Origin of the sequence: Corynebacterium tuberculostearicum (assembly GCF_046097465.1) — a bacterium.
Lineage (GTDB): Bacteria > Actinomycetota > Actinomycetes > Mycobacteriales > Mycobacteriaceae > Corynebacterium > Corynebacterium tuberculostearicum_I.
This window is the reverse complement of sequence record NZ_CP175799.1, coordinates 56,935-171,744: the sequence shown is the minus strand read 5'-3', so window position 1 is coordinate 171,744 and position 114,810 is coordinate 56,935. Positions and strand designations below refer to the sequence as shown.

General features: G+C 60.3%; 103 protein-coding genes, 4 tRNA genes and 4 pseudogenes (2 of these 111 cut by a window edge). 50 read left to right on the top strand and 61 right to left on the bottom strand.

What is annotated here, in order from left to right; all coding sequences use genetic code 11:
* The 4 genes from ACKFRX_RS00805 to ACKFRX_RS00790 form a co-directional block, all read right to left on the bottom strand.
* Positions 1-733: the start of a copper-translocating P-type ATPase gene (locus tag ACKFRX_RS00805; protein ID WP_034668361.1), read on the bottom strand. The gene continues 1,502 nt to the left of window position 1, outside the view; the window shows 733 of its 2,235 coding nt (coding positions 1-733); its start codon is at positions 731-733; its stop codon lies beyond the left edge, outside the window.
* A gap of 51 nt (positions 734-784) precedes the next feature.
* Complete coding sequence (locus ACKFRX_RS00800; protein WP_005328297.1) at positions 785-1,111, bottom strand: heavy-metal-associated domain-containing protein; 327 nt, start codon at positions 1,109-1,111, stop codon at positions 785-787.
* Between the two features lie 140 nt (positions 1,112-1,251).
* Positions 1,252-2,379: a cell wall metabolism sensor histidine kinase WalK gene (locus ACKFRX_RS00795; protein ID WP_005328299.1), complete on the bottom strand. Its 1,128-nt coding sequence runs from the start codon at positions 2,377-2,379 to the stop codon at positions 1,252-1,254.
* On the bottom strand, positions 2,376-3,098 hold the full coding sequence (locus ACKFRX_RS00790; RefSeq protein WP_100067814.1) for a response regulator transcription factor: 723 nt from the start codon (positions 3,096-3,098) through the stop codon (positions 2,376-2,378). The genes ACKFRX_RS00795 and ACKFRX_RS00790 overlap by 4 nt, the downstream gene beginning before the upstream one ends.
* 405 nt (positions 3,099-3,503) lie before the next feature.
* On the opposite strand from ACKFRX_RS00790, the gene ACKFRX_RS00785 reads away from it, so the two are divergent.
* Positions 3,504-4,079 (top strand): CueP family metal-binding protein, encoded by a 576-nt coding sequence (locus ACKFRX_RS00785; protein WP_005328307.1) that lies wholly within the window; start codon positions 3,504-3,506, stop codon positions 4,077-4,079.
* A gap of 70 nt (positions 4,080-4,149) precedes the next feature.
* Positions 4,150-5,631 (top strand): multicopper oxidase family protein, encoded by a 1,482-nt coding sequence (locus ACKFRX_RS00780; RefSeq protein WP_005328324.1) that lies wholly within the window; start codon positions 4,150-4,152, stop codon positions 5,629-5,631.
* Here ACKFRX_RS00780 and ACKFRX_RS00775 read toward each other — a convergent pair.
* Complete coding sequence (locus ACKFRX_RS00775) at positions 5,622-5,918, bottom strand: 3'-5' exonuclease (protein ID WP_005328329.1); 297 nt, start codon at positions 5,916-5,918, stop codon at positions 5,622-5,624. The genes ACKFRX_RS00780 and ACKFRX_RS00775 overlap by 10 nt on opposite strands.
* A gap of 407 nt (positions 5,919-6,325) precedes the next feature.
* Between ACKFRX_RS00775 and ACKFRX_RS00770 the strand changes: the two genes are divergently transcribed.
* The gene (locus tag ACKFRX_RS00770; protein ID WP_005323424.1) at positions 6,326-7,504 is read left to right on the top strand and encodes an IS256-like element IS1249 family transposase; all 1,179 of its coding nucleotides are present in this window, start codon (positions 6,326-6,328) and stop codon (positions 7,502-7,504) included.
* A gap of 149 nt (positions 7,505-7,653) precedes the next feature.
* Here the strand turns inward: ACKFRX_RS00770 and ACKFRX_RS00765 are convergent.
* Positions 7,654-7,741 (bottom strand) — tRNA-Leu (locus ACKFRX_RS00765).
* Between the two features lie 199 nt (positions 7,742-7,940).
* Here ACKFRX_RS00765 and ACKFRX_RS00760 point away from each other — a divergent pair.
* The 9 genes from ACKFRX_RS00760 (at position 7,941) to ACKFRX_RS00720 (ending at position 17,775) form a co-directional block, all read left to right on the top strand.
* Entirely contained in the window at positions 7,941-8,774 is an 834-nt protein-coding gene (locus tag ACKFRX_RS00760) for a DUF3662 and FHA domain-containing protein (RefSeq protein WP_005326268.1), read from the top strand.
* Between the two features lie 25 nt (positions 8,775-8,799).
* Positions 8,800-9,252, top strand: a complete 453-nt coding sequence (locus tag ACKFRX_RS00755) for an FHA domain-containing protein (protein ID WP_005329668.1) — start codon at positions 8,800-8,802, stop codon at positions 9,250-9,252.
* The gene (locus tag ACKFRX_RS00750; RefSeq protein WP_408927974.1) at positions 9,249-10,613 is read left to right on the top strand and encodes a PP2C family protein-serine/threonine phosphatase; all 1,365 of its coding nucleotides are present in this window, start codon (positions 9,249-9,251) and stop codon (positions 10,611-10,613) included. The genes ACKFRX_RS00755 and ACKFRX_RS00750 overlap by 4 nt, the downstream gene beginning before the upstream one ends.
* 3 nt (positions 10,614-10,616) lie before the next feature.
* Entirely contained in the window at positions 10,617-11,969 is a 1,353-nt protein-coding gene (locus ACKFRX_RS00745; RefSeq protein ID WP_408927973.1) for an FtsW/RodA/SpoVE family cell cycle protein, read from the top strand.
* Positions 11,966-13,396, top strand: a complete 1,431-nt coding sequence (locus tag ACKFRX_RS00740) for a penicillin-binding transpeptidase domain-containing protein (protein WP_408927972.1) — start codon at positions 11,966-11,968, stop codon at positions 13,394-13,396. Before ACKFRX_RS00745 ends, ACKFRX_RS00740 begins: the two co-directional genes overlap by 4 nt.
* Positions 13,396-14,841, top strand: coding sequence for a serine/threonine-protein kinase (locus ACKFRX_RS00735; protein WP_005326262.1), 1,446 nt, complete (start codon positions 13,396-13,398; stop codon positions 14,839-14,841). Before ACKFRX_RS00740 ends, ACKFRX_RS00735 begins: the two co-directional genes overlap by 1 nt.
* Positions 14,842-14,844: 3 nt before the next feature.
* The gene (pknB, locus tag ACKFRX_RS00730) at positions 14,845-16,803 is read left to right on the top strand and encodes a Stk1 family PASTA domain-containing Ser/Thr kinase (RefSeq protein WP_408927971.1); all 1,959 of its coding nucleotides are present in this window, start codon (positions 14,845-14,847) and stop codon (positions 16,801-16,803) included.
* Between the two features lie 64 nt (positions 16,804-16,867).
* On the top strand, positions 16,868-17,137 hold the full coding sequence (crgA, locus tag ACKFRX_RS00725; protein WP_005326260.1) for a cell division protein CrgA: 270 nt from the start codon (positions 16,868-16,870) through the stop codon (positions 17,135-17,137).
* A 74-nt stretch (positions 17,138-17,211) separates the two neighbouring features.
* Positions 17,212-17,775 (top strand): hypothetical protein, encoded by a 564-nt coding sequence (locus ACKFRX_RS00720; protein ID WP_408927970.1) that lies wholly within the window; start codon positions 17,212-17,214, stop codon positions 17,773-17,775.
* Here ACKFRX_RS00720 and ACKFRX_RS00715 read toward each other — a convergent pair.
* The 3 genes from ACKFRX_RS00715 to ACKFRX_RS00705 form a co-directional block, all read right to left on the bottom strand.
* On the bottom strand, positions 17,747-19,180 hold the full coding sequence (locus tag ACKFRX_RS00715; protein WP_408927969.1) for a phytoene desaturase family protein: 1,434 nt from the start codon (positions 19,178-19,180) through the stop codon (positions 17,747-17,749). The genes ACKFRX_RS00720 and ACKFRX_RS00715 overlap by 29 nt on opposite strands.
* A gap of 306 nt (positions 19,181-19,486) precedes the next feature.
* The gene (locus ACKFRX_RS00710; protein WP_049378417.1) at positions 19,487-20,140 is read right to left on the bottom strand and encodes a rhomboid family intramembrane serine protease; all 654 of its coding nucleotides are present in this window, start codon (positions 20,138-20,140) and stop codon (positions 19,487-19,489) included.
* A gap of 109 nt (positions 20,141-20,249) precedes the next feature.
* Positions 20,250-20,780: a peptidylprolyl isomerase gene (locus ACKFRX_RS00705; RefSeq protein WP_034668743.1), complete on the bottom strand. Its 531-nt coding sequence runs from the start codon at positions 20,778-20,780 to the stop codon at positions 20,250-20,252.
* Between the two features lie 69 nt (positions 20,781-20,849).
* On the opposite strand from ACKFRX_RS00705, the gene ACKFRX_RS00700 reads away from it, so the two are divergent.
* Complete coding sequence (locus ACKFRX_RS00700; protein ID WP_408927968.1) at positions 20,850-21,509, top strand: HAD family hydrolase; 660 nt, start codon at positions 20,850-20,852, stop codon at positions 21,507-21,509.
* On the opposite strand, the gene ACKFRX_RS00695 is transcribed toward ACKFRX_RS00700, so the two are convergent.
* Positions 21,469-23,106, bottom strand: a complete 1,638-nt coding sequence (locus ACKFRX_RS00695; RefSeq protein ID WP_408927967.1) for a dihydroxyacetone kinase family protein — start codon at positions 23,104-23,106, stop codon at positions 21,469-21,471. The genes ACKFRX_RS00700 and ACKFRX_RS00695 overlap by 41 nt on opposite strands.
* A 142-nt stretch (positions 23,107-23,248) precedes the next feature.
* Here ACKFRX_RS00695 and ACKFRX_RS00690 point away from each other — a divergent pair, with 142 nt between their 5' ends.
* A complete protein-coding gene (locus ACKFRX_RS00690; RefSeq protein ID WP_049378419.1) occupies positions 23,249-23,887 on the top strand; it encodes a VTT domain-containing protein in 639 nt (212 codons plus the stop codon).
* 49 nt (positions 23,888-23,936) lie between these two features.
* On the opposite strand, the gene metE is transcribed toward ACKFRX_RS00690, so the two are convergent.
* Both metE and ACKFRX_RS00680 read right to left on the bottom strand, forming a co-directional pair.
* Entirely contained in the window at positions 23,937-26,207 is a 2,271-nt protein-coding gene (metE, locus tag ACKFRX_RS00685; RefSeq protein WP_408927966.1) for a 5-methyltetrahydropteroyltriglutamate--homocysteine S-methyltransferase, read from the bottom strand.
* Positions 26,194-27,126 (bottom strand): methylenetetrahydrofolate reductase, encoded by a 933-nt coding sequence (locus ACKFRX_RS00680; protein ID WP_408927965.1) that lies wholly within the window; start codon positions 27,124-27,126, stop codon positions 26,194-26,196. Before ACKFRX_RS00680 ends, metE begins: the two co-directional genes overlap by 14 nt.
* A 283-nt stretch (positions 27,127-27,409) precedes the next feature.
* Between ACKFRX_RS00680 and ACKFRX_RS00675 the strand changes: the two genes are divergently transcribed.
* The 3 genes from ACKFRX_RS00675 (at position 27,410) to ACKFRX_RS00665 (ending at position 29,057) form a co-directional block, all read left to right on the top strand.
* Positions 27,410-28,150, top strand: coding sequence for a hypothetical protein (locus ACKFRX_RS00675; RefSeq protein ID WP_316981347.1), 741 nt, complete (start codon positions 27,410-27,412; stop codon positions 28,148-28,150).
* 133 nt (positions 28,151-28,283) lie between these two features.
* Positions 28,284-28,487 carry a hypothetical protein gene (locus ACKFRX_RS00670; protein ID WP_005329698.1) on the top strand — a complete coding sequence of 68 codons (204 nt, stop codon included), beginning with the start codon at positions 28,284-28,286 and terminating at the stop codon, positions 28,485-28,487.
* A gap of 99 nt (positions 28,488-28,586) precedes the next feature.
* Entirely contained in the window at positions 28,587-29,057 is a 471-nt protein-coding gene (locus ACKFRX_RS00665) for an N-acetyltransferase (protein WP_316981748.1), read from the top strand.
* On the opposite strand, the gene ACKFRX_RS00660 is transcribed toward ACKFRX_RS00665, so the two are convergent.
* On the bottom strand, positions 29,054-29,302 hold the full coding sequence (locus ACKFRX_RS00660) for a hypothetical protein (protein ID WP_150851191.1): 249 nt from the start codon (positions 29,300-29,302) through the stop codon (positions 29,054-29,056). The two genes, ACKFRX_RS00665 and ACKFRX_RS00660, sit on opposite strands and share 4 nt — an antisense overlap.
* 247 nt (positions 29,303-29,549) lie before the next feature.
* Positions 29,550-29,622 (bottom strand) — tRNA-Ala (locus ACKFRX_RS00655).
* 167 nt (positions 29,623-29,789) lie between these two features.
* Between ACKFRX_RS00655 and ACKFRX_RS00650 the strand changes: the two genes are divergently transcribed.
* Together ACKFRX_RS00650 and ACKFRX_RS00645 are read left to right on the top strand one after the other, a co-directional pair.
* Positions 29,790-30,653, top strand: a complete 864-nt coding sequence (locus ACKFRX_RS00650) for a polysaccharide deacetylase family protein (protein ID WP_408927964.1) — start codon at positions 29,790-29,792, stop codon at positions 30,651-30,653.
* Positions 30,653-31,201 carry a DNA-3-methyladenine glycosylase gene (locus tag ACKFRX_RS00645; RefSeq protein ID WP_408927963.1) on the top strand — a complete coding sequence of 183 codons (549 nt, stop codon included), beginning with the start codon at positions 30,653-30,655 and terminating at the stop codon, positions 31,199-31,201. Before ACKFRX_RS00650 ends, ACKFRX_RS00645 begins: the two co-directional genes overlap by 1 nt.
* Positions 31,202-31,219: 18 nt before the next feature.
* On the opposite strand, the gene ACKFRX_RS00640 is transcribed toward ACKFRX_RS00645, so the two are convergent.
* Together ACKFRX_RS00640 and ACKFRX_RS00635 are read right to left on the bottom strand one after the other, a co-directional pair.
* On the bottom strand, positions 31,220-31,705 hold the full coding sequence (locus tag ACKFRX_RS00640; RefSeq protein ID WP_086589162.1) for a MarR family winged helix-turn-helix transcriptional regulator: 486 nt from the start codon (positions 31,703-31,705) through the stop codon (positions 31,220-31,222).
* 66 nt (positions 31,706-31,771) lie between these two features.
* Entirely contained in the window at positions 31,772-32,149 is a 378-nt protein-coding gene (locus ACKFRX_RS00635) for an MmcQ/YjbR family DNA-binding protein (protein WP_408927962.1), read from the bottom strand.
* Positions 32,150-32,495: 346 nt separating this feature from the next.
* Here ACKFRX_RS00635 and ACKFRX_RS00630 point away from each other — a divergent pair.
* Both ACKFRX_RS00630 and ACKFRX_RS00625 read left to right on the top strand, forming a co-directional pair.
* Positions 32,496-33,703, top strand: a pseudogene (locus ACKFRX_RS00630) (IS110 family transposase).
* 439 nt (positions 33,704-34,142) lie between these two features.
* Complete coding sequence (locus tag ACKFRX_RS00625; RefSeq protein ID WP_248099370.1) at positions 34,143-34,559, top strand: triacylglycerol lipase; 417 nt, start codon at positions 34,143-34,145, stop codon at positions 34,557-34,559.
* Between the two features lie 194 nt (positions 34,560-34,753).
* Here the strand turns inward: ACKFRX_RS00625 and ACKFRX_RS00620 are convergent, their stop codons facing one another.
* From ACKFRX_RS00620 to ACKFRX_RS00570, 11 genes are all read right to left on the bottom strand, one after another.
* Positions 34,754-36,487: an ABC transporter ATP-binding protein gene (locus ACKFRX_RS00620; protein ID WP_238801894.1), complete on the bottom strand. Its 1,734-nt coding sequence runs from the start codon at positions 36,485-36,487 to the stop codon at positions 34,754-34,756.
* Entirely contained in the window at positions 36,484-38,262 is a 1,779-nt protein-coding gene (locus ACKFRX_RS00615) for an ABC transporter ATP-binding protein (RefSeq protein ID WP_179387189.1), read from the bottom strand. The genes ACKFRX_RS00620 and ACKFRX_RS00615 overlap by 4 nt, the downstream gene beginning before the upstream one ends.
* Entirely contained in the window at positions 38,259-38,942 is a 684-nt protein-coding gene (locus tag ACKFRX_RS00610) for a trans-aconitate 2-methyltransferase (protein WP_034668635.1), read from the bottom strand. The genes ACKFRX_RS00615 and ACKFRX_RS00610 overlap by 4 nt, the downstream gene beginning before the upstream one ends.
* A gap of 73 nt (positions 38,943-39,015) precedes the next feature.
* A complete protein-coding gene (locus ACKFRX_RS00605; protein ID WP_250409443.1) occupies positions 39,016-39,753 on the bottom strand; it encodes an ABC transporter permease in 738 nt (245 codons plus the stop codon).
* Positions 39,750-40,502, bottom strand: coding sequence for an ABC transporter permease (locus ACKFRX_RS00600; protein WP_250409442.1), 753 nt, complete (start codon positions 40,500-40,502; stop codon positions 39,750-39,752). The genes ACKFRX_RS00605 and ACKFRX_RS00600 overlap by 4 nt, the downstream gene beginning before the upstream one ends.
* The gene (locus ACKFRX_RS00595; protein WP_408927961.1) at positions 40,499-41,542 is read right to left on the bottom strand and encodes an ATP-binding cassette domain-containing protein; all 1,044 of its coding nucleotides are present in this window, start codon (positions 41,540-41,542) and stop codon (positions 40,499-40,501) included. The genes ACKFRX_RS00600 and ACKFRX_RS00595 overlap by 4 nt, the downstream gene beginning before the upstream one ends.
* Entirely contained in the window at positions 41,539-42,717 is a 1,179-nt protein-coding gene (locus tag ACKFRX_RS00590) for a saccharopine dehydrogenase (RefSeq protein ID WP_408927960.1), read from the bottom strand. Before ACKFRX_RS00590 ends, ACKFRX_RS00595 begins: the two co-directional genes overlap by 4 nt.
* Positions 42,710-49,036, bottom strand: coding sequence for an amino acid adenylation domain-containing protein (locus tag ACKFRX_RS00585; protein ID WP_408919434.1), 6,327 nt, complete (start codon positions 49,034-49,036; stop codon positions 42,710-42,712). Before ACKFRX_RS00585 ends, ACKFRX_RS00590 begins: the two co-directional genes overlap by 8 nt.
* A gap of 10 nt (positions 49,037-49,046) precedes the next feature.
* Positions 49,047-50,819, bottom strand: a complete 1,773-nt coding sequence (locus tag ACKFRX_RS00580) for an AMP-binding protein (RefSeq protein WP_408927959.1) — start codon at positions 50,817-50,819, stop codon at positions 49,047-49,049.
* Between the two features lie 174 nt (positions 50,820-50,993).
* Entirely contained in the window at positions 50,994-53,240 is a 2,247-nt protein-coding gene (locus ACKFRX_RS00575; RefSeq protein ID WP_408919435.1) for an ATP-binding cassette domain-containing protein, read from the bottom strand.
* 107 nt (positions 53,241-53,347) lie between these two features.
* Entirely contained in the window at positions 53,348-53,851 is a 504-nt protein-coding gene (locus tag ACKFRX_RS00570) for an ECF transporter S component (protein WP_236587136.1), read from the bottom strand.
* Positions 53,852-54,224: 373 nt separating this feature from the next.
* On the opposite strand from ACKFRX_RS00570, the gene ACKFRX_RS00565 reads away from it, so the two are divergent.
* The 4 genes from ACKFRX_RS00565 (at position 54,225) to ACKFRX_RS00550 (ending at position 57,907) form a co-directional block, all read left to right on the top strand.
* Positions 54,225-55,459, top strand: a protein-coding gene (locus tag ACKFRX_RS00565) for an IS3 family transposase (RefSeq protein WP_179387182.1) whose coding sequence is annotated in 2 segments (ribosomal slippage) — positions 54,225-54,513 and positions 54,513-55,459 — 1,236 coding nt in all. Because the reading frame shifts where the segments join, the coding sequence is not laid out codon by codon here.
* A gap of 47 nt (positions 55,460-55,506) precedes the next feature.
* The gene (locus tag ACKFRX_RS00560; RefSeq protein WP_408919437.1) at positions 55,507-56,106 is read left to right on the top strand and encodes a transposase; all 600 of its coding nucleotides are present in this window, start codon (positions 55,507-55,509) and stop codon (positions 56,104-56,106) included.
* Between the two features lie 581 nt (positions 56,107-56,687).
* Positions 56,688-57,443: a hypothetical protein gene (locus ACKFRX_RS00555; RefSeq protein ID WP_408919438.1), complete on the top strand. Its 756-nt coding sequence runs from the start codon at positions 56,688-56,690 to the stop codon at positions 57,441-57,443.
* 5 nt (positions 57,444-57,448) lie between these two features.
* A complete protein-coding gene (locus ACKFRX_RS00550) occupies positions 57,449-57,907 on the top strand; it encodes a hypothetical protein (RefSeq protein ID WP_121910502.1) in 459 nt (152 codons plus the stop codon).
* A 208-nt stretch (positions 57,908-58,115) separates the two neighbouring features.
* On the opposite strand, the gene ACKFRX_RS00545 is transcribed toward ACKFRX_RS00550, so the two are convergent.
* On the bottom strand, positions 58,116-59,327 hold the full coding sequence (locus ACKFRX_RS00545) for an IS1249 family transposase (RefSeq protein WP_408919439.1): 1,212 nt from the start codon (positions 59,325-59,327) through the stop codon (positions 58,116-58,118).
* A gap of 176 nt (positions 59,328-59,503) precedes the next feature.
* Here ACKFRX_RS00545 and ACKFRX_RS00540 point away from each other — a divergent pair, with 176 nt between their 5' ends.
* The 4 genes from ACKFRX_RS00540 to ACKFRX_RS00525 all read left to right on the top strand — a co-directional run bounded on the left by ACKFRX_RS00540 (position 59,504) and on the right by ACKFRX_RS00525 (position 63,560).
* The gene (locus tag ACKFRX_RS00540; protein WP_150850658.1) at positions 59,504-59,881 is read left to right on the top strand and encodes an HNH endonuclease signature motif containing protein; all 378 of its coding nucleotides are present in this window, start codon (positions 59,504-59,506) and stop codon (positions 59,879-59,881) included.
* A 68-nt stretch (positions 59,882-59,949) separates the two neighbouring features.
* On the top strand, positions 59,950-60,588 hold the full coding sequence (locus tag ACKFRX_RS00535; RefSeq protein WP_150850659.1) for a DUF6973 domain-containing protein: 639 nt from the start codon (positions 59,950-59,952) through the stop codon (positions 60,586-60,588).
* A 296-nt stretch (positions 60,589-60,884) separates the two neighbouring features.
* Positions 60,885-61,652, top strand: coding sequence for an endonuclease/exonuclease/phosphatase family protein (locus ACKFRX_RS00530; RefSeq protein ID WP_161970719.1), 768 nt, complete (start codon positions 60,885-60,887; stop codon positions 61,650-61,652).
* A 1,215-nt stretch (positions 61,653-62,867) separates the two neighbouring features.
* On the top strand, positions 62,868-63,560 hold the full coding sequence (locus ACKFRX_RS00525; RefSeq protein ID WP_408919440.1) for a DUF2599 domain-containing protein: 693 nt from the start codon (positions 62,868-62,870) through the stop codon (positions 63,558-63,560).
* Between the two features lie 358 nt (positions 63,561-63,918).
* Here the strand turns inward: ACKFRX_RS00525 and ACKFRX_RS00520 are convergent.
* Together ACKFRX_RS00520 and ACKFRX_RS00515 are read right to left on the bottom strand one after the other, a co-directional pair.
* Positions 63,919-64,599 (bottom strand): annotated as a pseudogene (locus tag ACKFRX_RS00520) (IS256 family transposase); the annotation flags it as partial.
* A gap of 37 nt (positions 64,600-64,636) precedes the next feature.
* Positions 64,637-65,829, bottom strand: a protein-coding gene (locus ACKFRX_RS00515; protein ID WP_408919441.1) for an IS3 family transposase whose coding sequence is annotated in 2 segments (ribosomal slippage) — positions 64,637-65,547 and positions 65,547-65,829 — 1,194 coding nt in all. Because the reading frame shifts where the segments join, the coding sequence is not laid out codon by codon here.
* A 182-nt stretch (positions 65,830-66,011) separates the two neighbouring features.
* On the opposite strand from ACKFRX_RS00515, the gene ACKFRX_RS00510 reads away from it, so the two are divergent.
* Complete coding sequence (locus ACKFRX_RS00510) at positions 66,012-66,395, top strand: hypothetical protein (RefSeq protein ID WP_408919442.1); 384 nt, start codon at positions 66,012-66,014, stop codon at positions 66,393-66,395.
* A 106-nt stretch (positions 66,396-66,501) separates the two neighbouring features.
* Here ACKFRX_RS00510 and ACKFRX_RS00505 read toward each other — a convergent pair whose 3' ends face one another.
* Entirely contained in the window at positions 66,502-67,605 is a 1,104-nt protein-coding gene (locus tag ACKFRX_RS00505) for an IS30 family transposase (protein ID WP_408927958.1), read from the bottom strand.
* Between the two features lie 150 nt (positions 67,606-67,755).
* Between ACKFRX_RS00505 and ACKFRX_RS00500 the strand changes: the two genes are divergently transcribed.
* Positions 67,756-69,000 (top strand): IS256 family transposase, encoded by a 1,245-nt coding sequence (locus ACKFRX_RS00500; protein WP_408919444.1) that lies wholly within the window; start codon positions 67,756-67,758, stop codon positions 68,998-69,000.
* A gap of 724 nt (positions 69,001-69,724) precedes the next feature.
* Here the strand turns inward: ACKFRX_RS00500 and ACKFRX_RS00495 are convergent.
* The 4 genes from ACKFRX_RS00495 to gyrA form a co-directional block, all read right to left on the bottom strand.
* A tRNA-Ala gene (locus ACKFRX_RS00495) sits at positions 69,725-69,797 on the bottom strand.
* 9 nt (positions 69,798-69,806) lie between these two features.
* Positions 69,807-69,883, bottom strand: a tRNA-Ile gene (locus ACKFRX_RS00490).
* Positions 69,884-70,045: 162 nt separating this feature from the next.
* Positions 70,046-70,384 carry a DUF3566 domain-containing protein gene (locus ACKFRX_RS00485; RefSeq protein WP_049378050.1) on the bottom strand — a complete coding sequence of 113 codons (339 nt, stop codon included), beginning with the start codon at positions 70,382-70,384 and terminating at the stop codon, positions 70,046-70,048.
* A 3-nt stretch (positions 70,385-70,387) separates the two neighbouring features.
* Positions 70,388-72,940, bottom strand: a complete 2,553-nt coding sequence (gyrA, locus tag ACKFRX_RS00480; RefSeq protein WP_250411887.1) for a DNA gyrase subunit A — start codon at positions 72,938-72,940, stop codon at positions 70,388-70,390.
* Positions 72,941-73,018: 78 nt separating this feature from the next.
* On the opposite strand from gyrA, the gene ACKFRX_RS00475 reads away from it, so the two are divergent.
* Genes ACKFRX_RS00475 through ACKFRX_RS00455 form a run of 5 tightly spaced genes read left to right on the top strand, consistent with a single transcriptional unit; the run spans position 73,019 to position 75,878 of the window.
* Positions 73,019-73,240, top strand: a complete 222-nt coding sequence (locus ACKFRX_RS00475; protein WP_150850211.1) for a CopG family transcriptional regulator — start codon at positions 73,019-73,021, stop codon at positions 73,238-73,240.
* Between the two features lie 6 nt (positions 73,241-73,246).
* Complete coding sequence (locus tag ACKFRX_RS00470) at positions 73,247-73,507, top strand: cell filamentation protein Fic (protein WP_239283036.1); 261 nt, start codon at positions 73,247-73,249, stop codon at positions 73,505-73,507.
* Positions 73,508-73,545: 38 nt separating this feature from the next.
* Positions 73,546-73,902: a hypothetical protein gene (locus ACKFRX_RS00465; protein ID WP_239283037.1), complete on the top strand. Its 357-nt coding sequence runs from the start codon at positions 73,546-73,548 to the stop codon at positions 73,900-73,902.
* 20 nt (positions 73,903-73,922) lie between these two features.
* Complete coding sequence (locus tag ACKFRX_RS00460; protein ID WP_150850214.1) at positions 73,923-74,360, top strand: DUF6918 family protein; 438 nt, start codon at positions 73,923-73,925, stop codon at positions 74,358-74,360.
* Between the two features lie 42 nt (positions 74,361-74,402).
* Positions 74,403-75,878: an MFS transporter gene (locus ACKFRX_RS00455; protein ID WP_347951398.1), complete on the top strand. Its 1,476-nt coding sequence runs from the start codon at positions 74,403-74,405 to the stop codon at positions 75,876-75,878.
* 70 nt (positions 75,879-75,948) lie between these two features.
* On the opposite strand, the gene gyrB is transcribed toward ACKFRX_RS00455, so the two are convergent.
* The 6 genes from gyrB to ACKFRX_RS00425 all read right to left on the bottom strand — a co-directional run bounded on the left by gyrB (position 75,949) and on the right by ACKFRX_RS00425 (position 83,476).
* On the bottom strand, positions 75,949-78,018 hold the full coding sequence (gyrB, locus tag ACKFRX_RS00450) for a DNA topoisomerase (ATP-hydrolyzing) subunit B (RefSeq protein ID WP_294164487.1): 2,070 nt from the start codon (positions 78,016-78,018) through the stop codon (positions 75,949-75,951).
* 157 nt (positions 78,019-78,175) lie between these two features.
* Entirely contained in the window at positions 78,176-78,745 is a 570-nt protein-coding gene (locus ACKFRX_RS00445; RefSeq protein ID WP_408919445.1) for a DciA family protein, read from the bottom strand.
* Positions 78,738-79,913, bottom strand: coding sequence for a DNA replication/repair protein RecF (gene recF, locus ACKFRX_RS00440; RefSeq protein WP_005325992.1), 1,176 nt, complete (start codon positions 79,911-79,913; stop codon positions 78,738-78,740). The genes ACKFRX_RS00445 and recF overlap by 8 nt, the downstream gene beginning before the upstream one ends.
* Complete coding sequence (dnaN, locus tag ACKFRX_RS00435; protein ID WP_179387173.1) at positions 79,913-81,094, bottom strand: DNA polymerase III subunit beta; 1,182 nt, start codon at positions 81,092-81,094, stop codon at positions 79,913-79,915. The genes recF and dnaN overlap by 1 nt, the downstream gene beginning before the upstream one ends.
* Before the next feature lie 745 nt (positions 81,095-81,839).
* Positions 81,840-83,333, bottom strand: coding sequence for a chromosomal replication initiator protein DnaA (dnaA, locus tag ACKFRX_RS00430; protein ID WP_408928260.1), 1,494 nt, complete (start codon positions 83,331-83,333; stop codon positions 81,840-81,842).
* Positions 83,333-83,476, bottom strand: a complete 144-nt coding sequence (locus ACKFRX_RS00425) for a hypothetical protein (protein WP_408927957.1) — start codon at positions 83,474-83,476, stop codon at positions 83,333-83,335. The genes dnaA and ACKFRX_RS00425 overlap by 1 nt, the downstream gene beginning before the upstream one ends.
* Positions 83,477-84,146: 670 nt before the next feature.
* Between ACKFRX_RS00425 and rpmH the strand changes: the two genes are divergently transcribed.
* From rpmH to ACKFRX_RS00385, 8 genes are read left to right on the top strand one after another with little or no spacing between them, the layout of a single operon-like run.
* Entirely contained in the window at positions 84,147-84,290 is a 144-nt protein-coding gene (gene rpmH, locus ACKFRX_RS00420) for a 50S ribosomal protein L34 (protein WP_003847033.1), read from the top strand.
* A gap of 3 nt (positions 84,291-84,293) precedes the next feature.
* Positions 84,294-84,656, top strand: coding sequence for a ribonuclease P protein component (gene rnpA, locus ACKFRX_RS00415; protein WP_005326013.1), 363 nt, complete (start codon positions 84,294-84,296; stop codon positions 84,654-84,656).
* 47 nt (positions 84,657-84,703) lie between these two features.
* Positions 84,704-84,919, top strand: coding sequence for a membrane protein insertion efficiency factor YidD (gene yidD, locus ACKFRX_RS00410; RefSeq protein WP_198492273.1), 216 nt, complete (start codon positions 84,704-84,706; stop codon positions 84,917-84,919).
* Positions 84,920-84,932: 13 nt separating this feature from the next.
* Positions 84,933-85,910 carry a membrane protein insertase YidC gene (gene yidC, locus ACKFRX_RS00405; RefSeq protein ID WP_408919446.1) on the top strand — a complete coding sequence of 326 codons (978 nt, stop codon included), beginning with the start codon at positions 84,933-84,935 and terminating at the stop codon, positions 85,908-85,910.
* Positions 85,911-85,939: 29 nt separating this feature from the next.
* Positions 85,940-86,539: a 16S rRNA (guanine(527)-N(7))-methyltransferase RsmG gene (rsmG, locus tag ACKFRX_RS00400; RefSeq protein WP_408920084.1), complete on the top strand. Its 600-nt coding sequence runs from the start codon at positions 85,940-85,942 to the stop codon at positions 86,537-86,539.
* A 10-nt stretch (positions 86,540-86,549) separates the two neighbouring features.
* Complete coding sequence (locus ACKFRX_RS00395) at positions 86,550-87,398, top strand: ParA family protein (RefSeq protein ID WP_005326017.1); 849 nt, start codon at positions 86,550-86,552, stop codon at positions 87,396-87,398.
* A 6-nt stretch (positions 87,399-87,404) separates the two neighbouring features.
* On the top strand, positions 87,405-88,445 hold the full coding sequence (locus tag ACKFRX_RS00390; RefSeq protein WP_005326890.1) for a ParB/RepB/Spo0J family partition protein: 1,041 nt from the start codon (positions 87,405-87,407) through the stop codon (positions 88,443-88,445).
* Between the two features lie 9 nt (positions 88,446-88,454).
* Entirely contained in the window at positions 88,455-89,033 is a 579-nt protein-coding gene (locus ACKFRX_RS00385; protein WP_408919447.1) for a hypothetical protein, read from the top strand.
* A gap of 9 nt (positions 89,034-89,042) precedes the next feature.
* On the opposite strand, the gene ACKFRX_RS00380 is transcribed toward ACKFRX_RS00385, so the two are convergent.
* From ACKFRX_RS00380 to ACKFRX_RS00345, 8 genes are all read right to left on the bottom strand, one after another.
* Positions 89,043-90,224, bottom strand: coding sequence for an N-acetylmuramoyl-L-alanine amidase (locus ACKFRX_RS00380; RefSeq protein ID WP_250412844.1), 1,182 nt, complete (start codon positions 90,222-90,224; stop codon positions 89,043-89,045).
* Between the two features lie 87 nt (positions 90,225-90,311).
* Positions 90,312-90,635 (bottom strand): thioredoxin, encoded by a 324-nt coding sequence (gene trxA, locus ACKFRX_RS00375; RefSeq protein ID WP_005326021.1) that lies wholly within the window; start codon positions 90,633-90,635, stop codon positions 90,312-90,314.
* Positions 90,636-90,641: 6 nt separating this feature from the next.
* Entirely contained in the window at positions 90,642-91,568 is a 927-nt protein-coding gene (trxB, locus tag ACKFRX_RS00370) for a thioredoxin-disulfide reductase (protein WP_408919448.1), read from the bottom strand.
* Between the two features lie 84 nt (positions 91,569-91,652).
* A complete protein-coding gene (locus ACKFRX_RS00365; RefSeq protein WP_005326897.1) occupies positions 91,653-92,201 on the bottom strand; it encodes an RNA polymerase sigma factor in 549 nt (182 codons plus the stop codon).
* An 82-nt stretch (positions 92,202-92,283) separates the two neighbouring features.
* Positions 92,284-94,809, bottom strand: a complete 2,526-nt coding sequence (gene pepN / locus ACKFRX_RS00360; protein ID WP_408927956.1) for an aminopeptidase N — start codon at positions 94,807-94,809, stop codon at positions 92,284-92,286.
* A 252-nt stretch (positions 94,810-95,061) separates the two neighbouring features.
* Entirely contained in the window at positions 95,062-95,295 is a 234-nt protein-coding gene (locus ACKFRX_RS00355; protein ID WP_150850460.1) for a hypothetical protein, read from the bottom strand.
* A gap of 4 nt (positions 95,296-95,299) precedes the next feature.
* On the bottom strand, positions 95,300-95,872 hold the full coding sequence (locus ACKFRX_RS00350) for a hypothetical protein (RefSeq protein WP_150850461.1): 573 nt from the start codon (positions 95,870-95,872) through the stop codon (positions 95,300-95,302).
* Between the two features lie 73 nt (positions 95,873-95,945).
* Positions 95,946-97,138 (bottom strand): IS3 family transposase gene (locus tag ACKFRX_RS00345; RefSeq protein WP_100067808.1). Its coding sequence is split into 2 segments (ribosomal slippage): positions 95,946-96,859 and positions 96,859-97,138, totalling 1,194 coding nucleotides; the frame shifts between segments, so codons are not numbered across the junction.
* 279 nt (positions 97,139-97,417) lie between these two features.
* On the opposite strand from ACKFRX_RS00345, the pseudogene ACKFRX_RS00340 reads away from it, so the two are divergent.
* Positions 97,418-97,612 (top strand): annotated as a pseudogene (locus ACKFRX_RS00340) (IS256 family transposase); the annotation flags it as partial.
* 27 nt (positions 97,613-97,639) lie between these two features.
* Here the strand turns inward: ACKFRX_RS00340 and ACKFRX_RS00335 are convergent.
* The 6 genes and pseudogenes from ACKFRX_RS00335 to ACKFRX_RS00310 all read right to left on the bottom strand — a co-directional run.
* Positions 97,640-98,865 (bottom strand): IS3 family transposase gene (locus tag ACKFRX_RS00335; RefSeq protein ID WP_100619247.1). Its coding sequence is split into 2 segments (ribosomal slippage): positions 97,640-98,586 and positions 98,586-98,865, totalling 1,227 coding nucleotides; the frame shifts between segments, so codons are not numbered across the junction.
* Positions 98,866-99,116: 251 nt separating this feature from the next.
* Positions 99,117-99,542, bottom strand: a complete 426-nt coding sequence (locus ACKFRX_RS00330; RefSeq protein WP_150850462.1) for a hypothetical protein — start codon at positions 99,540-99,542, stop codon at positions 99,117-99,119.
* Between the two features lie 286 nt (positions 99,543-99,828).
* The gene (locus tag ACKFRX_RS00325; protein ID WP_408919449.1) at positions 99,829-100,362 is read right to left on the bottom strand and encodes a YceI family protein; all 534 of its coding nucleotides are present in this window, start codon (positions 100,360-100,362) and stop codon (positions 99,829-99,831) included.
* A 184-nt stretch (positions 100,363-100,546) separates the two neighbouring features.
* A complete protein-coding gene (gene murJ, locus ACKFRX_RS00320) occupies positions 100,547-103,975 on the bottom strand; it encodes a murein biosynthesis integral membrane protein MurJ (protein WP_408919450.1) in 3,429 nt (1,142 codons plus the stop codon).
* Positions 103,976-103,993: 18 nt separating this feature from the next.
* The gene (locus tag ACKFRX_RS00315; protein ID WP_200435901.1) at positions 103,994-106,189 is read right to left on the bottom strand and encodes a DUF6049 family protein; all 2,196 of its coding nucleotides are present in this window, start codon (positions 106,187-106,189) and stop codon (positions 103,994-103,996) included.
* Positions 106,189-106,692 (bottom strand): annotated as a pseudogene (locus tag ACKFRX_RS00310) (NUDIX hydrolase); the annotation flags it as partial. The gene ACKFRX_RS00315 and the pseudogene ACKFRX_RS00310, both read right to left, overlap by 1 nt.
* A gap of 178 nt (positions 106,693-106,870) precedes the next feature.
* Here ACKFRX_RS00310 and ACKFRX_RS00305 point away from each other — a divergent pair.
* The 4 genes from ACKFRX_RS00305 to ACKFRX_RS00290 are packed head-to-tail and all read left to right on the top strand — an operon-like array spanning position 106,871 to position 110,004.
* The gene (locus tag ACKFRX_RS00305) at positions 106,871-108,307 is read left to right on the top strand and encodes a CCA tRNA nucleotidyltransferase (RefSeq protein WP_408919451.1); all 1,437 of its coding nucleotides are present in this window, start codon (positions 106,871-106,873) and stop codon (positions 108,305-108,307) included.
* Positions 108,307-108,903: a YqgE/AlgH family protein gene (locus ACKFRX_RS00300; RefSeq protein WP_005325866.1), complete on the top strand. Its 597-nt coding sequence runs from the start codon at positions 108,307-108,309 to the stop codon at positions 108,901-108,903. The genes ACKFRX_RS00305 and ACKFRX_RS00300 overlap by 1 nt, the downstream gene beginning before the upstream one ends.
* 39 nt (positions 108,904-108,942) lie before the next feature.
* On the top strand, positions 108,943-109,671 hold the full coding sequence (locus ACKFRX_RS00295; RefSeq protein WP_408919452.1) for an AzlC family ABC transporter permease: 729 nt from the start codon (positions 108,943-108,945) through the stop codon (positions 109,669-109,671).
* Positions 109,672-110,004 (top strand): branched-chain amino acid transporter permease, encoded by a 333-nt coding sequence (locus tag ACKFRX_RS00290; protein WP_408919453.1) that lies wholly within the window; start codon positions 109,672-109,674, stop codon positions 110,002-110,004.
* Between the two features lie 12 nt (positions 110,005-110,016).
* Here the strand turns inward: ACKFRX_RS00290 and ACKFRX_RS00285 are convergent, their stop codons facing one another.
* The 5 genes from ACKFRX_RS00285 to ACKFRX_RS00265 form a co-directional block, all read right to left on the bottom strand.
* Positions 110,017-110,325 carry a hypothetical protein gene (locus ACKFRX_RS00285; protein ID WP_005325876.1) on the bottom strand — a complete coding sequence of 103 codons (309 nt, stop codon included), beginning with the start codon at positions 110,323-110,325 and terminating at the stop codon, positions 110,017-110,019.
* A 15-nt stretch (positions 110,326-110,340) separates the two neighbouring features.
* Positions 110,341-111,306, bottom strand: coding sequence for a bile acid:sodium symporter family protein (locus ACKFRX_RS00280; protein ID WP_005326924.1), 966 nt, complete (start codon positions 111,304-111,306; stop codon positions 110,341-110,343).
* A gap of 101 nt (positions 111,307-111,407) precedes the next feature.
* Positions 111,408-111,773, bottom strand: a complete 366-nt coding sequence (locus ACKFRX_RS00275) for a Rieske 2Fe-2S domain-containing protein (RefSeq protein ID WP_250412827.1) — start codon at positions 111,771-111,773, stop codon at positions 111,408-111,410.
* Positions 111,774-111,858: 85 nt separating this feature from the next.
* A complete protein-coding gene (locus ACKFRX_RS00270) occupies positions 111,859-112,080 on the bottom strand; it encodes a hypothetical protein (protein WP_408919454.1) in 222 nt (73 codons plus the stop codon).
* A gap of 354 nt (positions 112,081-112,434) precedes the next feature.
* Entirely contained in the window at positions 112,435-112,905 is a 471-nt protein-coding gene (locus tag ACKFRX_RS00265; RefSeq protein WP_408919455.1) for an SdpI family protein, read from the bottom strand.
* A 191-nt stretch (positions 112,906-113,096) separates the two neighbouring features.
* Between ACKFRX_RS00265 and ACKFRX_RS00260 the strand changes: the two genes are divergently transcribed.
* Positions 113,097-114,308 carry a dicarboxylate/amino acid:cation symporter gene (locus ACKFRX_RS00260; protein ID WP_408919456.1) on the top strand — a complete coding sequence of 404 codons (1,212 nt, stop codon included), beginning with the start codon at positions 113,097-113,099 and terminating at the stop codon, positions 114,306-114,308.
* Positions 114,309-114,373: 65 nt separating this feature from the next.
* On the opposite strand, the gene trpA is transcribed toward ACKFRX_RS00260, so the two are convergent.
* Positions 114,374-114,810, bottom strand: partial view of a tryptophan synthase subunit alpha gene (trpA, locus tag ACKFRX_RS00255; protein WP_408919457.1) — the 3' portion only. The gene runs 430 nt beyond the window's last position; 437 of the gene's 867 nt are visible here — the last part of the coding sequence; the start codon falls outside the window, past its right edge; its stop codon occupies positions 114,374-114,376.

Here is a 114,810-nt window from a genome sequence, read left to right as displayed (position 1 = left end):
TTCCGTCGGCCGGCACCCGGGCACCGGCCCTCACCAGCACGACGTCGTCGACGACCAGGTCGGAGATGGCCACGGTGCGGGTGGTCCCGTCGATGACTTTCTCGGCCTCATCCGGCAGCAGGGCAGCCAGCGCGTCAAGCGCGGAGGACGCGGCCCCGAGAGCGGACATCTCCAGCCAGTGGCCCAGCAGCATGATGGTCACCAGCAGGGCCAGCTCCCACCAGAAGTCCAGCTCAAAACCGCCCAGCCCCAGAGTGGTGACCCAGGAGGCGACAAACGCCACGGTGATGGCCATGGCGATCAGGAGCATCATCCCGGGTTGGCGGGATTTCAGTTCTCTCCATCCGCCCTTGAGGAAAGGCGTTCCGCCGTAGACGAAGATGATCGTGCCCAGCACCGGGGGGATCCAGGTGGATCCGGGGAATGCCGGGAGGTGGTAGCCGAGCAGGTTGGCGACCATGGGGCTGAAAATAACGACGGGAATGGACAGAATCAGCGACCACCAGAAGCGGTCCCGAAACATTGCGGTGCTGTGTCCGGCGTGTTCGCCGTGACCATGAACGTGGTGGTCTTCGTCCAGGGCGGAGTGTGGGTGATCGTGGGGCATCGCTTGGCCGTGGGTGTCGGCATCCGCGTGGTGTTCCTGGCCGGCATGATCCGGGTGGTGGGTGTGGTCTGTTTCCGGAGCGGGGTGATCACCATGGTGATCACCCGAATGGTGGGGAGTGCTCATGACGTTCCTTTCGCTCAACCCGGTCGGGGTCGAGATGATGGGTAAAACTGATCAGGATAAGACGGTGTAGCCGGCCTCCTCGATGGCCCGGCGAACCATCTCCGGAGGTACGACACCGGTGACCGTGACGGTGGAAACTTCACCAGCAGCGAGATCAATCTGGACGTCGTCGACCTGGGGGAGGGCCTGAAGGGCCTGGGTCACGCTTTTCGCGCAGTGCCCGCAGGTCAGGCCGGTGACCTGGTAGCTAGGGGAGGACCCTCCTGCTGACGAGTCGCTGGTGGCAGGGGTGGAGGCGGTGTCGGCACGTGAGGCAGGTCCGCAACAGCTGCAGCCGTGGGAGGCCATCGGCAAGAGGCGGGGCGGGGAGGTGATCATGGGAAAGCTCCTTCGGTTCGGTGGGGTGCGGCGATGCCGCTCTCTAGCGTATACCCCCAGGGGGTATATTTTCAGCATACCCCCTGGGGGTATATTTTCAAGGGGTAGAGGGCACGGCCCTCACGCGGGGCAGGGTGTGGTCACCGAGCAGCCTCCTCACTTTCGGGAGGGGACAGCGGGAGGCGGAGGGCAAACACCGCTCCGCGACCAGGTCCGGGGGAGGTGGCGGTGAGAGTGCCGCCGTGGGCCTCGATCAATGCCTTGGAGATGGTCAGACCGATACCGGCCCCGCCGTTGTCCCGGCTGCGGGCGGCATCCCCCCGGTAGAAGCGTTCGAAGATGTGTCCGAGCTGGTCAGGTGGGATGCCCTCGCCATCATCGGCGACGTGGATGAGCGCGGTGGACGCCCCCTGTCGGTGGACGCTGATTCGGACCTGCCCGCCGGCCGGGGTGTGCCGTAGCGCGTTCGACAGGAGATTGCTCATCACCTGGCCGAAGCGTTGCCGGTCCACGAGCACCCGGGCGGTGTCTGCAATGCTCTCGACCTGTAAATCGACGCCTTTGTCAGCATAAGCTTCCCCCGCGGCAACAGCGGCGGTATGGAGCAGATCCCCGAGCCCTTCCTCCGCCAGGTCCAAATCGATCCGGTGTTCCTGGGCCCGGGAGACATCGTCGATGTCTTCCATCAACCGGGTCAGGCGGGTGAGTTGGTCAGCCATGATCGTGTGGGTGGCATTATTCCAGTCCACGACCCCGTCCTGGAGACCATCGAGGTAGACCGTGAGCACCGATAAGGGGGTGCCCATTTCGTGGGCCAGATCAGAGAGCATCTGGCGGCGGACCTGTTCGGTGTGTTCCAGCCGGTCGGCCATGGTGTTGAAGGCATGCGCCAGGGTGGTGAACTCGGGGCCTGCTTTTCCGGCGGGCACGCGGATACGGGAGTTGCCGGCCGTCAGGCTGGTAGCGGCGTGGGTGAGATCCTGCAGGGGGGTGCGCAGACGACGCGATAACCACAGGCTGGCCAGCAGGGCGCTGATCAAGGCGGTGGGCAGGGCGACGGCCAGGGTGATCAGGTTGGCGCCCCGGTAGGCCTGCTCGGCATGGAACAGCTCCAGCGAGGGGTCCTCCCGGCCGGTCATCAACATATGATCATGGAACAGGGTCGGACCCACCATCGTGGCCACGGCCGCGGCCACCAGCAGGCTAATCACCACGACCAACACCTGGGCGGCCAGGAAGCGGAAGGTCAGGCCGGGTCCGTGATTCATGGCTGCCCCACCCGGTAGCCCACGCCACGCACGGTGTCGATAAACCCCCGGCCCCGGGTGTCGGTGCCGAGCTTGCGACGCAAGTTGCCGATGTGGACATCGACGATGCGTTCATCACCGACCCAGGTGGTGTCCCAGACCTCGGTGACCAGGTCGTGGCGGGTCAGCACCTGGCCGGGGCGCAGGGCCAGGGCAACCAGCAGCTCGAACTCCGTGCGGGTGAGCTCCACGGTCGTCTCCCCCACCCGCACCTCATGGGCGACGGGGTCAAGGATGAGGTCCCCAACGATCAAGGGGGTGGTCACCTGCGGTGGGGTGATGCTGGTGCGCGGGCGGCGCAACACCGCATGCACCCGGGTCACCAGTTCCCGGATGCTAAAAGGTTTGGTGATGTAGTCATCCGCCCCCAGGGTCAAACCGCTGATCTTGTCGTCCTCGCTGCCACGCGCAGTGAGCATGAGGATGTAGCAGTCCGAGAAGGTGCGGATCCGTCGGCACACCTCCAGGCCGTCGAGTTCGGGCAGCCCCAGATCCAGCACCACAACATCGGGGGAAAAGCGACGGGCCTCGTCCATGGCCTGGGTACCGGTGTGCGCCTGGCGGGTATCGAAGCCGGCCCGGATGAGGTAGGAAGCCACCATCTGAGCCAGGGGTTGTTCATCATCGACGACCAGCACCCGCCCCGGGGGCGTGGCGGTGGTCGGTGTGCGGTCAGCCATAGACCCCAGTATCGCTCCGGCCAGGGGGGAATACCACCCTCGCTCAGTACCCGGCGGGGAAATCTTCATCAAATCTTCAAACATCACCCTTCGACCGCCGTCACCACTGTGCCCCACCCCGGGCCGGCGGCATCGCCTCCCCTGGTCGGTTCAGCAGGCGCCACCAGGGATTTCACTGCCTGCACCGCATACCCAGGGCGGGTAGAAGGACATCGCCCACGGCTGTGGGGTGGTGTTCCGTTGGTGACCCAGCCCACCGAATTCACCCCCTTTTTCGCCCTGTTATAAGGCTGCGAGCAGGGTTTTTGAATTCCAGTCCGTCAGGCACCCGTGCTAGATAAAGGTATGGCATCGACCTTGAGGCGGTGTCTTCTTATGGCCTTACCACGATCCAAGGAGATTGACGTGAAACGAGCAGCGATCGCAGCCGCCACCCTTGCCCTTGCCCTCACGGGGTGTTCGGCCGCCGACCCGGAACCCACCACCGACAGGACGGTGTCCCAGGATACATTCCTGACTACCCATGGCCTGGCCGACATGGACGCGGTGGAGATCATTGATCACCTCGACCGGCAGAAGGTCACTGAGCGTCCCACGGACCTGATCGCCTCGGTGCGTGCCGATGAACTGCTGCTCTCGAGCGATGACCAGGAAGTTGCGCTCGATCTTCCCGACAATCAGACGTATGTCTCGATCGCACCCTATCTCACCTCCACCCACGACTGCTTCTACCACAGCCTCACGACCTGCCAGGGGGAACTCGACAATGAGGATATCCAGGTCACGATCACCGATGAGGCGACCGGTGAGGTGCTGGTGGACGAGACGACAACCACCTTCGACAACGGGTTTATTGGCTTCTGGCTTCCCGATGATGCCACCGGCCTGATTGAGGTCAGCTACCAGGGGCGTACCGGCACCACGGAGTTTTCCACCGCCGACGACGGTGCCACCTGTGTCACAGACCTGCGCCTGACGTGATGGCTCAGCAGGGTCCTCACCTGCGCCTGTCTCCCGTGTCACTGAATCCTGCACCAAGGAAGGTTAAATCATGATGAACGCGTTTTCCCGACGACAGTTTCTGCTCGGCGGGCTCGTCCTCGCCGGCACCGGGGCCGTGGCCGCCTGCACCAGCGACCCTGGACCCGCTGCCTCGGCACCAGGTTCCTCTCTTCGCCCCACTCCCACCCCCACTGCGCTCGGTGAGCCGACGGTGCGCCGGACACTGAACGCCCGGCCCCTCTCTCTGGATATCGGCGGCATCGAAGCCAAGACGTGGGGATACGTCTCTGACACCGGGGATGCGGCCATTGAGGCCACTGCCGGCGACGTCCTACAGGTCGATATCACCAATGAACTGCCTGAGAGCACCTCCATCCACTGGCATGGCATCGCACTCCACAACGCAGCCGACGGTGTGCCCGGCATGACCCAGGACCCCATTGAACCTGGCAAGTCTTTCTCCTATGTTTTTGAAGTCCCCCACGGTGGCACCTACTTCTACCATTCCCACTCCGGCCTGCAGCTTGATCGCGGCCTCCACGCCCCACTGATCATCCGTGACCCGCAAGACGCTGAGGACCAGGACGTCGAGTGGACCATCGTGCTCGACGACTGGGTCGATGGCATTCAGGGCACTCCCGACGATGAGCTCGACAAGCTCACCGGAATGGGTTCGGGCGACCATAACGGGAAGAAGGGGATGGGAGGCCACGGCCATATGATGCACGGCACCCCGGACCGGGTACTGGGCGGGGATGCCGGCGATGTGATGTATCCGCACTACCTCATCAACGGACGTATCCCCCGTGCTCACCGGACCTTCGAGGCTCGCCCGGGCGACAAGGCCCGCCTGCGGTTTATCAACTCCGGCGGTGACACCATCTTCAAGGTGGCCCTCGGTGGCCACCGCATGACCGTCACCCACACCGACGGCTTCCCTGTCCAGCCCAGGAAGACCGAATCGATCTACCTGTCGATGGGCGAGCGTGTCGACGTCGAGGTCATCCTCGACGACGGCATCTTCCCGCTCACGGCTTTGGCGGTGGGTAAGGACGACCGCGCCTTCGCCGTCATCCGCACCGCCGGCGGCCAGGCCCCCCGCCCCGATGTCGACTTCCCCGAGTTGTCGTCCACCGGACTGCTTCTGTCCTCCCTGAAGCCAGCAGACCGTGTACTCCTGCCCGAGGGCACACCAGACCGAGAAGTCAGCATCGACCTGGGCGGGCAGATGATGCCGTATGAATGGAGCATTCTCACCGACGGCCAATCCTCCTCCGCGACCGTGCAGGAGGGCCAGCGCCTGCGGATGGTCATGCGCAACAGGACCATGATGCCCCATCCCATGCACATCCACGGCCACACGTGGGCGCTGCCCGGCAGCGACGGGCTACGCAAGGACACCGTCCTTCTCCGCCACGGTGAAACCATGATCGCCGACCTGATCGCTGACAACCCCGGTGAGTGGGCATTTCACTGCCATAACGCCTATCACATGGAAACCGGGATGTTCAGCTCGCTTCGCTACGAGTAACCCCCACAGCAGGGGTGGAGTGCCGAGGTGGGCGGGGGTGTCCCCCGAGTAGCGGACACGGCGTTGGTGTCAGGGGTGAGCAATGTGTGCCAGGAGTCGACGGGATTGAAGTATGCGTCGGCACGCACGGCAGCAAGTTCAATGATGCGGTCGTAGCGCTTGTTAAAGCCGGTGGTTTCGGTATCAATGACCACAAAGACCGGCTCGTACGGCATGCGTGGGGTGTAGCGGTTGAGGAGGTTTTCTAAGAAGCCTATGGCCTCAAGCCAAGAGGCCCATACCGACATGCCCGCCTAAACGCTATCGAACACTGCAACCAACGTGGATTTCTGTGGATAACCACCTAGCCGTGTGCGGGTTGTCCACAAGGTTAGTGTGGTTGCCTTAGTGCTATGAGCACTTCGCAGGACTATCCGAACTCGACCCCAACCCCCGCTACTACGACCACTGGGGAGAGTCAGCGGCGGGGGCCGAGATTGCGGGATATTTCCCAGCAGGAATTAAATACTGCTACCCAGTACATGATTGATGAGGGGTTAAGGGTCAAAAAGTGTGTCCGGAATCGCGGATTTTCACGGATTGACCTGTAGGTTTCCGGAAAGTATATGCTCCGGAAGCATATATCTAGCCCCCGACGGGAAATCCTCGGTGTGGCAGCCGTGATGTGCTATGCGCGGCGTGGTGTGGTGTCGCAATGTCGAAGAACCAACCACGCTGCCACTGCGGCGGTGAAATGAAACGCAACGGCACCACCAGCAAAGGCACCACCAGATGGCGCTGCAAACAATGCGGCGCCTCCAGCGTCAAACGTCGAAACGACATCACCAACGCGGCAGTGTTCACCCAGTTCATCGAGCATTGCACCACCGCAATATCACTCGACGACCTAGCCAAACGAAACGGTGTTAGCCGCGCCACCATGAAGCGGCGCTTCAAGTGGTGCTGGCTCGTTGATGTGCCTGACCCCACCGCCGGCCACCACAAGCGGATCTACGACCAGGTATTTCTCGATGGCACCTACACCGCCGGTGGCTGCCTGATCGTCGCGGCGACCATCGACCACGTGATCGCCTGGCACTGGTGCAAACACGAAACCACCCGCGACTACCAACTGCTGCTTGAACGCATCGAAGCCCCACTCATCGCCGTCATCGACGGCGGCCAAGGCGCATACAGCGCAATCAAAAAGTGCTGGCCGACTACGAAAATTCAACGCTGCCTCGTCCACGCCCAACGCGTGGTCCGCCGCTACACCACCACCAACCCACGCACCGATGCCGGGCGCACCATCTACCGACTTGCGCTGAAACTGACCCGGATCACCACACTGGATGAAGCCGCCGCGTGGGGTGTGCAACTGCACGAGTTTTCAACGATCTACCGGGAATGGATGAACGAGAAAACCATGATCAAAGACCCCAAAACAGGTGCATGGACCCGCGTGTGGACCCACCACAACGTGCGCAAGGCCTACAACAGCCTCAACCATCTTTGGCGGTCCGAGATGCTGTTTGTCTACCTCAACCCGCCAGCAGGAGTCCTTGCGCCCGAGCGGATCAAATCCACCACCAACAGCTTAGAAGGCGGCATCAACGCCCAGCTCAAACTGCTCGCCAGAACCCACCGCGGCAGATCAGGCGAACGACAACGCCGCATGCTGGATTGGTGGCTCTACTTAAAAACGGAACTGCCTGACGATCCAGTACGAATCGCCAGGCAGTCCGACTGGGGCCAGGGCCAACTCGCCAAAGTATCCACCCTGACCCAAACCGAGAACCAAGCCGACCACGAAACAGGACGCCCAGCCCTCTACGACAACGCTATCGACACCGACTACACCCACTCAATCGGCATTCAAAAAGGCCAAATCTAACCCCCGCGACACGCCGAGCCAGACACACATTTTGACCCTTAACCCTTGATGAGCATGGATATGCTGCGCACTAAGCAGAAGAACAGCGACTAGGAAAAATAAAAAGAACCGGAGTGGAAACTTCTGTGGTTTCCATCTCCGGATTTCGATGGTGCCCGGGGCGGGACTTGAACCCGCACGTTCTTATCGAACACTGGCACCTGAAGCCAGCGCGTCTGCCAATTCCGCCACCCGGGCAGGGTGTGGTTGTCTTAGCGACTTGATAAAGATACCACGAAGATCGCACAGAACTACAAATCTGCAGGAAAAGTGGATTATTTCGAGGAGGGGGTGGCGAAATTTCTGGGAACTTTCGCGTCGCCATCTACGTTTCGAGGGAGTGAACAAACTATACTGATCGCTACTGATCGCTGCATGGTGGAAAGGAGAATGGCTCGTGGCGTTTTTAGAAAAGCTGGCGAAGCTGGACTCCGCCATGCAACGCGGCCTTGATAACGGCATGGCCCTTGTCTTCGGCGGCAAGGTCGTTCCCGCGGAAATTGATGAGCTTTTGAAGCAAGAGGCTCAGGACAATCTCGCGCGCGGCGACGATGACAACCTTTATAGTCCGAACGTAATGACTGTGGGTGTCTCCTCCAAGGATTTGGAGAACTTGTCGCAGGATCGCAATTTGCCGGCCGATTGTGCAGACCAGTTGTCGCGCTTCATTCGCAATAGCGGATGGTCCCTTGCGGGCCCCGTGATCGTGCGGGTGGCGGAGGAATCTGGTTTGCGCACGGGTCAGCTTCGCGTGTCCTCGTTTATTGATCACGAGCCCACGGAAGAGACCGGTTTTGAGGCTATTTTCCACGACTTTGATGGTCAGGAGGACCAGATGACCGAGCAGCACGAGAATACGGCTGATGACGCGGTAACTACCGCTTTCATCGCTCCAGATAGTCAACCCGCCCCGCAGCCGCAGGGCCCAGCAGTCAACCTGATGCTGCAGGACGGCTCGTCCCGCGTGTACCACGTCCAGGAAGGCTCCAATATTATCGGCCGCAGCAATGACGCGGACCTGCGCCTGCCGGATACGGGTGTTTCCCGCCAACACGCGGAGATCACCTGGAACGGCCAAGACGCAGTGCTGGTGGATTTGCAGTCCACCAACGGCACCACGGTGAATGAAACGCCAATTGATAATTGGCTGCTTGCCGATGGCGATGTGATCACCATGGGCCATTCCCACATCGAGGTCCGCATTACGGGCCTTGATTCGCACAGCTACTAAGTTCAGTTAAGGAAGGGAGGTCGCCATGGATGCAGTCATCATGCTGGCGCTTCGCATCGGCTTGTTGGCTCTGCTCTGGATTTTTATCCTGGTGGCCTTGAACGCCATGCGCCGCGATACTAATAAGTCTGCCGGTGCTATCCGCCAGCAGTCGAAGAAGGTTGGCGCACCGCGGCGTCGGGAAGCGATTAAGCAGCTGTCCATCGTGGAGGGTCCCCTGCAGGGCTCCCATATGGAATTGGGCACGTTGGAGGACTGCACGTTGGGCCGCGCCTCTGACTGCGATTTTGTCACGGGCGACGATTATTCTTCTGGCCACCATGCCCGGCTTTTCCGCCGCGGCAGCGAATGGGTTGTGGAGGATTTGGAATCTCGCAATGGCACCTTTGTCAATGGCGTGCGCATCGACCAACCCGAGGTAGTCGGCGCGGACTCCGAAATTAAGCTGGGCCGCACCACCGTGAGGTTGAACGCATGACACTGAAGCTGAACTTCTTTGCTAAGTCCGATCGCGGCCTCATTCGCGATAACAACGAGGACTCAGGCTACGCCGGTCCTCACCTTTTGATCTTGGCCGATGGTATGGGCGGCCACGCGGCAGGCGAGGTTGCCTCCGAGCTGATGGTCAACCACCTAGAAATCTTGGACCAAGATCCGGGCCAGGAAGACACCAAGGCCCTGCTAGAAGCGGCCGCCGAACAGGCCAATGAGGCCATCAGTGACCACGTCAAGGCGCATCCAGAAACCGAAGGCATGGGCACCACGCTGTCCACCATGCTCTTTAACGGCACGGATTTCGGCGTCTGCCACGTGGGAGATTCCCGCGGCTACCTGCTGCGCGACGGCAAGCTCAAGCAAGTCACCAAGGACGATACCTATGTGCAGTCCTTGGTGGACAAGGGCGAGCTGGACCCGGGCGACGTCTCGTCGCACCCGCAAAAGTCCCTCATCCTGAAGGCCTATACGGGCCGTCCGGTTGAAGCAACGCTGTTTACTCTCGACGCCAAGCCGGGCGACCGCATCTTGCTGTGCTCCGATGGCCTTTCGGACCCCGTAACCGCGTCCACCATTGAAACCGCGCTGGGTCAAGGCAGCATCGAGGAGGCCGGATCCACACTGGTGGACCTGGCTATCCGCTCCGGCGGCCCAGATAATGTCACCGTGGTTATCGGTGAGGTAACCGAAGAAAAGCCCAAGGAACATGAGCCGTTCCGCGTGGGCGCGCTCGCCGGTCCGACGGAAGAACCAACCCATCCGGATTCTTCCGCCTCGCGGGCGGCACAGCTCTCCCGCAAGCCACAAGTAATTCCACCGGCCGTCATGGCCGAGGGCGAGGAGGAGCGCCCCGAGCCAGCTGATGACGAAGCGGAGGACGAAACTTCCGGCCGAAAGATCGGCTGGAAGGTACTCCTTGCCTTGCTCATCGTCCTCGCGCTGGTCATCGGTGCCGGACTGTGGGCGAAGAACTTCTTGTCCAATAATTACTACGTGGCCACCAACGAGGCACAGGAAATCACCATCCAGCAGGGTGCTGACTACTCCGTCTTTGGCAAGGAACTACACTCCACGCACCAAAACGTGTGCATCAATGACAGCAACTCGCTGCTCTTTTCCGGCCAGCCCTGCGAGGGCGACTTCGCACCGCTGAAGGTCACGGACTTGCCGGAATCTGAGCGCAGTGCCGTCGACCATCTCTCCACTGGTGATCTAGGTGAGGTGCAGCAACAGATCAATGATTTGGGCGATAAGGCGCTCAAGCCATGTATCACTGCACCGAGCCAAAAAGATAAAAAGGATGCCAAGAAAAACAAGCCTGGCGTTACCTGCCGGGAGGTGTAGGTTGTGAAAAAGTTTTTTAGCCGAGGAACCGAGCTCGGCCTGCTCATCCTATCCGCCATCGTCTTCGCTATCACTTTGATCAGCCTGGAGCTATCCCAAGACAACGCGTTGACCATGGACCTGGTTTATCTCATCGGCGGATTCATCGGCGTCTTTACCGTTGCTCACCTGGTGATGTGCTTCCTTGCGCCGTATGCCGATCAGATCATGCTGCCGATTGTGGCGATCCTCAATGGCATCGGGCTCATCATGTTGGCCCGCCTAGATCTGGTTAAAGAAAGCGGGCTCGCGGTGCGTCAGGTCATGTGGACCGTCGTCGGACTCGTACTCTTCGTGCTGGTCTTGGCCATTTTGAAGGATCACCGCTCGCTGACGCGCTACTCCTATATCTTGGGTGCCGCAGGCCTTGTCCTGCTGGCCCTGCCGCTGGTATGGCCGCAGCCTGCGGACGTGGAGGCACGCATCTGGATAAACTTGGGTCCCTTTTCAATCCAGCCCGGCGAGTTCTCCAAGATCTTGCTGATCTTGTTCTTTGCCATGCTGCTGACGCAGAAGCGCTCCCTGTTTACCGTTGCGGGATACCGAGTACTGGGTATCTCCCTGCCGCGCTTGCGCGACCTCGCACCCATCCTGATCATTTGGGCCATCGCGATCGTCATCATGGGCATTTCCAATGACTTCGGCCCGGCACTGCTGCTGTTTAGCACCGTCCTCGGCATGCTATTCATGGCCACTGGCCGAGTGAGCTGGCTGCTCATCGGCGTGGTCCTCGTCGGCGTCGGCGGGTTTGGCATTTACCAGATTTCCTCCAAGATCCAGCAGCGCTTTTCTAACTTCTTAGACCCGCTGGGCAATTATGACGTAACGGGTTTCCAGCTCTCCCAGTCGCTATTCGGCTTGTCTTCCGGTGGCATCTCTGGCAGCGGCTTGGGCGAGGGGCATCCAGAACTAGTTCCGGTGGCCCACTCGGACTACATCCTTGCTGCAATCGGTGAGGAGTTCGGCCTCATCGGCCTCGCCGCCGTGCTGGTGCTCTTCGCCATGCTGACCACCCGCGGTTTCGGCACCGCGCTGCGCACCCGCGATACCTACGGCAAGCTGGTGGCCTCCGGTCTTTCTCTTACCTTGGCCGTGCAGGTCTTCGTGGTCACCGGCGGCATCTCTGCCCTGCTGCCGATGACCGGCCTGACTACGCCATTCATGTCTGCCGGTGGTTCCTCTCTCATGGCTAACTACGTGTTGTTGGCGATTCTGCTGCGGATCTCTAACGCGGCTCGTCGCCCCATGCAGGAGACCTCGGGCAATGCTCCGAGCGATACCTCCATGTTCCCGTCGGTCCAGGAGGCTCACCGATGAATCGATCCATCCGCCTAGTGTCCTTGTTCGCCATCATTTTGACCGCCATTTTGCTGGTCAATATGACGGTAATCCAGGCTTTTTCTGAGGATAAGTACGCCCATAATCCGCGCAATATGCGCGGCTTCATGGAAATGCAGACCACCCCGCGCGGCCAAATCTTTGCGGGCAATACCGTATTGGCACAGTCGACGCAGAACCCGGACGAGACCTACTCGCGCTCCTACCCCATTGATTCACCGGCCTTTGGCAACTTGACCGGCTACTTGTCGAGCCAATTTGGTGCCTCGGAACTAGAGTCCTCCCAAAATGACATCCTCAATGGCACTGATGACTCCCTGATGAAGCAGAATTGGCTCGACGCACTGGCCGATAAACCGAAGCAGGGCGCCAACGTAGAGGTCACCATCGATCCTGCGCTCCAACAGGCGGCCTACGATCAGCTCGTGGGCCCTGGATACGAGGGCTCTGCGGTTGCCATTCAGCCTTCGACCGGCAAGATCCTGGCTATGGCCTCCAACCCCGGCTACAACCCCAATGATCTGATGGGTGATTCCGCCGAGGATGTTTGGGCCAATCTGCAGGAGCAGGAGGGACAGCCGCTGGTCAACCACGCCGGTGCAGAAACGCTGCCTCCGGGTTCCATCTTCAAGATCATTACCACTGCAGCGGGCCTGAACAATGGCTTTGATCCTTCCTCCACCCTGACCGGCTCCAATGTCATTACCTTGCCAGACACGGTGACGGAGCTGACTAACTATGCCAACCAAAAGTGCAATGGTCAGGATGCGGTGACCCTGCAAACCGCCTTTGCCCTGTCGTGCAATACCGCGTTTGTGGAGATGTCGGAGCAGCTCGGCGCTGATGAGTTGCGCAAGTACGCCAAGGCCTTTGGCGTAGGCGAGAACTACGACCTCGGCGTGTCTACCTCCGCCGGCACCTTGGGCGATTTGCCGGATGGGGCGGCCACGGCGCAGTCCGCCATTGGCCAGCGCGACGTCACCATGACCGCGCTGCAGGCAGCCGTCATGGCGGGCACCGTGGCCAATAAGGGCACCCGCATGCAGCCCTACCTGGTCAATCGCATTACCGACGCCCAGATGAAGGACATCCGCACCACCAAACCAAAGAAGGCGGACCAAGCGGTTAACGAGGACACTGCGGCTACGCTTACTGATTTGATGTACGCCTCCGAGCGTTCGTCCTGGGGCTATGACGGTAACGGCTTTGCCTCGAAGACCGGCACCGCCGAGCATGGCGAGGGCCTGGCCCCGCACGTGTGGTACGTCGCCTTCGATCCGGAACGCGATATCGCGGTAGGCGTCGTGGTGAAAAATGGTGGTAACTTGGGTGAGTCCGCGACGGGCGGCAAGGTTTCCGGCCCAATTGGCCGCGCTATCCTGCGCGCATACCAGGGGGAGCAGTAATGAATAGCGCCGAGAATAAGGAACATCTCCAGGCACTGATTGGCAGCGATTACGAGCTGCAGTGGATCATCGGTCACGGCGGAATGTCCACCGTGTGGTTGGCTGATGATACCCGCAATGATCGTGAGGTAGCGCTCAAGGTTCTGCGCCCGGAATTTTCCGATAACCAGGAGTTCCTCTCGCGCTTCCGCAACGAGGCGAAATCGGCCGAATCCATTCAGTCCGAGAACGTGGTGGCCACTTATGACTACCGCGAGCTAGAGGATAACGGCCGCAAGTTCTGCTTCATGGCCTTGGAGTATGTGCGCGGCGAATCCCTCGCGGACCTTTTGGCGCGCGAAAATACGCTGCAAGAAGAGCTCGCTCTCGACGTCCTCGAGCAGGCGGCACATGGACTATCCATCATTCACCGCATGGAGCTGGTCCACCGCGATATTAAGCCCGGCAACCTCCTCATTACGCAAAATGGACAGGTCAAGATCACGGACTTTGGCATTGCCAAGGCGGCCGCGGCCGTGCCGCTGACCCGCACCGGCATGGTGGTGGGTACCGCACAGTATGTATCGCCTGAGCAAGCACAGGGCAAGGACGTCACGCCGGCTTCCGATGTCTATTCGCTCGGCGTTGTCGGCTATGAAATGCTCGCCGGCAAGCGTCCCTTTACCGGAGATTCCTCCGTATCCATCGCTTTGGCCCACATCAACCAGGAGCCGGAGCCACTATCGACGAATATCAGCGCCCCTGCGCGCGAGCTCATTCGCATTGCGTTGCGCAAGGATCCGGCCACCCGCTATGCCGATGGCAATGAGTTCACCCTGGCCATCTCCGCAGTTCGCTTGGGCAAGCGCCCGCCGCAGCCTAAGTCCGCGCCGCTAACGCAACGCGCACCTGAGCCCTCTCCGTCCGCATCGACGGAGATGTTGGGCAACGTTGCCCAGCCCACCACGATCCATCCGGCTGCGGGCACTGCTGCGCACAAGGAGTCCAAGGGCGGATCCTCCTTCCTGAAGGGCCTGGGTATCACCCTGCTCCTCGCAGCCGTGGCCGGTGGTGGTTACGCTGCCTACCACAACTTGAGCGATAACGAGGGCGACAGCGAGCCCTCCAGCACACCGGAGACCTCGGTGGTTACGGAGTATCGCGATCCCACCACCACCCACCAGGACACCCCGGAGGAAGAGACGGAAGAGGCCCCCGCACCAGTGACGGTGACAGAGACCGAGCCGCAGGAACCCGATCAGGAAGAGGCCCCACGTACGACTCACCGCGAGGCACCCACGCGCCACTCGCCTACCCGCCAGGAACAGCCCCCGGCCGTGCCGACGCAACAGAATCCGCAGGATACGCACGTTGAAACTACACCTGAGCTGGATACTCCAGTAAACTCGCAGGCTAATGAGCTCCCCGGAGACTTGGCCGATCTACTTACACAGGAGGGTGACTAAGCGATGGTCAATGACCGCTATCGGAGAGGCGAGATCATCGGCGCCGGTGGCATGTCTGAGGTCTATGCTGCCGAAGACACCGTCCTAGGCCGCCAAGTGGCGGTGAAGATGCTCCGACCGGAAATGGCGCGCGACGTCAACTTCCGCGAGCGTTTTTACCGCGAGGCGCAGAACTCGGGCAAGCTGAATCACCCCAATATCGTGGCGGTTTATGACACCGGCGAGACCGAACTGGATGGCATGACCATCCCATATATCGTCATGGAGCGGGTCAACGGCCGCACCTTGCGCGATATCATTCGCGAGGATGGCGCTCTGTCCGCCCAAGAGGCCGCAGATATCCTCAAACCGGTAGCGGATGCACTACAAGCCTCGCACGAGGCCGGTATTATCCACCGCGATATCAAGCCGGCAAATATTATGCTCACCAACACCGGCCAGGTGAAGGTGATGGACTTCGGCATCGCCCGTGCCTTGGATGACTCCACCTCGGCGATGACGCAAACCTCCGCCGTTATCGGCACCGCCCAGTACCTTTCTCCGGAGCAGGCCCGCGGTAAGAACGCGGATGCCCGCTCCGATGTCTATGCACTGGGCTGCGTGCTCTATGAGGCCCTTACCGGTCAGACCCCATTTGAAGGCGAAACCCCCTTTGCAGTTGCATATCAACATGTACAGGAAGAGCCGACCCCGCCGTCGGAGCTCATCGCGGATCCCTCGCTGACTCCTACCCAACGCGTCAATATCGATGCGGTAGTACTTACCGCTATGGCCAAGCACCCGGCGGATCGTTATCAGTCCGCTTGGGAGATGGCCGGCGATCTGGAGCGCCTGCGCAACGGGCAGGTCACCGCTGCAGCGCGCATGCACGTCAACGAGGAAGAAGACGAGCAGCCTACCGAAATGGTCGGCGCCGCCGCACCAGCTGCGGCCGCGCACCGCGCGCCAATCCAGTCCACCCGCCCCACCGAGGACGATGACAATCAGGGTGGCGGCTGGATGAAGTGGCTGGCAGCCTTCCTGGCCGCCCTCTTGGTGGCCATCGTGGGCTACTTCGCCTGGGATTTCTTCTCCAACGATAAAGACTCTGAGGATAAGCCACGCCAGACCCAATCGGCCCGCGAGGACAAAATCACCGTGCCCGAGGTGGAAAACCGCCCGCGCAACGAAGTTGTCAAGGAACTAGAAGACATGGGTCTGCAGGTCACCGTCAATGAGGAGGCCAACCCGGATATTCCACGCAATAATGCCATCCGCATTAATCCGGCCCCAGGCTCCGAGCTGCAGAAGAATGCCTCGGTCACGCTGACTGTGTCCTCCGGCAAGGAGATTACGGACGTCCCGGATATCACCGGCATGACCTTGGATGAGGCCGCTCGAGCCCTCGAAGGAGCAGGCTTGGTGCTCAATTCCGATGTCTCGGAGGAAAACGATGAGTCCCCGGCCGGCCAAATCATCAAGCAGAACCCGGCCGGCGGCACGCAGTTGTCCAAGGGATCGAAGGTACGGGTAACGGTTTCTAAGGGCGTCGAAAAGAAGCGCGTGCCCAATGTCGCCGGCATGGACGTCGAGGATGCCCAGAGCCGCCTCGAGTCTAATGACTTTGATGTAGACGTGCGCGAAGTCGATTCTTTGGAGCCGAAGGGCACGGTGCTGAGCGTATCCAATGAGGGCGCGGAGCTGGAAAAGGGCAAGCCCGTTACCGTTGAGGTCTCCAATGGCATGCTCTTTAAGGCACCTGACCTGGTAAGACAGAGTCAGAAGCAGGCCGAAGATGAGCTCCGCGCGGCTGGCTGGACTGGCCAATTAGTGCCGGGCGAGCCCGTGCCTACCGGCGCACTGGTGGATAACAATAAGATTGGCTGGGCCGCTGTGAATCCAGGCGATACCATGCGCAAGGATCAAAACATTGATATCCGCCTGTGGAACTTTGATCCCGCTGCACTTCTGCCGCAACCATAACTGCTGGTATCCTAAGGCCTCAGTACGAACTTAGATAAGAACTTAAATCTAGAAAAGGTATCTTATGCCGAAGTCAAAGATTTCCCAGAGCTCCTCCGTCCCTACCTCGAGCTCTGCTACCAACCGCACGCCCGTCAAGATCAATTCTGAGGGCACCCCGAAGTGGTACGTCGCCATCATGCTGGGCCTGATGGTCATCGGCCTGCTGTGGCTTGTGGTCAATTACCTCGCTGGCCAGGACATCCCGTTCATGGCAGACCTCGGCGCTTGGAACTACGGTATTGGCTTCGGGCTCGCCATCATTGGCCTGTTGATGACCATGGGTTGGCGCTAAACTAGAGCTCCCAGCCTGTTCCCTCGCTCCCTACTTCCTGTAGGTGGCGAGGATTTTTCATACCTAGGAGCCACATGTCTCGCCATATTCTTGCTGCTGGCCTCATCATTGCGGTTGCCTACGCGGTCGTGCATATCGCGTTTGCCGACGCCACCCTCCTCACCGGCGCCGCTCCCCTCCGCCTTTCCGTGCGCAACTACCTAGGCAACGTCTTGGGCTCGGGCATGGTGTGGGGAATCTTTAGCTACCTCATGGGTAAGGATTTTCCAGGCCGGTGGCTCAAAGCACTCCTGGCCAGCACGGGAATCATCCTTATGATGCTGGCCGTGCACTACGCCTTGCTCGTGGTCTTCGGTGTGTATAGCTGGCGCGAGGCATTCGAATACAACGCCCAGTGGTTCTTCCTAGCACTCATCTCTGGACCCGTTCTGGGGCTAGCCGGCGCGGCCGCAGCACGGTTCCGCTGGTTCGACTATCTCGCCGTCCTTGGCTTCCTCCTCGAGCCCGTGGTTGCCGGGTTCATCCCAGGCAGTGCCTACTTGCCCCGCACCACGACCATTCCTGGGTACTTCGCCGCCGCGACTCTCTGGCTCATCGGTGCGGGCTTCTTTATTTGGCAGCGTCGCTCCACGCGCTAAGCGCTTCTTCGGCGGCCCACCACCCCGGCATGCCGTGCACGCCAGCGCCGGGCGCGGCCGAGCTAGAGGCCACAAAGACCCCCGGAGCGAGGCGGTGCGGACGGGCCGACAAGCGTGGTCGCAAGAGGGTTTGCAGCCCAGTCATGGCACCGCCGGCAATATCACCGCCCACCAGATTGGGATTCCATCGCTCCAGATCGGCCGGGCTCGTAGCGTGGGTGGCCAGGATGGTATCGCGAAATCCGGGGGCAAAGCGCTCGATCTGGGTGGCAATCAGCTCGGTGACCTCGCCCGGATAACGCTCCACATAGCCGCGCGGGACATGCGCATAGGTCCACAGCGTTTGCCCTCGGGAGGGGTCGGCCACGTATTGCTGGCATGCCAATACCAAGGGTCGCTTAGGCATGCGCCGCTTGCCGACGTCCCCCTCAGCCCCACATATCTCCTCCAGCGTGCCTCCCACGTGCACGGTGCCGGCCTGACCCACGCGCGGATCGGCCCACGGGACGGGTTCGCTGAGATGAAAGTCCACTTTGAAGACGGCGCTGCCATAGCGCCAGCGCGCCAGGCTCCGCCGAGTGCCGCCCCGCAGTTCCAGACCGCCCAGCCGCATTATCTGGCGCGGGGTGAGGTTCAGGATGGTCGCATCGGCCGGAGGCAGCTCCCGCAGATCGGTGACCTCGCATCCGGTGTGGAGGCGGGCGTGGTGGGAGCGCAGGAGGTTAAGGAGGGCGTCGATAAGAGCACCGGTACCACCCTCCACCACGGGCCAGCCGCGGGTCATGCCCAGCCCGCCAAAGAGTAGGCCGAACGCCGAGGTCAAAGGCGTGGTGGGCGAGGTAATCGCGTGGACCGCGCTGCCCGCAAAGAGGGCGCGTGCCTGGGTCGTGCGGAAGGCCGCCCGCGCCAAGCTGCTGGCGGGCAAAACTCCAGCCGCGCCAAACTGCGCCAAGCGCACAGGGCGATCTGGCCAGCGCACCAGCGGGGTAAGCGCGTTGTCCACATGCTCATCGATGTGGCGGACAATGTGCCCGTGCAGCCGCCTCCACGCCTGGGCATCGGTCCCCAACTCCGCCGCCGTATCCGCCAAGGAACCGTGCAGGATCCCGGCCGGCGCGCCTTCGAGCGGATGAGCCATGGGATAAGGAGCATTGCGCCACCGCACACCGTAGGCATCCAAGTTCAGGGCGCGAAAGGCCGGGCTCGCTATGCCAAAGGGGTGCCCAGCCGCACCGAGATCCACAATCGTGCCCGGGAAAATCTCCGCGGAGGATGCCGCCGCACCACCGGCCCGGCCGGCGCGCTCGTAGATATCCACACGCCATCCGGCCATAGCCAGCCGCGCCGCGGCCGTGAGCCCATTCGGGCCTGCGCCGACGATCACAGCGCGAGGTTGATAATCCACAATGCTCCTTATGCAGGTCAGTGCCCAAATTTATCAGTCTTGTTAACACAATGGGTAGAAAGTTATCCACAGGCTGTGGAGAAAACCTGTGAAATGTGAATTTCACACAATTATTAACACCCTGTGGATAACTGTTTTCACGGGCTTCCACAAGCTGATTTTCGCACTTTCGCACGGTCTAGACCAGCGTGATCAGGGAAAACTCCGGAAAAGCGTTCGGTAAATTACAAAAATGTAGTTATCCACAATGTGGATAACCATTGTGGAATTCTTTCGCACACGCTTTCCGGTGATCAAATTCCACAGTTATCCCCAAACCCCAGCTTGTTGGGCTAATAGTGCGAGGACTACCACGGCCACCGCAGCAACGCCGCCCCAGCGGAGGGCGGGACTTTTTCGATAGAGGAAGAGGCTCAACACGATGCCTGTACACAACCCGCCAAGGTGTCCCCAGAGGGATACACCATCGGCTAAGAAGGTATAGGCCACATTCGCCAGAACGAGGGCGATGGGTGCGCGGAGATCGAGCCCGCGCTGGCGGTAAGCACCCACCAGCATGGCCATGAGCGCGAAGAGCGCACCCGAGGCGCCGACGGTGGGGGTCTCAAAGTCGAATGTCAAGATCATGGCGGACGCGCCAAGGCAAGAAATGAGGTAGGCGGCGAGGTACAGCGCAGTGCCAAGCGCCCGCTCCACTTCCCTACCTATGAGCAAGAGCATGACCATATTCACCGCCAAGTGGCCCGCGTCTAGGTGCATAAACTCCGAAGACAGCGCAGCCTGAGGGCGGAAGGGATAATCCGGTCCCCACAGGCCCCAATCCGCTGCGAGCGGGGAATCATAGAAGGTGGTTCCTAGCGTGCGGGCCTGCACCGCGGTAATAAGCCAAGCAATGATGCAAACGGCGGCAATGAGCGCGGTCGCCGGGGTAGCGCGGATATAATTTCTCACCATGGTCATGAAGTTGTCAGTCCTTGAGGCAGGTCTAGTGGTGGATGGCTCGGGGTAAAACTGCAACGAGCCCGCCGCCGCATGGATAATGCGGTGACGGGCCCGAGGGAAAAGGCGATTACGCGATATCGATGGACTCGATAACAACGTCCTCGTGCGGACGGTCCATGCGGTCGGTATCAACCTTGGCGATCTTGGACACAACCTCCTGGGAGGCGGCATCGGTAACCTCACCAAAGATGGTGTGGTGGTTGTTCAGGTGCGGGGTCGGCGCCACGGTGATGAAGAACTGGGAGCCGTTGGTGCCTGGGCCGGCATTGGCCATGGCCAGCAGGAATGGGCGGTCAAACTGCAGCTCCGGGTGGAACTCGTCCTGGAACTGGTAGCCCGGGCCACCGCGGCCGGTGCCGGTAGGGTCGCCGCCCTGGATCATGAAGTTCTCGATGATGCGGTGGAAGATTGCGCCGTCATAGAACGGGCCGGACTGCTCGCCCTTTGCGTTCTGGGTGGAGTAGTCCTTCTCGCCCTTGGCTAGGCCAATGAAGTTTTCAACGGTTACCGGTGCGTGGTTACCGAAGAGATCGATAACAATGTCGCCGTAGTTGGTATGCATCGTTGCAGTTGCGGTCTTCTGAGTCATGCCAGCCATTGTAAAGAATTTAACGCGCGCCTGCCGCGCATGACATAACGCTGTCAGCGATCGCGCTAGCCTGAAGGCATGATTCGCGCGCTACTTTTCGATCTGGATGACACCTTGCTCGACCACACCGGCGCGGCCCGGGACGCAGTGGATCAGTGGTGCCGCGAGCTAGGACTCCCCGAGGGCCAGCATGCGCGCTTTGCGGCCATCGAGCGCACCTGGTTCAGCGCCTACGAGCGCGGCGAGGTCACCCACCAGGGTCAGCGGGCGGCGCGCTGCCGCGAATTCCTCAGCCGGGAGATGAACGATGCTGAGGCGCTGGCCGCCTATGACGGCTATCTTTCCGCCTACCGGGAGCAGTGGCGCGCTTTTGCCGACGCCCTGCCCACCCTCACCTGGGCCCTCGAGTCCGGCTTCCAGGTGGGCGTTCTCACCAACGGCGAGCGCGAAATGCAGCAGGCCAAGCTGGAAGCAACGGGCCTTGCGCTTGCCGACGTCCACCTCATCCCCACCGTCGACCTCGGCTGCCCCAAACCGCAGCGCGCGGCCTACCTCGCCGCCTGCGATCAGCTGGGTGCGGCCCCCGCGGACACGCTCATGGTGGGCGATTCCCTCACCAACGATGTGCAGGGCGCGCGCACGGCCGGGCTGCACGCGCTCCACCTCGACCGTGCGGGCGATGGGGATCTGCGCTCGCTTAGCGCGTTGAAAGAGGTTCTCCCCCGAAAAGCCAGCTGACCACGATGGCGCCCGGATCGATTACTCCCTTGCTGCGATCTCCCAGGTAGGAGGCGCGTCCCTTCTTTGCAGCGAGATCCTCGGTGTCGAGGGCGCCAGCATGGGCGGCGTCGAAAAGGGCCTGCAAAGTCTCCGCATCCGGATCCTTCGCCCCCAGTTCGCGGGCTTTTTCGGCGGCCGGGATGAGGGCATCGAGCATGGTGCGATCGCCGCGCTTCGCGCCACCAAGCTCGTGGATGAGGTCGGCCGCGGCAGTGAGCCCATCCGCCAGCGACTCCGCCCGGGCCAGCTCAGTAAAGAGCGTGCCGAAGACGGCCCCGGAGGTACCGCCGGCGAGGACGAGCAGGCGCTTGGCCAGCCCGGTGAGGATCTCCGTATCCGTGCCGCGCAGGGGAAGCTCGATGCCGCCGAAGGCCGCCTCCATGTTCTGACCAAAGTCGCCGTCGCCGGCCTTGCGATCCAGCTCGGTCAGCGCCTCAAAGGATGCTTGGAGGCGTTCCACAAAGGCGGTAAGCCACTGGTTCTCCTCACCCTCAGTGGGCAGCTCATCCTGGAAGGTGATGGTGGCCGGTTCCACCACCTTCGCGCGGCCTAGGGTGTGTGGCCAGGCGGGGGCGGAGGTGGGGGCGTCGATAAGCTCGAGCAGCTCCGCATCCGCCTTGAGCAGTGTAAAAGAAGCGCCGTGCATATTGACCGCGGTGACGTAGGAACCCACCAGCGAGCGGGCGACGGTGACGCCGCGCTGGGCCAGCTGCGCGGAGGCCTCGCCAAAGAGCAAGCTCAGCTCCAGCGGGGTGGTGCCGCCGAGGCCATTGACCAGGCACACCACCTCATCGCCCTGGCCCAGCTCAAGGGCGGGCACGATCTTTTCCAGGACCTGGTTCACAATGGCGCTCGCGCTACCCACCTGCTCGGTGTGGGTGCCCGGCTCGCCGTGAATGCCCACGCCCACCTCCATCTGGCCGGCCTCGAGATCGAAGGTTTCGCGGCCGGTGGTCGGCATGAAGCCGGCGCCCAGCGCTACGGACATGCTGCGGGAATTCTCCGCGGCACGCTTGCCCAACTCAGCGACTGTGTCCACGTCATCGCCGCGGTAGGCAGCGGCGCCTGCGACCTTTTCCACCAGAATGGTCGCGCCCGTACCGCGGCGGCCTGGGCCGTCCTCGTTGTCATCGGTGGCAATATCATCGGCCACCAGCACCGTGCGGGTGTCTACCGCCTCGGCGGCGTTGCGGGCGACGGTGAAGTTCATGACGTCACCGGTGTAGTTCTTCACCACGTGGACTACTCCCCTGCCCTGGTCAGCCCACTGGGTGGCCTCGCTGACCTGGACCGCGTTCGGGGAGGTAAAGAGCAGCCCCGGGCAGGCCGCTGCGAGCATGCCCTGGCCGACGAACCCGGCATGCATCGGTTCGTGACCGGAACCGCCACCGGAAATCACCGCCACTGCCGGATCGCCGTCCGCGGTGCGCAGCGGCGTGGTGCGGCTGATGAAGCCGACGTCGTGCCAGCGGGCATCGGGGTGGTTGGCGATGAGCCCAGCGAGGGCATCAGAGAGAAAAGTGTCTTGGCTATTGCGGAATGCGGAGTGGTTCATACCTCCACGCTAGTGATGTCGCTTACCCGGAAGCTAGGAGGAGAAAAGAAACATACCGGTTCCATTCAGACACCCAGCGGATTCGCAGCCACTTTGCAGTTTGCGGAGGATACTAGAAGAGCTACAACGAAAGGATCCACTCATGGATTTCTTGTCCTCCCTCCACAACCTCATGGACGCGGGCTCGCTGCTCCAGAGTTTCGGACCTTATATCCTCCTCGGCGTCGCCGTCGTCATCTTCATCGAGTCCGGCGTGCTTTTCCCATTCCTGCCGGGTGATTCACTGCTCGTAACCGCGGCCATCCTGCGCCACGAACTCGATATCAACGCCTGGCTGCTCTTTGTCGTGGCCGCGGTGGCCGCCTTTGCCGGCGACCAGGTGGGCTTCTATTTAGGCCGCCGCTTTGGCCGCAAGCTTTTCAAGGACGATGCCCGCATCCTGCGCACCGAACACCTCGATAGCGCGGAAGACTTCTTCCAGCGCCACGGCCCGGTAGCCCTAGTACTGGGACGCTTCGTGCCGATTGTGCGCACCTTCGTCCCCTTCGCCGCCGGTACCGCAGAAATGGGCTACTCCTCGTTCCTGCGCTGGAATATCCTTGGCGGCATAGGCTGGGTAGGTTCCATGCTGCTCGTCGGCGTACTGCTGGGCGGCATCCCGGGTATTGCTCACTCCATCGACATCATCATGCTGATCGTAGTGGCAATTTCCGTGCTGCCGATGATCATCGGCTGGATCAATAAGCGCCGCAAGGCACAGCGCGAAATCCCAGCCAAATAAGAATTTTTATTCTTTACCCGGCCGGGATTGCGGTGCGATTAGGGAGGCTTTAGAGGGACTCGCGCACCTCATCGCGAGCCAGCACCATATTGCGCAGGGAGGCCTCGGTCTCCTCGTAGCCGCGGGTCTTCAGGCCGCAGTCCGGGTTAACCCACAGGCGCTCGACCGGCACGTGCTTGAGCGCGGCGCGGATAAGCTCGGCCATCTCCGCGACGGAAGGCACGCGCGGGGAGTGAATATCGTAGATGCCCGGGCCGATTTCGGAGTGGAAGGTCTCGTCGATATCCTCCAGCAGCTCCATGCGGGAGCGGGCCGCCTCGATGGAGGTGACATCGGCATCCAGGCCGGCAACGGCATCGATGATCTGGCCGAACTCGGAGTAGCACAGGTGGGTGTGGATCTGGGTGGTCGGCTTGGCCTCGAGAGCTACCAGGCGGAAGGAACGCACGGCCCAGTCCAGGTAGGCCTTGCGGTCTTCCTCGCGCAGCGGCAGGAGCTCGCGCAGGGCGGGCTCGTCGATCTGGATGATGTCGATGCCGGTCTCTTCCAGGTCATGCACCTCATCCGCCAGCGCGACGCCGAGCTGGTCCGCGGAGACGGACTGGTGTACGTCATCTCGCACGAAGGACCAGGCCAGGATGGTCACCGGGCCGGTGAGCATGCCCTTGACGTGGTGCTCCGAGAGCGACTGTGCGTACTTGGACCACTCGGTGGTCATCGCAGCCGGGCGGGAGATGTCACCAACCACGATTGGCGGGCGGGTGCAGCGGGAGCCATAAGACTGGACCCAGCCGTTTTCGGTGGTGACGAAGCCATCGAGCAGCTCGGCAAAGTACTGGACCATGTCATTGCGCTCCGGCTCGCCGTGGACGAGGACGTCGAGGCCGAGGCGCTCCTGCAGCTCAATGACGGACTTGACTTCGTCCTTGAGGGCGGCGTTGTAGTCGGCGTCGGAAAGCTCGCCCTTGCGGTGCGCCGCACGCGCCTGGCGGATCTCCTTGGTCTGGGGGAAGGAGCCGATGGTGGTGGTTGGCAGCTGCGGCAGGCCGAGTTCCTTCTGCGCCTCGTTGCGCTCGGCAAAGGCGGGCTCGCGCTTGACCTCGCCGGCCGGCAGCTTTTCGATGCGCGCCTTCACCGCCGCGTTGTGGATGCGCTCGGATTCGGCACGGGTGCGCACCGCGCGGTCGCTGATGCTATATGCCTCCGGTGCCTCCAGCGGACCTTGGGAGAGGGCGACGACTTCCTTCACCTTCTCGTTGGCGAAGGAGAACCAGGTAGCGACGTCTGCAGGCAGCTTGGTTTCTGCTTCCACGGTGTGCGGCACGTGCTGCAAGGATACGGAGGTCGATACGGACAGGGAGTCGAGGCTGCCCTCCAGGTCCTCGTACTTGGAGCGCAGGTCGCGCAGGTTGGCGGCCCAGACATTGCGACCGTCGATAAGGCCGGCAACCACGTGGGATTTCAGGTTCTTCACGCGTTCGAGGTAGCCCTCATCCAGTGCCAGGGTTCCTACGGAAAGGTCCACCTGGACGGCCTCCGGCTTGAGCTCGGCTAGGACCTCGAGGCCCTTGCGGGCAGAACCGTACGGGGTGGTGAGGTATACCTGCGGGCGGTTGTCCGCGGCCAAAATTGCCTCATAAGCGCGCTTGGTGTGGGCGGCCAGTTCCTCATCGTTGGCAATGGTCAGATCCGCTACCAGGGCAGGCTCGGCCAGCTGTACCCACTTCACGCCGGACTTATCCAGCTCGGCCAGGACCTCCTGGTAGGCCTTAACGGCATCATCCAAGCGGTCGAGCGGAGACTTAGTAGCACCCTCGGCCTGCTTAGACAGGGCCAGCAGAGTAACCGGGCCGACGAGGTACGGGCGCACGGTATGGCCTGCTGCACGGGCCTCTTCCACCAGCTTGATAACGCGTTGTGGGCGCGCCTTAAAGTCCTGGTCATCGGAGATTTCTGGGACGATGTAGTGGTAGTTGGTATCGAACCACTTGGTCATCTCCAGCGGCGCGGTGTCCTTGTTGCCGCGGGCCAAGGTGAACTCATCATCCAGGGTTTCGCCGGCTACGGCGCCTACGGTCAGTGCGGTCTCGAGCACCTGGTCGTAGTAGGCGACGTCGGCAGGAATGGCGTAGTCCTCAGTAAGGCCCAGGTCGCGCAAACGGTTATAGGTGTCCAGGCGCAGGGAATGTGCGGCGGACTCGAAGGTTTCCGCATCGATGCGGCCGGCCCAGTAGGATTCCAGCGCGCGCTTGAGTTCGCGGTTAGCGCCGACGCGAGGGTAGCCCTCAATCGTCGCCTTGGGGAAATTAGTGTTCGTCATTGTCTACTCCGATTCGAGATAACAGGTCTTGTGTAATGTCCGGATTGTTGTGGGTATAGATATGGAGGCCGTCCGCGCCGCCGGCCACGATGGTGCGGGCCAATTGGGCGCTAAGCTCCATGCCGATTTCGTATTCCTCTTCTGGGGTTGTCGCTGCCGCGAGCTGAGTGCGTACCCTCTCAGGTACGGTCAGCCCGGACAGCTGCCCCATTCGCTCCAACCGGCGCAGGCTGGTCATGGGCATAATCCCCGGAATGAGGGGGATCTTCACCCCGGCTAGCTTGGCTTTTTGGGCGAAGCGGAGGAAGTCCTCCGCATCGAAGAAAAGCTGGGTGATGGCGAAGTCCGCGCCGAGGCGCTGCTTATTGAGCAGAACATCGAAGTCTTCGTCCTCGTTCTTGGATTCGGCATGGCCGCTGGGATAGCACGCCACGCTCACCGCGAGGCGGCCGGCGGCGAAGCGGGCAGCCTGATGGCTTTCCAGCTGACGGATGAGGCGAACCAGCTCATCGGCATGTTGCAGGTAGTGCTCGGGCATGCCCCCTTCGGGGAGATCGCCGCGCAGGGCCAGCAGGCCGCGCACGCCGGCATCCACCAAGCGATTAATCCACCCGATGAGCTCGTCGCGCGTCCCGGCCGTGCAGGCCAGGTGCGCCAGGGGGCGCATAGAGGTGTTCTGCGAAATCTTCTCAATGAAGGCCGCGGTTCCCTCCAACCAACCGGAGCGCTGGGAACTGGTCACCGCGATGTAATCAGGGTGATAGCTTTCCAGCACCTCTAGTAAGCGGTCGATCTTGGCGGCATCGGCATCGTGGCGCGGCGGGATTACCTCAAAGGAAAGGGCCAGGCGCTCGGGCGCAGGTGCTTCCTCTTCGCTTTCAAAATCCAAGGGCGCGGAAGCCGAAAGTCGCGGGCTCATGGTCACCTCCTTTGCTGGTCGTCGTTGGTGTGTTGAGAAAAAACGTACCAAGCTGTTCAGTTTGCGCGGTAGCGATTCTGTAATGGTGATACCTTTGCAAGCCTGCAAACTGCGAGGTTGACGAAAAATCAGGTGAATAATAATCGTGGATTCTGAACCAAGCGGTCTATTTCTGGCGCGTTCCCGCTGCACGTCACGACGCCAACGGTGGTACACCACCCAACACGTCACTATGCTGGGTGAAAGCGAATTGATAAATCTGAGTTAAGGAGTGTTCCACCCCATGAACCCCACCACGCTGAACGTGGCCTTTAAGACCGCATCGAACCTGTGGAGCCAGTTCAATAACTACCGCGAGGAAAAGTCCCGCGAGGCCTACACCGCCTTGGAAGAGGCCGCACAGAAGATGGACGAGCGCGATAACGGCACCTTCGCCGAGCCGCGCCGCCAAGCAGGCGCCGTTACCCGCGCCGCACACTCCCGCCTCGAGCGCGCCCTGGAGGAGTTCAACGACTACCGCGAAGACGCCACCGAGCGCCTGAACGACGCCAAGGAAGAGGCCACCAAGAAGGCTAAGAAGGCCCGCAAGCAGGCCAAGAAGGATTCTCAGAAGGCCCAGAAGAACCTCAAGAAGAAGTCCGCCAAGGTAGCCAAGAAGCAGAAGAAGAATAAGAAGTCCTCTAAGGGCTGGATCTTCGCCGGCATCATCGCCCTGCTGTCCGCTGCAGCCGGCGGTGCCTACTACTGGCTGCGCTCCAACGACAAGCCGTCCCAGACCCCGCCGCGCGTGGATGACTTCCAGGCCGATTCCCACACCGCTCCGGAGTCCACCTTGGTCTACACCTCCACCAGCGAGAATGACACCCAGTCTGACCTCGTTGAAGAAGGTGCCGTACGCGATGAGGAGCTGCTCGGTTCCATCGATGAGCAGCTGGCCAAGCACCGCGAGGAAGAAGCAGCTCAGCCGGCTGATACCACCCGCGTTACCGATGACCACCAAAACGAGGGCAAGCACCGCCTGTAAACCGAGGAATAAATACGCTTACCACCCCGCCGTGGGGGTATGAATAGCGTTGTCTAGATCTCATTGCTTTGCCTAAACAAAAATCTCTTGATTGAATTCCCACATTAGGGATCTTTCTACAAGGAGATGAACAATGAGCTTTGAGACCCTTACCGTCAAGCTCAAAGACGGCGCAACGTACTACTTCCCGGCGGGCGCGGTGTCCAAAGACCCTTCCTCTCGCGTGGACAACCTGCGCTTCGCCATCGATAACGGAACCACCTTCCACTCCGTGGATGAGGCCGGCATCGAGCGCGAGTTCAACGGTCACGACGTCCGCAATTACCACTTAGCCTAAGCGTTAGCACAATCCTCTCCCCGCAGGTCACCAGCCTGTGCGGAGGGGATTTTCGCATGCCCACCCCACGCTGCTGCCCCGCCGTCTATCGTGGATCTTATGGAACTTCGCGCAACGCAGGAATCTGACCGCACCTACCTCGCCCGCCTCAATTTCCTTACCGATACCTTCGGTGACGAGCACGGCGAGCTCTCCCCCGACTTCGCCGATGATTTTGCCTTCTACGTGGAAAATTGGGATCCCAACCAGGGCGGTTTCATCGCCTGGCAGGAGCTCGTCCCGGCGGGCGGCGTGTGGCTCAACTGGGGTACGGAGGACAATCACGGCTTTGGCTTTGTCGAGCCCGCCATTCCGGAGCTCGCCATCGCGGTCGAGGCACGCTACAAGGGCCAGGGCATTGCCACCGCGCTTATCGACGCCGCCATTTCCCTCGCCCACACCCTGCGCGCCCCCGGCATCTCGCTAGCCGTCCACCCCGATAATCCCCGTGCCAAGGGTCTCTATGAACACCTCGGCTTCGAGCACGTGGGCAGCCACGAGGATCACTTTGTGATGGTCAAGCGCTTCTAAAGCGAACGCAGGCGGGCGTGGGTGACGTAAATCGGCTCGTTATCCACGGCCGTCTTAAATTCCTCGGTCAGGCCAGCCATAACCGCCTCACGCGCATCTTCGCGGGTGCTGTGAAAGCTCACAACCTCACCATCTACCGCAGCCTCGCCGCGCTTGCGCACCACAACGAATTCCGCGCCCTCCGGCGCCGCAACTTCCTTATCTGCGGAGGTAAAGGGATCGCTGTAGCGAACGTTGGCGGTCATGGTTGGTCTCCTGGTGGTATCGCGGGACAGTAATGATTCCCCATTCACTGTACTGAAAGTTTCCTCCCCGCGACCTTGCACTATCTGTCCGGACTTCCGAAGATCAGGACTTTTGTCCATCTAAACCAACAAAACCGTTGACGAAATATGAGGTTTAGATGGACAAAAGGCGCGACATCAACGTCTATCCACCCATTGCATTGAAAAAGTCCGGCGCCCTCCGAAGAGGAAGCCGGACTTCATGCTGTGGAGCATAGGAGAATCGAACTCCTGACCTTCTGCTTGCAAAGCAGATGCTCTACCAATTGAGCTAATGCCCCAGTGCCTACACACTTTACTACCGCAGCCGAAGCAACCACAAACCGCTCAAAACCCAGATCTCTCAAATCACTTTGGCCACTTTAGGCATGTCCTATCACGTCAGTAACACGCAGGCGCTAGGGTCATGGGCACATCATGTCCACTATCCCTGACCTTTAGGATCACTATGCGCCGCATCCTCACCTCTGCACTCACCGTGCTTATCGCCGCCGCCATGCCAGCAGCCGCTCATGCACAGTTACCGCAAATCCCGCGATTGCCTGCGTCTTCAAGCGCGGATATTCAAGGAGAAATCAACCATCGCATCGAGGATGCCCGAGCACAGGTTGAAGATTTCAGCTCCCAGGCATTTCCACACACTGCCCCCGGGAAGAAGGCACCCGCCGCCCCAGCTCCAAAGAAGCCGCAGCCGCGCAACAATGGCGGCGTCGACTGTGCCAACTGCGTAGCTATCACCTATGACGACGGACCCGGTGCCGAGACCAACCGCCTACTGGACAAGCTCAAGGCAAAGAACGCGCACGCAAGCTTCATGGTGCTAGCCCCCAACGCAGAACAGCATCCTGAGCTGCTCAAGCGCATGAAGGCCGAGGGCCATACCATTGGCAACCACACCAAGAGCCACCGCCAGCTCAACACCCTGTCTTATGACCAGGTATCCCAGGAAATCGACGCCGGCAATGCCGCCATCAAAAAGGCCACCGGCCAAGGCACGCGCTGGGTACGCCCGCCCTATGGCGCGACCAACGCCACCGTGGATCAGGCCACCCGCGATAAGGGCGTCTCCCAAGCGTTGTGGGACGTCGACACCGTGGATTGGAAGGACCGCAACTCCGACCATGTGTGCTCCGCGGCCGTACAAGGCGCCCGCGCCGGTTCTATTGTTTTGATGCACGATATCCACCCCACCACCGTGGACGCCGCCGATTGCGTTATCGACGGCCTGCGCGCGAAGGGCCTCGAGCCCGTGAGCCTGGATCGCCTCCTGCGCACCCCTGTAGCAGGTAAGCGCTACTACGCTCGTGGTTAATGATTGATTTTGCCCTGACTGCCGACGCCGTCGCTCCCCAACTCCTCGGCTGCACCCTCACCCATGCCGGGGTAAGCATCCGTCTCACGGAGGTTGAGGCTTACCTCGGTGCCGAGGATTCCGCTGCACATACCTTCAATGGCAAGACCCCGCGCAATGCGGCCATGTTCGGTCCGCCGGGTAGGTTCTATGTCTATATTTCTTATGGTATCCACCGCAACGTCAATATCGTTTGCGCCCCTGATGGCACCGGCCAAGGCTGCCTGCTGCGCGGCGGCGAAATCGTCGAGGGCGCCGATATCGCCTTCGCCCGCCGCGGCACCACCGATTTTCATAATCTTGCCCGCGGGCCAGGAAACTTGGGCAAGGCCTTAGGCTTCACGCTGGAAGATAACCACCAACCAATTCAGATTGTTGAGCGAACCTCCGAACCAGAATGGGTACGCGGACCGCGCGTCGGCATCTCGAAAAACAAGGAAGCGGCCCTGCGGTTTTGGATCCCTTTCGATAAAACCGTCTCGGGCCGCCGCGGCTATCCCAAGCAATAGCCTCGCAAGGCGCACTGCCTAATAGCGCCCACCATAGCGCTCATCATTCTCAATGGCTTTTATGATCCGCCGATTGATCTGCAGCATCTGGCGGATCTGCGTGCGGGTCAGGTTATCCATTACAGACCTTCGCGCCTGCTTAGCGTGCCCGGGCGCAGTCTCTACTACCTTGTCCCAACCGCTATCCGTCAGCTGTGCCATGGTGGTGCGGCCGTCAGTCGGGCACGGCTGGCGCACGACCCACCCCTGCTTTTCTAGGCGCGTAACAACCTGGCTCAAGCGAGACAAAGATCCATTGGCGGTAATCGCCAAGTCACGCATACGCATCTCGCGATTTTCCGCCTCAGATAGCCGAGAGAGCACTGTGTATTCAAAAAAGCTCAAACCTGCGTCATCGCGCAGCTGAGCATCCAAAATATTGGTCAAGCGAATATTTACGCTCATTAGAGACATAAATGATGCCAGTTCTTCATCATTTAGCCAGTAGTCATCGCGCTCAGTCATGGGATTTATTCTATCAACATGGCTTTAATTCTAAAGTGACTCGTCACTGTCCTAAACGCCAAGGCCCTAATGCCCAGAGGACGGATCGATCGGCCGCTGCCCTCTCGGCAGCTTCTCCACCACCAAACGATAGGAATCCGTGACTAACTCCTCTATCAGCTGTTGGTGCAACTCTGCGTATGGATAGACGGAAACCCAATGCCGCTTATTCATGTGGTAGCCCGGCGCAATGAATGGATACTGCTGCTGTAGCGCTTGGCAGTCTTCCGGCTCCGCCTTAATAATCATTTGCTGTTGACCTGTCACCGCTGTCAATAACAAGAAGATTTTGCCGCGTACTTTGAATACTTCCCAGTCGGGCCCGAAAGGATGCTGTACCTGCGAGCCGAGCATCTCTTCGGCGCGCTGCCGCGCAACCTTGTAGATGCCGCTCCCGTCCAACATCGCCCCCCATTTCGTTGTTAGCAGTTCCACCTCAAGGCACCGAAGATTCATAGCCTGTCCACCCGATTGGGCGGGCTATGTTTATTTCCGTTCCCTCCGTCTGAAAGGACAGTGGAACTAGTCGCTGGCTTCGGTATGGCTTATTCCCGCCCCTGTCTGAAAATGATCCGGGGGTGATGCCGCCGAAGACAGTGACATACTCAAACAGCTCAATAGGAACCTGACCCAGCCCAGGTGGTACGAGGTCTCACAGTAATGTAGATGCCAGTACTAAGTATGTCCGACAACCCCAGCGATGAAGCTCAAATAGTCCAACTTCTAAGTCATCGCTAGGAGGCATACACCCATGGCCTATGACTTCGTCATTGGCGTGGACGTCGGCAAATACTTCCACCACGCCTGCGTCCTCGATCCCCAAGGCAGGCAAGTCCTGTCCAAACGCATCAATCAGCATGAAGGCTCGCTACGCAAGCTCTTCGGCCAATTCCTCGCCGACAACGCCTCGGTCCTTGTCATTGTCGATCAGCCCAACAACATCGGCCGATTAACCGTCGCAGTCGCCCAAGACATGGGGGCAGATGTTCGCTATCTACCAGGGCTTGCGATGCGACAGCTCTCTCGCATCCACGTCGGCAACTCAAAGACCGATGTACGCGACGCCTACGCTATCGCCCATGCCGGTCTTAACCTTCCGGACTCCCTGCGCAGCGTCGACCGCGTTGAGGAAGTCTTTACCCAGCTGAAAGTTCTCAACGGTATCGACGAAGACCTCGCCCGGGCCTACACACGCCTAATTAACCAGATGCGATCCGCGCTCGTGGGAACCTATCCTGCATTCGAACATGTCCTGCGCGGACAGATGATTCACCGAAAATGGATCCTCCACCTACTTGCAAAATACGGCGGCCCCACCAAGATTCGACGCATCGGTAAAACACGCCTAGCAGCCTTTGCGCGCAGTCACAAAGCGCGCAATCCCGAGCCTGTCATCGATGCCATGCTTGCTGCCATCCACGGACAGACCGTGTCCATTGCCGGCGCAGAATACGCCGAACTTGGCGTAGCAATGTCCGCCAAAGACGCACTGGCCAAACTAGAGCATCGCAAGGAAATAGAAGCACAGGTACTCAAGCTCATTCAAGACATTCCTCAAACCGAGATTCTTTTATCCATGCCCGGCATCGGCCCACGTAGCGCAGCACAGATCCTCATGACTGTTGGCGATATGTCCGACCTCCCCGATGCAGCGCACCTAGCGTCCTATGCAGGCCTATCACCACGGACAAATCAATCAGGAACGTCCATTATGTCGAATTCGCCCAACCGCGCTGGCAACAAAAATTAAAGAACGCCCTATGGCAATCGTCTTTTGCATCGATCAGATTCCACGAGCGTTCCCGGCAATTCTATGAACGAAAACGCAAAGAAGGCAAAAGACACAACGCCGCAGTCGTCGCACTCGCACGCCGACGCCTCAACGCTCTCTTCTCCATGATGCGAAACGGCGAGCACTACCGAGACATCTCTACAGCTCAGGAGGCTGCAGCAGCCTAAAGCCAACAGACCCCCATCCAAGCCGATTGCACAGCAAGCCCAACCGGCTCCTCAAGGTACCCAAAACAACATCTACGAGACGAAGCAGAAGCCGTTCACACCCCCAACAAGCCCACCCGCGGAGTTGACAACCTATATAGGAACACCCCCGACGAGGTGACGAGAATCCCCTCGTCGCTGTCGGACGGCGGTTTCCCGACCGGTGGCTCGGCCGCCGGCAAACCTCACCCGCGGCCGCCCGGGCCCTGTCCATGGCCAAGCCCGGTCTGGTGCCCCCGGCGCCAACGACTTCCGGTGCCGCCCCGGGACGGTGAATTGCCCGTCATCCTCATTCCCGGGACCCGGGAGGACGCCTACGCGAAATGGGCGGGCCGGGCTCTGCGCCTACACGTTCACCGACAACCCGCTCGTCGTCGATGGACACCCCGTCGAATGGGCTGTGTTCAGCGGCGACATCCGCCACAGCTCGAAAACACTGGATTCCGTCGTCGACCGGGTGCTGGCCGCGACCGGAGCCCCGGCGGTTAACCTCGTCGGGTATTCGCAGGGCAGCGGACCCCTGCCCCACCACTACATCCGGGAGCTGGGCGGGGACCGGGTCGTCGAACAGCTCATCGGTACCGGTGCCTCGAACCACGGGCCCCGGGCGCACAGCGCAGCCGATCGCTTTGACGTCCACCCCGAGATGCGCCACGGATACTCCCGAAACGCCGGCAAAACGAACGCGCTTGCCTGGGAACAGCAGATCTCCGGTTCCATGCTGCTGAATGAGCTGACCATCGGCGACATCACTCGACCGGGCGTGCGGTACACCTTCCTGGGCACGCGGCACGACAATGCCGTGCTCCCCCACTAAAACTCCTTCGTGCGGGAACCCGGCGTCACCAACATCACCGTCCAAGACGTGTGCCCCGCCCACCGCACCGAGCACTACGGCTTCAATTACGACCCTGTCGCCCAGGGCATCGTCGAGGACCCGCTGACCGGGACGGCGTGGCGGGACCACTGCACCGGTACCGGACCGGAGCGATGGTCCTCGACGGACGAGGATCAGGCGCCCGGGGAGCCTCCCGTCCGGCACGTCCACGACTCGGCGTAGCGGCCGCCCTTCGCCAGCAATTCATCGTGCGTGCCCCGTTCTGCGACCGTCCCGTCCTCCGAAAGCACGACGATGAGGTCGGCATCGCGGACGGTGTGCAGGCGATGGGCGACGACGATCACGGTGCGATCGCCGCGCAACGCTTCCATCGTGCCAACAATCGCCCGCTCAGTGGCCGCATCCAGCGAGGACGTCGGCTCGTCGAAAAGCACCACCGGGGAATCCTTCAGAAGCGCCCGGGCGATGGCGACGCGCTGCCGCTCGCCTCCCGACAGCAGCGTCCCCTCCTCCCCCACCGGGTTATCCCACCCGGAAGGCAGCAGCTCCACGATGCGGTCCACCCCGGATCGCCGGGCGGCCTCGCGCAAGCGGTCTCCGTCGCCGGGCCCGGAACCGAATCCGGGGTCGGCGAAGACCACGTTGTCCCGCACGGACGCGTCGAAGAGGAACGTCTCCTGGAACACCGGGGTCACCAGCGAGTTCACGCCGTCGGTGCCGATCCGAGGCAAGGGCACCCCGCCAATGAGGATCTCCCCCGAGTCCGGATCATGAAACCGCGACAGCAGCCGCATGACCGTCGTCTTGCCCGCCCCCGAAGGTCCCACTATGGCGACCAGCGCTCCCTGAGGCGCACGGAAGCTGACGCCGTCGAGGACCTTCTTCTCCCCGTACCCGAAGCTCACGCCGCGGAACTCCACGTCATGCCCGTCGGGCAGCTCCGGTGCGGCAGGCTCGGGAAGGACGGGGATCGCCCGCAGCTCACGCAGCGCAGCCAACGTGTTGCGGCCCGCGCCGAAACCGCCGGACAACGCTCCCGCCGTGGTGATCGGTCCGGTGAACTGGACGACCACAATGAGCATCGGCGCCAAATGCGCCGGTGACATCCCGCCCGTCGCGGCGACCGCCACGGCGACGACCACCGCCGCCGTGAACACCGCATGGACGACCGAGCCCAACCGTCCGATGGCCGCGCCTTGCGTCGACGTCGCCTTCGCGAACGCATCGTGTTGGGCCTGGATCGCCTCATCCACCATCGCGTCCGCCGCCGAACCGTCGCCCGCGGCGCGAATCACCTGCTGGCCGCGGGTGAACTCGATCAGCCTGCCGGAGACGGCAGCGACGGCGTCAGCATGCGCTTCGTCCGACTCCCCGCCGACCCGGCCAATGGCCCGGTAGGCGAAGAAGAGCACCGGCGCCGACGCGACGAGAACCAACCCGACGCGCCAATCCATCGCCAGAATTCCGAGAGCGATGACGGTCGGCGTAACCACAGCGGCGATGACGGGCCGCAGGATCACGTGCGGCACGGACGCCGCGAACGCCATGCCCGAAGACGCCATCTCCGAAAAGCGGCCGGCCGTGGACTTGGTGACGTACCCGAGTGGCAACGTCAGCACGCGTTCGCCCAGGGAACGCAGCAGGGACGACAGCACCGCTGCGGAATTCGCCCTGCCGACCGTCCCCGCGGCGAGGGACAGCACCGCATGGGCGGCCGCGAGGCCGGCGATGACGCCGGTGAAACGCCACGCCGTCGCATCATCTCCCTCGGCCAGAGCCGACAGCAGCGGCAGCAGCGCGACGAACGCCGCTCCCTGTGCCAGCGCGGCAAGCGCGGCCAACGCAATGAGCCACGCCAGCGTCATCTTCGAGTGCCGATCCGTCATCGACCACAAGTCCCGGATCATCGGTTCCCTGCCTTTTCATCGTCTGCTTCAGTGCCCCGCGGGGCGGATGGTTCGTCGTCGAGGGCGAACGCGCGCCACAGATCCCGGTAGCGGCCACCGCGCGCAAGCAACTCGTCGTGGGTGCCCGCCTCCGCGACCGCTCCCCCATCGAGAACGAGGATGCGGTCAGCGTTGCGGATCGTGCTCAATCTGTGCGCAATCACGATCACCGTCCGCGAACGAGCCAAACGCTCGATTGCGGACTGAATGAGGGCCTCGGAAGCCGGATCCGCGTAAGCGGTTGCCTCGTCGAAGATGAGCACCGGCGCGTCCGTGACAATCGACCTCGCGATGGCCACGCGCTGCGCCTCACCACCGGAAAAGGTTACGTCGACGTTGACCACCGAATCCAGGCCCTTCGGCAGCGCCGCGATGACCGTATCGAGGTTCGCGAGCTTCGCGGCCGCCATGATTTCGCCGTCGGTGGCGTCTCTCCTGGCCAGCCGGATGTTCTCCCGCAAGGGCAGCGTGAGCAACTGCGGATCCTGGAACACCACCGACACCGAACGGTGCACGTCGCGCACGGCGATGTCGCGAAGATCGTCGCCGCCCAGCAGCACCGAGCCTTCGACAGGGTCGTGGAAACGCGCCAACAGCCGGGCGACGGTGGACTTTCCGGAACCGGAGGGTCCCACCAGCGCCGTGAGGGCCCCCGATTCGAACGTCGCGGACATCCCGTCGAGGACCCGCGGCCCATCCCCGTAGGAGAAGACCAGGTTCCGGACCTCGAGCGCGCCTCCGTGCACGGGCACCGGCTCGGCGGACTCGGTGATCGGCGGCGTGCCCAGCACCTCCGCGATGGACTTCAGGGCGGCGATCCCCGCGATGATGGGTTCGGAGTTCATAGCCACCCTCACGATCGCCGCGGAGAGTCCAAGGCCGAGAACCAGCCCGGCGACGAGACCCTCCGGTTTGCCGCCCGCGGTGTCCCTCAAAGCGAGGCCGGCGCCGCACACCACTGCGAGGACCGTGATCGGGGACGTCACCACGTCGATGAGCCCGAGATAGATGTTCGACTGCCGGGACCAGGCGGACCACGCGCGGACGAACGACGACGCCGCGGCATCGTAGCGGCCCGCGCCCTGGCTGGCGCGTCCGAAGGACTTCATCACCGGGATGCCGCGCACCAACTCGATGACCGCAGCCGTCACTTTTTCAGAGGCTCGCTCGTAGTCGCGCTGAAGACCGGCTCCGCGCGAAATCATCACGCCCATCAGGGCGAAGGTGACCAGCACCGGGACGACCGCCACCGCCGCGATCCGCCAATCGACCGCGACGAGCGCGATGAGGGAAAGCAGGGGAACCAGCACCGCCACCACGGTCTCGCCGACGGTGTGACCCATGAGCTGGTGGACGGCCGCGACGTCCTTCTCAACCGACCCGATGATCCCCGACGAGCGCCGGGCGTCCAGCCAACCCAGCGGCAGCTTCCGGATATGGGCAACCAACCGGCGCCGGAGGTAGAGCTGCAGGTCGTTATCCGCCCGGTGCGAGAGCATGCCGGCGGCGCCGTCCGCAGCCATTCGCACCGTCGCGGCGACGACGATGACAACCACGGCCAACCACGTCCGATGCACCGGGGCCTCCGGGTACGTCATCGCGATGTCGATGATGCCGACCAGCGAAGCGACGGTAGCCACCGACGACAGGACGGACAACGCGACCACCGCACGCATCCGGGTCCGGATCGGGGCGAGCAGCGACCACGGGCCGACGGTCCCGTCCACGGCGCTCACTTCCCCGCCTCCCCGATCGCGCTTTTCTTCGCGAGAGTGCAGAAATACACCATGCCGGCGCGTGAGGCTCCGTCCAGCTTCAGCCCGTTGGCTTCGGCGAGGTCCTCGAGCTCGCTGCCCCGGAACACCCGGTGGCCCATCTTCGCCATGACGGCCATGTCGACCCGCTCGTTCACGTCGGGATCCTCGACGAACGTCTGCACGTAAGCGATGCCGCCGTCGGCGAGCAGCCCGGAGACCCTGCCGAGCGCGGCTCCCGCATCCTTCATTTGGTGGAGCGCGCCACACACCCAGATTTCACAGGCCCCGCCGGGCTCTCCCGCGAGCGGCGTGAGGATGTCGGCAACGTGGAATTCCGTCCGGGCCCCGAGCCCGTCGGCGGCGGCGCGTTCGCGGGCGATGCGGATCGCATTGGGCGACAGGTCGTAGCCGACGATGTTCGCCCTGCGATAGCGAGACTCAGCGGCGAGCGTGCGGGCGAGCCACCCGGTTCCGCAACCGAGATCGAGGACCCGGGCCGGCGCATCCGGCCCGGGATCCAGCGCACGGAGCTTCCGGTACACGGCGGCGGCGTCCATCGGTTCGCGCGCATAGCGGCTTAGGAACCTCGGCTGGACCTTGTCCTCGTAGGCCGCGAGGAGCCTGCGGTTGTTCTGGACAATCTGGGCGATCGACTTCATCTGGTTCTGTCTCCGGGTGTGTGGGCCGCGCCCACGCGGCGGTTTCGGGTTAGATGCTCGGATTCGCGGGCCGTCATGCAGACTCCCCCGGCCTCGTTTTCACGGCGATGCCCCACGCCGCGAGCACGGCGATACCAAAGAACCAGGCCGCGCAGACCACCAGACCCGCAGCCCCGGTACCGTTGACGGCCTCGCCGGCCGCGGATACGGGGGTGTGCCCGGCGATTCCGCGCAGGAGGGGACGGAAGTGGTCGGCGGGCATGAGCACCGTGTTGACGAACATCGCAACGATTATCAACGGGATAAGGGCCACGGATCCCTGGGGGCTGGTGATGGAGAACGCGATGTACGTGCCGGTGCATGCGGCCGCCGCGGCAACCATCGCGCCGGTCACCGTGATCCTCCACCACCAGGACACCTCCAGGGGGCCGTCGGAAAGCAAGGCGGCCACCGCCGCGACGACGATCGTCATCGACATGATCCGGATGAACTCGGCGATTATCCGTGCGGTCGGCACGGCCGCGTACGGTGCCGGCATTGTGATCAACCGCTCGTGGAGGCCATTGCTGCGTTCAACGAACACGGTGGACGATCCCGTGATGGCCAAGATGAACGCCCACGCCGTTACGACAAGGATAACCGCGTTCCGGAGTTCGAACTCTCCGGTGAGCTGCCTGACCAGGCTACCGAACATGCGGTTGACGATGAACAGGTACACGAGCGGAGCAATGAACGTCATGAACCAGAAGTCAGGGCGCCGCAGCCAAGTGTGGACGATGCGCCGCAGATGCACGAAAATGGCGTCGATCATGATTCGCTCCTCGAGGTGAACAGGCGGATGAACAGGACGATTCCGACGACCGTCGCGACACCGAGCCACAGGGCGGCCTCTTCCCCGGCGTGATTCGGGAAGGCGCCCGGGGACGCCGCCCTGATCACCTCGATCACCGGCGAAAAAGGCATGTGGCGCACGATGTCACGCAGGGAGCCGTCCACAGCGGTCGTCGGAATGAACGCGGTGGAGAACATGAGCAGCAGCATTTCCAGCGCCTGGATCGATGAGGCCGTCGACACCGGAGCGGGCACCATCAGGATCACCCCGTCCGTGACCAAGGACAGGACCGCGGCGGTGAGCAGTGACCACAGGACTGTCCACGCGACGTCACCGAGAGCCATGTCGAGGCCACAGGCCCACGCGACGATCAGCAGCGCCGCGATCGACGCGGACATCCGCAGCACATCGGTGGCGAGCCTGCCGGCGACATAGCCGCCCGTGGCCCCGGGCAACACGCGCACACGGTCGACGAGCCCGGATTCGACGTCCTGTCCCACCGCCATCGCCGACGCCGCGGCGGTGAACATCGCCGCCTGGAACAGGCAGCCGCCGAGCACGAAACGCAGGTACCCGAAGCCGGATTGCCCTGCCGAGTACCCAAACACCGCGTACAGGCACAGCAGGAAGAGGGGAGGAACGACGAACATGGAGATCAGCGACGCGGTGTTGCGTCGCAACAGCAGCAGATCCCGACGGAGGAACGCCGCGACCGACGTCGCACTCATCGCGCCGCACCCCCCGCGTTCATCGATATGAACACCTCGTTAAGGGTGGGCGGCGACACGCTCAGCGAATCCGGCAACGCTTCCGAGGCCTCCATCGCCCGCGCCACCGCCTCGAGGACCTGCGGTCCGGGGTCGACGTCGAGGGACACCAACTTCCCCGCGACGCGGGCGCGGTCCAGACACGCTCCCCTTAGGCAGCGGGCGAATGCCTCCGCCCCGGCGGCGGTGGCGAAGGACACGCGGAGCACGTGCGACCCGAAGTCGCGACGCAATTCCTCCGGCGTTCCGCTGGCGACGATGCGGCGGTCCTTGAGCAGATGGACGTGGTCTGCCAGCGCCTCCGCCTCTTCCAGGTACTGGGTGGTCAGCACCAGGGTCATTCCGTCGTCCCGCAGTTGCCGGATGAAGCCCCACAACTCTTCGCGGCTGACCGGGTCCAGCCCCGTCGTGGGTTCGTCGAGGAACAGCAACCTGGGCACGACGCACAGCGACGCGGCGATGTCGAGGCGGCGCCGCATGCCACCCGAATAGGCCGACGCCAACGTCGAGGCACTGTCCGCGAGCGAGAATTGCGCGAGCAGTTCCGTCGCGCGGGCGGCCGCGTCGGCGCGGTCGAGTCCGCGCAGACGCCCGAAGAACTCCAGGTTCTCCCGGCCGGTGAGGTTCTCGTCGATCGCCGCGAATTGGCCGGTGGTGGCAATGTCAGCGCGCACGCCCGCCGGATCCTCTTTCACATCGCGCGAGAAGATGCTCACCTCGCCGGAGTCTGCGGTGATGAGCGTCGACAGGATTCGGATGAGGGTGGTCTTGCCTGCGCCGTTGTGGCCGAGGAACGACACGATCGACCCGGCGGGCACGGTGAAACTCACGCCGTCGAGCACATGCTTGCGCATCCGGGCGCCGCGCTTTCCCTTACGCCCGCCGTCCGGCGGAGCACCTGCCCCGCCTTCGGGCGCGGTGCCGGCTTTGCCCGCAATCGGGTAGCTCTTCGTGAGGTCGCGGACGACGATCGCCGCACCCCGTTCAGCTTGATCCGTCATCGTTTCTCCTTTTCTTTGGTGTCGCAGTGGGCCGCTGCCGGCAGTGGCCCCGTGGTCAGGTTGTCATGCGGCGTTTCGATATGGATGCCCGCATCGCGGGCGAAGGCGAGGACCGGTTCGAGGAGCCGGGGGTGGCCGACGAGATCCCGGCACCCCGGCGCGACCGGCTTCCCCGCGACCGACGCAACGGTGGCGGCGGCAATGGCCGCGGTCATTTTGTAGGAACCCGGGCCAGTCGCCCGGACGACGGTTGTCTCGGCCGCCGACCCCGCATCGCCCGCGCCGGCGGAGGACAGTGCGACGACCAGCTCGGCGGGTTGCGGAGTGCCCTTCGCCCGCGCCTTCCGCGACGTCACGGCCGCCCCGAGACGGGCGAGCAGACCGGAGACGACGGGCATCGCGTACAGTCTCGACGTGCGGATCTTCTCCACCGACTCATCGGGGAGAGCATCGAAGGCGACGTGGTAGGAATATCCGAGGATCGAGGGGCACACCTCGCGTACGACGTCGATGTCCGGGCATTCGTAGCCGATTCCGCTTTGCGACGACACCAGGTTGCGCCGCACTTCGACGATGGCGCCGCCGAGCATCGCGCGGTATCCGCCGCGAATGGTCCGGAACATCGACTCGACCGACGCGGCCCCGGATTCCTGGTCGGCGCCAATTCGCAGATCGACCCGCACATCGCGGACCTCTTCGGCCCCCGCAGCGCGGGCCCCGAGCATCAACAGGGCCGTCGACAAGCCCGGGCACAGGCCGAACCCGGTGAGCACGGGAACCCCCTCCCGCCGAGCATCCCCGTCGAGGGCCATGATTGCGCGGCGGGCGTCGATCGAATCGTTGACGTCGATGTACCCGGTGCCTGAGTCGATGCAAGCACGGGCGAGTGAGTCTGCATGCACCTCGAACGGGCCGGTGCAGTTGACCACCCAATCGTGTTTGCGGAAGACCCTGCAGATCTCGTTGTGGCCGGCGGCGATCCTCAGCGGGAAGTGCCGCCCCGGGCCATCGTCCGGTTTCTGCCGGGAAGTGTAGGCCAGCTCAATCCCGTCGACGACGCCGAGCATCCCCCGGACGAGCCGTCCGGTGACGCCGGTACCTCCGGCCACCAGCACTTTCACGGGTTCGCCCCCGTCGCGGTCCCGTGCTTCCCCGCCGTTTCGTCGGTCAGTCACTTTCTATCTCCTTTCCCCGGTCCCGCGACCGGTCGATTCCATCGGACGACGGGTCCACTGCCCTGTCATCCGTTTCCGGTGCCCGGCGCCGGCGTTCGATGTACTCCCCGATGAGAGCCCCAGTCAGCGCGGCATCCTCTCCGAGGACGAACGAATAGTGGTTTCCCGCGACGCCGACAACGCAGAGGTCATTGACGAGGTGGTCCCGCCACTGGTCGTGGTTGTGGGCCTCGCCGTCATCGGGGAGAACGAACAACGCCTCCCTCACCCGCCCCTCGGGCCGGTACCGGGTGCGGGCATCGATGAGCGAGCGCAACGAGTTGAACTCCGTCGCTGTCACCCGGTTGCCGGAAAGCCCAAGGTCCTCCAGGAGCGTCGGTGCGACCGCTGCGGCCAGGGCACGCAGGCGGGCCCCCCGTTCCCCGTCGGTCTCGTCGACCCCGTCGAACTCCGCCCAGAGGCGGGAAACCGGCGTTCCGTGCGGGAGATTGGCGATCGAGGGCACCACCCGGGACAGCAGCCCCTTTTCGGATTCCGCGTCGAAACCCCCGACGTCGACCGCGATCCCCGGAGCCAGGCTGTCAAGAAATACCAGCGCGGGATCGAGATCGGCCAAACGGAGCACCATCTCGGCTGCGATGGTGCCGCCGAGGCTCCATCCGACGATCGCCGGGGCGGCACCGTCGACGAGCACCTCGCGGACCCGGCCCGAGTAGTGGGCCGCGATGTCGCCGATGCCGGTAGCGTGGGGGAATGGTCTCTCGAACTCCGCGAAGCCGACACCCCACACCTGCCCGCCACCGGGGATCGCGAGTGCCAGGTCTCGGTAGATGTCGACGGTGCCGAATCCGCCGTGGACGAGGAAGATCGGGCGCGCCTCATCGCCGCTGCGCAATAGGACCAGCGAACGGTCCGCGGCCGACGCGCCGGGGTCATCCGCGTCCCGCCGGTCGGTCGGCGTGGCCGTCGACTGGTCGACGAGCTCGGCCACGCCACGTGGCGTCGGCTTGGCCAGCGCTTCCGCGAGCGGCACCGACGCCCCGGTGATGTCCTGAATCCGCTGCATTAGCTTCACGAATCCCAGGGAGTCGTAGCCGAGGAGGAACAGGTCGTCGTCCGCGCCGGCTTCGGCGCCGCCGAGATCGGCCCGGACCATCCCGGTGATGACCGTCAGGTATCCGCGAGCTCGGCCCAACAGGTCCCCGGATGCGATCCTCGAGATCGCGCCCGACCTGTCGCGCTCCGCCGATGACGCGCCCGCGACGCCGTCGTCGATCGCCCCACCGCCGGAAGAAGTGCCCCCGACCGCCAGGCGCAGGTGCCGAACCTGGCCGACGCTCAGCGGCGCCGCTTCGGGGCAGCCCCCGGCGAAGCCCGACACCGACCTGATGTAGTGGTCGAAGATGTCCTCCACCAGTTCCGGTTTCAGAATCTGCTCGACGAAATCCCAGGCGACGTTGATACGCCCGTCGACCTCCATCACCTGGTTGTCCAACAGCACCTGCGGGGTCTGGGAGATGGCGTAATCGACGTCTCCCAGGACGTGGGCATCCCTGCCCGAGCCATCGCCTGCCGCGGAACCCTCGCCGAACAGCAACGAGGTGTACACGAACGGCGCTACGGCCTGTCCGACGGGCAGACCCCGGTGGCGCGCGATGGCGCCGAGCAACGACACCCCGGAATACCCGGCCGCTATGTGCCCGAGCAGCCGGTCGCGCAGTTCCGCCGTCCACCAACGGAGATCATGGTCGGCGGCCGCTTTCACCGGCATCAGAATCACGCCGGTGAAATCACCGAAGACGCCGGCGACGTCGGCGATTTCGGGATCACGATTGTACGTGGTGATGTTGATGCCGACCGAATCCCCCCTCGACCACAGCGACAAGCTCGTCGCATAGCAGGCGAGAAGCAGTGCGGACACGCTGCCGTCGGCGGCGCTGGCCCGTTCCCGCAACAGTGCGGTTTCCGCAGCGGTGAATGTGTACGTCAGGCGACGCATCCGCGGCACATCCACGTCCGCGGCCGCACCGCTTGATGGAAGGGTGTTGCCGGGCGGGAATTCCTCGACCACCGTCCGAGTCAACGTCTCTTCGCCCCGCCCGACCGCCGAAGCTTCCCGGCGCTTCATCTCCAAGACGTACGTGCGGTAGTCGCCAGTGACAGGGGGAAGCTCCATTCCCCGGTACAGCTTGTCCAGGTCGTCGATGAAAATCCGCTGGCTCGCCCCGTCTCCGATGATCATGTCCACGCTGAAGAACAGGCGGTGCCGCCCGTCCGGGAGCGCGAACGCCGACAGATGGAACAAGGGCCAGCTGCCCAGATCGAATACCTGGTGGCTCAGCTCATCGCGCTTGCGCCGCACCGCCTCGACCACGGTCGCCTCATCGGCGGCCCGGTAGTCGGCGACGTCAATGCGGTAGCGCGGAACCTCCGGCAGGATCCGCTGCGTGGCTTGTGCGGTGAACACGACGCGCAACATCGGATGCCTGCGGATTAGATTGTCGAGGGCTTCCTCCAGGCGGTCGATGTCGATACCTGGTTCTGTGACGGATTCGATGTAGTAGTGCTCGGTGACGCCGCCCAGCTCGAACCCGGAGTTCCGGCCAACGTAGTAGGCCTTCTGCATGTCGGTCAGGGGGAACGGCGCGTGGGGGTCGTCCCCGAATTGTTCCACCGGATCCTTCCCGTGGGCACTCGCGGAACATTCTCGGGCGCCTCCTGCGGCTGAACCGGCACCGACGGCGCAATCGGGGGAAGACATTGCCTCGGCGACGTCTTCAGACTCGGCCCTGGACTCCCGCATGGCTTCCGAGACAAGGCCGGCGATGTGCGCGATGGTCGGGTCGGCGATGACGTCGCGGAAACGGAGCCGGACTCCCGTCTTCTGCCGGATCGCGCGCATCATAACCTGGAATTGCAAGGAATCGCCGCCGCGGCGGAAGAAAGACTCTCCCGCGCCACACGTCGGATCCGCGGCACCCGTCGACGGGGCTTCCCCGAGGATCTCGTCGAAGACTCCGGACACCAACTCGATCGCCCCGGGGTCGGCGACGGAACCAGGCGCGCCCACGGCTCCGGCCCCCACCCCGGCGGCCTCGCTATCGGCCGTTGCCCCGCCGACCGCGGCGCCGACGTGCCTACGAATTTCCTCCTGATCCAGTTTCCCGTTGACGGTAACGGGCAGGTGCGCCACCGGCAGCAGGACCGTCGGTACCATGTACGCTGGCAAGCAGCGGGCAAGCTCGGCCCGGACGGCATCCCGCGAGCCGGTCATGTCGTCCGCCGGAACGTAGAGGCACGCCAGGAGTCCCCGATCGCCCGATTCGACGACCGCCGCCATCGACGCGGTCACCAGGCCGGACCGCTCGAGGACCGATTCGATTTCTCCAAGTTCGACGCGGAAGCCCGCGATTTTCACCTGACGATCGCGGCGGCCGAGAAATTCCACAAAACCCTCCGCATTGAACATGCCCACGTCTCCGGTCCGGTAGCAGCGCCCGATACCTGGGACATGCCCGAAGGCGGCAGCGGTCCGCTCCGGATCGGCCGCGTACCCCTGCGCGACCCCGAGACCGCTGATGTGGATTTCCCCCGGCACGCCAACGGGGCAATGCACCCCGTCGGGCGCGAGCACGTGGATGCCCTGGTTCGCCAGCGGGTACCCGTAGGGAATGCGGTTTTCCAGGCTGTCGCGTTGCAGCGGGCAGTGGATGGACCAAATGCTTCCTTCGGTCGCACCGCCGAGGCTATTGATCGACGCGTTCGGGAACATGGCCATGGCGCGTGCCGGAAGCCCCGCTGCGATGCGATCGCCGCTGAGCAATACGGTGCGCACATCCGGGAACACGTCGTCGTCCGCCGCCCGGACCAGGGCGAGCTCCAACAGGGCGGGCGCGGAGTTCCACAGCGTGACCCGCTCTTCCCGCAAGACGTCGAGGATTTCATCGGCGTCGCGTTCGTCTCCGACCATCGTCACCGTCGCGCCTGCCGCGAACGCACCGAACACGTCGTAGACCGACAGGTCGAATCCCAGCGACGACAATCCGATGATGCGATCGGCGGAGGTGACTCCATACCGCCGGTTCACGTCGAGGATGGTGTTGACGCAGTTGCGATGACTGATCCGCACACCCTTTGGACGGCCCGTGGTCCCCGAGGTGAAGATGACGTAGGCAAGGTCGTCAGGGGCAGTGCCGGGCGAAGAGTGAGCACCCGCGCTGCCCGCGCGGTCGCAGACTTCCGCGGCTGCGGGCTTGCCGACGCCCGCCACTCCGCTTTGGTCCAGTTCATCGATCATGCCGGTGTCCAGAATCGGGCCCGCCGCACCTGAGGCTTCCACGACGTATTCTTGTCGCTGGGTCGGCATGCCCGCGTCGACAGGCACGAATGCGGCTCCCGCACGCAATACGCCGACCATGTTGACGATGTCGTCGGGATGCTTGGTGTAGCGCACGATCACCGCATCCCCCGCCCCGACGCCGGAATCCGAGAGTTGGCGGGCGATGCGTCCGGCCCGGGCCCAGACCTCGGCGTAGGTGTACGAGATGCCCCGGGCAGCGAGGCGCACGGCCGGTGCGTCCGGAGTCGCCGCGCATGCGGCTTCGACAAGCGAAACCAGGGTGTCATCGTGGATCGGTCCCGCAGCGTCGTTGTAGCGGGCGACGGCCCCCTCCGTCTCCGCATGACGGATGGGCAGAGCCTCTCCACCCTCCGCCACCACGTCCAGGGCCTCCGCAACGGCCCCGAACATCGCATCTACCGCAGGGAAGTAATCGTCGACCACGTCCCACGACAACACCATCCCGCCCGATGCCGGCATCACCTGAATGTCGAGGCACACCTGCGCGGTTTGCGTGTAGACGCGTTCGATGACCGGGCTGCGCCCGCTTCCCCGCTCGCCGCCGAGGTAGCTGGTGAACACCACCGGAGCAGTGGCCTGGGACTGATTGGCCGCGTCCCGAAGGAATCGCTGTAGTACCTCCACACCGGAAACGCCGCGGTGGGACAGCCCTTCGCGGATGTCCAGGTCGATCACCTCCGCCAACCCGTCGATGGTCGCGGCTCTCCCGGCGTCGACGCCGACGAGCATCGATGAAGTGAAATCTCCCATCACCCTCGTGCCCGCAGCGAGGCCGCTGCGTTCGCTGACAGTCACATTGACCGTCAACGCGGATTCGGGCAGCCACCTGCAGACGACGGCGGCGTTGACGGCCATCACCAGCGACGACAGGGTAACTCCAATGCGGCGGGCACGTTCGCCGAGCTTGGCGGTGACCTCCGCGTCAAGCACCGTGCCCAAGCGCCGGGTCGACCAATCGTCGCCACCCTCCACGGCCGCCGGGAACTCCGGGCGCCGCGGCAGATCTGCGGCCTTCTTCTCCCAATAGGCGAGGTCCTCGGGCCGTTTCCCGTCGCGCCGGCGCGCGGAGATTGCCGCCACGGCATCCCCATATCTGGAAGCCGGAGCCGGCGACTCCCCGGCCAGCAGGGATTCGAGCTCGTCGAAGAACAGGTACACCGAACCCGCATCCATGACGATCATGTTGAAGTAGATGAACATCCTGCACCCGCCCGCATCTGCGAGCAGCCTCGCGGCGACCATGGGACCGTCCTCGTTCGACGATCGCGCCGCGGTTCGCATGTCCCGACGGATCTCCCCCACCGCCGCGTCGACATCGTCGCCGGACCCGACTACCTCGACGGTGGCGAGGCACGCGCCGGTCGGGCTCAAGACCCCGGCATCGACGTCGAGCCGATGGAACAGCACGTCGTGACGCCCGAAGACCGCCTGCACGGCCTCCTCCACCTGCGGCAGCGGATGGTCGTGCCGGGATTCCGCGTAGATGTACGTCGCTTGGCCGCCAAGCTCGATGTCCTCGTCCGCGCCGAGCAGATAGGCGGTCTGGATCGGATTGAGCGGGACCGCATCCGCGGGATCGGCCCCATTTTTGCCGGCCCCGCCGTCATCCGACTCATCCGTCGCCGCAGCGGGGTCGGCAGCGGCGCCTGCGGCAGATCCGGCATCAGCGCCACCCCGGGCCGCGTCGATGGTGGCCGCCAAATCAGCGACCGTGGCCCCGGGGTCCATCGCCGCGTAATCGATGCTGACCCCGTACTCATCCTCCAGCGCCAGCAACATCTGGAGGAAAGTCAGGGAGTTCGGGATGTGGTCGCGGAGTTTCACGTCCGCCGAATCCAGGTGCACGCCGATGGCGTCGGCGATGGACTCCGACAGCCGTTCGGGGGCGACTCGGACCCCGGTGCGAGTTCCTCCCACGGCGGTAGATGCGACGGCCGGCGCGATCGTTTCATTGGTCATGGTCATCGCCTCAGAGCAGAGCCTCGAGCTTGCGGCGGAGCTTCTTGCCGTTAGACGCGACGGGCAGCTCGTCGACCCACAGAACCCGGGAAGCGGGCACCCCGGCGACGCGCATCAGCTCGGTCATCGCGGAACGGGCCACCGCCTGTTCATCGATTGGAGTTTCATCCACGTCCGATTGCCCGACACCGGTCGCACCGTCGGCCGCACGATTGGTCGGGGTCTGCCTGGCCAGGAACACGGCGATCTCCTCTTCGCCCGTGGCTGGGTTGCTCCGGCCGAGAACGGCGACATCGCGGTCAAGCACATTCTCCAGCACGGCTTCCAAATCGGCCGAATAGTAGTTCCGGCCGTTGACGAAGATGATGTCCTTCTTCCGGCCGAGGACGAACAACTCGCCGTCGCGGAGAATGCCCATGTCCCCCGTGGCGAACGTCCCGTCATCGGTAAGCTCGTGCTCCACGATCCCCTCTGCCGTGATCGCGGCGCGGGTCATCGGAGCGCCGGCGATGTGGATTTCACCGACGGTGCCGTCGCCGAGGACCCCGCCCCCGTCATCGCGGATGGTCAACGAGATCCCCGGGACGGCCTTGCCCAAGGCGACGAACTCAGCTCCAGACTCGCTCTCGATGTCCTCGAAACGCTGCCCCATGGTGATGCCCTTCCGGTCAAGCCGCACCGTGGACAGACCCGAGTAGATGTCCCGGGTCGTGACCAGCAGGCAAGCTTCAGACATTCCGTAGGCGGAGGTCAGGGCATCCTCCCGGAGGCCCATGGCGGACATCGCCGCGAGGAACTTCCGGGCCAATGGAGCGTCGATGGGTTCAGAACCGCTCATCAGCTTCTGGACGTTGGAGAAGTCATAACCGTGGTCGGGCCCGAGGGGCCGGCGCTCGAGATGGCGCAGGAAGTGCTTGAACGCGAAGTTCGGGCACACGGTCACCGTCGGCCGGTGCCTGGTCACGGCCTCGAACCAACTCCGGGGATCGGCGATCACCTCGGAAACCGGCAGCAACACCTGGTCATACCCACGGAAAAGGGCGTAGACGTGGAAGCCGATCAGCGAAAGGTTGTGGGTCAAAGGCAGCCACGTGAGCATCTTGTTCTCGTACCGGTGCGCGTGGCGTGGGATCGTCGCGCGCAGACCGTTCAGCACGGACTCGTTGGTTACGATGACGCCCTTCGGCGATCCCGTGGAACCGGACGAAAACTGGATAAGGGCTTCGCCGCCCGTCCCACCCCGCACCGGGAACGCGGGGACCGCGCCGGCGCCCTCCCCGGAATCCACGTCCCCCGGCTGAGAGAAGTCCGATTCAGCATCACCCGGCATCGCCGCCCCCGGTTCCGCGGCGGCGTCATTGACTATGGACACGTCGAGCAGCCGATCCTCGTCCACGACTACGGCACCGTTTGCGCCGGTGAGCAGCGTGTGACTGCGTTCATCGACCAGGATCGGGGCCCCGGGCATCATGTCCAAGAGCGTCCGCACCCTGTCGACGTCAGCCGGGCCCGACACCGGCGGCGCAAGCGCCGGAACCGCGCCGACGTAGACGCAGCCCCAGAACGCCCGGATGAGCCCGCGGTTCTCCGAAACCTGGAAGATTATGCGGTCGTCGGGGCCGATGCCGGCTTCGGCCAACCGAGTCGCAACCGCCACCGCCTCCGCATGGACCCGGCTGTACGGGACGAAGACGTCCCGCCGGTTCTCGACGAAGGTGATCCCCTTCTTCGTCTCATCGGCCTTGTCCCGAAGCACGTCGCTGATGGTCCGGATCGTGTTCACTGGTACCTCTTTCGGTTGTCGGCGCCATGCAGGTGCCGGGCGGACCGGGCCCGCATGGCGTGACCCGGAGGATGTGTCTGAAGGGTTGAAGGGGTGAAGCAACTGGGTGGGGCGCGTCTCCGCACAGGCTCGGAAACGCTCGCGGGCTCGGGGCCCGCCGGTTCCGGGTGCCCGTCAAGTCACTGCGGACACCAGGGCGGCAACGAAGGCCGCGGCGGACGCTGCGGCCGCGAAACCGTCACGCACTCGCCAGGGGTGATCGGTGCGGAAGGTACGCCGCGGATGGCGGCCGAAGTTGCGCATCGCCAGGGTCAGGGACAGCTTTTCGGCGCCGCGCACGGCGCTGACGAACAAGGGGAAGGCGATGCGCGCGGGCGTCGTCGCGCGAATGAAACCGGAGCGGAAAAACTGCCCTGGTCGCATCGAGCGCAATCTAATCGCCCATGTCAGCTGGGGGATTTCGCTGCGCAGGAACGCCGCGATGCTCACCCCGGAAATCGCTATGGTGCACCATGTGTAAGGCACCCGGAGGCGTTGCACCATGGCGTCGAAAAGCTCCTCGACGCGCATGCACGCGGAGACCAGGACCGTCCCCGCGAACACGGCCGTCAACAGCAGTCCGTGATGGATGCCGTGGCGGACGGCCTCCGCCGCATCCCCACCTCCGTAGAACTCGGAGCGCCACCCGATCAAGCCGAAGAACACCCCGCTCAACAGGACGAGGAGGACCTTCCCTGCCGTCGCCCGAACGTCGCGTTCCGCGATCGCAGCGAGTGCGAGGAACGCGACCACCGTCAGCGCGACAACGGCGTCTCCGCCGGAGAGCAGCCCGGCGGCGACGACGAGCATCACCGCCGCGACAATCGTGATGGCGTTCAACCCTGCGCGTCTTCGAGGGGCGGATTCACTGGTCCAGGGGTTTTCATTCCCGGACGTCCCTGCGCCGGCCGCGGGCAGTGCGCGATCCCGCCGGGACGGCTCCGGGGCAGCCGGCACGTCGACCGCGGGACCAGACCAGGCGACCTTCCCTTCGGCGACGATGCTCGCCCGATCCGCCCACGTTCGCGCGGCACGGCGGTCGTGGCACGTGAACACAACGGTTCCGCCGGCCCCGGCGTATTCCGTCAGCGCATCCAGTACGATGCGCGAGCTCGGCGAATCCAGGTGCGCCAACGGCTCGTCGAGAAGCAGCAAACGGCGATTGGCCGCCGCCGCTAGGAAGATTCCCAACAGTCTTTTCTGTCCACCCGACAGGACGAACGGCGAGACAGGGTCAAGTGCCCGGGGGCACAAGGCTTCCCGCAGTTTCCTCAGCTCATCGGCGCCGAGTGGTCCGTGCGGGTCCGTGCCAGCCAGCGCGGAGGCGATTTCCGCGGCGACAGTCGCACGGGTGAACTGGTGCTCGGGGTTCTGGAACGCCCACGACGCGAAGGCGTCGGGGGCGCGCCGGGCGGACTCGCCGTCGATCCGTATGTCCGCTCCCGCCTTCATCTGGCCCGACAGCACCGCCAGCAAGGTGGACTTACCGGCTCCGTTGGCGCCGACTAGAGCATGGATCTCGCCCCGTTCCAGTGTCAGATCAGCCCCGTTCAGGATCCGCTCCCCGCCCCGGGCCACGTTGGCTCCGGTCAAGGCCAGCAGCGGAACGGCATCCGCCTCCGAATCCGGATCGGTGCCATTCCCGGCCCTCCGGGACTTTCGCCGCCGGTCCGGACCGGGACGGTCCGGCGCTCCCGTGCCCGGCGTACTGTCGTCCGGCGTTCCGGTGGTCGCGGCCGTCGTCGCAATGCCCTTCACCGCGATGCCCTCCGGCGCTCGTTGGGCGGCGACGCTCCCGTCCACATCAAGGATTGTCACCGTGTCGACCCACCCGTCAAACGGGCGGAGGTCGTGCTCGATGAGCAGGATGACGCGCCCCGGAGCCCGCAATTCACGGATAGCGGCGAACAGCGACCGGCGACCATCCTCGTCGACGTGGGCCGCGGGCTCGTCGAAGATCATGACCTCCGGCGCACTGGCCACCGCACCGGCGATGGCCATCCGCTGGCGTTGCCCGCCCGACAAAGCCCACGGATCCTTCTCCGCGAGCTCTGACAGCCCGAGCTCTGACAGGGCCGCGGCTGATCGCTTGGCGACGATGTCAGCTTCCACGAGGGAAAACTCGAGGGCCATGGATACGTCATCGACGACTCGAAGCGTGAGCACCTGCGTCGCTGGGTCTTGCCCGACGAAGGTGACCCGGTCCCCGTCCACGGGGCATTCGGTGCCGTCGGCATCGACGATATGCACGGATCCGGCATGGTCGATGGGGATGTGCGAGGGGATCAGTCCAGCGATGAGGTGGGCCAGGCTCGTCTTTCCGCATCCCACGGGTCCCGTAATGACGTTGATCGTGCCGAAATCGAAGGAGAGATCCACCATGTCAGGTGCCCATCGCCCATCGGCGTGCCGCACGCCCGCGCCACTGACCCGTAACCGGGCCGGGGCCGTCCCGCGTGTCGCACCGGCGCACACGGGCGCTCCGCCGGTCACCGGGTGACCTCGCGACTGCGAAGACCCTTTGCGACGGCAAAGCCCAGGACCAAAAACACCAAGCTCGATGCCAAGGCTACGCCGAAGCTGATCAGGGTCATGGGCGTGGTCGGCGAGTTGACGCCAACTGCGCGCGGGGCCATCGTTCCCATCATCGCGGAGAACAACATCGCCGACGCCACGAACTGGGGACGCGTCCACCGCCGGTACAGGGTGACCATGAACGGAAGCTCGATGAGCAATCCTTCCATGATCAGCGCCCCGATCGCGGCGACGCCGAACGGGGTGGTCGCCGCGGACACGACGCCCATGGCAAGGCACGCGATGAGGCTCGCGCCAGGCTTGCGGACGACGATGAGGGGAACGACGCACTGCAGAAACCACAACCCGAGCGTCGCCGCGACGAGATAAACGTGGGCGATGCCGGCGAACACCTGCAGGTAGGTCAGGGGCACGACGACGAGAGACCCCGCGACGCCGATCGCGGCGGCGACGAGCATATCGCGGGTGGATGGTCGGCCACCCGCTGCGACCGGTGCGACGTGCACCAACCGCCCGTCGTCCGTCCCGTCCGGGCCCGCGTCCCCGACTCCCCCTCCGGAGAGGGGTTCTCTGGTCAATCCACGTTTTCTGTTCATCGTCGCCGCCTCGCTTCCGTTGCCGATTCCCGATCGGGACCACAACTTGAAACAGTATTAGGTTAGGCAATCCTTATCAACTTATGCCAGACTCGAATTATTGACTTTGCCCCCGTTCCCCCCCATTTCGTTGTTAGCAGTTCCACCTCAGGGCGCCGAAGATTCATAGTCTGTCCACCCGATTGTGAAGTGTCCCAGGTTTTGTTCCGTCTGAGTAGATGGGAAAATCTGGAATATGCCAAGAAAATTTGACCAGGATGCAAAGGACCGTGTGGTCCGTCTTGTAGAGGACCGTATCTTGGCGGAAAATATGTCGATGCAAGCCGCGTGCCAGGCAGTAGCTCCAAAGTTGGGGGTTTCATGGCACACGGCTCGTCAGTGGACCCAGCAGGCCCGTCGTGCGGGAAGCATCCCAGAACCTGTGCCTGAAGACTTGGCCGCGGAAAACGCGAGGCTACGCCGTGAAAATCAAGAGCTACGCGACACCAATGAGCTACTGAAGGCTGCCTCGGCTTTTTTCGCGTCGGAACTCGACCCAAAACGTCGGAAATGATCCGGTTCATCGATGAGTATCGGGATCGTTTCTCCATCGAGTTCATTTGCGAGACGTTAAACACCCACCGTGTTGGCGGTTTCATCACGTCCCGTGGATACCGCCAATCAAAAGCCCGTGGTATGAGTGCCCGCAGTCTTCGTGACGCTGCTCTAGTCGCGCACATCGCCGAGGTCCATGAAGAAAATTTTAGCGTCTACGGCATCCGTAAGATGTGGCATACTCTGCGCCGTGAAGGAATCGACATTGGCCGTGAGCAGACCGCACGCCTGATGCGTCTTGCTGGAGTCAGAGGCAAAGGTAAAGGTAAGTCTCCTATTACTACCCGCAAGCCGAAGGGACCAGATCTGCGTCCTGATTTAGTTAATCGCAAGTTCAACGCCCCGGCACCGGCCCGATTGTGGGTGGCCGATATTACTTATGTGCGCACTAGAAAAGGATTCGTGTACACCGCTTTTGTTACCGACGTGTTCTCCCGAAGGATCGTCGGGTGGGCACTATCTGATTCAATGCGTACCGAGGCGCTGCCGCTGCAGGCGCTTAATCAGGCGATTGTCAGCGCGAAGGAAACAACGGGGCTGATTCATCATTCAGATCATGGCTCACAGTACGTCAGCATTGTCTACAACGAACGGCTGGCTGAGTATGGAATTGCTGCCTCTACCGGGACAGTAGGAGATTCCTATGACAATGCTTTGGCCGAAAACGTCAACGGTTCCTACAAAAATGAGCTGATTCATCGGCGGTCGTGGGACAGCGTAGTTGACGTGGAGATCGCGACGTTTGAATGGGTTAATTGGTGGAACGAGGTACGGCTTCACCAAAGTCTCGGCTATCGCACGCCAGCTGAGGTTGAGTCAGAGTTTTGGGAAACCAACCCGGCCCAAGAAATAATGGAAATCAAGGCAAATGCCTAGGAACAAAACCCGGGACACTTCACACCTGCAAAGCCACCTTCACCCGCGTGAATAACGATGCCGTGCAAGCCAAATGGTTCCGCCTTTTCATTGCCTGGCTCATGTCAGGCCACAGCCTGGCAGAAACAGCTAAAACCTACGGTGTTTCAACGCGAACTTTGCAACGACGCTTTAAACCGTTCTGGCTTATCCAACCTCCCCGAAGCGTTGATAAGCAGCGAATCTACGATCAAGTCTTCATCGACGGCACCTACTTCAACACCAAGTGCCTTGTTGTAGCTGCCGACTCCAGCCATGTCATCAATTGGTTCTGGTGCACGAAAGAATCCTCGTGGTCCTACACGCGCCTGCTCGACCCACTAGCCCCACCACAATTGGTCACCTGCGATGGGGATGCCGGAGGCCTTAAAGCACTGCACCACTTGTGGCCTAATACCCCGGTTCAACGCTGCATTGTCCACGTCAAACGCAATATCCAACGCGCCACCGGCCTTCATCCCACTTCCGCTATGGGCAAAGCATTACAACGACTTTCCTTTGAACTACTCGCCGTCGACAACCTGGATAAAGCAGCCGAATGGACCGTAAAACTACAACAGTTCGGCACCGTATTTAGCACCCAGCTCAAAGCCAAAACCTGGGCCTGACCCCCGGAAAGTAGACACGTCGGGGGTCAGGCCCCTCCGAGACTTCGGGACGTTCAGTAAACTCCCCGACCTCTAACTCCGCCGCCGCTTACACGGCGGCTTACACGTTTTCCATCGCTTCCTTACACACCCCGCCACGCACCCCGCCACGGAAACCCGTACCGACCCTCGCCCCGTCTTCCGCCTCGACAACCGCACCGAACCCCGCAACGCACCCCGCCCCGAGGAAGTCTCCTTCCTTGGGCAACGACTACCGCGTTTTACAGACCCGTTCCGGCCCTCGTCCCGAAAGATCTGAACCGCCTCTCGCGCCACGCCCACCGCCTCGGAACCCCGAAGCGCACCCCGCAACGGAAACCTCGTATCGAGCCCCGCCGCGACTTCCGAACCGGACCCCTCAACGCGCCTCGCTACGGGAACCCCGAAGCGGACCTCGCTACGGGAACCTCGGGGCGAGACCCGAACCGCTAACCGTCACGTTCTGCGTCACGCTTACCGCCTCGAAAACCCGCAGCGCCTACCGACTCCCGTACATCACCCGCTACCGGGAACGTTGTTTTACCCCGGATCGGCGTAATGGCATGCAGGTGTTCTCTTACAAACCCCGCGAGGGTGCGGAGGAGGAAATCTACGCCGCGATCGCCGACATCACCCTGTCCATGCGCACCACCGACTACCTGGATTTGCCAGAGCTGACGGTCACCACCCAGGAGGTGGACCTGGCCCCGGCCGAGCGACGGGTGTACGACCAGATGGTGCGTGACATGGTGCTCGACCTGGACGGGCAGGTGGTGGATGCCGTCAACGCCGCAGCCCTCTCGGGCAAGCTCATGCAGTTGGCCTCCGGCGCGGTTTATGACGACGCCGGGGAGAGCGTGGAGGTTCACGCCCGCAAGCTCGACGCTTTGGAGGACCTTGTTGAGGCTGCGAACGGGCAGCCGCTTCTGGTGGCGTACCGGCACAAACACGACGCCCAGCGAATCTGTCAGCGCTTCCAGCAGGGACGTATGTTGACCACCTCCGACGACTTCACCGCGTGGAACGCCGGCGACATTCCACTGGCGTTGATCCACCCCGCCAGCGCGGGGCACGACTTGAACCTCCAATCCGGTGGGCACCTGCTGGTCTGGTTTTCGCTCACCTGGAGCTTGGATCTTTACCAGCAGACGAACGCTCGGCTGTACCGGCAAGGCCAAACCCAACCCGTCACCATCACCCACCTCGCCACCGCCGGCACCATCGACGAGCAAGTCCTGGCAGCCCTGGAAGCGAAGAACACCACGCAGGCCGCGCTGATCCAGGCCGTGGCCACCACCCTCAACCCCGAAAGGAAGTAACCCTCATGCACGTGATGAGCAAATACATTGACACCTATCGTGCGACGGTGGCCGCATTGGAGGACTACGTGGCCATGCAGCACATCCTTCAGACCACCGACCAGGCCATCAAGGACAAAGCCGAGAAACTCTACTGGTTCAACATCCCCGCCCCGGAAGGGATGCCGCCGGTGCGAAACCCCAAGGCTGGTGAAGACCGCATCGCCGCTGGCACGGACCGGGTGGATGCCTACCAGCAGCGCTACGCCCAGGCACGGGAGTACATGGACTGGTTCCTGTCCTCATGGGGCACATTGGGCGAGGATGACAGGTTCGTGTTGGACACGTTCTTTTTCGCTGCCGACGATGTCTCCCAAGAGGATCGGTTGCGGGCGGTGGCTGACCGGTTCTTTGTGGAGCGCACCACCGCTCACGCCAAGAAGTCTCGCGCGGTACGCAGACTCGCCTCCGCACTCTACGGATGAACCCACGCGTTTGCGGGTATCGCAAAGAGCGGATAATTTCGACGCTTGCACCCTCTACTGTGGTAAGCAGTTGGTAATCAGGTCAAGCCCCCAGTAGGATTCTGTTGAGGGCTTTGCCATGCATGCGAAGGGTGGTGAACAATGTCCGCTTAAGGGACATTTCGTGTGGATTTGCGGCGTGTCGCGTTAAGGGACATTTCGTGTGGATTTAGGCGCGTCCGGCCCAGCCTTTTCTTATGCCTAAGCTGGGGTTCCATTCGTTGTCGAGGCCGGTGTCGTATGTGGCTGGTCTCCCGTCTGGGTGGCCGCGTCGTTTAAGTTCTTCTTTCGCCCAGGCCTTGCGTGCTGCCTTTTCTCCTTGGCGTCCGAAGTCTTGTTGCTTGGCAAGCTCTAGTGGCGGTACGGGGTCTTCGGTGTGGGTGTAGAGCCACCAGTCCATGGTGATGCGCTGGTGCTCGTCGAACATGCCACGATGGTTGCCCGCTAGGTCTTTGAGCTGTTTGTTGATGCCGCCTTCCAGCAGGTTTGTGGTGGCTTTTAAGTCCTGGGTGAGGCCATCAGGCGGGGTCAGGAAGGCAAATAGGTGTCCGGCGTGGATGAGCTTTTCTAGCCGCTTTAGAGCCCTGCGGGCGTTGCGGTGGGTGTACCACCATTTCTGGTTGGGGCTGACCCATTTCGGTACTTGGCCTGCCGGTATAGCACTGCGGTAGGTGCGCTGTTTAAGCCAATCAGCAAAGGTGATGCGGGTGTGGTGGACTGCAGCTGTAAACCGTGCAGCATCTTCGGGAGTGTGTACCTGGACGAGCATGTAGCCCAGTTTGCGGATTGCTTTATGCGCTGGATGAATCGGGTTGCGACTGATGTCAGCGAAGGTGTTGTGCTGGACGTGAACTAGGCAGCGCTGGATCCTCACGTCGGGCCATTTAGCCCGCAGCGCTTTTAAGGCTCCACCTGACCCGTCGGTGGTGACAACGAGTGGTTGCGCGATTTTGTCGAGTAGTTTCAGGTACTCATACGAGGTTTCACGCAGGCACCAATGCCAGGCGATGACGTGTGTTTGGGTGCAGGCTACCAGCAGGCATTTCTTGTGAAAGTAGGTGCCGTCGATAAAGACTTGGTCATAAACACGATAGGGGTCTGTAGTGGTGGGCACGGTGATAAACCACAGCAATGTGAACCACCGGGTCAAGGTGCGTCTTGATACCCCGAGACGTGTGGCGAGATGGTCTGCGGATTCGCCGGAAAGAATCCAGTCGATAAAGATTTTGAAGTGCCGAGTCTCGTTGGTGTGTACCCGGGGATTAATCGAAGATGCGTTGCACTGAGGGCACAGCCAGCGTTGGGTTCCTGCCGCGGTTTTGCCGTTCTTAACCAGTAAGTGGCCGCACATGTCACACGACGGCCGGTTCCTATTGGCCATAGGAATTGGCTTTACCTCACCAGCAGAAGCTGCCCTACCACAGACCTAGGACTATCCGGTGTTGATTTCACCAATCGGGCTGTTGGAACCGATTCAAAATCAAGATCACCGCATCACCCAAGGCTGTCACGGGAATCCGCATCGATCTATCCACACGAAATGTCCCTTAAGCCACAATGTCGAAGTGTCCAGCAAAGCCGTGCCGGTATCCCGGCTGCCCGCAGCTCACCCACGAGCGCTACTGCTCGGTGCACGCGAAAGTTGAGACTGCACGCTATCGCAAGTACCAGCGCGACCCAAAGATTAACCGCCGCTACGACAAGGCGTGGAAGCAGGTACGCAAGCGGTATCTCGCGGCCCACCCGTTGTGTGAGGACTGCCAGAAAGCAGGGCGGGTCACGCCATCGGCCGAGGTGCATCACATCCAACCACTCTCGAAGGGTGGTACGCATGATGAGAGCAACCTTAGAGCGTTGTGTAAGCCCTGCTACTCTAGGCAGTCCGCGGTGGATGGTGACCGGTGGCGGCAAGCCCCACGCGTCTACACGCATTAGCAAAGTGTGGCTCACCACACATTGTCAATAGGGGTGCGATCTGGCAGATACTGTGTTACGGTTTTGTCATGGTGCAATCTCAAGCAAAAGATCCTACGTTAAAACGCACGCTCCGAACTCCGATTGTCATCACCGCCTTGGCTCTCACGTTCGGCCTCGGCACAACACCAGCATGGGCTGAAGAAACACAAGATGCTAACACGCAACCCACTTCAGCAAGTTACTACTTGACCACAGACCAGCTTCAGAGGTTCAGCCTTGACGCTCTTGACGTCGGCGAGTCGCAACCTGTCCGACCGGATGAGTTCACCACTTACGGATACTATCCTGGTGGGCTGAACGGTGCAGAAGCTAGGTTCTGCGCGCAACCCTGGAACATGGGTAAATGCGCATCCGCTAAATCGGCAGCAGATGATGCACTTGCAAGATCCCAGGCCAAGTTCGGCAGGGATTCTCTGTATCAGGGTAAGGGTGACGCTTACCGCCACTGCTATTGGAGTGCCAGAATGACCATCGACATGGGCGTGGGAGAAGCTCAGGGGTTCGGTGATCGCCATGAAGCTGAATCTTCTGGCCGTGATAAGGAGATGGATCTCGCTAACAACGCAACTGGTCGATCAGTTGGTCAAAGCTATCGCACCTATGATAGCGCCTCCAACCGTTGTGAATGGCTTGCACGCAACAACCGGTTGGTGACGTTACGGTAGCTGACCAGAGTCCAATGAGCCGTGACAATTGGGAAGCCTTGCACCAGAGTGGTTCTAAAGGATTACTCTGGCGTAAGGCTATGTTTGTTTGCGGGATTGTGTTGGGCTGCTTTTCCTGTATTGTGGGGCTATTCCCACAGTTTGGGGTTGCCAGATCGTTGAGCGTCTACCCTCCCTTCGCTCAGGTGCTAGCTTTCCCGCAAGCACTGGGGCTGGTGATACTACTCCTTGGCGGGTGTGCTACCGGTGTCGGTTGGCGGAGGCGATGGTCAAGACTTGCCCTAACTTCTTGTTTAGTGTGGATTGTCGCGGGAGCAGGATTTTTGTTCGCTCCGAATGGTATCCCACATCAGGTCAGCGGCCAACAACATTCCACCGTTACAGAGGGGAACCTGACGGTCGTTACGTTTAATACGGGATCAATGCTGACCGCCAGCGATTTCCAACAACTTGTCAGTACATGGGATCCCGACATCATTGTTTTGCCCGAAACGTCCGGCTATGAGCTTCGTGAAGCGATAGAAACGTCAAAATATGACGGGCAGCTCTTTGAAACTCGTAATGATGGTCTTCCGAACACTTATACAGGGCAAATCGCCCCCACGTCAGTTGTAGTAAATAAAAGGCTTGGAGCAGCGCACTTTACACGAGGCCCGGTAACATCATTCGGAACAGTTGCCATCGAGTTTGACGATGCTCGGCTTCCTGTGATTCTAGGGCTACATACAGCACCACCGTTGCCTAGACTTATGAATCAGTGGCGGGATGACATCAATCGTGTCGTTGAGTTTGGTAACTCGATACAAAAACCGCTTATAATCGCGGGCGACTTTAACGCCACTCTTCGCCACGGTCCTCTTGCCACTAGAGGCAGGCTTATTGATTCGCAAGAGCTCTGTTCAACCACCCCCACTGGTACTTGGCCAGCTGGTGCGCCCAACCTTTTAAGATCACCCATCGACCATATCTTCGTAACACAAGGAATAACAGCCCACTCCTGTCAAGTGCAGCAGATTGGTTACTCCGATCACCTCGCTTACAAAACTCAAGTAGCTGTTCAGTGAGTGTTTTAGCACTGCTTAAAGTTGATGCCTCTAATCATTTTCGCAGCGTAAAACGCGTTGCAAGCGATTCTGAGCGCCTTAGGTTCTCGGTGGCGGTTTGAGTCGTTTTTCTTCTGTTCGACGCTCTGCGGGGCCTACAGACCCCGCAGGGGGCATGAAATCTCTAGTGCCTAGGCTATGGGCTGGCGGGCTAGGCCCTCCGCGCACAAAAGTCCCGAATCAAACCCCGGACTGACCTATCAAACCCAGGAAGGAGGTGGGCTCGCGGCCAAGGACGGTACCAACTGCGGCGGCAGACGCGTCCGCGCCGGCGCGAAACCCGATCCCCTCAAGGACAAGCTCGAAGTCGGCAAACCCGCCTCCAGGCTGCTCGAACCCGCCGACCTGGACCCCTTCGGCCTGGACGGCGTGGACATGGGTGAAGGCGCTGTACTCGACGGGGAATACTATGCCCGAACCTTCCGCCTACCTGTCCGCGACACAGCGCTCCCGCCCCGAGACTCGTCTCGGTGTCCGGTGGGGTTCGCTTCGGGCATCGTTGCGTTATTCGGCCCGGGTGCCGTTTCGGGCACGTCCTCACGCTTCGGAGTCCGACACGTTTGCCGGAGCGCCCACCGACACGGAAGCGGGGTGCGGGTCGAGGCGGGGTGCGTTGCGGAGGTCGGGGGCGCGGCGAGGGACGTTGAACGTCCTGCGTGCCTGGTGTCTTTCTGCCTTCGTCAGCCCTTGTCGTGGCGTTCGAGCTCTTCTTCGCACCGGTCGCCCAAGTCGGTAAACGTTTCGATATGTGCCGAAACGAGGCTTGTTGTGACGAGCGCCGACTCGAACAAGTCGCGAAGGGTCTGCGGCTTGCCCATATTCCACTGGTCGGCAAGTGGGGCCTAACCCCCGACGTGTCTACTTTCCGGGGGTCAGGCCCATACCTCAAAAGGCTGCCACTCGCCCCAATTCGATATCCACTCCCCTCTACGAATGTACGGATGCGTAACGGTGCTCCATGTACAAGTGGAACTAATGCTTACGAAAATGAATTAGGTCACAAAAGCGTGACCAGTGTTTATGCAGATGATGTTTATGCAGATGAATGATCATTGTTAGCAAATAGTTATTGACTACATTTTTCATTAGCCGTAGGTTTGAGGTAAGCCGGTGACGAGCCGGGCATCTTGGAAATCTGGAAAAGAGGTCATCATGTTAAAAAAGGGGCTGACGTGCGTGAGCGCCACGGCATTGTTTGCACTGAGTTCGACATTTTCAGTGCAGGCTTCCGCAGATGAGGTAAACAAATACGTTCCCGTAGAGGGGAGCGATGTGTCAGTGATTGGAGCTAACACCGATTCCAGTGGTGGCGAAACAGAGGCGCAACTGAAGGCGGGGGATAGCTTTCGCATTGAGGGGCCAGCCGGAACCAAAGTAAACCTGCTGGGCGATTCCAACTTCCTTGAAGTAGTAAAACCTGGCGGTGAAGTGGGGCTCTACGCAGTCGCACCAGCTGGCCTTGAATTTGAGGTCGAAGACACTGTGGTGACGGTCGTTGATCTTCCCTCCAACCAAGTTGCGGAGCGTGCAGCCGCCGAAAGTAATGATGAACCAATCAGGGCTGCTTTTGGACTGTCCCTAATCGACCGTGTGGACATTGTAAAACAGCCCGAAGGTACGCGATACAAGGTCTTTCCTACGGTCTTGGGAAGGGCAATGCGGTCACCAATCCCTGAAACTACAGGTTGGAATGAAGCAAAATCCAAGGGGGTTGCGGATACCGGAAGCCTCCACAACCAGTTTGTGTGTCACCCGCTATCTCAAGTCGCCCGAGTTAAGTCTAGTTGGAACTTGGAGGATTGGCGCCCGGATGTTGGACTTCCTAGAACAATAGCCGCACGATGCAATCCGGGTGGGGGAGACGACTAACCACACAAACTCGCGCTAAAACAGCAAACATGTATTGAGGAGGACGGCATTGAGGCGTAAACAGAAAAGTGCAGCCTACTGGTGGAGCGTTACTGTCGTTGTAGTGCTGTTCATCGCAACGCTTGTAATCAATTATCTAGCAGGCCTAAGTGCTGATGAATCATACTTTGGAGCACATTGGTGGCATCGTCTGGCGTGGGTTACGCCACTGTTGTTCTTGGCTTCTTTGATTTGGGCCTGGTTCGAGCACAGAAAGGTGCGTCGGTATCCGCATTGACCCCAGCGTTTAGTTTATGGGCTTAAGGGACATTTCGTGTGGATTTGCGGCGTGTCGCGTTAAGGGACATTTCGTGTGGATTTAGGAGCGTCCGGCCCATCCTTTTCTTATGCCTAAGCTGGGGTTCCATTCGTTGTCGATGCCGGTGTCGTATGTGGCAGGTCGCCCGTCGGGGTGGCCGCGTCGTTTACGTTCTTCTTGTGCCCAGGCTGCGCGTGCGGCTTTTTCTCCTTGGCGTCCGAAGTCTTGTTGTTTGGCTAACTCCAGTGGCGCTACCGGGTCTTCGGTGTGGGTGTAGAGCCACCAGTCCATGGTGATGCGCTGATGCTCATCGAACATGCCACGATGGTTTCCTGCTAAGTCTTTGAGCTGTTTGTTGATGCCGCCTTCCAGCAGGTTTGTGGTGGCTTTTAAGTCCTGTGTGACACCTTCAGGCGGGTCAAGGAAGGTAAATAGGTGTCCTGCGTGGATGAGTTTTTCTAGCCGTTTTAGAGCCCTGCGGGCGTTGCGGTGGGTGTACCACCATTTCTGGTTGGGGCTGACCCATTTCGGTACTTGGCCTGCCGGTATAGCACTGCGGTAGGTGCGCTGTTTAAGCCAATCAGCAAAGGTGATGCGGGTGTGGTGGACTGCAGCAGTAAACCGCGCAGCATCTTCACGGTTGTGTACCTGGACGAGCATGTAGCCCAGTTTCCGGATTGCTTTATGGGCTGGGTGAATCGGGTTGCGGCTGATATCAGCGAAAGTGTTGCGCTGGACGTGGGCCTGACCCCCGGAAAGTAGACACGTCGGGGGTTAGCTATGCTGCTTGGGTCAGTGTAGCTGATGTGAGTGCTTCGAAGTCATTGGGGGCTAGAAGGTTGCACCAGGAGTGCCGTCTGCGGGTGTTGTAGCGCATGCACCATCGAAAGACTTCCTGCCGGCAGATAATGGGATTATCAAAGACTTTCCGATCACGTAGCACTTCACGTTTTAAGGTGGCGTTAAATGATTCTGCCAGGGCATTATCGGCACTAGTTCCCACCGCGCCCATGGATTGGCGTACACCAAGTTGGGCGCAGTGGTCCCTAAACGCCTGTGAGGTGTACACACTTCCATGATCAGAATGGAAAATAGCCCCGTCAAGGCTTCCGCGGACTGTGCTGGCATGGGACAAAGCCTCGATGACCAGTGAGACACGCATGTGGTCTGCGAGTGCATAACCTGCAAGTTTTCGTGAATAGGTGTCAATGACCGTGGCCAGGTACATGTTCTTACCGCCCTTACACGGCAGGTAGGTGATGTCGCCTACATAAACACGGTTCGGCTCGTCAGCGGTGAATGTACGGCCTACTAAATCTGGCATGACACGGTGACCAGGCTTGCGCCTAGTAGTGACACATCGGCGGCGCTTAGTAAAGCCTTTCAGCCCCATGGATTTCATGATGCGTGCGACCTTCTTGTGATTGATCGGAGGAAAGTCCTTATCGTCGTTGAGGCTTGCAGCGATGCGTTTAGCACCATAAAGCCCGTGCTCATCATCGAAGATGGTCTTGATTTTTGCACCAATAAGAGCATCAGAGCATATCTTTAACCTGCGGTCTTCGCGGGTATTGACCCATTTGTAGAACGAGGAGCGATTGAGCTTTAACACGTGGCACATCCGCTTGACCGAGTACTCGGTTCGGTGGTCATAGACAAACTGGAAGCGGATTACCAGCGTGTCTCTTCGGCAAAATATTTCGCGGCCTTGCGTAGGATGTCGCGTTCTTCGCGCAGCTTTGCGTTTTCTTTTTCTAGCTGGCGAATCCGTTCAGAATCAGTCGTCGCCTGGGCCTTGTCGCGCATGGTCTTCGTGCGGGCACGTTTGCCGGTGCCGTACTGCTGAAGCCAGGAGAAAAGCGAGGAACGATTGACTCCAAGCTCTGCTGAAGCCGCGTGAAGTGAGAGGTCCTCATTGTTTTCATAGAGGGCCACAGCATCACGTTTGAACTGTTCGGAGTACCTAGGCATGGTGGTAGATTACCTTTCTTCCCAACCCAACCGGGCTGGATATCAGGTGTCCACCAAACAGGGGTCAGGTCCCCTACGTCAAAGACGTTCCCTTCGACCAGATTCCAAAGTCCAAGCGCCGGAACAAAAAGTGGTGGTACACCCACTACACTCACCGCGGAATCTACCTGCAGCTAAAGAAAATGAGCCAACAAGGACACCTCTTTGCCTACCTCACCAAAACTAAACAAGACCAACGGTTGGAACGCACGACCAACAAGCTAGAAGGCGCAGTGAACTCTCAAATAAAGAAACTCATGCACACCCACCGAGGACTGCGCGACGAACAACAACGCATCGCCTGCGACTGGTGGCTATACCTCCACACACAACTGCCTGACGACCCTGTAGAGATCGCCAGGCAGCAAAACTGGGGCCAGGACGCACTCGCCAAAGCACAAACCCTAGCCAACCAGCAAAAACAAGCCACCAGCGGACACGAAGACGGCCAACCAGCAACCTACGACAATGCCATCGACACTGCCTACAACCACTCTATGGGAATACGCAAAGGCCACATACGCTAACCCCACCAACACAAAATGTCGTTTAGCCCGACACGCCAAAAACAACACATTCTGTCGTTTAAGCCTGAGAATGGGCGGATTCTAGGGGTCGTTGCAACGATGATGGTTAGTTTGGTTTGATGCTACCGGTTTGTGTGAGGGCGTTGGTCATGACTTCGGCTGGGGTGCGCCAGTTGAGTGCTTTGCGTGGTTTGTGGTTGTGAATGTTGGCGATCATTTCTAGGTCCTCGGCGCTGTAGATGGACAGGTCGCTGTTTTTGGGAAGGTTTCTTCTGAGCCTGCCGTTGGTGTTTTCGTTGCTGCCGCGTTCCCATGGTGATCCTGGATGGCAGAAGTAGATGGGAATGTCAGTGGCCATGGTAAAAGCTTTATGACCAGCCATTTCGCTTCCTTGGTCCCAGGTAATTGATGACCAGATAGCTTTATCGATTCCTGTAACTGCCTTGTGCAGGGCTGTGAATACTTCTTTGCTGGTATGCCTTCCCGGTAAGTGGCCAAGGACAACAAATCGGCTAACGCGTTCTACTAGCGTGATTACCGCTGATTGGTTGTTTTTACCGAGGATGAGGTCGCCTTCCCAGTGGCCTGGCAAAATACGTTCACTTACCTCATCTGGCCGGTCGTCTATGAGGATCATGTCGTCGACGAAGCGTTGCTGGGCAGGTGTGCTGGAGCGGGTTTGGCGTTTCTTGCGTTTCTTTCTACCGGTCGGCAAGTCCAAGCCAAGGTCTTTGAGTCTTCCTTTGGCCTGCAGGTAAAAGGCGTCATAAATCGTTTCGTGACTAATGCGCATGTCCTTATCAGTGGGGTAATCGATGGGCAGGCGATTAGAAATCTCCTCAGGTGACCATTGTGCCCGCAATTGTGCGCATACATAGTCCCATAGTCTTTTGTTGGCTAGTAGTTTCGGTATTTTCGGCCGCAACCTCCGCGCACAGGCCTTTAACTGGGCTGTTTCTGCACGATACGGGCCTTGAGCACTGTGGTTTCTGCGTACTTCACGCTGAATTGACGATGCACTTCGCCCTAAACGGCGCCCAATCTCACGCAGCGGCACATCTTCGCGGAGAAGATCGGCGATAATGACGCGTTCTTCGAAGCAAATGTAGCGATTGCTGATGCGTTTATACGGATCTACCCCGCTAGGTAAGGCGGGAGGGGCAAGCCTTCCGGATTCGACGACATCATGGCGTTGGCGCAGCGCTTTCATAAGTCTGTTATACGTGCTGGCGTCGGTTGCGTCCCCTAACGTGGTGTATCTGTAGCCCGCGGTAAGTCTTGTGCCGGTGTGCATGAAGGCGACCATCGCGGGTACCTTTCGAATCAACTCTTACCTATCCTCGAAAGGAAGTACCCTGCGATGGCCGCTGACCCTCATCATATCGATCCGACCGCGTATCTCGAAGAGCTACTGACTCAAGCGTCCCCAGATTTGATGCGCCAAATGCTCACTGACTTCATCAACCAGATTCTTTCCGCCCAAGCAGACACCGTCTGCGGGGCTGATTACGCCACCGTGTCAGCCGAGCGCACCAACACACGTAATGGCTACCGTCATCGCCAACTTGATACCCGAGTCGGCAGCATTGATGTGGCAATCCCGAAGCTACGCACCGGCGCATTTTTCCCTGACTGGCTGCTAGAGCGCCGCAGCCGCACCGAACGTGCCCTGACCACAGTCATCGCCACCTGCTACCTGAAAGGAGTCTCCACTCGCAGGATGAACGACCTGGTGGCCACCCTTGGGATCAACAACTTGTCGAAGTCTCAGGTCAGCCAGATGGCCAAAGAACTCGATGACATGGTCGATGACTTCCGCACCCGCCGGCTTGACCAAGGCCCCTACCACTTTGTCTCCTGCGACGCGCTGACAATGAAGGTGCGGGAAGGCGGACGTGTCGTAAAGACCAGCGTGTTGCTGGCCACAGGTGTCAACGCTGACGGCTACCGAGAGCTTTTGGGCATGCAGGTTGCCACCGCGGAATCTACCGCGTCGTGGACCGGGTTCTTTCGGGACCTCATCGCCCGTGGCCTGACCGGGGTATTCCTCGTTACTAGTGATGCCCATCTTGGTATTCAAGCAGCCGTGGGTGACTGCCTGCCGCAGGCTAGTTGGCAGCGGTGTCGAACACACTTCGCGAAGAACCTCTCGGCCCAGGTTCCCAAAACCCAATGGCCGACTCTGTCAGCGATGTTTCACACAATCTTTCAGCAACCCGATGCCGCTAGTGTGTGGGCCCAAGCTCGTGAGGTTATTGAATTCTGCCAGCAGAAATTCCCTCACGTTGCCACCTACCTCGAGGAGTGTCTCGACGAGCTGTTGGCGTTTACCGCTGCGCCGAGAGCGGTGTGGACCAAAATCTGGTCGAATAACCCCACTGAACGGCTCAATAGGGAGATCCGCCGGCGTACCGATGTCGTAGGAATCTTCCCAAACCGAGACGCTGTTGTGCGCCTTGTTGGGGCGGTTTTGGCCGAACAGCACGATGACTGGATCCAACAGAAGCGTTATATGTCACTGACCAGCCTGGCACAGACCAAAGAGATCATCGCCGCTGGGGTCATCTACGAGGACCGCGACAACAACCAGGAGATCGCCGCGTGAATACCCTCACCCCTTATCCCCGAGATGGCCCCTAAACCACCGCCATGAAACTAACCCCAGATTCGAAAACAGATACACCACTACCCAGGACTTGACCGCTGGCGTCTTCGCCGACGGGTATGAACTCTTCTCGTCGACCCTGGGATTTGGTGAGTCCTTTTTCGAAATCTAAACGCAGTCGACGATCAATTCCTACTGCCGCGCCAGCATCACCACCAGGCAGGCTCGCCAGCCGAAGGCGCAGGTATTCCACTCTTAACTGCGTCTGGCGGACTTTCCGAGCATACTGACTTAACCGGATATGGCACCCAGCTTCCGTAGCTACGGCATACGCAGCGGTAAGATGCATCCCACATCTTTTAGCAGCTTGGCGTACCGACAGTCCGCTTCGGACTAGCTCTACAAGCTGGACAGCCTGGCTGCCGCGGCGATCAACTCGTTTGGCTTTATACACGACTGGCAATCCAAAGGCATGGCAAAAATTCAAAGCATGCCCGTAATGACAGCCAAGCTCACCAGCCGCCGAACGGACACTACGCCCACTGCCAACCAAGGCAACTAAGCCACGACGATCCGATTCAGACAACGAATGAAACGGGCCAACAACCCCAGACACAACAACACCCTCCTAAGGGAAAGTGTTGCAACGACCCTCTGAACTCAAGATGAGCGCGGAAATGAAAAATGTCCGGCCCCTCCAAAGAGGAAGCCGGACTTTATGCTGTGGAGCATAGGAGAATCGAACTCCTGACCTTCTGCTTGCAAAGCAGATGCTCTACCAATTGAGCTAATGCCCCATTGTTCCGTGGTGGGCCTAGCTGGAATCGAACCAGCGACCTCATCGTTATCAGCGATGCGCTCTAACCGACTGAGCTATAGGCCCTTGTGCGGAACGAGGATTAACTCTACATACTATCCCCGGATTTATACAAATCGCCTGTTCAAACTATATTTCTGGCCGCAGACAAAAGAGGGAAAGCTCGAGCGGAGGAAAGAAAGATGCCGGCACCTTCGGGTGCCGGCATCCTCTAGGGTGAGAGAGGTGCTAGCGGTTGTCTAAGTCGACTCGCAGGCCGCCAAAGACGTCCACGATGGCGTTATAAATAACCGCCATCAGGGGCGCCAGCAATGTAAGGAGAACGGCGAAAATAACGCCGATGAGCGCGGAGGCGGAGATGATGACGCCGAAGGTGACCTCGAATCCGCCGCCCACGCCGCCGACGAGGCTATTGAGCGATTCCCAGATGCCCACCTGGTTCAGGCCGATGTAGAGCAGGCATACGGCCAGCATCCAGGCAATGAGTCCGACGAGTGACAAGGCCAGACCAACGCGGAACGCGGAAGTGGGCGAGATTCGCGTAATCGTTACGTCTCGTCGTGCCATTAATTACTCCTCATCCTTGGAAGCATCGCCAGCCTTGTGCTCCTGCTGGACCTCATCCACGGTCTTTTCGCCCTTGGCTACAGCCTGAGCGTCTTCCTCACCATCTTCTTCGACGTTGCGGTCGATGGCAAGCAGTTCGACATCGTCAGCCAAGTTCACCAAGCGCACGCCCATGGTCGCACGGGAGGACGGACGAATCTGGTCCACCTCGGTGCGGATGACGCCGCCGGCGGAGGTGATGGCGAAGATCTCGTCATCCTCATCGACGGAGATGGCACCGATGAGCTTGCCGCGCTTCGGGGTGTACTTGAAGGTCATAACGCCCAAGCCACCGCGGCCCTGCGGGGTGTATTCCTCGATGGCGGTGCGCTTGCCATAGCCGCCAGAGGTGGCGACCAAAAGGAACTCGCCATCGTGGACCACGGACATGGATAGCAGCTGATCATCGCCGCGGAAGCGCATGCCCTTCACACCGGCGGTAGCGCGGCCCATGGGGCGCAGCTGGTCGTCGTCGGCAGTAAAGCGGATAGCTTGGCCCTGCTCGGAGGTAAGCAGGATGTCATCGCCCTCGGAGACGAGCTGTGCGCCGATGAGCGCATCGCCCTCGTTGAGGTTGATGGCGATAAGGCCAGCGGAACGCGCGGACTCGTAATCGGTCAGGCGGGACTTCTTCACGCGGCCCTGCTGGGTGGCGAGGACCAAGTAAGGAGCGTCCTCGTAGGACTGAATCTGGATGACCTGTGCGATCTTTTCTTCCGGCTGGAATTCCAACAGGTTAGCCACGTGCTGGCCGCGTGCGGCGCGACCACCCTCGGGCAGCTCATAGGCCTTAAGACGGTAGACGCGGCCGAAGTTGGTAAAGAACAAGATCCAGTCGTGCGTGGAGCAGACGAAGAAGTTCTTCACAATATCGTCCTGCTTGAGCTCAGCGCCGCGCACGCCCTTGCCGCCACGCTTCTGTGCCTTATAGGAATCCACCTTGGTGCGCTTAGCGTAGCCGGTAGAGGTAATGGTGACCACGACGTTCTCGCGGGCAATGAGATCCTCATCGGTGACATCGCCGGTTGCCGGGATGATTTCGGTGCGGCGTTCATCGCCATACTTATCGACGATCTCTGCCAGCTCATCGTGGACAATCTGGCGCTGACGCTCCTCGCGGGCGAGGATGTCCTTCAGATCAGCGATCTCGCGCTCGATCTCGGCCAACTCGTCGATAATCTTCTGGCGCTCCAGAGCAGCCAGCTTGCGCAGCTGCATGGCCAGGATGGCATCGGCCTGGATATCGTCGACGTCGAGAAGCTCCTTCAAGCCTTCGCGCGCCTCGTCCACGGTGGGAGAACGGCGGATAAGGGCGATGACCTCATCGAGCATGTCCAGGGCCTTGACCAAGCCGCGCAAGATGTGGGCGCGCTTCTCGGCCTCGTTCAAGCGGTACTGGGTACGGCGAACGATGACCTCGATCTGGTGCTCCACGTAGTAGCGCAGCATCTGATCCAGGCGGAGGGTGCGCGGCACGCCGTCAACAATGGAGAGCATGTTGGCACCGAAGGAGGTCTGCAGCTGGGAGTGCTTGTAGAGGTTATTGAGCACCACACGCGCCACAGCGTCGCGCTTAAGGGTGACCACGATGCGCATGCCCACGCGGTCGGAGGACTCATCCTCAATCTTGGAAATGCCCGCAATCTTGCCGCTGGCCACGGACTCCGCGATATTGGAGATGAGGTTATCCGGGTTGACCTGGAACGGCAGCTCGGTGATCACGATGGTTTGGCGGGATCCAGACTCCTCGATGGAGGTCACACCGCGCATGCGGATGGAGCCACGGCCGGTGGAGTAGGCATCCTTGATGCCTTGGTCGCCTACGATGAGGCCGGCTGTGGGGAAATCCGGGCCCTTGACGCGCTCCATGCAGGCGGCCAGAGCCTCCTCCTCCGACGCCTCCGGGTGGTCCAGCAGCCAGTAGATGGCCTCCGCCAGCTCGTTGAGGTTGTGCGGCGGGATGTTGGTGGCCATACCGACCGCGATACCGTTCGAGCCGTTCATCAGCAGGTTCGGCACACGCGACGGCAGGACCGTCGGCTCCTGGGTCTTCGAGTCGAAGTTGGGGGCGAAGTCCACGGAGTTCTCGCGGATGTCGCGCACCATCTCCATGGCCAGCGGGGTGAGCTTGCACTCCGTGTAACGCATCGCGGCCGGGCCGTCATTACCCGGCGAGCCGAAGTTGCCCTGGCCGTCCACCAACGGGTAGCGCATCGCCCACGGCTGCGCCATGCGCACGAGGGTGTCGTAGATGGCGCTGTCGCCGTGCGGGTGGTAGTTACTCATGGTCTCGCCCACGGCCTTCACGCTCTTCACGTACGAGCGCTCCGGGCGGAAGCCGGCGTCATACATGGCGTAAATGACGCGGCGGTGCACCGGCTTCATGCCGTCGCGCACCTCCGGCAGGGCACGGCCGACGATGACGGACATGGCGTAGTCGATGTAGCTCGACTCCATCTCCTCATTAATGTCAATGGGAAATATGCGATCAAAAAGATCGTCGTTATTGTCACTCATAACGCCAAATTCTACCCTCTAGCGCCTTTCAGGACCCGAATTGCCGCACGAGTGGTATCACCGTGGTATCACTGAGGCATGGCAATGACATTGCGACTTACGGCCGAACAGGATCACGCGCTCACGCTACTGGCTTCCGCGCAGGGCACCTCCAAGCACGAGGCGGTGGTGCGCGCCGTTGTTGCGGCGGCAGCCCGCACGCTTGCCGACGCCCACGTGCAGTCCACCGCCCGCGCCCTCCTCCCCGGCCGCGCTGAGCTGGAGGCGGAAATCCGCCGTGCCCGGCCCGCACAGTCCTAGGCGAGCATGACTACTGAACAGCTCTACCTCTTGGCCCGCGAGTTTTGCGCTCGCTTTAACGTCCGCATCACCAACTTCGCCGCCCTAGCGGCCGCGGCAGCTGCCAGCACCGCCAAGGTGGAGGGAATAGCCATTCATGACAACCACCGCGATGCTGCCCGCGCCATGGCAGAGGTATTAGCCCGCGTGCCGGCGCTGAGCGGGTATAACGCAGAGTTCGCAAAGTTCAGCGCGCGCGTCTACCTTAGTGTTAAAGAAGTTACCTAAGTTACTGGGGATAGTGACCCAAGAAAGGAACTACCACCATGTCCCACTTCAAAAAGATCGCCGCCTCGAGCCTGACCGCCGTGGCGCTAGCTGCCACCGCCGTCACTGCTCCTACCGCCACCGCCGCTGATGCCGATTCCTGGCAGGACAACGTAAATCCGGCCTTTCAGCCAGGCGAGGCCGGTAGTTCCTCTACCGGTTCTTCCCAGCTGGATCTCACCCTGATCATCACCGCAGCGGCCGCTGGCGTCGCCGCGCTGGCCAGCGCCGTGGCGCTGTACTCCCCTAACGTGGATCTGGAGAAGGCTGCACGCGATGCCGGCCTGGGCCAGATTGCTGATCAGATTGCTGCCATTCAGGCCAACCTCCCTGGCCTGCCGGGCCAGCCCGCCTAACTCGCGTAAGGTGGTGCAGCATGGCACATCTTTCTGAACTTATGTCAGGTCCGCAGCGCACTGCGGTGATTAACGATTGCGGCGAGCTGGTTGAGGGGGTCGTCGCCAAGCAATCGGGCATTACCGGCATGGCGCTCAAGGGCGCCGTCGCCGCCGCGAAGAAGGTAGACCCCGCCATCATCACCAAGGCCCTAGGCCGCGTGCTACCGGATATCCTCGACGCTTTAGATCCGCACTGGCAAGAGTTTGCACGCAGCTCCGAGCAGGATTTCGGTTCCTTCCTCGAGCCCCGCAGCACCCAGGTGAGCGATTCCATCATGTCGGTGGCCGATAAGCACGCCGAGCAGATTAACTCCCCCGCGCTGTCTAAGCCTTATAACTCCTTGCGCGGTAAGGCCTCGAAGTTCCTCACCCCTGCGGTACCGGATTTCGGCCGCGTGCTGCAAAAACACATGTAGTTTCCGCGCGGTTGAACCTAGAACAAACCGCAGAGTATAAGTGTGGAAGTGACTACTTCCGCAGCTAACCAGACCGAGTACCCCGCCGGCCAAGATCCCGCCCGCTGGCGGGTCCTTATCGTTTTGCTTACGGCGCTCTTCATGTCTCTGCTGAGCGTGTCCATCGTGAACGTAGCCCTGCCCTCTATTCAATCGGGCCTGGGAGCCTCTGAGTCCGATGTGCAATGGGTGCTCTCCGGCTATGCGCTCACCTTTGGCGTCATCCTTGTGGCGGCCGGCCGCGCTGGAGATCTCGTCGGCCGCGGCGGAATCTTTTTGGCGGGCATTGCTATCTATTCCCTCAGCGCCGCCGTCGCCGGCTTTGCCCCCAACGCGGAGGCACTCAACGCCGCCCGTTTTATCCAAGGCCTAGGCGCTGGGCTGCTCAATCCGCAGGGCGTGGGAATGATCCAGCAGTACTTCCGCGGTCCGGAACGCGCCCGCGCCTTCGGCTACTTTGGCTCCACGGTGGGCATCGCTGTGGCTATCGGACCGGTACTGGGCGGCCTTCTCATTCGCCTCGGCGGCGCGGACCTAGGTTGGCGGCTGACCATGCTGGTCAATTTCCCCGTCGGCCTTATTGCCATCATCTTAGGATTGCTGTGGTTTCCGCGGCCGCTGTTTTCCCGCGTGCGCGATGAAAATGGCAATAAACTGGGCATCTTCAAGGCCCTTGCCACCCTGGATCCCATCGGTGCGGTGATTCTCGGTGCTGCAGTGTGGGCCATCCTCTTCCCCTTCATGGAATCCTCCGCTTCCCCGGCCGTGTGGTGGCTCCTACTGTTGGGCGCCGTCCTCCTTGTGGGATGGGTGCTGTGGGAGCGACACCACAAGGCCACCGGCCATCCGCCGATGGTGGATCTCACTATCTTCGCCACCCCGAGTTTTCGCAATGGCACCATCATCGCCACCTTGTGGTTTATGGGTATTACCAGCATTTGGGTGCTCGTGGCACTCTACTTCCAAAGCGGACTCGGACACTCCGCCCTAGCTGCCGGATCCGTAGGCATTCCGGCTGCCTTGTTGAGCTCCATATCTGCCACACTGGCCGGCCGATCCGTATCCGTCCACGGCCGCAAGGTGGTGGTGCTGGGCATGCTCGTGACCATCTCCGGCCTCATTGCCACCATTGCGCTTATCTGGGCCACCGAGCAGTGGGGAGCCAGCGAATGGTGGATGGTCCTTTCGCTGGCCCTTGTTGGCGGCGGCCAAGGCTCGGTCATCTCCCCCAACCAAACGCTCACCTTGGCGCATGTTCCACAGGCCTACGCCGGATCGTCCGGCGCCGTCCTCCAGACCGGCCAGCGCATCGGTACGGCCATTGGGCTTGCCATTATTACGGCCATCGTTTTTGCCACCTTGCACGGCACAAGCGCGGACTGGCCGCTGTCCATCATTGCCGGCTTCGGCGTCATCCTCGCCATGTGCCTTGCTTCCCTAGGATTCGCCGTAGCGGATCAGCACAGATCCCAGGCCTAGGCCCAGCGCTTTCCGACGCCACAATTAAAGCCCACCGCGGTAAATTCCACGGTGGGCTTCATACTGCGCTCTAGATATCCAGGAAGCGGACGTCCTTTGCGCGGCGGGTAATGAAAGAGCGGCGGGCCGAGACATCATCACCCATGAGGATGGAGAAGAGCTCATCGGCGCGCTGCGCGTCTTCCAGATCCACGCGGCGCAGGATGCGGGTGCTCGGGTCGAGCGTGGTCTCCCACAGCTCGGAGGCGTTCATCTCGCCCAAGCCCTTGTAGCGCTGGATGCCGTCATCTTTGTTGATCTTACGGTTTTGCTCCAAGCCCTCGGCCAGCAGCTTATCGCGCTCGGCGTCGGAAAAAGCATAGCCCGGAGTACCCTTAGACCACTTGAGCTTGTACAGCGGCGGGTTAGCCAAGAACACGTGGCCATCCTCAACCAACTGCGGCATGAAGCGGAAGAGCAAGGTCAGAAGCAGCGTGGCAATGTGCTGACCGTCAACGTCGGCATCGGCCATGAGCACGATCTTGTCGTAGCGCAGCTTCTTGATATCGAATTCCTCGTGAATGCCAGTACCCAGCGCGGTAATAATCGCCTGGACCTCGGCATTCTTGAGGACCTTATCCATGCGGGCCTTCTCCACGTTCAGGATCTTGCCGCGCAGCGGCAGGATGGCCTGGAACATGGAATCGCGGCCGCCCTTAGCGGAGCCACCTGCAGAGTCACCCTCCACGATGTAGAGCTCGGAAATCTTCGGGTCCTTGGAGCGGCAATCCGCGAGCTTGCCGGGCAGGCCACCGAGGTCGGTGGCGGACTTGCGGCGCACCATCTCGCGGGCTTTGCGGGCAGCCATGCGAGCGTGTGCGGAGGAAACGGCCTTATTGATAATGGCCTTAGCCTCTGCCGGGTTGGCGTCGAACCAGTCATTGACGTGCTCGTTGACCGCACGCTGGACAAAGCCCTTGATTTCGGAATTGCCCAACTTGGTCTTGGTCTGGCCCTCGAACTGCGGATCGCCCACCTTGACGGAAATGACGGCCGCCAAGCCCTCGCGGCAGTCATCGCCGGAGAGGTTACCGTCCTTTTCCTTGAGGAGCTTATGCTCCTTGGCGTAGCGGTTCATCAGGGAGGTTAGGGCCGCACGGAAGCCCTCTTCGTGCGTGCCGCCCTCGTGGGTGTTGATGGTATTGGCAAAGGTGTGAACGGACTGCTTATAGCCCTGGTTCCACTGCAGCGCTACCTCGACCTCGTGATCCTCGCCCTTCGCATCGAAGGAAACGATGGTCGGGTGGATCGCGGTCTTGGACTTATTGAGGTACTTGACGTAGTCGGTCAAGCCATCCGGGTAGTGGAAGGTGACCTTCTTGCGGCGCTTCTTATCTGCCGCAGCGTCCTTCGCCTCGCCGGATTCTTCGTTGAAGGTATCGCCGGCGTCCGGGGCATCATCGAAGGACGTCTCATCCGCGCTGGTCTCGCCAGATTCTGCATCGGCGATCTCTTCCAGCTCGATCTGCTCTTCGGTGACGCGCTCGTCAATGAGCTCAATGCTCAAGCCCTTGTTCAGGAAGGCCATTTCCTGCAGGCGACGGGCAATGGTGTCGTAATCGTACTCGGTAGTTTCAAAAACTTCCGGGTCCGCCCAGAAGCGGATCTTGGTGCCCGTGCCGCGGGCGTTGCCGCCCTCAACGAGCTCGTCCGGGATGGCATTCTGGAAGTTTTGGTACCAGTGCTTACCGTCGCGCTTAATCTCCGCCTCCACGCGGGTAGAAAGCGCGTTCACCACGGAAATACCGACACCGTGCAGGCCGCCGGAAACGGCATAGGAATCGGAGTCGAACTTACCGCCGGCGTGCAGCTGGGTCATGACCACCTGGACGGTAGGCGCACCAGAGGCGTGCATTTCTACCGGAATGCCACGGCCATTATCGATGACCTCGACGCCGCCATCCTCCAGCAGCTTGACGGTAACCTTATCGGCGTAGCCGGCCATGGCCTCATCGACGGAGTTATCAACGATCTCCCAAATGAGGTGGTGCAGGCCGCGCGAACCGGTCGAACCAATGTACATGCCGGGGCGCTTACGGACGGCCTCGAGGCCCTCCAGGATCGTAATTGACCCGGCATCATATGCGTGTTCTTCAGCCACGGATTCGTGCTCTCCTTTTGGCTATAGCTAATTCTAAGACCTTGACTATTCTACACGGATACCCCCTACTGAAAGACACCCCACACCCGTGAGAGATAGGAATCTGGCGCGCTCTGAGGTTATTTACATTGTGCAGGTCTGAGTAAACCTCAGCCTATTAGCCGTAGGTATCTTGTGATCCTTGCGGTTTGACCCACTGCCGCCCCTCATAATTGCGCCTTTGCTTCGGCCCGTGAATCCGCAGTTCCACAATGACATCTGGGCCCAGGCGGTCAGAGATTCTCCGCAGGATTTGCCGCTGCAGGTAGCGCAGCTCCGTTGCCCACGTGGAATTATCGCAGGATACATAGACAATCTTGTCCTTAATCCGCTGCGGCTGCGTATGCGCGGCAATGCGCTCGCCCACCAGATGCTCCCAATTGCCCATCACCCAGCCATTGGCTAAGTCATGTTCCCACCCACGATTGACAACTTCGCGGTTAATTTGGGATCCCAGGCTCGGCACGGCCAGGGTGCGCCGCTTCTTCCTGCCATCCGGGCCAGTGGGCAAGCCCCGTTGATAGCCCATATACCCCTGCTTTTGCGCCTTCTCCAGCGAAGGCACCGGCATCTTCGGCACCGGGCGGGTCAGCTTCGGCGGGTTTTTGGAGGTGGACCGAACCAGCTTGAAGTACTGGGTGACGGGATCGATGCGCTGCTTGCCGACGCCCCCTTGATCCTCACTCATTCCCCTCACCTTCCTCGGCGCTGAGCTTGGAAATGCGGCCGGTCTCGGTATCTTCTACGCTCACGCGGTAGCGCACGATGGGTTCCAAGTTTCCGGGCAGGTCCTCATCCACGGCCGCGGTGATGAGCACCTGTTCGGCCTCGGCGGCCAAGTGGACCAGCTGCTTGCGGCGCTTGGCATCGAGCTCGGCAAAGACATCATCCAAGATGAGCACCGGATCGGATCCTCCCTCCTGGCGCAGGAGGTTGAATTCCGCCAGGCGTAGCGCGATGGCATAAGACCACGTCTCGCCGTGGCTGGCAAAGCCCTTGGCCGGCTGATCCCCCAGGTTGAGCACCAGATCATCGCGGTGCGGACCCACCAGGGAAATGCCGCGTTCGATCTCGCGCTGCCGGGCGGCGGCCAACTCGGTGAGCAGCACGGCCTCTAGCACCTCGCGATCGGAGGTATCGATCGTGGACTTATACTCCACGTGCGCCGGTCGCGATTCTGGCGCTAGGCCGGAATAGGCGGCGGGGATGTGATCCAAGAGGGCGTCGACAAGCGCAAGGCGTGCGGCGATCACCTGGGCGCCAAGCCGGGCAAGCTGCGCATCCCAGGTATCCAAGGTGGCCAATGCGGCAGCGCCATCGCTATCGGAATAGCCGCGGCGCAGGCTGCCGGAGGCTGATTTCAGCAGGGCATTGCGCTGCTTGAGCACCTTATCGTAGTCAGCCTTCACACCCGCTAGCCGCGGAGTCCGCGAGGCAATGATGCTATCGAGGTAAGCGCGGCGCCCGGCTGGCTCCCCGCGCACCAGGGCCAAGTCCTCCGGGGAAAAGAGCACAGTTTTTACCACGCCCAGCAGCTCACGGGGGCTGCGCAGGCGGGTGCGATTAATCTGCGCCTGGTTGGCCGCGTGGGGCTTAATCAGCAAATGAGTAGTAAGCTCGCGGCCCTGGTTCACCGCGGTAATGGATACCCGCGCGCTATCCGCACCCTGGCGCACCAGCGGTGCATCGTGGGAAACGCGGTGGGAGGAAAGGTGGGCGGTATAGCCAATGGCCTCAACGATATTGGTCTTGCCAAAGCCATTGCGCCCGACAAAAAGGGTGATCCCCGGCCCTAGCTGCACATTAAGTTCGGGCCACGAGCGAAAATCCCGAACATCGAGATCCCTGACGTACATTAGCCCGGCAGGCGAACCGGCATGAGCAGGTAGGTGAAGTTGGTCTCCGGCGTGGGGAAGTTGCCATCTTCATCGGCCTCAGGCAGCTCTTCCGGTTCTGGGATCATGATGGCTGGGCGCGAAGGCTCGGTAAAGCCGAAGACCACGCGGTCGGTATTGATGACGCCCAAGCCATCCTTGAGGTAGCCCGGATTGAAGGCGATGAGGAATTCATCGCGGCCATGGAATGCACACGGCAGGGTCTCGGTGGCGTTACCAGCATCCGCACCGGCGGAAAGGGTTACCTGGCCATCGGCGAATTCCATCCGGATCTGCGCGTTGCGATCCGTCAGCAAAGACACGCGGCGAATTGCTTCCTGGAGCGGGGCGACCTCAATGGAGGCAATATTGGTGTGGCTCTTCGGCAACAGGGGCTGCACATTAGGGAAGTCCGCATCCAGCATGCGCGTGGTGGTCTCGCGATTATCCGCGTGCAGGCCAAAGAGGCCATCGGCACCAATATTGTCATCGGTGCCCACAGCGATTTCCACTGGGATATTCAGGTGCGGATCCAAGGAACGACCGGTTTCCTGCAGGGTCTTCGCAGGCACCAAGAGCTTGGCTTCTACATCCGGCGACTTCGGCTCCCATTCCAAGGTGCGCATGGCCAGGCGGAAGCGGTCCGTTGCCGTCATCTCAATGTCCTTGCCACGGATATCCATGTGCACACCGGTGAGCATGGGCAGGGTGTCATCCTTGCCGGCCGCGGCGGCGACCTGGTGGATGGCCTCGACGAATAGCTGTGGCTGGATGGTGCCGGTAACCTCCGGCAGGACCGGAAGCTGCGGGTAATCATCCAGTGGAATCAGTGGTAGCTCAAAGCGGGAAGAGCCACAGGTAACCAGGGCCTTGGAATCTACCTGGGAGATCTCCACTTCCTTGTTGGGAAGGGAAGCGACGATGTCAGAGAGGAGCTTGCCGGCTACTGCGATCTGTCCGGGTTCATCCACCATGCCGGCGATGCGGACGCGGGTGGATACCTCGTAATCGAAGCCAGTGAACTCAAGACCATTGTCATCCGCGGTGATGAGCATCGCGCGGAGCACAGGCTGGGTGACCTTGGACGGCAGGCTACGAGCAACCCACGCTACGGCGTTGGCAAGGTCATCTTTGGCCACGCGAAATGACACGGCTTCATCCATGGTGCGAAGAGCTCCTCTGAGGCAAGTAGGAAATTTGTTACTTACAAAAGACTGGCTTCCAACTTACCGCATCGGGCGCGGTGCGCCACAACGTGTAATTCCATCTTTGCCTGTCCGATCCGCGCCTGGCCGGAGGCAGGCCGGGCCGAACTCCACACACCCTCTTTCTTCTATACAGATCAGAGAAATAATTTAGTAGTAGTAATAAGCGCTGTGGGATCTGTGGGTAACCAGGTAAATGACAAGTTCAGGACATAGATCTGGGGTGTGCCAATTCTTGTGATCTTGCTGTGATCAATCGGGGCGAAATGTGGACAACTAACGGGATCGCCGTTTTATCCACAGGTTTTGTCATTTGATCACCGATCTACACACAGTGCTGATCACAGGGTGGTTCTCCCAGCATAGAGCCTGTGGAATTTAAAACTGTGAGTAAGATCTACGAATTACAAAGATGGAATTACACAAGTGTGAATAACGCTGTGGATAACTCTTTTCGCAGTTAAGAGAGTACTTTTCGTGGACCTTCTGGGTTCTTTGTGGAATTACACGAAGGTGTAGGCGGCTGTGTGGACGGTTTGAACCAGGTTTCGGCGTCTCAGTCAAGAATCTCTGATCTGGTAGTTCTGGTCTCACCTTTAAGTAGTGCGAGCAGAATCCTCGAAGTGACAAGGGGCAGACAAAAGCGCCCTCCTTTATATAAGGAAGGCGCTTAAGGAAGGAGCTGTAGAAAAGGTGACGAGATCTAGGCGCGACCGCGATTCTTGATGCGCTGGGTAAGCGCCTGGATCTCGTCGTAGGTATTGCGCTTTTCAGTCATCTCTTTGCGGATCTTGCGATCCGCGTAAATGACGGTGGTGTGGTCTTTGCCGCCGAACTGTTCACCGATCTTGGGAAGGGATAGCTCCGTGAGCTCGCGGCACAGATACATAGCCAACTGGCGTGCATGCGCCACCGCACGCTTTTTGCCAGCGCCGCGCAGAGTCTCTACATCAATATCGAAGAATTCTGCCGTGACCTCCATGATCGAGGTAGCGGTGATTTGCCTATCGGCGGAATCTGGGGCCAAATCGCGCAACGCGATTTCTGCCATCTCCACGTTGATCGGCTCATTCACCAAGGAGGAATAGGCCGAAACGCGGATCAGTGCGCCCTCGAGCTCGCGAATAGAAGATTCAAAGCGCGAAGCAATGAGCTCAAGCACGGAGCGATCCACCTCGGTGCCGTCATTAGCTGCCTTCTTCATCAGAATCGCGATACGCGTTTCTAGATCTGGCGGCTGAATATCGGTGATAAGACCGCCTTCAAAGCGGGTGCGGAGGCGATCTTCCAACGTGGTTAGCTGCTTCGGTGGGCGGTCCGAAGACAAAATGATCTGCTTATTGGCTTGGTGCAGCGCATTGAAAGTATGGAAGAACTCTTCCTGGGTGGATTCCTTGCCCTCCAAGAACTGGATATCATCGACCATCAAAATATCGAGATTGCGGTAGCGCCGCTTGAAGGATTCCTGACGGTCATCGCGCAGGGAATTAATGTAGTCATTCGTGAATTCTTCCGAAGACACATACTTCACGCGCAGACCCGGATGCAGTACCTGGGCGTAATTGCCGGCGGCATGCAAAAGGTGCGTTTTGCCCAGACCAGAGCCACCCCAGATAAATAGTGGGTTGTACGCACGTGCGGGGTTCTCGGCCACAGCTACGGCGGCACCATTGGCAAAACGATTCGAAGAACCGATCACGAAGCTATCGAAGGTGTGCTTCGGATTGAGGGAAGTCTCACGGTTGGGATCGTGCGCCGGGGCCTCGCGCGGGATGCGGGCGGAATTGGTGTCAGAACCGGAGAAATTTCCCGCAGATTCTGCCTGCTGTTGGTTATAGTGCTGAGCCAGCTCATCCAGGCTTGCAGGGGCGTGACTCGACTGCCAATTGTTCTGGGAAGGGGCCTGCTGTGCAGCGGCATCCGTTTGCTGCGGGCGCGGAATGTAGTTCTGGGTGGATTCCGTGTTCTGTGGCGGTTGCGATTGAGGGGGCTGCTGTTGTTGAGGGGGAGTTGGTTGTTGTGCAGGGTCCGCGGCCGGCGGCTGTGGCTCTTGCGGGGTGGCAAGGGTAACCGCAAAGGAACACGGCCGGCCTAGGTGGCGGGTTAGTGCCTTGGCAATGTGCTCGCCCAACTCATTTTCGACCACATTTTTGGCATCCAAGTTCTCGGCGGCAACGAGGGTGTAGCCCTCAACCATCATGATGGGACGAACCAGTTGGAGGTAAAGGCGCTGTGAGTGCGAAAACTGGGGACCTCGGAATTGGGTTGCTCGGATTGTGCGAGCAGGTCATCAACGACCGCGCGCCAAACGGCATGCAGGTTCGCTTGTGGGTCAGTCACAACAGGCTACCTTTGTGGAATTTAGTCGGGGACGGGTGGACATTGAATAACAATTTTCACTGCGGATTCCACTGTGGTTTTCACATCGGTTTTTATCGAGTCACCTCGATCTCCACAGAGTTATCCACAGGTGTGGATGAAATAGTTATTCACAGCTTAGTTCATGACTGTGGATAACTCTTCATTGGTCATTTTATGGCCTTACGCTGCAGAAACTGCAAAAGTCTCAAGTGTTGATTTAGAGTTATCCACATGACCGGTTGGGCTGTGGAATTTGATTCTTCTGTTGTACCGCCGAAACGGCGGGTGTGTCTAGCGAGAAAAATTCACCACCCGGGAGCAGGTCGGGGTGGGCCTTGCGGTGTGGTGGATTAGGTGCAGCAAGAGCGCAGAATCTGGCCCTCTAGCTGCAGGAAAAAACATTTATGTAATTTCGGGTGTACCCGGGTGTCGATTTGTTCCCAGCGGCAGAAATCACGTAATCTGGCATGGTCTATTGCAACAAAGAGTTGCGCGTGAAAGTGACAGCGTCACCTCGCACCGGCTGGGCCCGTCGGCTCGCCGTGCACCGGAGAGACTGTGATGCGTCAGGTTCATGGAATCTATTCATCAGTGGGCGTGCCGCTGCATCGCGGTGGTGTGCCTACGCACAACTTCAAGGAGAATTAACGTGGCAAAGGGTAAGCGCACGTTCCAGCCGAACAACCGTCGTCGTGCTCGCAAGCACGGCTTCCGCACCCGCATGAGCACCCGTGCAGGTCGCGCCATTGTTGCAGCTCGTCGCAAGAAGGGCCGCGCAAAGCTGACTGCATAAGTTATGCTTCCAGCCCAGCACAAGCTCACGTCGCCGACGCAATTTCGGCGCACGATGAAGGGTAGTCGCCGGGCGGGCACTCGTACGGTCGTCGTGCACGCGCGCGACAACGCAGGTACGGACAAGGCAGCCGATATCGCCGCCACTGGGCCGCGATTTGGGCTGATTGTTTCTAAAGCCGTCGGGAATGCAGTGGTTCGCCACCGCACCTCCCGGCGGCTTCGCCATGTGTGCATGACATTCATTCCCAAGCTGCCCGCCAGCGTGGACGTTGTCATCCGTGCCTTGCCCGCCAGCGCTACCGCTAGCAGTGAGCAATTAGAAAAAGATCTTGCCAAAGCACTGCGCAAGCAATGGGATATCTAAATTCCCGCGGGGAGGAAATTCCCCCAGCCAGAGGATTGGCCAAACCAATGGTCAAAGTGGTTCGTTTCTACCAAAAGTATGTCTCTGGCCTTAAAATGGTATCGACCTGTCGGTTCGAGCCGACATGCAGTGCTTATGCCCTAGAGGCGCTTTCTCAACACGGCGCAATCAAGGGTACGGCGATGGCAATAGCCAGGGTCTGCAAATGCGGCCCCTGGCATCCGGGCGGATTCGATCCGGTCCCGGGTACCAACAACAATTGAGGATTAAACACTCGTGCTTAATTTCATTTACTGGCCAATTTCGGCCGTTTTGTGGTTCTGGCACTGGCTGCTGTCCCTCGTAATGGACCCCGCCTGGGGCATTACCTGGATTCTGGCCATTGTGCTGCTGACCTGGACGCTTAAGGCACTCATGGTCAAGCCGACCATTAGCCAGATTCGTTCCTCGCGCAAGATGCAGGAAATCCAGCCTAAGGTGCAGGAAATCCGCGCGAAGTACGGTAATGATCAAACCAAGGCCGCGCAGGAAATGCAGAAGGTCTACAAGGAGTCCGGCGTTCGTCCGATGGCCGGCTGCCTGCCGGTCTTCGTGCAGATTCCAATGTTCGTTGGTTTGTTCCACGTGCTGCGCTCCTTCGACCGCACCGTTGCGGTAGCCGGTGGCATCGGCCACCCCAGTGGCGACCCAATGTCCATTGAGGATAACGCCAATACCGCGAACTACATCTTCAAGCCGGACCTAGTCCAGCAGTTCTTGGATGCCAAGATCTTTGATGTTCCGCTGGTGACCAACCTGCGCTTGAACTCGCCGATTGTGGAGGGCGTAACCACCACCCAGGCAGCCGTCATCATCGTTCCGATGATCGCCATCATTGTGGTTATGACACACTTCAACGCCCGCATGAGCCTGAACCGCCAGGAAAAGCGCCGTGCTGCTGGCAAGACCCAAGCACCGCAGGGTCAAAATGCGGAAATGATGCAGCAGCAAATGGCCATGATGTCCAAGATGATGCTGTGGGTCATGCCGGCCATGCTGGTCTTCTCCGGCTTCATCTGGCCGATTGGTTTGCTGTTCTACATGATGGCCAATACGGTCTGGACCTTCTTCCAAACCCGCATCGTCTATGCCAAGATGGACCGCGAGGAAGAAGAAGAGGAAGCCGCTAAGGTAGAGGCCAAGCGCACTTCCGCGCCTAAGCCGGGTGCCCGCAAGAAGGACAACCGCACCAAGAAACAGCGCAAAAACAAATAAACACGGAGGAGAACCCCATCGTGTCCGAGATGGACCCGTCAGTAGTATTCGGCTCCCGCTTGCCCCTCGCGCAGGCTTACCATGATTCGCTCGCTACAGACGGGTCCACTCGTGGTTTTATAGGCCCCCGCGAGGTGCCACGCTTGTGGGACAGGCACATTATTAACTGTGCCGTCGTCAAGCAGGCAATCCCGGAGGGTGCCACGGTTATCGACGTCGGCTCGGGTGCCGGGCTGCCCGGCATTCCGCTGGCCATTGCGCGCCCGGACCTGCAGATCACTCTGATCGAGCCGCTGCTCAAGCGCTATAACTACCTCAACGAAGTCGTAGAAGAGCTGGGCCTAGACAACGTGACGGTCCTGCGCGGCCGTGCCGAAGAGGGACCGATTAAAAAGGCCGTGGCGGGAGCAGACGTGGTCACCTCCCGCGCCGTCGCGCCCCTGGGCAAGCTGTCGAAGTGGTCGCTGCCGCTCGTGCGCAAGGGTGGCGAGATGATCGCGCTGAAGGGTTCTTCGGTACACGAGGAACTGGAACGCGATGCCGCCGACATTAAGAAGGCCGGCGGTGGAAAGGCCGAGGTCAGCACCATCGAGGGAACCACGATCATTCGTGTCCCGCGCGTGAACTAAAGTAGACGGCATGACTAATCCGCGCCTTATCACCATTGCTAACCAGAAAGGCGGCGTAGGCAAAACCACCTCCGCCGCCAACTTGGCCGCAGCGCTAGCCACAGAGGGCAAAAAAGTGCTGGTGATCGACCTCGACCCGCAGGGAAACGCCTCCACGGCCATGGGCGCGGAACATAATTCCGGCACCGATTCCAGCTATGAGGTGCTCCTAGGAGACTGCACCGCCGAGAAGGCCATGCAGCCCTCCTCGCACAACGAGAACCTCTTTTGCATCCCCGCCACCATTGATCTGGCCGGCGCGGAGATTGAAATGGTCTCCTTGGTACGCCGTGAATTTCGGCTGTACGACGCCCTACATAATGGCTTCCTTGAAGAGCACGGCTTTGAATATGTCTTCATTGATTGCCCGCCATCACTGGGTTTGCTCACCATCAACGCCATGACGTGCGCTGAAGAGGTCATCATCCCGATTCAATGCGAGTATTACGCCCTGGAGGGCGTGGGCCAGCTGCTGGGCAATATCTCCATGATTCGCGAGCACCTCAACGAGGATCTGCATATTTCCGCCGTGTTGCTGACCATGTATGACGCCCGCACGCGCTTGGCCGAGGACGTGGCCGATAACGTCCGCGAACAGTTTGGCGCCGTGGTGCTGGCCAATGTTATCCCGCGCTCCGTGCGCGTTTCCGAGGCACCGGGGTACGGTACTACGGTTATTGATTACGCTCCCTCGTCCACCGGTGCCCGCGCCTACCTTGCGGCCGCGCGCGAGCTTGACCGGCGTGGCGATTATCGCCCGCACCCGACCACCGGGGCGATTGGCGTGAGCCCAGAGATTTACGCGGAATTGGAAGGATAGGAACTCATGGCAGAACAGAAGCAAGGCGGCCTTGGCAAGGGCCTAGCCGCACTCATCCCGTCCGGTCCTGATGCTCCTACCCGCAAGCCACGCCTGGGTGATTCCGCCGCGGATATTATTTTGGGAAATTCCACCCCGCAGCCGGGCCGGAAGGGCGGCGAAGGCAAGCGCGTAAAGGGTGCTCCCACCATTCAGCAGGGTTCTGGCTCTAAGTCCTCCAAGAAGCGCCAGGCCACCCCGGCTCCTATCGGTGCGACCTACCGCGAGATTTCCATTGGGGATATCATCCCCAACCCGAAGCAGCCGCGCACGGTCTTCGACGAGGATGAACTCGGCGAGCTCGTCCACTCGATCCGCGAGTTTGGCCTGTTGCAGCCTGTGGTCGTTCGTCCTTCCGAGGAAGGCGGCTTTGAGCTCATCATGGGTGAGCGTCGTTGGCGCGCTTCCTCCAAGGCGGGCCTGGCCACGATTCCGGCCATCGTGCGCGATACCAAGGACGACAACCTGTTGCGCGATGCCCTGCTGGAGAACATCCACCGCGTGCAGCTCAACCCCTTGGAAGAAGCGCACGCCTACCAGCAGCTGCTGGAAGAGTTCGGCGTTACTCAGAACGAGCTGGCGGACCGCATTGGTCGTTCGCGCCCACAGGTGACCAATATGTTGCGCCTGCTCAAGCTGCCGGTAGAGGTTCAAAAGCGCGTAGCTGCTGGTACCTTATCTGCCGGCCACGCGCGTGCCCTTTTGTCCTTGGATGACACCGAGGCCATGGAATACATTGCCAACCGCATCATCGCGGAGGGCCTGTCTGTACGCGCCACCGAGGAGGCAGTCACCCTCTACAAGCGCGATGGTAAGCCGGCCGAATCCAAGAAGAAGCAGCCGGCACCGCAGCCGCAGTACTTTACCGATTCCGCTGAGCGCCTGTCCGACCGCTTCGACACCAAGGTCACCGTGACCATGGGCAAGCGCAAGGGCAAGATGGTCGTGGAATTTGGTGACCAAGAAGATTTCGAGCGCATCATGGCGCTCATTGAGGGCCAGCACTAAACCGGGGCGATGATCCTCGAGCCGGTACGCGAAGGCACGCGCATTCACCGCCAGGCCGCGCGCAGCACCTTTTGGGAGCTGGAGGCCTCCGTGGTCGATCCCGCCTTTGAAAAGGAAGCGTGGCTGGCTACTACCCTGCTCTCCTTTGGTCAGTGCGGCTTTACTGTGGGCGAGGACGCCACGATTCTCTTTTGCTCCCGCGAGGATGCTGCCGGCGCAGCCAAGCTTCCCACCGCCCCCATTTCAGACGATGCGGAGATCATTACCTCGCTCTTCGTCAAAGCACATTTAATGGGGCGTGGCATTGAAGCAGTGCTTGTCGACGCCGCCATTATGCACCTCACTAACCGCGGCAGCGCCGCCGTGGAGGCCTTTGGCTATTACGGCGATCCGACCGCAGCGGCGGATTTCTTGGGCCACAAACCGGCCTATATCGGGCTGATGTCTTATGAGACTTTGCGCTCCGCCGGCTTTGAGGTGGCCGCAGATCACCCAGTACTCCCCCGCTTGCGGCTCGAGCTGCCGCCCGAGCACGATATGCTCAGTGCGGCAGCCGCCGAAGATCTCCTGGCCCGCGCTTTGGCCTAGATTCGAGGCCTAGGACTGTTCGGCCTGGAGCAGCTCGGAGAACTTATAGGCGCCGGTTACGGCGGTGTCCTGCTCCATGAGGTACATGCGCTTTACGGCAATCACGATCGCTTCCGCAATGTCATCGCGGCGGGACGGGTTGGTGAGGATTTTTATGTCTTCTGGGTTGGTCAGGTAGCCCAGTACGATCTGGATGACCGGCATCTGGGTCAAGCGCAGTAGGTCCCAGGTGCGGCCGTGGTTGCCGCAGTCCAGCAGCTCAGTGCGCGCAACAATCTCGCGCTGGATGAAACCGGAAAGGGTCTCACCAATGAGTGAGGAGTTGCCGGATTCGGAACCGAAGTAGAAGGTGGCAACACCATTGGCCTTCTCATTGGGGTAAGAATCGCAGGCTAGGGAAATGACCATGTCCGCATCGAAGGCATTGGCCAGCTCGGCGCGGGACTTGACGTCCGCATCGGAGGTCCGAGGACGGGAGATGATGGTTTCCATGCCCGCGGCAATCATGCGCCCCTCGATGCGCTGGGTGAGGTCCCACAGGATTTCCTGCTCGGAAATATCACCGAAGCGACCCTTGACCAACTGGCCGGCGTCGCCGCCGCTCAAGGCCGGATCGATGACAACGCGCTTGCCCGCCAGCTTTGGGCCGGCGTTGCGGACGCGCTCACGCTCTTGGATATTGTGCGCGGAACCGCCGGTGATACGGCGGCCAAGCAGCCCAAGGGCGCGGATGGTGGCGGGGCCGCACACACCATCTTCTTGCAGGCCGCAGTTGTGCTGGTATTCCTTCAGCGCCGCGTGGGTATTGGTACCGAAGTGGCCGTCCACCCGCTGCTGGTAGAAGCCGAGCTCCTGCAGCTGCTGCTGGAGCTGTGAGATATCGTCACCCACCAGCTCATTCGCAGGCTCGTAGCTAAGTACGCGGCTGCCGAGTGTGTATGAGGCTTGGCGCAGTTCGCGCAGGGTGAGATCGTCGATTTCGCCCGTGGGCACGATACCGCGGGATTGCTGGAAGGCCTTGAGGACCTCAGACAAATTGGCATCAAAGCTCTTGTCACTCTCGGAGTACTTCTGCTTCTTCCACGCAGAAAGTTCCCCCTTGAAATCTGACAAGAGGCCGAGACGGGCCAAGGTAGCGCGAGCCTCAGCTACACGCACGCTTGTATCGCCGACTCGAAGAACGCGATTCACGCCTTATACCCCTTTCACAGCCCGCTTTAGTTAGGGCCGCATTCCAGAATTTCTACACGCTTAATCTAATAGGAATTAGATTAACAGTTAAAGCTGCTTTTTCACTTGCGCCACGATGTCATCTTTAGAACGCAGACCCACAAATTCGTCTACCTTCTCGCCGTGGTTGAAAATCAGCACATTGGGGATGGACATGATCTGGAACATGGCGCCTAGGTTGCGCTCTTCATCGACGTTAACCTTGGCGACGGTGACTTGGCCGTCCAACTCCTCCGCTACCTCTTCCAGGATGGGGGAAAGCTTCTTGCACGGGCCACACCACTCGGCCCAGAAGTCGACGATGACGGGCTTATCGGACTCGATGACGTCCTTACGGAACGTATCGGTGGTTACTTTCTTGACGTTGCTCATACTGAATTAACGGTTTTCTGCGAGGAAATGTTCCGCATCAATTGCCGCACGGCAACCGGAGCCGGCCGCGGTAATTGCCTGCTGGTAGTGGTCATCCACCAAGTCACCGCAGGCGAAAACGCCTGGCAGGGAGGTCTTGGTGGTGGGTTGTTCAACTACAACATAGCCGTTGTCATTGAGCTTGACCTGATCATTGAGGAAGGAAGAGCGCGGATCATGGCCAATTGCTACGAACATGGCAGTGACGTCCAAGGTGGAAGTCTCGCCGTTGGTGACGTCCTTGAGTTTGAGTCCGCCGACCTTGCCATCGGCTTCAATAACTTCTTCGACGACCTTATTGGTCTCCCACTTGATCTTTTCGTTGGCCTGGGCGCGCTCCAGCATGATCTTGGAGGCGCGGAAGTTCTCGGAGCGGTTCACAATGGTGACAGAGTCCGCGAACTTGGTGAGGAAGGTGGCCTCCTCCATAGCGGAGTCGCCGCCGCCGATAACGGCAATATTGTGGCCCTTGAAGAAGAAGCCATCGCACGTAGCGCAGGTAGAAACGCCGCGGCCGGTAAGTTCTTCCTCACCTGGTACGCCGAGGTGGCGCGGGGCGGCACCGGTGGCGAGGATGACGGCGCGGGCCTCAAAGAGCTCGTCACCCACGTGCAGCTTTTTAATATCGCCTTCCAGCTCTACGGAGTCAACGACTTCCATGCGCAAATCCGCACCGAAGCGGATGGCCTGGGCGCGCATTTCTTCCATGAGCTCTGGGCCCATGATGCCCTTTTGGAATCCGGGGTAGTTTTCTACCTCGGTGGTATTCATAAGCTCGCCGCCGTACTCGAAGCCCTCGAAGACAATCGGGTTGAGCTCGGCGCGTGCCGCGTACAGCGCGGCGGTGTAACCGGCAGGGCCGGAACCTACGATGGCAACATCGTGGACGGTCATTGCTAACTCCCTTAAATCAGAGTGTGGTTTCGCGTAACGCCCTGAGTCTACCCGCCGCGCTGACAAACGTCGGTATTAGCAAACTCACCCCATGGCGGCGCGTAGGACTTCCCTCGCTCGGGCGCGGCGGGATTTGATGGTGCCGGGCTTTACCCCTTGGGCGGTGGCAACTTCGCCGACGCGGAATCCGGCGACGTCGGTAAGCACCAGCGCCTCGCGCTGATCCTCCCGCAGCAACTGCATTGCCTCGCGCACCACCAGCTGCTCCGCTAGGTTTTCGGAAGGGTTATGCGCGAGCAGCGGGTTGCGATCGTCATCAAAGTCCTCCGCATCTAATGAAGCATTTTCCCTGTTAGAACGGTGGTTCAAGTAGTCATAGCCAGAGTTTTTCACCAGCCGGTGCAGCCAGGTCGATAGCGCAGACTCGCGGCGATAGGAGTGCAGGTTGCAGCTGGCGCGCAGGAAGGCTTCCTGGACCACATCTTGGGCATCGTGATCGTTTCTGGTGTAGCGCCGCGCTACCGTGGTCAGCCGCGTGCGGTGGCGTTCCACGATGGCGGAAAAGGCCTTATTGTCCCCCTCAATAAAAGCATCAACTAGTTCTTCGTCACTGCGGTCATGACTGAGCGTCATATGTAGATTCCCCCCGGATCAACAACTGTTATACACAGTGTGACCCAAGGGGAATTAGGGCGCGAGCGCTAGGCCGTACAGTTTATTGACCAGCCCGCACGCGGAGGGTGCGCCGCAGGTTATCGCGGCATTCCAGCAGGATGCGGCGCAGCGCTCCAGGCAGATCCCGGTGCAGCAGGCGCGTGGTGGCGGCATCGGCCATCGGCAACTCCGGGTAGAAGCCGCGGATGAGGCGGTTAGCAATCTCAATCGGGTGCGCGGCCCAGATGTCTTCCACGCTGGAGAAGAACTCCTCCGCAAAGGCCTCTTGCAGGCTAGCTGAGCGCGGGGCATTGAACCCGGCGATCAGTGCGTCGACCTCGGCATTGGAATATGCGCCGGGCGTGAGGGCCTTATCGAACGCGGAGCGCTTGGTCTCCGGCGTGGGGAAGGCGTGGCTGGCGCCGAGGAATTCGGTAGCGCCGGTCAGCGTATTATCGCGCTGCTTTTCCGCTTCGAGCTCGGCCGGGGTTACGGCATTGCGGGCCGCGAGGGCGCGCAAGATCGACCAGCGGATTTCGGGGTCCACGCGAAGGCCGGCAATGTCACCGGAGAGCAGGGCCTTAAGGCGCGCGGTGCCGGACTCCTCCGGCGTTGCGGCGAGTGCGCGGATGGCGGCGCGAGCGAGCACAAGCTGGGCGTCCGAGGCTGGTTCGGCCTCGTCCAGATGGCCCCAGATCGCCTCGGCATAGTCGGTGCGGACCTGCTCGCGGTCGGCGTCTGCAACATAGTGTGCAATGGCAAAGTTGGCATTGGCGCAGGCAGTAGCCAGCAGCGTGGTATTGGTTTCATAGGCTTCGTGCTTGACGACGACCCCCACATAGTCAATCGCCGACATTTCCCCATCGCGGGTGAGGTTCCACAGGGCGGTCCAGATTACCGCGCGGGTCGATTCATCCTCGATGTCGGTCAGGCGCTCACTCGCTGTGTCTAGGGAGGTCTCGTCGAAGCGGATCTTGGCGTAGGTATGGTCGGCGTCGTTAAGCAGCAGCAATGCCGGGGCCGGAAGGCCTGCCGCCTCATCGATGATGGTGCGGGTGGTGCCATCGCCAGCCGGGAGATCGATGTCGATCTCGCGGTACTTGTGCAGGGACGCATCAAAGAGCGAAGCGGTCAGGCGGTGCGGCCGGGTGACGTCCTCGGCGTCTGCAACGATGGCCAGCTCCGCAATCTTCTCGCCCTCGGTGTGCAACTCCGGAGTGAGGGTATCCGGGCCCCAGGTGCGCAGCCAGGCTTGGGACCAGGCATCAAGATCGCGGTCCGTGTGCTTCTTGAGCGCCTGCAGGAGGTCATCAAAGGTGGCGGCGGCAAAGGCGTGTTCCTGGAAGTAGTCGCGCGCACCGGCGTAGAAATTATCGCGGCCGACGTAGTGCACCAGCTGTTTGAGCACCGCCGCTCCCTTGGCATAGGTGATGCCATCGAAGTTCTGGCGTGCGGCATCCACGTCCGGGATCTTCGCCTTGATGGGGTGCGTGGTGGGCAGCTGATCCTGCAGGTAGGCCCAATTCTTGCGGGCGCCGGCAAAATTGGCCCAAGCCTCGGTGTAGTCGGTGCCGTGGACGGAAGAATCCGCGCCCATAAATTCCGCGAAGGACTCCTTGAGCCACAGGTCATCCCACCACTGCGGAGTGACCAGGTCACCGAACCACATATGGGACATCTCGTGCAGGATGGTATTTGCACGGCCGGCGTGCTGCGCGCGGGTAGCGCGGGAGCGGAAGATGTAGTTCTCCGTAAACGTCACCAGGCCGGGATTTTCCATCGCGCCGAGGTTGTATTCGGGTACGAAGATGGAATCGTACTTGCCCCACGGATAGGGATAGCCAAAGTTCTGGTGGAAGAAGTCCATGCCTTGGGCGGTAAGTTCTAGGATTTCCTCGTCCAGGTGCTCAAACATGGACGCGCGCGCAAAGGCGCGCAGCTGTGCCGAGTGGCTGCCATCCGGGGCGGTCCAGGTGCGCTCTTGGTACTGGTAGGGGCCGGCGGCGAAAGAAGTCAGGTACGTCGACAGCGGCGGGGTCGGCGCAAAAGTAACGGTGGCGAGCTCCCCCTCTTCGCTGCGTTCGACTTCCGGTTGGTTGGATAGGATCTGCCACTTTTTCGGTGCGGTCATGCGCACGTGGAAGACGGCCTTGAGATCTGGCTGCTCCAGGCAGGGGAAGATGCGGCGGGCGTCGGAAGGCTCGAGGTGTGAATACAGGTAGGTCGCGTCATCGGCCTGATCGTGCATCCGATGCAGACCCTGGCCGGTGCGCGAATAGCGCGAGTGGCCGGTGACCTCGATGGCGAACTCCTCCCCTACCGGCAGGCCGTGCAGCCGGATGATGCTGCCATCAAAGTCCACCTCCTGCGGGGTGCCATTGACCTTGACCTCCGCGACGGATTCGCCCAGGTAATCCAGGAAAAGCTCGGGCTCACTGCTGCTGAGTTCGAGGCGGGTAGTCACGCGGTAGGTGGGGCTATCGAGTACCTCCGAGAGATCAAGGTGGAGGTGATAGGCGCGCAGGTCCACCGCCGCTGCGCGTTCTTGGAGCAACTCGTGCTGCGTCTTATTTTGTGGTGCGGTCATGTCTACGAACTATAGTTACCGCCGTCACGTAGGGTGCGGGGTTGGGGTCCTAAGCTCCGCTGCCTTTTAGGGCCCCATTACCCGCTGGGTAATGGGGCCCGCTGTGGACCTGTTGGATCAGTTTTGTCCGGCCCACACTCTTCAAGTGGCGCAAGATGTCAGTCACTATTAGCAGGCGTTACACCACACTAAAGGACGCAACCACTGCGCTGTCACTCTTTTGCCTATCTGGTATTTACAGTCCCAGTATTTTTAGCTGACCGATTTTAGTAATCTAACCAAGAACAAGACTAGAAAAATAATCCCGCAGGCTGTAGCGGCAATGAACATTTGTTGAGCTTGCTCAAGCAGCCGTGTTGCCTCGTCCAATGCATCTCCAGTGTGAATATAGGTCAGTGCATTGTGGGTTGCATTAAATCCGATGGCGAATCCTACGCAAGTTATTAGCAACGCTATCAGCTCGAGCAGCTGAAGAAGTAATTTCATTTGTTTAACCTATGTGGTGGCACTGCTCACCCCGGAACTTACCAGCGATGTACAAGCGCGCACATTGCTGCGAACCGGATTTCACATAAACATTATGTGGTCCATTATCGGCCACGGCACCAAAACCGCAGCCCGTGTGGGTTTTGCCAACAAAAGTACGGTAGATTTGTGCCCCGTTGCGATTTTGATAGTCGACTCGCCAGTTGCAAACAGTTGAAGGGACCCGATACTGCACCCCTTCATTCTCAATATGGTTCCGAGAGCCGATTATCCTATGCTGCAATTCTCCTGTGGTGACTTTGAAATTGTTTCCTTTGTAGGTGAAGCCAAACCCGTTGATTGGTTGATATCCAGAGGCGCTGAGGGGCTGAATTGCTTTCCCAGGGGCACTGTTTTCTTTTGGCACATAGTTATACGCTGTAGGGTCAACACTTTGGACCTCTCCTCCTTCAATAATCTGGTAAGAGGCCTTTTCTACAGAAGGGGCGGATTTTACATCGGCGGCATTGGCTATCCCTACTGATGTAACAGTAGATGCAGCAGCCAACACGGAAACCATTAAGAATTTTTTAATCATATAAAAACTATGTCATGGCTTCCTGTGCTCCACAAGGGCCTGACCCCCGGAAAGTGGACACGTCGGGGGTTAGCTATGCTGCTCTAGTCAGTGTAGCTGAATTCTCGGCTTCAAAGACGTCAGGAGCTGAAAGATTGCACCAGGAGTGCCGTCGGCGTGTGTTGTAGCGCATGCACCACCGGAAGACTTCTTGGCGGCAGGAGATCGGATTGTCAAAGACTTTCCTGTCACGCAAGATTTCCCGCTTGAGCGTGGCGTTAAACGATTCTGCTAGGGCGTTATCAGCACTCGTTCCTACCGCTCCCATAGACTGGCGCACACCCAACGACGAGCAATAGTTCCTAAAGGCTTGTGAGGTGTACACGCTGCCGTGATCAGAATGGAAAATTGCCCCTTTAAGGCTTCCGCGGACTTTCCTGGCATGGGACAAAGCTTCGATAACCAGTGATACCCGCATGTGATCGGCGAGTGCATGTCCGACAAGTTTGCGCGAGTAGACGTCGATGACCGTGGCCAGGTACATGTTCTTGCCGCCCTTACACGGCAGGTACGTAATGTCGCCTACATAGACGTGGTTTGGCCTGTCAGCTGTGAATCTGCGGCCTACTAGATCTGGCATGACGCGGTGACCAGGCTTACGCCTGGTAGTGACGCATCGGCGGCGTTTGGTAAAGCCTTTAAGTCCCATGGATTTCATGATTCGTGCGACTTTCTTGTGATTTATCGGGCCAAAGCTCGTATCGGCTTTAAGGCTTGCAGCGATGCGTTTAGCACCATAAAGCCCGTATTCATCATCGAAGATGGTCTTGATTCTTGCACCAATAAGAGCATCCGAACACGTCTTTAACCTGCGTTCTTCGCGGGTTTGCACCCATTTGTAGAACGAGGAGCGATTGAGCTTTAACACCTGGCACATCCGCTTAACCGAGAATTCGGTTCGGTGGTCATAGACAAACTGGAAGCGGATCACCAGTGAGTCTCTTCGGCAAAATATTTCGCGGCCTTGCGCAGGATGTCACGTTCTTCGCGCAGCTTTGCGTTCTCTTTTTCTAACTGGCGGATCCGTTCGGAATCATTCGCTGCTTGGACCTTGTCGCGCATGCTTTTTGTGCGGGCACGTTTGCCGGTGCCGTACTTCTTGATCCAAGAATGCAGCGAGGCACGGTTGATACCGAGCTCTGCTGATGCTGAGTTCAGTGAGAGGTCCTCATTGTTTTCGTAGAGGGCCACGGCATCGCGTTTGAACTGTTCGGAGTACCTGGACATGGTGGTAGATTACCTTTCTTCCAGCCCGACTGGGCTGGATATCAGGTGTCCACCAAACAGGGGTCAGGTCCCAACTTCTGCCGCATGGTTTGCGTCACACTTGAGCATCATCTGAGATGGCCCACTTCTTGCCCTAGTGGGGGTTGTCTGCAAATCGTGGATACGTTGTAGGGTTACCTAGTGGTTGGGCGGCTATTTCTTTTTTGCTGGTGGTTAGACCAATTGGGTTCTCGAGGTCGACAGGGCTGACCATCCCGAGTGTGGAGTGCCGGCGGTCTGGTCCAGTCGCTCAACGCTGAATTGCGTAAATCCACCCGTAACAGGGGGCAACTCCCGAACGACACTGCGGCGCTGAAAGCGCTGTGGCTAATGATCTCCAACATCGAAGAGAAGCGCGCTGCCCAGCGAGCGAAGAAAGCGAAGCGCGACATTGAATGCAACAGCTTTATTGAAGGGGTAAAAGCCACCGAGTGAAGCGTCCTGGGTTTAGTTCCGCTTCTTTTACGGCCCTGTGTTGATGGGCTGGGTGAGATAGTACTCGGTTTCTACTTCCTGTGGGGTGGCGTAGTCCAATGCTTCGTGAAGTCGCTTAGTGTTCCACCAATGCACCCACCGCAAGGTGGCCAGTTCGACTTCTCCGACCGACGTCCACGGGCCCTGGGCATGAATCAGTTCCGCCTTGTAGAGACCGTTGACTGTTTCGGCTAGTGCATTGTCGTAAGAATCGCCGATTGTTCCCACACTCGGGCGGATTCCTGACTCAGCTAGCGCGGTGGAATACTTCAGTGACACGTACTGGCTGCCCCGATCGCTGTGGTGAATTAGTTGGTTTCCATGGATTCGTCCTGCAGTCGTTAACGCATGTTCCAATGCCTCCATGGGCAGCGCATCGGTGCGCATTGTCGAGCGTGTAGCAACACCAACAATTTTTCGGCTGAAGACATCCACGACAAACGCGGTGTAGGCGAATCCTGACAGGGTGCGAACGTAGGTAATGTCGGCAACCCAAAGCCTGCCTGGTGCCTGCGCACGGAAGTTTCGGCGCACTAGGTCCGGGCGATGATCCGGTGTCTTCGGGCTTACCGTTGTTATTGGGGTTCGCCCACGTCTGCGGCCAGAAACACCTGCAAGTTTCATCAGACGTGCGGTCTTGTCGCGACCAATATGAAAGCCTTCGCGGTTCATCGCGTGCCACATTTTGCGGATGCCGTAGACCGAGAAATTCTCCGCATGCACACGCTGTATCTCTGGGATGAGCAGGCTATCGCTTAAGGCTCTTGCGCTGGGAACACGTGTGGTGGCTTTGCGGTAGCCGCGTGAAGTAATGAATCCACGATCTGCTTGTTTAAGGACTCGGCAGATGGCCTCGACCCCAAATTGATCTTTGTACGCGTCGATGTAGGAGATCATTTGGTCGTGGGTCGGTCGAGTTCCGCTGCGAAAAAAGCCGAAGCAGTTTTAAGAATCCCGTTTGCTCGTTTCAGTTCGCGGTTTTCGCGGCGCAGACGCCTGAGTTCTTCTTCCATTGTTTCGCCGCCTGAAGCGTCAGAATTATCGCGTACTGAGGCGCTGTCACGGTACCAGGCCCGCAACGTGTGGTGAGATACTCCAAGCAGCTCACCGACCTCTGTGTAGGCGCGTTGCAGTGAGCAAGACTCCAGGCGGACCATTTCGATGATCTGATGGACCGCCTTCTCCTTGAACTCGACGGAATACTTTCTAGGCATAGTTCAATCCTTCCTTAGCTGAGGTAGGAACTAAACCCAGGACGCTTCAGAGTGGAAATAAGCTATCAACCAACTAGCCGTCGCTTGCCCAGACCGATTTGCTGACTACTTGTAAACCAAACTCCGCACACAAAGAAACGGACACCCTCAATTAAATCGTAAAATCGTGATGCAAGAAAAGTGACCTTAACTAACTGCTTTCGTTAAAGTCACTTTTGTTTGTGGTAATGATTTTCATCGACTGGACAAGATTAACCGATGGCACAAACTAACCAGTTGGTGCCGCCGCGGAAATCGCGGGCGCGACTCCCCTGCCCTCGTGTGAATGTCACGTCCTGGCACTCGTTTGCACTTACGAGGCCTGACGTTTTGAGTGCTCCATCTCTCACATGACGATGCATGATTGGGCGGCGCGACAGTCTGAGGTTGAGTACCTCGAGAAATCTTCTGTGCGATCCAATCGATTTTTCTTGATGCTCCTGTAAATGCTCTAGGCCGAGACTTTTGTCAGAGACTCCCAACACGATGTAGCCGACTCCCGCATCTGTGTTGGAAAACCAGGTCGTTTCATCAATGAGAAACTCTATGAGGGTCGCTTCAGGATTTTGATTTCTGGGGAAACGGGCAGGATTTTCTTTGAAATTCAACAGTTGGCTTTCTTGGCTATTCCCAGTCATTCCTGATTGGATAGCTGCAAGAGCGGCGAGGATACTTTCTAATTCTGCCTCTCAAATGGGTGCATGGTAGCGCAAGTTGTTTGAAACAACTCGACAACAACTAATGCAATTTAGTCGAGTCTATAAGACGATATCTGCAGGTAAAAACTACAAAACAAAGTTGTTTCAAGTTGTTTTGGAATTGACCAAGTGAATGGAGTGCTATTCCGCATGAAGAAAAAGCCCGCAGCCAAAGGTGGCTGCGGGCCAAGAGATGCTCTAGACCTTAGTGTCTAAGGCTGCCGGCCTACTGCTTGATAGCGGAGACCTCGAGCTCAATCTTGATCTCCTCGGAGACCAGCACGCCGCCGGTCTTCAGCGGAGCGTTGAAGTCGATGCCGAAGTCCGTGCGGTTGATCTTGGTGGTTGCCTCGAAGCCCAGGCGGGTATTGCCAAATGGGTCCTCGGCGGTAGCAACGTCTTCAACGTCGAGGTCGACGGACTTGGTGGTGTCCTTAATGGTGAGGTCACCGGTGACGGTGCCATTGCCATTTTCATCAACGTTGAGGTTGGTGGCCTTGAAGGTGATCTCCGGGTACTGCTCTACCGCGGAGAAGTCCTCGTTCTTTACGTGTGCATCGCGGTCATCGTTGCCGGTGGAGATGGAAGCGGTGCGGATGGTTGCCTCAGCAGCGGACTCGGCGATGTTCTCGGCCACGGTGATGGTGCCTTCGAAGTCTGCGAAGTTACCGCGAACCTTGGTCACCATCGCGTGCTTGGCGACGAATCCGATAGCGGTGTGGGCTGGGTCTAGTGCGTAGGTACCTGCTGCGAGGGACATGATGAATACTCCTAAGGCTGTTGTGTGCGTTACGCCCCACCGTGTACGTACCACTTCTAAATAGCCAACACGTGAAGTAAATGATTTTTGAACGTGCAGTTCAAAGAGGTGTGAATGCGGAAAATCTTAAGAAAGAAGGCCGAATCGAGGGTCGTGTTCCTCGATTCGGCCGTGTGGGTTGTGCCTAGGGCTGCCCGACGAGACCAATGTCTGCGATGGTTGCCTTATCGGACTTGGGCAGCTTGGTGATCATGAGGAGGAGGCCGTCGAATTGCTCGGTGGTTTCCTCCAGCTCGATATCTTCCTTGCCGGCTTCGAACTTGCCCCTGGCCAGTTGATGCAGGGAGCCAGCTTGTGGGTTCTCCGGATTGAAGCTGTCCTGATTTACGCCATAGACGGCGTACCTCGCCCCAGTGGAGTTGGACTGCACCACCGGCAGGACCGCAAGGTGCGTGGGCGTATCCAAAGTGACGAGGACGCCGGTGTCCTCCTCGGCGGTGGACCACGTGGTGGCCGTTTTGCCGTCGATAAGCGCTGCATAGTCCTTGTTCTCAGGGACGGTAACCGCAGAGGAAGGCTGGAGACGCACCGGCGGGGTATCCGGAATGTCCGTGCTGCCATGGATGGTCTCGCTGACCGGGTTGGATGCCTCCACATTGCTGAGCAAGGACATGATCCAGGTGGTGAGCGCGGCCATTGCTACGACGAAGATGGTGGCGAAGATGCCGATGACGATGACGCCGGAACCGGAATAACCGCGGCCGCCAAAGCCGGGTTCTTGCGCCGGGTCATCCTCTTGATCCGGTTCTACCTGTGCCTTCACCGGCAGGGCCTCAGGTGCTTCTTCTGGCTCTTCCGGAGCGAAGTCGCGCAGGCGCTGGGCGATGCCGGCCAAGGTTAGCGCCTGTGCCTCTTGCAGCTCCTCCATCTTTTCCTCGCGGCTGTCCTCATCAGCACTATCGAGTCCGTAGTGCGCATCTTCGACGCGCTGGGCGGCCTCGTCCGCGGGAAGGTTGGCGTCCTCAGAAATATCGCGCAGCTTCTTCGGCGAAGGCTCCGTGGACTCCACGAGCAGCTCTAGGGCGGAGCTCAAAGCCTCGCGGTCGGTGGCCGCGGAGGTGCCATCCAGCACGGCGGGGAAGGCAACCTTGACCACGCCATCGGTAGAAACGCGGAAACGATCGCGGTGTTCCACGCCGAGGATGAGGCCGGCATCGTGGGCAGCGGCGGCGTCAGCAAATAGCGGTGCAGTAGCACGAGCCACGGAATGGGGATCGAGGTTATCGGCCTCAGCCACCTGCTTAAGGGAGGTGCCCTCAAACCAATCCGCCACTACCAGGCAGCCAGTGCGATAAGACAGAACTTGGATATTATCCGCCACGGTATCGAGCTCCAGCTCGGCAAGGCGGCGGGTATTGCGCGAAATCTCTGCGGAGCGGCGGGCGGCAACTCCTGGCGTCGCCGGCGCAATTGGCGCCAGGCTATTGGTATCGACGAACGTCAAGGCGACCAGTCGGCCGGTGGACTGTTCGCGTGCCTGCCAGAACTGCGCACCAGTGACCGCACCGTGATCTTGGAGCAGGCGGAAGCGACCATCCGATACCGGGGCACCCGGCACGAGGCGTGGTCCGCGGACGATGCCAGCGGACATCGGCGGCGGTACCAGGGTGGCGTTGAAGGCGTCCTGGGAGAATACCGGTTGAATTTCCGGTACGTCGGGCTCCTCCAGCTCGATGGCCTTGGAAGAATCGACCTTGATGAAGCGGGACATGCCCGGGATGCGCTGTAGGGCACGGGCCAGGTTCTGGACCTCCGGCAAGGAGGACTTGGACAGCACCAGGCCGGTGGCGATGAGGAAGATGATGCCAAGCACCGCGACCTTGATCAGCGAGACGATGGACGGCAGATTCTCCGGGAGGAGCCAATTCACGCCCCAATACAGCGCCCAGGAGACGACCAAGCCCACTAGGCCGGCACCGGAAGCCCACAGCACGGTTTGGGTGACGGCCTTGCCGCCGAGGCTACCGAGCTTGCGCTTGAGCAGGAAGCCGCCAATGACCGCACCGGAGACGAAGCCAAAGCCATTGGCCGTACCAAGCAGAATCACCACGCGGTCCGGGTTGGACGTCATCAATGGTGCCAAGAGCGTGAGGACGATCTTGGTCAGCGTGATGCCGGCGATGATGAAGGTAGGCGTCCAGGCTTCCTCGCGGGCATAGAATACGCGCAGGTGCAGCAGCACCAAGGCATACGGGATGAGCGTGAAGGCGGAGAAGCTGATGGTCAGGCCGAGCTGCTCGGCGCTTTCGGCGCCGTAGGCACCGTACTGGAAGAGGGCGCGGGCGATAGGAACGCCGAAGCCGGTCATGAAGATGACGATGGGGATAAGCGCGATGAAGGTCAGCTTGGAGCCCAAGGTGAGATCGCGGACCACGGCATCTACATCGCCGTCGGCGGCGTTGCGGGACAGGCGCGGCATAATCGCCGTCAGGAGCGTCACGCCGATAACGCCATAAGGCACCTGCAGCATGAGCCAGGCATTCTGATAGACCAGCGGGGCGCCGGCATCCGCATAGGCGGCCACGCGAGAGGTGACCACGTAGCCCAGCTGGGAGATGGCCACATAAGTAATAATGGCCAAAGCCATGCCGCCGAATTGCTTGATGCGGGCATCCAAGCCCCACTTAGGGCGCAGATTAATTCCGGCCTTCTTGAGATACGGCAATAGGATGAGGCACTGCACCATGACCGCTGTGGTGGTGCCCAAGCCCAAGAGCATGACGTGTGGATCGGCCACCGGCGTGGGTTCATGCGGGTCGAGCTCGCCTGGCAGGAAGCGATAAGCCAGCAGCACGCTAATGGAGATGAAGTTATTGATCACCGGCGCCCAGGCGCCCGGACCAAAGACATTCTTGGTATTAAGGACGGCCTGGAAGAGGGCGAAGAGGCCGTAGAAAAGAATCTGCGGCAGCAGCAAGAAGGCCAAGGAAGTTGCCTGTACGGCATTGGCCTTGGAATCTTCCGGCAGCATCATCCTGGTTAAGAAGGGTGCTAGCACCACTGAGGCGATGGTAACTATGCCCAGGATGGAAAAGGCCAGGGTAAATAGCCGCCGGACAAAGGTCTCACCGCGGTCCGTGTCTTCCTTTTCGGCCCGCACGAGGACGGGCACGACCAGAGAGGTCAGCACCGCACCCAAAACGATCTCGGTGACGAGGTTGGGGATCTGGTTGGCGCTACTAAACGCAGTTCCCACCGTGGCGCCGAGCGTGGCGCCGATGAGCATCTGGCGCAAGAAGCCAGTGATGCGGGACAGCAGCGTCGCGATGGCCATCGTGCCTGTTGCGCGGATGACATCCTGATTGGATGATTCATTGTCCGCGTTGCGTCCAGTGAGCGCGGACTTATCCTCCTCAGGAGGAACGGTGGTGTCCTTCACCGCTGGGGTGGGGCGCTTTTCTGGTACCGGAGCGGGAGGAGAGGCCTGGACGATGCGGCCGCGGGCACCCGCCGGGGCGGGGTGCTCTGCCGGCACGGCGGCATCCTTCGGGTCAACTACACCCGCAGGTGACTTCTCCACGTGTTCGGCCTCGCGGCCAGTCTTATCAGTCATAGAGGATACAACTTCAACTTACTTTTTAAGCCTTTGTGATTTTTTGCGCCGATGGCGGCCTAGCCGGAAGAGCGTGGCTAAGACCAGCGCAAGGGCGCCGGCTATGCCGACGCCATACACGCCTACGATACCGGCACGCGTTTGCACAGCGATATTGATGGGCTCGGAGATGGTTTGCTTTTCTGGGGTAGCAAGCCATAGGCCAATGTCCGTGCGATCGGCGTCCTTAGGCATATCGGCGGTCATGGATACAGTAATAGAGCCCTTGGCCGGAATACGGACGCTCTTGGGTGTGTTGAGGCGCGCGCCATCGGGGGCATCGTATTGCAGCTTGGCCTCCACCGGTAGTGGCAGGCCATTTTCTGCCACGATGAGCAGCGGCGATGACTCAGATACGCGGGTATAGACATTGCCCGGTGGGATAAGCGCCACAGAAGAACGCAGGTCCCGCAGCGTATCCGAATGCACGTCCATCGTGTCAGTGAACCGGCGCTGCGCCTCAGCATTGCTTCCCAAGCTATCGCGGTTGGTCAGCGAGAGGGCGGCGAGCAGATCCCGGCGCAAAGGCAGGACGAATTCATAGCGAGTGAGCGCGATATCTGGATCATCGACCATGATATTCATCAGCTCATCGGTATAGCGGGCCTGCTGCTCCACGCGGACGATATCGGATTCGGCAAAGGCGGCGGGATCGCTAAAGGGGCTGCCGGGCAGTGAACCGGGCTCCGCGGTCTCCTGCTTTAGGCTGCCGACGGTGCGCGGATGGGACTTACCGGAAGCGATGAGCGCCTCGGCAGAGTCGAGTGCGTACTCGGCCGCGCTGGGATCCAAGTAATTGGGCAAGCGTGCCACGGTGTCATCGCTCGCGGCCAAGCTCAGTGCGGCGCCGCCGGTGATGGCACGAGAAAGATCGGAATCGAGCGAGTAATCGTAGCGCAGCTCTGGGTTGGAATAGCCCACCGTCTGTGGTTTGGAACCGGTTTGGGCGAGGAGGGCGCCCAGGGAGGCGTCGAAAGTCACGGCGCGGCCAGGCCACGAAGTATTATCCGCCACCAATGCGGGCAGGGGAAGCTGCTGGTCCACATAGCCGGAGCCGACCGCGAGCACGGTGGTGGCCGGCTTGGCACCGAGAATTCGCTCGATGGTGTGATTGCCGCGTTGCAGTCCCTCGTAGGTAAGGAAGGGATTATTCGCCTTGGCCACGGAGGAAGCATTGGCATTCGCCCACGGCATAGACATAAAGCAATCGAGCTCGCGCAGTCGCTTGAGCCAGCGGGCAGCATCCTCTTTCCCAGTGCCGGGTTCGAGGTGCACATCGTCCTCGTTAGTGAACCACGAATCGCGCAGGCGCTTAGGGCGCTCGGCTTGAGGTGGGCGGGCCGAACCTACCTTATAGCCCTCCGCCATGCGGTTGACCGTATCCAAGAGGGCGGGATCGATGGCTACGCAGCCTGCCCCGCGCAGATCATGGTTGGCATACGTGCTGACCAAGCGATCGAGCCGGCCACCCTCCGCCAGCTCACCGGCCAGCTCATCAGAGGAGAGGATAAGGTCCTCTCCCCCAGCGCCGCCTGGTACCGAGTCAATATCGGCGCTGATGGGATAGACCACGGTGAGATCGTGGGGTGTGGGATCCGAGGGGGCATCGCCAAGCGCCTGCTCCTTCCCCTTCACCTGGCCTACGAGGCGTTCCTCCGCAAAGCTGACCGCCTCGCCGCCTACGGTGCCGGTGAGGGTAAAGAGCAGCGGATAGGAGCCAGGCTCTTCGATGGCCAGGGTCTGCTCGCCGTGCAGGGAGGTAGGAACCTGGAAGGTGACCTCCCGGGATTCGCCCGGCTGCAGGGGCGCGGTGGAAGTGCTGGGACCGTAATACGGGAATTCGCCGGTGGCCAGCTGCGTGCGTGCCTGCGCGGTGTCCTCCACGGCATCGCCGCGGCGGCTCGTGAGCTGGAGATCCTCCATGGCTTCATCGGTAGGATTGTGCAGCCGGAAGGTCAGTTTCAGGTCCTTGCCCACGGAAAAAGGCTCAGCCGCAAGGAGATCAAGGTTGGCCCGCTCCGGCCCGCGCGCACCCAACCATGCCTGGATATCCTGCTGCTTTTCGGCGGCCGCGTCCATCTGCGCGGCGGCTTCTGGTAGCGGCAGGCACAAGCCCCACCCCGCTACCGCCATGCAGCCGCCCACGGCGGCCCAAGACTTCAGGCGTAGGCGCATTACCGTGGGGTCACTTTCCCCGCCGCGGCTTCCTTTCGTGCGAGATCGGGAAGGAGATCATGCGCGATGCGCGCCAGCTTGCGCTCATCGGCGTAGGCCAAGTGCTCGATGAGTTCAGAGACGGGGATCCACGAGACCTCAGTGACCTCTGGATCCTCATCGTTCATAATGCCGTCTACAAAACGCAGCAAGTGGTGGTGCACGGTCTTATGGATGCGCACCCCATCAGAGACGAACCAGTAATCAATCATGCCGAGGTCCGCAAAAACCTCACCAGAAATGCCGGTTTCTTCCCATACCTCGCGTTCAGCGGTAACCTCCTTGGCCTCGCCATTTTCCACGTGGCCCTTGGGCATGGACCACAGCAGGCGCCCGCGGCGGTCAAGGCGGCCAATGAGCGCCACATAGAGCCGGGAAAGGTCGACATTGCCATTGGCATCGACGCACTCCGCCAAGCCGGAGACAACGAGGCCGCCCGCGGAGGTTTCATCGCGGGTTTCCATGGCCGTGGATTGGCCATTGCCACCGCGGTAGGGCTTGCGCTGCTGAGTGGTGCGGCGCGCGCGATTATCCGGCCGGCGGCGCCGCCTGCGCCGAGACCGGTTGCGGTTGCGGCCGCCTCCCTTGGAGGGGCCCTGTTCTTGGTTAGTCATCCCTGCCAATCGTAGTAGACTCTCACCCGTGAATTTTCAGGACACTCAGCTAATCGGCGTTCTTGCCCGCGCGGAATCCACCGTCTCCTCCCTCAGCAGCCTGCTGGGCGGACTGGTGGAGAAATTTGCCGCGCGGGGCTACTCGCTCTACCTCGTGGGCGGCTCTGTGCGCGATGCGCTTTTGGGTCGCTTGGGAAATGACCTGGACTTTACTACCCCGGCCCGCCCCGAGGTGGTCAAGGAGATCCTCGATGAGTGGGCCGAAACCGTGTGGGATACCGGCATAGACTTCGGTACCGTCTCCGCGGCCTACAAGGGCCAGCAGATTGAGATCACTACCTTCCGTTCCGATTCTTATGACGGCCAGTCCCGCAATCCTGAGGTGGTTTACGGTGACACCTTGGAAGGCGATCTTGTCCGGCGCGACTTCAAGGCCAATGCGATGGCCATTGAGCTGCTTGCCGACGCCTCCTTTAAGTTCCACGATCCCCTCCACGGCCTCCAAGACATAGCTGACTGGGTGCTCGATACCCCGGATAAGCCGGAGATCTCCTTCCATGATGATCCGCTCCGCATGCTGCGTGCGGCTCGGTTTGCCTCTCAGCTAGAATTTCGCGTGGCCGATCGCGTCGTGGAGGCCATGCGGGATATGGCTGGCGAGATCCAGCGCATCACCGTCGAGCGCGTGCAGGTGGAGCTGGATAAGCTCATCTGCGGCACGGCCCCGTGGGATGGCATTGATCTACTGGTATCTACGGGAATCGCGGACTATATCTTCCCGGAGATCCCCGCGCTACGCATGACCGCGGACGAACACGCGCAGCACAAGGACGTCTATGCCCACTCGCTCAAGGTGCTAAGCCAGGCCATGGATCAAGAGGAAGATGGTCCTGATCTTGTCCTGCGCTGGGCGGCGCTGCTGCACGATATTGGCAAGCCGGATACCTTTGATAACACCGATGGCAAGGTCTCCTTCCACCACCACGAGGTGGTGGGCGCCAAGCTCGCCCGCAAGCGCCTGCGGAAGTTGAAATACCCCAAGGCCACCACGGAGTCCATCGGCCAGTTGGTTTATTTGCACATGCGCTTCCATGGGTTTGGGGAAAATCAGTGGACTGATTCCGCCGTGCGCCGCTATGTCACCGACGCCGGCGATCTCCTTCCCCGATTGCACAAGCTGGTGCGCGCCGATTGCACCACCCGCAATGCCAAGAAGGCCCGTCGCCTCCAGCGCACCTACGATCAGCTGGAAGAGCGCATCGAAGAGATCGGCCGCAAGGAGGACCTGGCGCGCGTGCGTCCAGACCTCGACGGCAACGAGATCATGGAGATCTTAGGACTCCAGCCCGGCCCTGAGGTGGGCCAGGCGTGGTCCTATCTCAAGGAGCTGCGCCTCGAGCATGGACCCCTCGAGCGCGAGGACGCGATTGCGAAGTTGCGCGAGTGGTGGGATTCTAAACAGTGATGTTTGCCGATAGATTATTCAACGCCCTCGAGCGCAATGACCCCGCCCCCGGCCAGCTGCTCATCGCCGCTCCGGGCATGCTTTCGCCGGAATTCGCCCGTTCCGTCATTCTCGTCATTGAGCACAATGACATGATGACCTTCGGCGTGGATCTGACCAAGCGCTCCGAGGTGGCGATTTTCAATGTGCTGCCAGAATGGCTTCCCGTTGTGGCCAAGCCGCAGGCGCTGTACATCGGCGGCCCGCTCAATCAGCAATCCGTCGTAGGACTCGCGCAGACCAACCAGGGCGTCGATCCGGACAAGCACGACCGACTCACCCGCCTCGCCCCGCGCCTCGCGCATGTGGATCTGCGCGCGGAGCCGGAAGAGATAGAGCCCTTGGTCTCGGGTATGCGCATGTTTGCCGGCTACGCCGAGTGGGGCCCGGGCCAGCTAGAAGAGGAAATCGAGGCCGGCGAATGGTTCGTCTCCCCTGCCCTGGCCCAAGACGTTATTACGCCGGGCCCGGCCGACCTCTGGTCCGATGTTATGAAGCGCCAACCCATGCCGTTGCCGTTGTACTCCACCTATCCTGTCAACGTGGAAGACAATTAATTCCTATCGCGCTGCAGGCAGTGGGCTACACTAGCCCGCATGCGTGAGGATATTGCACAAGGCTTGCGGGATACCTGGGCCGCCGCCATCGGCCTTATTCCCCTCGGCCTAGCCTTCGGCCTGCTCATGGTCCAATCTGGCTTCAGTTGGTGGTGGACGCCTATTTTCTCCATCGTCATTTACGCCGGCTCGATGGAGTTCCTGGCCATTTCCATGGTCACCGGCGGCGCCACAGCCGTGGCTTCCCTGGTTACCGGATTCATGGTGAACTTCCGCCATATTTTCTATGGTCTCACCTTTCCTCGCCACCGCATTAACTCGCGCCTGGGCAGGGCTTATTCCACCTACGCGCTTACCGACGAAACCTATGCCATCGTCTCCTCCCTACCCACCGATGACCGCCCGACCGGGGCCCGGATCCTCACCATCCAAATTTTTTGTCAAGCTCTGTGGGTAGGCGGTGGCATTGTCGGTGCTCTCGCCGGTCAGGTGATTCCCTCTACCGTGCAGGGCATGGAATTCGCCCTAGTGGCGCTCTTCGTCGTACTGGCGATGGATTCCTTCCGCAATAACCAGGACTTCTCTTTACCCCTAAGCGCGGCTCTGGTGGGGATTCTCGCGGCCGCCTTCGCCCCTGGTCAACTCCTCATGGTGGCCCTGAGCGCCTACTTCATCCTGCTGATTATTCGGTACCTATCTCCACGCGTCGATGCGGCTTTTACCTTGCGTAGGCGAGGCGACCTTAAGCGACTCCGGGAGGGGTGCTAAATGCCGGCTGGAGTCACCCTTGCTTCCATCGCGGCCGTCCTAGTTCCCGTCGGCCTCATTACCGTTGTACTACGCCAACTTCCTTTCTCCTTTGTGAAATGGATGAAGGATAGTCAGTTCTTTTCCTTGCTCGGCATGATGATGCCTGTGGGCGTGATGACCATCTTGGTGGTGTATACCGTCCACGGGCAGTCCAGCGCCCCCGGTGGCATCCGGGCGGCTCTCCTCGGAGTGGTGGTCACTTTCCTGCTGCATCTGTGGAAGCGGGAGTCTGCGCTGTCCATCTTCGGCGGAACCGCCTTCTATATGCTCCTCGTCAACGTAGTCTTGTAGCCCTTGCGATTCTTATAGGCCGAACTTGGCGGTGGCTTCGGACCACAGGGCGTCGAACCGAGACTGGTCCACGTACTGCGCGCTAATGTCCGGAAAATCGTCGTAGGTGTCCGGGTGAGGGACAACCTCTTGCGGCTGATCCACGTTGCCCGTGGAACTACTCGGTGTTGCTACCCCGACGATGGCATCCGAGGGATCAAGCGCAATCATGCGCACCATGCGGCAGCTGCTTGCGTCGCGCTCTTCCATTTCCGCCATGTGAATTGCTGAGCCGACGCCGGGCACATTCAGTTCGGTTCGTACGTACAGGTAATTCGTCATGGCACTTAAGTGTAGTTACGTGCCGGGGTGCTGCGCGTAACGGGCCGCTAGCCACGAACACATCATCAACTGAACCTGGTGGTAAATCATCAACGGGAGGATCAGTAGACCAAGAGACGCACCACCAGAAGCAAAGATGACCGAGGCCATGGGTAGCCCCGTGGCCAATGACTTTTTCGATCCGCAAAACTCGATTGCGATGGTATCGGCGCGGTTGAATCCCATCTTTTGGCTCGCCTTTCTGGTGAGCCACAGCATGAAGGCAACGAAGATTGCGGCGAAGACGACCAGGAACGCCAGGTCCCACAGAGAAATAGAGGACCAAATTCCGTCCACCACACCCTTAGAAAAAGCGGAATACACCACCATCGCGATTGAGCCGCGGTCCACGACTTTAGTGGCCTTGCTTTGTGCAACCTTGCCTACCCAGCGCCGAGTAAGCTGACCTAAAACAAATGGCGCTAACAATAGAAGGGCGATTTCGCCGAATACTGACGTATCGATGTGAACTCCTCCCCCAGTTCCCATGAGGAACATGACGAGCAATGGAGTGATGATCACTCCCACTAAGTTTGAGGCAGAAGCCGATACGATTGCGCCCGCCACGTTTCCCTTCGCGATTGAGGTGAAGGCAACCGACGACTGCACCGTGGATGGGACTAGCGTGAGGAATAAGATGCCCAGGTACATGTCGTGCGATATGACAGCGGTGAGTGGGCGCAGAGCTATGCCTATAAGCGGGTAAACCACAAAGGTGAAAGCGAGAATTGTGAGGTGTAGCCGCCAGTGCTTGAGCCCGTTGAGGGCTTCTTGAGTGGAAAGCCTCGCGCCATACAAGAAGAAGAGTAGCGCGATGGCCACGTTTGTTAATTGGCCGACAATGTCGGCAAAGTTCCCGCGGGCTGGTGCGATTATCGCAATGATGACCGCCAGGATAATGAGGACAATAAGCGGGTCGGGCTTTTTCAAACGCTGCAGCATGCTAAGAGTTTAAACCCGGTTCGTATTCACATGCTGCAGATACTCGAGCCGAGAAAACACAACCCGTGTAGTTTCACGTGAAACCACACGGGAAATGCTCTTTAGGCCGTGGTGACGTTAGAGCCGTCTTGTTTAACTTCGTATTCTTCCAATGGATCGCGCCCCGGGCCGGAGATTACGCTTCCATCGCTGAGATTGTAGGAGGTGTTGTGCGCCGTGCAGGTGGCCGTCATGCCATCGATCTCGGTGATTGGATTGTGCTGGTGGGGACAGGTTTGGGAGTAGGCCTTAAACTCGCCTTCCTTGGGCTGGGTGAAGATCACGCCATCAACAATCTTCGCGGAGCCAATCGGAATCTCGGTCGCCGCAATTTCTGCGGACGGAGAGGAGCCACAGGCTGCGGCGTAGGCGCCTGCAAATGTCGTGGCGGACCCAAGCAAGAACATTCGACGGGAGCACTTAATCATGCCTCTACTCTAGCCTGTCGGTCTTGCGTAATGTGCCATATCCGTTTGGCCGGTTGAAATCAACGTTTCACGTGAAACACTGTAGTTAGTTTGCTAGGAGTCCTTCCCAAGTCTCCGGAGAGCCCTCAGAAGTAGCGATAAGTTCATAGGTGCCAGACTCGATGCCTAAATCATCTACGATGCTCTGTGCAGATTGCTGTTCGTGTGCTTTTGCTACGGACGTCGCTACCTTGTGGTCTTGCTCAGCGTAAGTGCCGATAACAAAAGTTGAAGCGGCGATGGCCGCCAGGGCGGTACTTTTCTTCATGGACTATATTCTGCCCTTTAGGGGGTTGGTTGTGCTCTTGCCTGCCAGGGTTCCATGGCGGCTTTACGTAACTTCTATCCTCTCTCGCAGGAATCGCGTTAGTGTAGTGAATCAACTATAGAGTAAGTCAAGTATGGGTTGCTTCCATGGAGTGATTAATTCCAGACAGTGACTCGGATTAAATATCGACAGTTACTAAAAATAGGTAAGCAACTATCCTGATTAATAACGTCACTGTGACTTCTGAAAAGTGTTCGGCGATAGTTTGGTACGAATACCATGGCTACAAAAATTCCCCTTCTGGATGAAATGTGATTCTTTTCCAGAAGGGGAAGATTGCGCAGCAGTGCTTGGTCACCTATCGGATTCGCGAGCGGCGTGACGGAGCGCGTCGACATCAACCTGAGGGGCGGGTGCTGCGGCGGCCTCTTCCCCACCGCAACCGTCGGAACCACAATTACAGGAGTCTCCGCAACCCTCCTCGTCTGCGTGTGCTTGTTCGTAGAGGAACGCGGCACGTGAGCCGAGGTTGGAACCGATGGAGAGGGCTAGTACAGCGGCCACAAAAGTAAGAACCGGGATGAGCCACATCCAGCCCTCAGCGCGGAGCGCGACGATGCCGCCGAAGACTAAGCAGACGCCACTCAGCATCCAGAATGGCCCGGCAATGCGATGGGCATTGTCCCATGCTTCGCGGGATTTGCGAATCTCCTGCAGGCGCAAGCCGATATAGCTATTTCCAGGTAGGCGCTTGGTTGAAGCCAAGGCTCCCACGATGATGAGGAAGACGGCGAGGATTAAAAAGATGATTCCCACAGCGATCATGTACTTAGTTTAACCTTGTAGCGCCAAGATAAAAATCGTCGCTGGGGTGAGTGTTCTGACTATGCCTCCAGTCGGGTAGTATGCCTTTAAGGTCGATCGATAGATATTGAAGCGGCCGTTGCCTCTGTACCGCGCTGTTTCACTCTGGAACTTTTACCAAGGGGCGAAACACCCGATTTGATTGTAAGTACATGAATTTCAAGAAACTCTCGGAATCTCTGTTGTTCCGCATCATCGTCGCCATCATCCTTGGCGTGGTGGTGAGCCAATTCGCGCCCGAATGGTTTGGCCGCGTATTCGCCACCTTCAATGGACTCTTTAGTAACTTCCTCAATTTCTTTATTCCGGTCCTCATCTTCGCGCTTATCGCCCCGTCGATTGCTGGTCTGGGACGAGGGGCCGGAAAATGGCTGGGTGTTACTGCAGGTATTGCCTACGGCTCAACGATTGTTGCGGGTCTTCTTGCCTACGTACTTGCGCACTGGCTCTACCCCACCATGCTCAGTGGTCAGGATCTGATTACAAATGTCTCCGATATTGATGAGGGGGCACTCACTCCGTACTTCGAGGTGGAAATGGCTCCGCCTTTTGAGGTTATGACGGCTCTCTTGTTGTCATTCTGCATCGGCGTAGCGATGACTACAGTGAAGTCCGATACCTTGTATGCGGTTACAAAGGAATTGGAGAGCGTAGTAGTCAAGGTTATTTGGGGCTTTGTAGTGCCAATTCTGCCCTTTTATATCTTTGGCATGTTCCTAGGCTTGGGCATGAATGGCAATTTGGGCTCAGTACTCTCGGCCTTCGCGAAGGTCCTGATCCTGGCGGTTGTCATGACTCTGGTTTACCTGGTGCTCCAGTACATCATCGCTGGTGCCATCACCGGTAAGAATCCTTTCAAGGCATTGCGCAATATGGTTCCGGCTTATTTCACCGCACTCGGAACTTCTTCTTCTGCCGCCACCATCCCGGTGTCTATGGAGTCCACCTTGAAGAACGGCATTTCGAAGCCAGTGGCAAGCTTCGTTATCCCGTTGTGTGCGACCATTCACCTCTCTGGTTCCATGATTAAGCTGACGCTCTATGCCTTTGCGATTGTGTACATGGCGAACCTGGATATTAGTACGAGCACCGGCCTTGGTTTCATCTTCCTGTTGGGAATCATGATGATTGCGGCACCAGGTGTGCCTGGCGGCGCGGTTATGGTCGCAGCTGGACTACTGGCGGATATGATGGGCTTTGACGATGGCATGGTGGCGCTGATGATCGCGGCCTACATCGCCATTGACTCGGTCGGCACAGCTGCCAACGTTACTGGCGACGGCGCTATCGCGATGATCGTGGACAAGTTCGCGGGCTCCAAGAAGGGCCACACCGAAGAGGAATCTGCAGAAGCAACCGCGTAGAGGCTTTTTATAGGGAACCCTCCTCAGCTGCCGAGAGCTGAGGAGGGTTCTTCGCGTCTTCAGGACTACTCTTGAGTCGCTGCCTTCATGCGAGCTACATACTCGGCGAGTTCCTTATGTAATGCTCTCTCGTCGGAAATGCGGCCTGGAGTTCCTTCCACTGGCCTGCCTTCCGCGTCTGTTTCACGTGAAACGTGGCGATCGATAATCTTGGTGATTGCGGAGCCAGTAATGGCGCCCGCTGCCCCAGCGGTCACGGCATCGCGCACGTGTTGCGGCTCGGAAATGCCGAATCCTAGCAGTACCGGAGGTCCATCGAATCTTTTGATGTTGGCGACGACTTCTTCGAGCCCAATAGTCTCGGATTCCTTTTCGGCACCGGTAACTCCATCTCTCGATACTGCGTAGATATAGCCGCGCGAGCTTTGAGCGACGCCCTCGAGGGTGTGCGCAGTCGCGCGGGCCGGGGCGATAAAGATTGGGTCAATACCGGCCTTTTCTG

Bases quoted from the DNA above. Each gene is read 5' to 3' on its own strand.
- yidD (WP_198492273.1), top strand. From the start codon at position 84,704: ATGGTCAAAGTGGTTCGTTTCTACCAAAAGTATGTCTCTGGCCTTAAA.
- ACKFRX_RS00780 (WP_005328324.1), top strand. From the start codon at position 4,150: ATGATGAACGCGTTTTCCCGACGACAGTTTCTGCTCGGCGGGCTCGTC.
- ACKFRX_RS00610 (WP_034668635.1), bottom strand. From the start codon at position 38,942: ATGAAGTCGATCGCCCAGATTGTCCAGAACAACCGCAGGCTCCTCGCG.
- ACKFRX_RS00795 (WP_005328299.1), bottom strand. From the start codon at position 2,379: ATGAATCACGGACCCGGCCTGACCTTCCGCTTCCTGGCCGCCCAGGTG.
- ACKFRX_RS00640 (WP_086589162.1), bottom strand. From the start codon at position 31,705: ATGACTGAGCGCGATGACTACTGGCTAAATGATGAAGAACTGGCATCA.
- ACKFRX_RS00695 (WP_408927967.1), bottom strand. From the start codon at position 23,106: ATGAACCACTCCGCATTCCGCAATAGCCAAGACACTTTTCTCTCTGAT.
- recF (WP_005325992.1), bottom strand. From the start codon at position 79,913: ATGTACGTCAGGGATCTCGATGTTCGGGATTTTCGCTCGTGGCCCGAA.
- ACKFRX_RS00330 (WP_150850462.1), bottom strand. From the start codon at position 99,542: ATGACTGGGAATAGCCAAGAAAGCCAACTGTTGAATTTCAAAGAAAAT.
- ACKFRX_RS00350 (WP_150850461.1), bottom strand. From the start codon at position 95,872: ATGATTAAAAAATTCTTAATGGTTTCCGTGTTGGCTGCTGCATCTACT.
- ACKFRX_RS00675 (WP_316981347.1), top strand. From the start codon at position 27,410: ATGAACCCCACCACGCTGAACGTGGCCTTTAAGACCGCATCGAACCTG.
- ACKFRX_RS00540 (WP_150850658.1), top strand. From the start codon at position 59,504: ATGTCGAAGTGTCCAGCAAAGCCGTGCCGGTATCCCGGCTGCCCGCAG.
- ACKFRX_RS00355 (WP_150850460.1), bottom strand. From the start codon at position 95,295: ATGAAATTACTTCTTCAGCTGCTCGAGCTGATAGCGTTGCTAATAACT.
- ACKFRX_RS00670 (WP_005329698.1), top strand. From the start codon at position 28,284: ATGAGCTTTGAGACCCTTACCGTCAAGCTCAAAGACGGCGCAACGTAC.
- ACKFRX_RS00485 (WP_049378050.1), bottom strand. From the start codon at position 70,384: ATGGCACGACGAGACGTAACGATTACGCGAATCTCGCCCACTTCCGCG.
- ACKFRX_RS00290 (WP_408919453.1), top strand. From the start codon at position 109,672: ATGCCGGCTGGAGTCACCCTTGCTTCCATCGCGGCCGTCCTAGTTCCC.
- ACKFRX_RS00280 (WP_005326924.1), bottom strand. From the start codon at position 111,306: ATGCTGCAGCGTTTGAAAAAGCCCGACCCGCTTATTGTCCTCATTATC.
- ACKFRX_RS00510 (WP_408919442.1), top strand. From the start codon at position 66,012: ATGAGCCAACAAGGACACCTCTTTGCCTACCTCACCAAAACTAAACAA.
- ACKFRX_RS00300 (WP_005325866.1), top strand. From the start codon at position 108,307: ATGTTTGCCGATAGATTATTCAACGCCCTCGAGCGCAATGACCCCGCC.
- pknB (WP_408927971.1), top strand. From the start codon at position 14,845: ATGGTCAATGACCGCTATCGGAGAGGCGAGATCATCGGCGCCGGTGGC.
- ACKFRX_RS00665 (WP_316981748.1), top strand. From the start codon at position 28,587: ATGGAACTTCGCGCAACGCAGGAATCTGACCGCACCTACCTCGCCCGC.
- ACKFRX_RS00600 (WP_250409442.1), bottom strand. From the start codon at position 40,502: ATGAGTGCGACGTCGGTCGCGGCGTTCCTCCGTCGGGATCTGCTGCTG.
- ACKFRX_RS00790 (WP_100067814.1), bottom strand. From the start codon at position 3,098: ATGGCTGACCGCACACCGACCACCGCCACGCCCCCGGGGCGGGTGCTG.
- gyrA (WP_250411887.1), bottom strand. From the start codon at position 72,940: ATGAGTGACAATAACGACGATCTTTTTGATCGCATATTTCCCATTGAC.
- ACKFRX_RS00315 (WP_200435901.1), bottom strand. From the start codon at position 106,189: ATGCGCCTACGCCTGAAGTCTTGGGCCGCCGTGGGCGGCTGCATGGCG.
- ACKFRX_RS00740 (WP_408927972.1), top strand. From the start codon at position 11,966: ATGAATCGATCCATCCGCCTAGTGTCCTTGTTCGCCATCATTTTGACC.
- ACKFRX_RS00325 (WP_408919449.1), bottom strand. From the start codon at position 100,362: ATGTCCCTCGCAGCAGGTACCTACGCACTAGACCCAGCCCACACCGCT.
- trxA (WP_005326021.1), bottom strand. From the start codon at position 90,635: ATGAGCAACGTCAAGAAAGTAACCACCGATACGTTCCGTAAGGACGTC.
- ACKFRX_RS00690 (WP_049378419.1), top strand. From the start codon at position 23,249: ATGGATTTCTTGTCCTCCCTCCACAACCTCATGGACGCGGGCTCGCTG.
- ACKFRX_RS00295 (WP_408919452.1), top strand. From the start codon at position 108,943: ATGCGTGAGGATATTGCACAAGGCTTGCGGGATACCTGGGCCGCCGCC.
- ACKFRX_RS00710 (WP_049378417.1), bottom strand. From the start codon at position 20,140: ATGACCATGGTGAGAAATTATATCCGCGCTACCCCGGCGACCGCGCTC.
- ACKFRX_RS00265 (WP_408919455.1), bottom strand. From the start codon at position 112,905: ATGATCGCTGTGGGAATCATCTTTTTAATCCTCGCCGTCTTCCTCATC.
- rsmG (WP_408920084.1), top strand. From the start codon at position 85,940: ATGGACCCGTCAGTAGTATTCGGCTCCCGCTTGCCCCTCGCGCAGGCT.
- ACKFRX_RS00660 (WP_150851191.1), bottom strand. From the start codon at position 29,302: ATGACCGCCAACGTTCGCTACAGCGATCCCTTTACCTCCGCAGATAAG.
- ACKFRX_RS00750 (WP_408927974.1), top strand. From the start codon at position 9,249: ATGACACTGAAGCTGAACTTCTTTGCTAAGTCCGATCGCGGCCTCATT.
- ACKFRX_RS00365 (WP_005326897.1), bottom strand. From the start codon at position 92,201: ATGACGCTCAGTCATGACCGCAGTGACGAAGAACTAGTTGATGCTTTT.
- ACKFRX_RS00555 (WP_408919438.1), top strand. From the start codon at position 56,688: ATGCAGGTGTTCTCTTACAAACCCCGCGAGGGTGCGGAGGAGGAAATC.
- ACKFRX_RS00570 (WP_236587136.1), bottom strand. From the start codon at position 53,851: ATGCTCGTCGCCGCCGCGATCGGCGTCGCGGGGTCTCTCGTCGTCGTG.
- ACKFRX_RS00470 (WP_239283036.1), top strand. From the start codon at position 73,247: ATGACTACTGAACAGCTCTACCTCTTGGCCCGCGAGTTTTGCGCTCGC.
- ACKFRX_RS00505 (WP_408927958.1), bottom strand. From the start codon at position 67,605: ATGAAAGCGCTGCGCCAACGCCATGATGTCGTCGAATCCGGAAGGCTT.
- ACKFRX_RS00535 (WP_150850659.1), top strand. From the start codon at position 59,950: ATGGTGCAATCTCAAGCAAAAGATCCTACGTTAAAACGCACGCTCCGA.
- dnaN (WP_179387173.1), bottom strand. From the start codon at position 81,094: ATGGATGAAGCCGTGTCATTTCGCGTGGCCAAAGATGACCTTGCCAAC.
- ACKFRX_RS00260 (WP_408919456.1), top strand. From the start codon at position 113,097: ATGAATTTCAAGAAACTCTCGGAATCTCTGTTGTTCCGCATCATCGTC.
- ACKFRX_RS00635 (WP_408927962.1), bottom strand. From the start codon at position 32,149: ATGTTGGACGGGAGCGGCATCTACAAGGTTGCGCGGCAGCGCGCCGAA.
- ACKFRX_RS00645 (WP_408927963.1), top strand. From the start codon at position 30,653: ATGATTGATTTTGCCCTGACTGCCGACGCCGTCGCTCCCCAACTCCTC.
- ACKFRX_RS00755 (WP_005329668.1), top strand. From the start codon at position 8,800: ATGGATGCAGTCATCATGCTGGCGCTTCGCATCGGCTTGTTGGCTCTG.
- ACKFRX_RS00705 (WP_034668743.1), bottom strand. From the start codon at position 20,780: ATGGCTGGCATGACTCAGAAGACCGCAACTGCAACGATGCATACCAAC.
- ACKFRX_RS00460 (WP_150850214.1), top strand. From the start codon at position 73,923: ATGGCACATCTTTCTGAACTTATGTCAGGTCCGCAGCGCACTGCGGTG.
- ACKFRX_RS00700 (WP_408927968.1), top strand. From the start codon at position 20,850: ATGATTCGCGCGCTACTTTTCGATCTGGATGACACCTTGCTCGACCAC.
- trxB (WP_408919448.1), bottom strand. From the start codon at position 91,568: ATGACCGTCCACGATGTTGCCATCGTAGGTTCCGGCCCTGCCGGTTAC.
- metE (WP_408927966.1), bottom strand. From the start codon at position 26,207: ATGACGAACACTAATTTCCCCAAGGCGACGATTGAGGGCTACCCTCGC.
- ACKFRX_RS00585 (WP_408919434.1), bottom strand. From the start codon at position 49,036: ATGACCAATGAAACGATCGCGCCGGCCGTCGCATCTACCGCCGTGGGA.
- ACKFRX_RS00550 (WP_121910502.1), top strand. From the start codon at position 57,449: ATGCACGTGATGAGCAAATACATTGACACCTATCGTGCGACGGTGGCC.
- ACKFRX_RS00385 (WP_408919447.1), top strand. From the start codon at position 88,455: ATGATCCTCGAGCCGGTACGCGAAGGCACGCGCATTCACCGCCAGGCC.
- murJ (WP_408919450.1), bottom strand. From the start codon at position 103,975: ATGACTGATAAGACTGGCCGCGAGGCCGAACACGTGGAGAAGTCACCT.
- ACKFRX_RS00575 (WP_408919435.1), bottom strand. From the start codon at position 53,240: ATGGTGGATCTCTCCTTCGATTTCGGCACGATCAACGTCATTACGGGA.
- ACKFRX_RS00770 (WP_005323424.1), top strand. From the start codon at position 6,326: ATGTCGAAGAACCAACCACGCTGCCACTGCGGCGGTGAAATGAAACGC.
- ACKFRX_RS00605 (WP_250409443.1), bottom strand. From the start codon at position 39,753: ATGATCGACGCCATTTTCGTGCATCTGCGGCGCATCGTCCACACTTGG.
- ACKFRX_RS00595 (WP_408927961.1), bottom strand. From the start codon at position 41,542: ATGACGGATCAAGCTGAACGGGGTGCGGCGATCGTCGTCCGCGACCTC.
- ACKFRX_RS00270 (WP_408919454.1), bottom strand. From the start codon at position 112,080: ATGAAGAAAAGTACCGCCCTGGCGGCCATCGCCGCTTCAACTTTTGTT.
- ACKFRX_RS00545 (WP_408919439.1), bottom strand. From the start codon at position 59,327: ATGGCCAATAGGAACCGGCCGTCGTGTGACATGTGCGGCCACTTACTG.
- ACKFRX_RS00620 (WP_238801894.1), bottom strand. From the start codon at position 36,487: ATGATCCGGGACTTGTGGTCGATGACGGATCGGCACTCGAAGATGACG.
- ACKFRX_RS00650 (WP_408927964.1), top strand. From the start codon at position 29,790: ATGCGCCGCATCCTCACCTCTGCACTCACCGTGCTTATCGCCGCCGCC.
- ACKFRX_RS00775 (WP_005328329.1), bottom strand. From the start codon at position 5,918: ATGTCGGTATGGGCCTCTTGGCTTGAGGCCATAGGCTTCTTAGAAAAC.
- ACKFRX_RS00720 (WP_408927970.1), top strand. From the start codon at position 17,212: ATGTCTCGCCATATTCTTGCTGCTGGCCTCATCATTGCGGTTGCCTAC.
- ACKFRX_RS00390 (WP_005326890.1), top strand. From the start codon at position 87,405: ATGGCAGAACAGAAGCAAGGCGGCCTTGGCAAGGGCCTAGCCGCACTC.
- dnaA (WP_408928260.1), bottom strand. From the start codon at position 83,333: ATGGTTGAGGGCTACACCCTCGTTGCCGCCGAGAACTTGGATGCCAAA.
- ACKFRX_RS00465 (WP_239283037.1), top strand. From the start codon at position 73,546: ATGTCCCACTTCAAAAAGATCGCCGCCTCGAGCCTGACCGCCGTGGCG.
- ACKFRX_RS00735 (WP_005326262.1), top strand. From the start codon at position 13,396: ATGAATAGCGCCGAGAATAAGGAACATCTCCAGGCACTGATTGGCAGC.
- ACKFRX_RS00275 (WP_250412827.1), bottom strand. From the start codon at position 111,773: ATGATTAAGTGCTCCCGTCGAATGTTCTTGCTTGGGTCCGCCACGACA.
- ACKFRX_RS00475 (WP_150850211.1), top strand. From the start codon at position 73,019: ATGGCAATGACATTGCGACTTACGGCCGAACAGGATCACGCGCTCACG.
- pepN (WP_408927956.1), bottom strand. From the start codon at position 94,809: ATGACCGCACCACAAAATAAGACGCAGCACGAGTTGCTCCAAGAACGC.
- crgA (WP_005326260.1), top strand. From the start codon at position 16,868: ATGCCGAAGTCAAAGATTTCCCAGAGCTCCTCCGTCCCTACCTCGAGC.
- rnpA (WP_005326013.1), top strand. From the start codon at position 84,294: ATGCTTCCAGCCCAGCACAAGCTCACGTCGCCGACGCAATTTCGGCGC.
- ACKFRX_RS00285 (WP_005325876.1), bottom strand. From the start codon at position 110,325: ATGACGAATTACCTGTACGTACGAACCGAACTGAATGTGCCCGGCGTC.
- ACKFRX_RS00680 (WP_408927965.1), bottom strand. From the start codon at position 27,126: ATGAGCCCGCGACTTTCGGCTTCCGCGCCCTTGGATTTTGAAAGCGAA.
- ACKFRX_RS00800 (WP_005328297.1), bottom strand. From the start codon at position 1,111: ATGATCACCTCCCCGCCCCGCCTCTTGCCGATGGCCTCCCACGGCTGC.
- ACKFRX_RS00445 (WP_408919445.1), bottom strand. From the start codon at position 78,745: ATGAGTGAGGATCAAGGGGGCGTCGGCAAGCAGCGCATCGATCCCGTC.
- ACKFRX_RS00500 (WP_408919444.1), top strand. From the start codon at position 67,756: ATGGCCGCTGACCCTCATCATATCGATCCGACCGCGTATCTCGAAGAG.
- ACKFRX_RS00395 (WP_005326017.1), top strand. From the start codon at position 86,550: ATGACTAATCCGCGCCTTATCACCATTGCTAACCAGAAAGGCGGCGTA.